At 67.9% G+C, this 115,343-nt stretch carries 99 protein-coding genes and 1 riboswitch (2 of these 100 only partly in view); of the genes, 38 read left to right on the top strand and 61 right to left on the bottom strand.

Annotated elements, in window-relative coordinates; genetic code table 11:
• Window positions 1-921, top strand: the 3' portion of a protein-coding gene (locus tag ACFK0J_RS24505; protein ID WP_378731079.1) for a helix-turn-helix transcriptional regulator. It extends 39 nt beyond the left edge of the window; 921 of the gene's 960 nt are visible here — the last part of the coding sequence; its start codon lies off the left edge, out of view; its stop codon occupies window positions 919-921.
• Window positions 922-1,023: 102 nt separating this feature from the next.
• Here the strand turns inward: ACFK0J_RS24505 and ACFK0J_RS24510 are convergent, their stop codons facing one another.
• The 3 genes from ACFK0J_RS24510 to ACFK0J_RS24520 form a co-directional block, all read right to left on the bottom strand.
• The gene (locus ACFK0J_RS24510) at window positions 1,024-1,557 is read right to left on the bottom strand and encodes a hypothetical protein (protein ID WP_378731081.1); all 534 of its coding nucleotides are present in this window, start codon (window positions 1,555-1,557) and stop codon (window positions 1,024-1,026) included.
• Between the two features lie 171 nt (window positions 1,558-1,728).
• Entirely contained in the window at window positions 1,729-5,856 is a 4,128-nt protein-coding gene (gene cobN / locus ACFK0J_RS24515; protein ID WP_378731083.1) for a cobaltochelatase subunit CobN, read from the bottom strand.
• Window positions 5,857-5,928: 72 nt separating this feature from the next.
• Window positions 5,929-6,038, bottom strand: a riboswitch (cobalamin riboswitch).
• Between the two features lie 36 nt (window positions 6,039-6,074).
• Complete coding sequence (locus ACFK0J_RS24520) at window positions 6,075-6,515, bottom strand: nuclear transport factor 2 family protein (RefSeq protein WP_378731085.1); 441 nt, start codon at window positions 6,513-6,515, stop codon at window positions 6,075-6,077.
• 642 nt (window positions 6,516-7,157) lie between these two features.
• Between ACFK0J_RS24520 and ACFK0J_RS24525 the strand changes: the two genes are divergently transcribed.
• Complete coding sequence (locus ACFK0J_RS24525; protein WP_378731087.1) at window positions 7,158-8,351, top strand: precorrin-3B synthase; 1,194 nt, start codon at window positions 7,158-7,160, stop codon at window positions 8,349-8,351.
• A 610-nt stretch (window positions 8,352-8,961) separates the two neighbouring features.
• Here the strand turns inward: ACFK0J_RS24525 and ddaH are convergent.
• Window positions 8,962-9,804, bottom strand: coding sequence for a dimethylargininase (gene ddaH, locus ACFK0J_RS24530; protein WP_378731088.1), 843 nt, complete (start codon window positions 9,802-9,804; stop codon window positions 8,962-8,964).
• Window positions 9,805-9,941: 137 nt separating this feature from the next.
• Between ddaH and ACFK0J_RS24535 the strand changes: the two genes are divergently transcribed.
• The 5 genes from ACFK0J_RS24535 to ACFK0J_RS24555 all read left to right on the top strand — a co-directional run bounded on the left by ACFK0J_RS24535 (window position 9,942) and on the right by ACFK0J_RS24555 (window position 15,458).
• The gene (locus ACFK0J_RS24535) at window positions 9,942-10,379 is read left to right on the top strand and encodes an Lrp/AsnC family transcriptional regulator (RefSeq protein ID WP_378731091.1); all 438 of its coding nucleotides are present in this window, start codon (window positions 9,942-9,944) and stop codon (window positions 10,377-10,379) included.
• A gap of 1,352 nt (window positions 10,380-11,731) precedes the next feature.
• The gene (locus ACFK0J_RS24540; protein WP_378731094.1) at window positions 11,732-12,367 is read left to right on the top strand and encodes a precorrin-8X methylmutase; all 636 of its coding nucleotides are present in this window, start codon (window positions 11,732-11,734) and stop codon (window positions 12,365-12,367) included.
• A complete protein-coding gene (locus tag ACFK0J_RS24545) occupies window positions 12,364-14,550 on the top strand; it encodes a precorrin-2 C(20)-methyltransferase (RefSeq protein WP_378731096.1) in 2,187 nt (728 codons plus the stop codon). The genes ACFK0J_RS24540 and ACFK0J_RS24545 overlap by 4 nt, the downstream gene beginning before the upstream one ends.
• A 32-nt stretch (window positions 14,551-14,582) precedes the next feature.
• On the top strand, window positions 14,583-14,852 hold the full coding sequence (locus tag ACFK0J_RS24550) for a hypothetical protein (RefSeq protein ID WP_378731098.1): 270 nt from the start codon (window positions 14,583-14,585) through the stop codon (window positions 14,850-14,852).
• Between the two features lie 75 nt (window positions 14,853-14,927).
• The gene (locus ACFK0J_RS24555) at window positions 14,928-15,458 is read left to right on the top strand and encodes a PadR family transcriptional regulator (RefSeq protein WP_378731100.1); all 531 of its coding nucleotides are present in this window, start codon (window positions 14,928-14,930) and stop codon (window positions 15,456-15,458) included.
• Here the strand turns inward: ACFK0J_RS24555 and ACFK0J_RS24560 are convergent.
• The 4 genes from ACFK0J_RS24560 to ACFK0J_RS24575 all read right to left on the bottom strand — a co-directional run bounded on the left by ACFK0J_RS24560 (window position 15,444) and on the right by ACFK0J_RS24575 (window position 19,025).
• A complete protein-coding gene (locus tag ACFK0J_RS24560) occupies window positions 15,444-16,190 on the bottom strand; it encodes a cobalt-precorrin-6A reductase (RefSeq protein WP_378742987.1) in 747 nt (248 codons plus the stop codon). The genes ACFK0J_RS24555 and ACFK0J_RS24560 overlap by 15 nt on opposite strands.
• Window positions 16,187-16,804, bottom strand: coding sequence for a hypothetical protein (locus tag ACFK0J_RS24565; protein ID WP_378731101.1), 618 nt, complete (start codon window positions 16,802-16,804; stop codon window positions 16,187-16,189). Before ACFK0J_RS24565 ends, ACFK0J_RS24560 begins: the two co-directional genes overlap by 4 nt.
• Window positions 16,805-16,882: 78 nt before the next feature.
• Window positions 16,883-18,160 carry a precorrin-6y C5,15-methyltransferase (decarboxylating) subunit CbiE gene (cbiE, locus tag ACFK0J_RS24570; protein WP_378742989.1) on the bottom strand — a complete coding sequence of 426 codons (1,278 nt, stop codon included), beginning with the start codon at window positions 18,158-18,160 and terminating at the stop codon, window positions 16,883-16,885.
• A gap of 109 nt (window positions 18,161-18,269) precedes the next feature.
• Complete coding sequence (locus ACFK0J_RS24575; protein ID WP_378731103.1) at window positions 18,270-19,025, bottom strand: SDR family NAD(P)-dependent oxidoreductase; 756 nt, start codon at window positions 19,023-19,025, stop codon at window positions 18,270-18,272.
• A 170-nt stretch (window positions 19,026-19,195) separates the two neighbouring features.
• On the opposite strand from ACFK0J_RS24575, the gene ACFK0J_RS24580 reads away from it, so the two are divergent.
• The gene (locus tag ACFK0J_RS24580) at window positions 19,196-19,621 is read left to right on the top strand and encodes a PPOX class F420-dependent oxidoreductase (RefSeq protein ID WP_378731105.1); all 426 of its coding nucleotides are present in this window, start codon (window positions 19,196-19,198) and stop codon (window positions 19,619-19,621) included.
• Between the two features lie 39 nt (window positions 19,622-19,660).
• On the opposite strand, the gene ACFK0J_RS24585 is transcribed toward ACFK0J_RS24580, so the two are convergent.
• Window positions 19,661-20,788 (bottom strand): M24 family metallopeptidase, encoded by a 1,128-nt coding sequence (locus ACFK0J_RS24585; protein ID WP_378731107.1) that lies wholly within the window; start codon window positions 20,786-20,788, stop codon window positions 19,661-19,663.
• A 197-nt stretch (window positions 20,789-20,985) separates the two neighbouring features.
• On the opposite strand from ACFK0J_RS24585, the gene ACFK0J_RS24590 reads away from it, so the two are divergent.
• The gene (locus ACFK0J_RS24590) at window positions 20,986-21,957 is read left to right on the top strand and encodes a 5'-3' exonuclease H3TH domain-containing protein (RefSeq protein WP_378731109.1); all 972 of its coding nucleotides are present in this window, start codon (window positions 20,986-20,988) and stop codon (window positions 21,955-21,957) included.
• A gap of 268 nt (window positions 21,958-22,225) precedes the next feature.
• Here the strand turns inward: ACFK0J_RS24590 and ACFK0J_RS24595 are convergent, their stop codons facing one another.
• The 7 genes from ACFK0J_RS24595 to ACFK0J_RS24625 form a co-directional block, all read right to left on the bottom strand.
• Window positions 22,226-22,903: a DUF4333 domain-containing protein gene (locus tag ACFK0J_RS24595; protein ID WP_378731111.1), complete on the bottom strand. Its 678-nt coding sequence runs from the start codon at window positions 22,901-22,903 to the stop codon at window positions 22,226-22,228.
• 119 nt (window positions 22,904-23,022) lie between these two features.
• Window positions 23,023-25,725, bottom strand: a complete 2,703-nt coding sequence (locus ACFK0J_RS24600; protein WP_378731113.1) for a DEAD/DEAH box helicase — start codon at window positions 25,723-25,725, stop codon at window positions 23,023-23,025.
• 2 nt (window positions 25,726-25,727) lie between these two features.
• Window positions 25,728-26,681 (bottom strand): twin-arginine translocase subunit TatC, encoded by a 954-nt coding sequence (tatC, locus tag ACFK0J_RS24605; protein ID WP_378731115.1) that lies wholly within the window; start codon window positions 26,679-26,681, stop codon window positions 25,728-25,730.
• A 97-nt stretch (window positions 26,682-26,778) separates the two neighbouring features.
• A complete protein-coding gene (gene tatA, locus ACFK0J_RS24610) occupies window positions 26,779-27,045 on the bottom strand; it encodes a Sec-independent protein translocase subunit TatA (RefSeq protein WP_378731117.1) in 267 nt (88 codons plus the stop codon).
• 113 nt (window positions 27,046-27,158) lie between these two features.
• On the bottom strand, window positions 27,159-28,184 hold the full coding sequence (locus tag ACFK0J_RS24615; RefSeq protein ID WP_378731119.1) for a 2-dehydropantoate 2-reductase: 1,026 nt from the start codon (window positions 28,182-28,184) through the stop codon (window positions 27,159-27,161).
• Between the two features lie 49 nt (window positions 28,185-28,233).
• Window positions 28,234-29,208: a helix-turn-helix transcriptional regulator gene (locus tag ACFK0J_RS24620; protein WP_378731121.1), complete on the bottom strand. Its 975-nt coding sequence runs from the start codon at window positions 29,206-29,208 to the stop codon at window positions 28,234-28,236.
• A gap of 67 nt (window positions 29,209-29,275) precedes the next feature.
• Complete coding sequence (locus ACFK0J_RS24625) at window positions 29,276-30,271, bottom strand: helix-turn-helix transcriptional regulator (protein WP_378731123.1); 996 nt, start codon at window positions 30,269-30,271, stop codon at window positions 29,276-29,278.
• Window positions 30,272-30,382: 111 nt separating this feature from the next.
• On the opposite strand from ACFK0J_RS24625, the gene ACFK0J_RS24630 reads away from it, so the two are divergent.
• Window positions 30,383-30,679, top strand: a complete 297-nt coding sequence (locus ACFK0J_RS24630; RefSeq protein ID WP_378731126.1) for an MTH1187 family thiamine-binding protein — start codon at window positions 30,383-30,385, stop codon at window positions 30,677-30,679.
• Here the strand turns inward: ACFK0J_RS24630 and ACFK0J_RS24635 are convergent.
• A complete protein-coding gene (locus tag ACFK0J_RS24635) occupies window positions 30,676-31,053 on the bottom strand; it encodes a nuclear transport factor 2 family protein (protein ID WP_378731128.1) in 378 nt (125 codons plus the stop codon). The two genes, ACFK0J_RS24630 and ACFK0J_RS24635, sit on opposite strands and share 4 nt — an antisense overlap.
• Before the next feature lie 150 nt (window positions 31,054-31,203).
• A complete protein-coding gene (pafA, locus tag ACFK0J_RS24640) occupies window positions 31,204-32,562 on the bottom strand; it encodes a Pup--protein ligase (protein ID WP_186818252.1) in 1,359 nt (452 codons plus the stop codon).
• A gap of 283 nt (window positions 32,563-32,845) precedes the next feature.
• Here pafA and hutH point away from each other — a divergent pair, with 283 nt between their 5' ends.
• Window positions 32,846-34,525 carry a histidine ammonia-lyase gene (hutH, locus tag ACFK0J_RS24645; RefSeq protein WP_378731130.1) on the top strand — a complete coding sequence of 560 codons (1,680 nt, stop codon included), beginning with the start codon at window positions 32,846-32,848 and terminating at the stop codon, window positions 34,523-34,525.
• A gap of 89 nt (window positions 34,526-34,614) precedes the next feature.
• Here hutH and prcA read toward each other — a convergent pair whose 3' ends face one another.
• From prcA to dop, 4 genes are all read right to left on the bottom strand, one after another.
• Window positions 34,615-35,385: a proteasome subunit alpha gene (gene prcA / locus ACFK0J_RS24650; RefSeq protein ID WP_378731132.1), complete on the bottom strand. Its 771-nt coding sequence runs from the start codon at window positions 35,383-35,385 to the stop codon at window positions 34,615-34,617.
• Complete coding sequence (prcB, locus tag ACFK0J_RS24655) at window positions 35,382-36,242, bottom strand: proteasome subunit beta (protein ID WP_378731134.1); 861 nt, start codon at window positions 36,240-36,242, stop codon at window positions 35,382-35,384. Before prcB ends, prcA begins: the two co-directional genes overlap by 4 nt.
• The gene (locus tag ACFK0J_RS24660; protein WP_014986166.1) at window positions 36,239-36,433 is read right to left on the bottom strand and encodes a ubiquitin-like protein Pup; all 195 of its coding nucleotides are present in this window, start codon (window positions 36,431-36,433) and stop codon (window positions 36,239-36,241) included. Before ACFK0J_RS24660 ends, prcB begins: the two co-directional genes overlap by 4 nt.
• 160 nt (window positions 36,434-36,593) lie before the next feature.
• Window positions 36,594-38,093 (bottom strand): depupylase/deamidase Dop, encoded by a 1,500-nt coding sequence (gene dop / locus ACFK0J_RS24665; RefSeq protein WP_378731136.1) that lies wholly within the window; start codon window positions 38,091-38,093, stop codon window positions 36,594-36,596.
• A gap of 154 nt (window positions 38,094-38,247) precedes the next feature.
• On the opposite strand from dop, the gene ACFK0J_RS24670 reads away from it, so the two are divergent.
• Entirely contained in the window at window positions 38,248-39,462 is a 1,215-nt protein-coding gene (locus tag ACFK0J_RS24670; protein WP_378731138.1) for a DUF418 domain-containing protein, read from the top strand.
• Window positions 39,463-39,477: 15 nt separating this feature from the next.
• Here the strand turns inward: ACFK0J_RS24670 and ACFK0J_RS24675 are convergent, their stop codons facing one another.
• A complete protein-coding gene (locus tag ACFK0J_RS24675; protein ID WP_378731140.1) occupies window positions 39,478-40,233 on the bottom strand; it encodes a DUF6882 domain-containing protein in 756 nt (251 codons plus the stop codon).
• A gap of 65 nt (window positions 40,234-40,298) precedes the next feature.
• Window positions 40,299-41,009, bottom strand: a complete 711-nt coding sequence (locus ACFK0J_RS24680) for a TetR/AcrR family transcriptional regulator (protein ID WP_378731142.1) — start codon at window positions 41,007-41,009, stop codon at window positions 40,299-40,301.
• A 99-nt stretch (window positions 41,010-41,108) separates the two neighbouring features.
• On the opposite strand from ACFK0J_RS24680, the gene ACFK0J_RS24685 reads away from it, so the two are divergent.
• Together ACFK0J_RS24685 and ACFK0J_RS24690 are read left to right on the top strand one after the other, a co-directional pair.
• Window positions 41,109-42,008: a diiron oxygenase gene (locus tag ACFK0J_RS24685; protein WP_218469886.1), complete on the top strand. Its 900-nt coding sequence runs from the start codon at window positions 41,109-41,111 to the stop codon at window positions 42,006-42,008.
• Window positions 42,005-43,774: a DUF4873 domain-containing protein gene (locus ACFK0J_RS24690; RefSeq protein WP_378731144.1), complete on the top strand. Its 1,770-nt coding sequence runs from the start codon at window positions 42,005-42,007 to the stop codon at window positions 43,772-43,774. The genes ACFK0J_RS24685 and ACFK0J_RS24690 overlap by 4 nt, the downstream gene beginning before the upstream one ends.
• On the opposite strand, the gene glnA is transcribed toward ACFK0J_RS24690, so the two are convergent.
• Window positions 43,759-45,195, bottom strand: a complete 1,437-nt coding sequence (gene glnA / locus ACFK0J_RS24695; RefSeq protein WP_378731146.1) for a type I glutamate--ammonia ligase — start codon at window positions 45,193-45,195, stop codon at window positions 43,759-43,761. The genes ACFK0J_RS24690 and glnA overlap by 16 nt on opposite strands.
• 301 nt (window positions 45,196-45,496) lie before the next feature.
• Here glnA and ACFK0J_RS24700 point away from each other — a divergent pair, with 301 nt between their 5' ends.
• The 10 genes from ACFK0J_RS24700 (at window position 45,497) to yidC (ending at window position 59,544) form a co-directional block, all read left to right on the top strand.
• Window positions 45,497-47,119: a right-handed parallel beta-helix repeat-containing protein gene (locus ACFK0J_RS24700; RefSeq protein ID WP_378731148.1), complete on the top strand. Its 1,623-nt coding sequence runs from the start codon at window positions 45,497-45,499 to the stop codon at window positions 47,117-47,119.
• A 194-nt stretch (window positions 47,120-47,313) separates the two neighbouring features.
• Window positions 47,314-49,119 carry an AMP-dependent synthetase/ligase gene (locus ACFK0J_RS24705; RefSeq protein ID WP_378731150.1) on the top strand — a complete coding sequence of 602 codons (1,806 nt, stop codon included), beginning with the start codon at window positions 47,314-47,316 and terminating at the stop codon, window positions 49,117-49,119.
• 20 nt (window positions 49,120-49,139) lie between these two features.
• Entirely contained in the window at window positions 49,140-50,312 is a 1,173-nt protein-coding gene (locus ACFK0J_RS24710) for a PucR family transcriptional regulator (RefSeq protein ID WP_378731152.1), read from the top strand.
• Window positions 50,313-50,552: 240 nt separating this feature from the next.
• Window positions 50,553-52,610, top strand: a complete 2,058-nt coding sequence (locus ACFK0J_RS24715) for a CocE/NonD family hydrolase (protein WP_378731154.1) — start codon at window positions 50,553-50,555, stop codon at window positions 52,608-52,610.
• A gap of 439 nt (window positions 52,611-53,049) precedes the next feature.
• Window positions 53,050-54,501, top strand: a complete 1,452-nt coding sequence (locus tag ACFK0J_RS24720; protein WP_378731156.1) for a condensation domain-containing protein — start codon at window positions 53,050-53,052, stop codon at window positions 54,499-54,501.
• Window positions 54,492-55,943: a condensation domain-containing protein gene (locus ACFK0J_RS24725; RefSeq protein ID WP_378731158.1), complete on the top strand. Its 1,452-nt coding sequence runs from the start codon at window positions 54,492-54,494 to the stop codon at window positions 55,941-55,943. Before ACFK0J_RS24720 ends, ACFK0J_RS24725 begins: the two co-directional genes overlap by 10 nt.
• The gene (locus tag ACFK0J_RS24730; protein ID WP_378731160.1) at window positions 55,943-57,322 is read left to right on the top strand and encodes a condensation domain-containing protein; all 1,380 of its coding nucleotides are present in this window, start codon (window positions 55,943-55,945) and stop codon (window positions 57,320-57,322) included. The genes ACFK0J_RS24725 and ACFK0J_RS24730 overlap by 1 nt, the downstream gene beginning before the upstream one ends.
• 106 nt (window positions 57,323-57,428) lie before the next feature.
• The gene (locus ACFK0J_RS24735) at window positions 57,429-58,241 is read left to right on the top strand and encodes a helix-turn-helix domain-containing protein (protein ID WP_378731162.1); all 813 of its coding nucleotides are present in this window, start codon (window positions 57,429-57,431) and stop codon (window positions 58,239-58,241) included.
• A gap of 24 nt (window positions 58,242-58,265) precedes the next feature.
• Complete coding sequence (locus tag ACFK0J_RS24740; protein ID WP_218469897.1) at window positions 58,266-58,565, top strand: DUF6412 domain-containing protein; 300 nt, start codon at window positions 58,266-58,268, stop codon at window positions 58,563-58,565.
• Window positions 58,566-58,659: 94 nt separating this feature from the next.
• Window positions 58,660-59,544: a membrane protein insertase YidC gene (gene yidC / locus ACFK0J_RS24745; protein ID WP_378731164.1), complete on the top strand. Its 885-nt coding sequence runs from the start codon at window positions 58,660-58,662 to the stop codon at window positions 59,542-59,544.
• Window positions 59,545-59,649: 105 nt separating this feature from the next.
• On the opposite strand, the gene ACFK0J_RS24750 is transcribed toward yidC, so the two are convergent.
• The 4 genes from ACFK0J_RS24750 to ACFK0J_RS24765 all read right to left on the bottom strand — a co-directional run bounded on the left by ACFK0J_RS24750 (window position 59,650) and on the right by ACFK0J_RS24765 (window position 61,383).
• Entirely contained in the window at window positions 59,650-60,093 is a 444-nt protein-coding gene (locus ACFK0J_RS24750) for an SRPBCC domain-containing protein (RefSeq protein WP_378731166.1), read from the bottom strand.
• Complete coding sequence (locus tag ACFK0J_RS24755) at window positions 60,090-60,452, bottom strand: ArsR/SmtB family transcription factor (RefSeq protein WP_378731168.1); 363 nt, start codon at window positions 60,450-60,452, stop codon at window positions 60,090-60,092. Before ACFK0J_RS24755 ends, ACFK0J_RS24750 begins: the two co-directional genes overlap by 4 nt.
• Window positions 60,453-60,484: 32 nt before the next feature.
• Window positions 60,485-60,865: a VOC family protein gene (locus ACFK0J_RS24760; RefSeq protein WP_378731170.1), complete on the bottom strand. Its 381-nt coding sequence runs from the start codon at window positions 60,863-60,865 to the stop codon at window positions 60,485-60,487.
• A 134-nt stretch (window positions 60,866-60,999) separates the two neighbouring features.
• Complete coding sequence (locus ACFK0J_RS24765) at window positions 61,000-61,383, bottom strand: nitroreductase family deazaflavin-dependent oxidoreductase (protein ID WP_378731172.1); 384 nt, start codon at window positions 61,381-61,383, stop codon at window positions 61,000-61,002.
• Between the two features lie 91 nt (window positions 61,384-61,474).
• Between ACFK0J_RS24765 and ACFK0J_RS24770 the strand changes: the two genes are divergently transcribed.
• Complete coding sequence (locus ACFK0J_RS24770) at window positions 61,475-61,984, top strand: NUDIX domain-containing protein (RefSeq protein WP_378742991.1); 510 nt, start codon at window positions 61,475-61,477, stop codon at window positions 61,982-61,984.
• A 186-nt stretch (window positions 61,985-62,170) separates the two neighbouring features.
• Here ACFK0J_RS24770 and ACFK0J_RS24775 read toward each other — a convergent pair whose 3' ends face one another.
• The gene (locus tag ACFK0J_RS24775; protein ID WP_378731174.1) at window positions 62,171-62,851 is read right to left on the bottom strand and encodes a TIGR00266 family protein; all 681 of its coding nucleotides are present in this window, start codon (window positions 62,849-62,851) and stop codon (window positions 62,171-62,173) included.
• A 90-nt stretch (window positions 62,852-62,941) separates the two neighbouring features.
• Entirely contained in the window at window positions 62,942-63,310 is a 369-nt protein-coding gene (locus ACFK0J_RS24780; protein WP_378731176.1) for an arsenate reductase family protein, read from the bottom strand.
• A 91-nt stretch (window positions 63,311-63,401) separates the two neighbouring features.
• Between ACFK0J_RS24780 and ACFK0J_RS24785 the strand changes: the two genes are divergently transcribed.
• Window positions 63,402-64,883 (top strand): bifunctional phosphatase PAP2/diacylglycerol kinase family protein, encoded by a 1,482-nt coding sequence (locus ACFK0J_RS24785; RefSeq protein ID WP_378731178.1) that lies wholly within the window; start codon window positions 63,402-63,404, stop codon window positions 64,881-64,883.
• 4 nt (window positions 64,884-64,887) lie between these two features.
• On the opposite strand, the gene ACFK0J_RS24790 is transcribed toward ACFK0J_RS24785, so the two are convergent.
• From ACFK0J_RS24790 to ACFK0J_RS24805, 4 genes are all read right to left on the bottom strand, one after another.
• The gene (locus tag ACFK0J_RS24790; protein ID WP_378731180.1) at window positions 64,888-65,034 is read right to left on the bottom strand and encodes a hypothetical protein; all 147 of its coding nucleotides are present in this window, start codon (window positions 65,032-65,034) and stop codon (window positions 64,888-64,890) included.
• A 13-nt stretch (window positions 65,035-65,047) separates the two neighbouring features.
• Window positions 65,048-65,554, bottom strand: coding sequence for an amidase family protein (locus ACFK0J_RS24795; RefSeq protein ID WP_378731182.1), 507 nt, complete (start codon window positions 65,552-65,554; stop codon window positions 65,048-65,050).
• On the bottom strand, window positions 65,527-66,465 hold the full coding sequence (locus tag ACFK0J_RS24800; RefSeq protein WP_378731184.1) for an amidase: 939 nt from the start codon (window positions 66,463-66,465) through the stop codon (window positions 65,527-65,529). Before ACFK0J_RS24800 ends, ACFK0J_RS24795 begins: the two co-directional genes overlap by 28 nt.
• A 197-nt stretch (window positions 66,466-66,662) precedes the next feature.
• Complete coding sequence (locus ACFK0J_RS24805; protein ID WP_378731185.1) at window positions 66,663-68,198, bottom strand: glycosyltransferase family 39 protein; 1,536 nt, start codon at window positions 68,196-68,198, stop codon at window positions 66,663-66,665.
• A 181-nt stretch (window positions 68,199-68,379) separates the two neighbouring features.
• Between ACFK0J_RS24805 and ACFK0J_RS24810 the strand changes: the two genes are divergently transcribed.
• Complete coding sequence (locus ACFK0J_RS24810) at window positions 68,380-68,586, top strand: hypothetical protein (RefSeq protein ID WP_378731187.1); 207 nt, start codon at window positions 68,380-68,382, stop codon at window positions 68,584-68,586.
• Between the two features lie 43 nt (window positions 68,587-68,629).
• On the opposite strand, the gene ACFK0J_RS24815 is transcribed toward ACFK0J_RS24810, so the two are convergent.
• The 8 genes from ACFK0J_RS24815 to ACFK0J_RS24850 all read right to left on the bottom strand — a co-directional run bounded on the left by ACFK0J_RS24815 (window position 68,630) and on the right by ACFK0J_RS24850 (window position 77,338).
• On the bottom strand, window positions 68,630-69,937 hold the full coding sequence (locus tag ACFK0J_RS24815; RefSeq protein WP_378731189.1) for an aspartate aminotransferase family protein: 1,308 nt from the start codon (window positions 69,935-69,937) through the stop codon (window positions 68,630-68,632).
• Between the two features lies 1 nt (window position 69,938).
• On the bottom strand, window positions 69,939-71,081 hold the full coding sequence (locus ACFK0J_RS24820; protein WP_378731191.1) for an ABC transporter substrate-binding protein: 1,143 nt from the start codon (window positions 71,079-71,081) through the stop codon (window positions 69,939-69,941).
• Window positions 71,078-71,851 carry an ABC transporter permease gene (locus ACFK0J_RS24825; protein ID WP_378731193.1) on the bottom strand — a complete coding sequence of 258 codons (774 nt, stop codon included), beginning with the start codon at window positions 71,849-71,851 and terminating at the stop codon, window positions 71,078-71,080. The genes ACFK0J_RS24820 and ACFK0J_RS24825 overlap by 4 nt, the downstream gene beginning before the upstream one ends.
• On the bottom strand, window positions 71,848-72,789 hold the full coding sequence (locus ACFK0J_RS24830; protein WP_378731196.1) for an ABC transporter ATP-binding protein: 942 nt from the start codon (window positions 72,787-72,789) through the stop codon (window positions 71,848-71,850). Before ACFK0J_RS24830 ends, ACFK0J_RS24825 begins: the two co-directional genes overlap by 4 nt.
• Window positions 72,790-72,952: 163 nt before the next feature.
• Window positions 72,953-73,840, bottom strand: a complete 888-nt coding sequence (locus ACFK0J_RS24835) for an ABC transporter permease (protein WP_378731199.1) — start codon at window positions 73,838-73,840, stop codon at window positions 72,953-72,955.
• Window positions 73,841-73,979: 139 nt separating this feature from the next.
• Window positions 73,980-75,014: a TIGR03842 family LLM class F420-dependent oxidoreductase gene (locus ACFK0J_RS24840; protein ID WP_378731201.1), complete on the bottom strand. Its 1,035-nt coding sequence runs from the start codon at window positions 75,012-75,014 to the stop codon at window positions 73,980-73,982.
• Window positions 75,015-75,063: 49 nt separating this feature from the next.
• Window positions 75,064-76,485 carry a dihydropyrimidinase gene (gene hydA, locus ACFK0J_RS24845; protein ID WP_378731203.1) on the bottom strand — a complete coding sequence of 474 codons (1,422 nt, stop codon included), beginning with the start codon at window positions 76,483-76,485 and terminating at the stop codon, window positions 75,064-75,066.
• 16 nt (window positions 76,486-76,501) lie between these two features.
• A complete protein-coding gene (locus tag ACFK0J_RS24850; protein ID WP_378731205.1) occupies window positions 76,502-77,338 on the bottom strand; it encodes a nitrilase-related carbon-nitrogen hydrolase in 837 nt (278 codons plus the stop codon).
• Window positions 77,339-77,573: 235 nt separating this feature from the next.
• Between ACFK0J_RS24850 and ACFK0J_RS24855 the strand changes: the two genes are divergently transcribed.
• Together ACFK0J_RS24855 and ACFK0J_RS24860 are read left to right on the top strand one after the other, a co-directional pair.
• Entirely contained in the window at window positions 77,574-79,016 is a 1,443-nt protein-coding gene (locus ACFK0J_RS24855) for a PLP-dependent aminotransferase family protein (RefSeq protein WP_378731207.1), read from the top strand.
• 125 nt (window positions 79,017-79,141) lie between these two features.
• Window positions 79,142-79,867, top strand: a complete 726-nt coding sequence (locus tag ACFK0J_RS24860; protein WP_378731209.1) for a peptidylprolyl isomerase — start codon at window positions 79,142-79,144, stop codon at window positions 79,865-79,867.
• Between the two features lie 109 nt (window positions 79,868-79,976).
• Here the strand turns inward: ACFK0J_RS24860 and ACFK0J_RS24865 are convergent, their stop codons facing one another.
• From ACFK0J_RS24865 to ACFK0J_RS24885, 5 genes are all read right to left on the bottom strand, one after another.
• The gene (locus tag ACFK0J_RS24865; RefSeq protein WP_378731212.1) at window positions 79,977-81,926 is read right to left on the bottom strand and encodes a CocE/NonD family hydrolase; all 1,950 of its coding nucleotides are present in this window, start codon (window positions 81,924-81,926) and stop codon (window positions 79,977-79,979) included.
• Window positions 81,927-82,142: 216 nt separating this feature from the next.
• Window positions 82,143-82,889 carry a methyltransferase domain-containing protein gene (locus ACFK0J_RS24870; protein ID WP_378731215.1) on the bottom strand — a complete coding sequence of 249 codons (747 nt, stop codon included), beginning with the start codon at window positions 82,887-82,889 and terminating at the stop codon, window positions 82,143-82,145.
• Between the two features lie 120 nt (window positions 82,890-83,009).
• Window positions 83,010-84,530, bottom strand: coding sequence for a glycosyltransferase family 39 protein (locus ACFK0J_RS24875; RefSeq protein WP_378731217.1), 1,521 nt, complete (start codon window positions 84,528-84,530; stop codon window positions 83,010-83,012).
• Window positions 84,523-85,158: a TetR/AcrR family transcriptional regulator gene (locus ACFK0J_RS24880; protein ID WP_378731219.1), complete on the bottom strand. Its 636-nt coding sequence runs from the start codon at window positions 85,156-85,158 to the stop codon at window positions 84,523-84,525. The genes ACFK0J_RS24875 and ACFK0J_RS24880 overlap by 8 nt, the downstream gene beginning before the upstream one ends.
• Before the next feature lie 18 nt (window positions 85,159-85,176).
• Window positions 85,177-86,436, bottom strand: a complete 1,260-nt coding sequence (locus ACFK0J_RS24885) for a carboxylesterase/lipase family protein (RefSeq protein ID WP_378731221.1) — start codon at window positions 86,434-86,436, stop codon at window positions 85,177-85,179.
• Window positions 86,437-86,602: 166 nt separating this feature from the next.
• Here ACFK0J_RS24885 and ACFK0J_RS24890 point away from each other — a divergent pair, with 166 nt between their 5' ends.
• A complete protein-coding gene (locus ACFK0J_RS24890) occupies window positions 86,603-86,941 on the top strand; it encodes a hypothetical protein (RefSeq protein WP_378731224.1) in 339 nt (112 codons plus the stop codon).
• Window positions 86,942-87,003: 62 nt separating this feature from the next.
• Here the strand turns inward: ACFK0J_RS24890 and arc are convergent, their stop codons facing one another.
• Window positions 87,004-88,764 carry a proteasome ATPase gene (arc, locus tag ACFK0J_RS24895; RefSeq protein WP_218469923.1) on the bottom strand — a complete coding sequence of 587 codons (1,761 nt, stop codon included), beginning with the start codon at window positions 88,762-88,764 and terminating at the stop codon, window positions 87,004-87,006.
• A gap of 179 nt (window positions 88,765-88,943) precedes the next feature.
• On the opposite strand from arc, the gene ACFK0J_RS24900 reads away from it, so the two are divergent.
• The gene (locus tag ACFK0J_RS24900; protein ID WP_378731226.1) at window positions 88,944-89,453 is read left to right on the top strand and encodes a hypothetical protein; all 510 of its coding nucleotides are present in this window, start codon (window positions 88,944-88,946) and stop codon (window positions 89,451-89,453) included.
• Between the two features lie 49 nt (window positions 89,454-89,502).
• On the opposite strand, the gene ACFK0J_RS24905 is transcribed toward ACFK0J_RS24900, so the two are convergent.
• Window positions 89,503-90,336, bottom strand: a complete 834-nt coding sequence (locus ACFK0J_RS24905; RefSeq protein WP_218469925.1) for a tRNA (adenine-N1)-methyltransferase — start codon at window positions 90,334-90,336, stop codon at window positions 89,503-89,505.
• 67 nt (window positions 90,337-90,403) lie between these two features.
• On the opposite strand from ACFK0J_RS24905, the gene ACFK0J_RS24910 reads away from it, so the two are divergent.
• Window positions 90,404-91,315 (top strand): RecB family exonuclease, encoded by a 912-nt coding sequence (locus ACFK0J_RS24910; RefSeq protein WP_378731228.1) that lies wholly within the window; start codon window positions 90,404-90,406, stop codon window positions 91,313-91,315.
• A gap of 120 nt (window positions 91,316-91,435) precedes the next feature.
• Here the strand turns inward: ACFK0J_RS24910 and ACFK0J_RS24915 are convergent, their stop codons facing one another.
• From ACFK0J_RS24915 to metH, 10 genes are all read right to left on the bottom strand, one after another.
• Complete coding sequence (locus tag ACFK0J_RS24915) at window positions 91,436-92,596, bottom strand: YeiH family protein (RefSeq protein ID WP_378731230.1); 1,161 nt, start codon at window positions 92,594-92,596, stop codon at window positions 91,436-91,438.
• 62 nt (window positions 92,597-92,658) lie between these two features.
• Window positions 92,659-92,793, bottom strand: coding sequence for a hypothetical protein (locus ACFK0J_RS24920; protein WP_378731232.1), 135 nt, complete (start codon window positions 92,791-92,793; stop codon window positions 92,659-92,661).
• 126 nt (window positions 92,794-92,919) lie between these two features.
• Entirely contained in the window at window positions 92,920-93,771 is an 852-nt protein-coding gene (gene hisG, locus ACFK0J_RS24925; protein ID WP_378731234.1) for an ATP phosphoribosyltransferase, read from the bottom strand.
• A 48-nt stretch (window positions 93,772-93,819) separates the two neighbouring features.
• Window positions 93,820-94,101, bottom strand: a complete 282-nt coding sequence (locus tag ACFK0J_RS24930; RefSeq protein WP_378720983.1) for a phosphoribosyl-ATP diphosphatase — start codon at window positions 94,099-94,101, stop codon at window positions 93,820-93,822.
• Window positions 94,102-94,387: 286 nt separating this feature from the next.
• A complete protein-coding gene (locus ACFK0J_RS24935; RefSeq protein WP_378731235.1) occupies window positions 94,388-96,202 on the bottom strand; it encodes a choline/carnitine O-acyltransferase in 1,815 nt (604 codons plus the stop codon).
• A complete protein-coding gene (locus ACFK0J_RS24940) occupies window positions 96,199-97,035 on the bottom strand; it encodes a class I SAM-dependent methyltransferase (RefSeq protein ID WP_378731237.1) in 837 nt (278 codons plus the stop codon). The genes ACFK0J_RS24935 and ACFK0J_RS24940 overlap by 4 nt, the downstream gene beginning before the upstream one ends.
• Before the next feature lie 61 nt (window positions 97,036-97,096).
• Window positions 97,097-97,960 (bottom strand): arpA protein, encoded by an 864-nt coding sequence (locus ACFK0J_RS24945; protein WP_378731239.1) that lies wholly within the window; start codon window positions 97,958-97,960, stop codon window positions 97,097-97,099.
• A gap of 149 nt (window positions 97,961-98,109) precedes the next feature.
• Window positions 98,110-98,781 carry an HAD family hydrolase gene (locus ACFK0J_RS24950; protein ID WP_378731241.1) on the bottom strand — a complete coding sequence of 224 codons (672 nt, stop codon included), beginning with the start codon at window positions 98,779-98,781 and terminating at the stop codon, window positions 98,110-98,112.
• Between the two features lie 222 nt (window positions 98,782-99,003).
• Complete coding sequence (locus ACFK0J_RS24955) at window positions 99,004-100,740, bottom strand: protein kinase (RefSeq protein WP_378731243.1); 1,737 nt, start codon at window positions 100,738-100,740, stop codon at window positions 99,004-99,006.
• A 514-nt stretch (window positions 100,741-101,254) separates the two neighbouring features.
• Complete coding sequence (gene metH, locus ACFK0J_RS24960) at window positions 101,255-104,851, bottom strand: methionine synthase (RefSeq protein ID WP_378731244.1); 3,597 nt, start codon at window positions 104,849-104,851, stop codon at window positions 101,255-101,257.
• A gap of 205 nt (window positions 104,852-105,056) precedes the next feature.
• On the opposite strand from metH, the gene ACFK0J_RS24965 reads away from it, so the two are divergent.
• Window positions 105,057-105,941 (top strand): PAC2 family protein, encoded by an 885-nt coding sequence (locus ACFK0J_RS24965; protein ID WP_378731246.1) that lies wholly within the window; start codon window positions 105,057-105,059, stop codon window positions 105,939-105,941.
• Window positions 105,942-106,032: 91 nt separating this feature from the next.
• Window positions 106,033-108,663, top strand: a complete 2,631-nt coding sequence (locus ACFK0J_RS24970) for an AMP-binding protein (protein ID WP_378731248.1) — start codon at window positions 106,033-106,035, stop codon at window positions 108,661-108,663.
• Here the strand turns inward: ACFK0J_RS24970 and ACFK0J_RS24975 are convergent.
• Window positions 108,565-108,960, bottom strand: a complete 396-nt coding sequence (locus ACFK0J_RS24975) for a hypothetical protein (RefSeq protein ID WP_378731250.1) — start codon at window positions 108,958-108,960, stop codon at window positions 108,565-108,567. The genes ACFK0J_RS24970 and ACFK0J_RS24975 overlap by 99 nt on opposite strands.
• 145 nt (window positions 108,961-109,105) lie before the next feature.
• Between ACFK0J_RS24975 and ACFK0J_RS24980 the strand changes: the two genes are divergently transcribed.
• The 4 genes from ACFK0J_RS24980 to ACFK0J_RS24995 all read left to right on the top strand — a co-directional run.
• Window positions 109,106-110,338, top strand: a complete 1,233-nt coding sequence (locus tag ACFK0J_RS24980; RefSeq protein ID WP_378731252.1) for an XRE family transcriptional regulator — start codon at window positions 109,106-109,108, stop codon at window positions 110,336-110,338.
• Between the two features lie 118 nt (window positions 110,339-110,456).
• Window positions 110,457-112,181: a TIGR02677 family protein gene (locus ACFK0J_RS24985; RefSeq protein ID WP_378731254.1), complete on the top strand. Its 1,725-nt coding sequence runs from the start codon at window positions 110,457-110,459 to the stop codon at window positions 112,179-112,181.
• Window positions 112,181-113,605 (top strand): TIGR02678 family protein, encoded by a 1,425-nt coding sequence (locus ACFK0J_RS24990; protein ID WP_378742993.1) that lies wholly within the window; start codon window positions 112,181-112,183, stop codon window positions 113,603-113,605. Before ACFK0J_RS24985 ends, ACFK0J_RS24990 begins: the two co-directional genes overlap by 1 nt.
• A 4-nt stretch (window positions 113,606-113,609) precedes the next feature.
• Window positions 113,610-115,343, top strand: partial view of a TIGR02680 family protein gene (locus ACFK0J_RS24995; protein WP_378731256.1) — the start only. 2,451 nt of this gene lie beyond the right edge of the window; only the first 1,734 of its 4,185 coding nucleotides appear in the window; it begins with the start codon at window positions 113,610-113,612; the stop codon falls past the right edge of the window.

Consider the following 115,343-nt stretch of genomic DNA (forward strand, 5'->3'; position numbering starts at 1 on the left):
CTGCTACAACTGCATCGCGACTGGACCGGACCCGTCCTCGCCGAGCGACTCGGGGTGTCCACCCGTACGGTCCGCACGGACATCGAACGCCTGCGGACCCTCGGCTACCCCGTGCACGCCACGCCGGGCGTCGCGGGCGGCTACCGGCTCGGCGCGGGTTCCGCGTTGCCGCCGCTGCTGCTCGATGACGAGGAGGCGGTCGCGGTGGCGGTCGGCTTGGCCACCGCCGCCAACGGCGCGGTCACCGGGATAGAGGAGACATCGGTCCGCGCGCTGGTGAAACTGCAGCAGGTGTTGCCTTCTCGGCTGCGCCACCGGGTCGAAGCGCTGACCTCGGCCACCGTGCACGTGCCCGGCGTCGGCAGGCCGACGGTCGACGCCGCGGTGCTCACCGCGGTGGCCGGTGCGATCCGGGCCAGCGAACGGCTGCGCTTCGACTACGAAACGCATTCCGGCACATCGTCGCGCCGCGATGTGGAGCCGCATCGGCTGGTGCACTGGCGCGGCCACTGGTATCTGGCCGCGTGGGATCCCGGACGCGGCGACTGGCGCACCTTCCGCGTCGACCGGATGACGCCGAAGACGCCGAACGGTCCGCGGTTCACGCCGCGCGCGGTGCCGGAGGCCGAGATCGCCGAGCGGGTGCAGCGTGGCGTCGGCGCGGCAACCTGGCGGTATCGCGCCACCGTGCGCATGGCGGCGCCCGCGAGCGAGATTCGAGCAAAGCTTCCGGCGGCGGTGACCGTCGAGCCGGACGGGCCCGATCACTGTGTGGTTCAGGTGGGTTCGGATACGCCGCAGCTGCTCACGTTCTATCTCGGTCTGGCTGATGTTGATTTCGAACTACTCGACGCGCCTGAACTCGCCGAACAGCTGCTGGTGACCGCTGAGCGATTCCGCAGGGCGGCCGGTCACGAATGAAACGAGGGTGCAGCGGAATTCGGTGACAACAGAAACCCGGCCCCGACCGGCGAATTTCCGCCGATCGCGGCCGGGCTGCCACTGTGGGTATTACCTGTCGATTTACGTCGGCTGGTTTGCACCGGCGATGCCGCCGATGATCCCGCCGATGATGCAACCGGGAACGGCCCCGATCACGAGGAAGATCAGGCCGATCAGGAACCCGATCGCGCAGCCGATCAACACACCGGCCACGGTGGTGCCCGCATCACCGATGAACTGCGGCGCACCGGGTTCCGGCACCGCCGCACCGACCGGTGTCAGCGTCAAAGTGGTTGCGCTGGCGTCTACTACCGGCGCGACCTGCACCTGCTGACCCGACACCGTCTGCATCGTGGTCGGCACGCTGGCCACCACCGCACCATCCGGCGCCACCACGGAGATGCCCTGATCGGGCGTCAGCACGAACTTGCCGGAGGCCAGCGATACCGTCGCGCTCGAGTGGTCCGGCGCGACCGCCGCCGTATAGGCCACGCCCCGGTCGACCCCGCTGATCGCGGCGTCGGCCACTTCTGCCTGACCGTGCGCGGTGGCGGCAGCGATACCCGTGGCGGCAATGGTGATCGCCGTGGTCGCTACCAATTTCTTGATACTCATAAGGCTTTCCAATCTGCTAGCCGATTCGATCACGTTTCCCCGGAAACGGCCGTGGAACACCCTCGATCATGCTCCCTTGACAAGAGCATGTCGAGAGAATTCAGCGAATTGAATTGCCTTGCAAGATCATAGGTTTCAAACTCCCCAACAATTGGGGGGTTGATTTTTTTGTTATTCCAATTCCCCTTCGGTCTCCAGATAGACCTGACGCAACCGGTCCAGCGTCGCCTGCTCCGGGTGCTCCCACAGGTCGCGCTCGGCGGCCTCCAGCAGCCGCTCGGCTATGCCGTGCAGCGCCCACGGGTTGGACTGCTCCATGAACTTACGGTTCACGTCATCGAAAACGTAGCTCTCCGCCAGCTTCTCGTACATCCAGTCGGCGACGACGTTGGTGGTGGCGTCGTAGCCGAACAGGTAGTCGACCGTGGCGGCCATCTCGAACGCACCCTTGTAACCGTGCCTGCGCATCGCCTCCAGCCAGCGCGGGTTCACCACGCGGGCACGGAAGACGCGCGAGGTCTCCTCGGAGAGGGTGCGGGTGCGCACCGCGTCGGGGCGGGTGCTGTCGCCGATGTAGGCCTCGGGGTTCTTGCCGGTGAGCGCGCGCACGGTGGCGACCATGCCGCCGTGGAACTGGAAGTAGTCGTCGGAGTCGGCGATGTCGTGCTCGCGGGTGTCGGTGTTCTTGGCGGCCACCGCGATCCGGCGGTACGCGGTGCGCATGTCGTCGGCGGCCGGGGCGCCGTCGAGGTCGCGGCCGTAGGCGTAGCCGCCCCAGGTGGTGTAGACCTGCGCGAGGTCGTCGTCGGTGCGCCAGCTCTTCGAATCGATGAGTTGCAGCAGGCCCGCACCGTAGGTGCCCGGCTTGGAACCGAAGATGCGGGTGGTGGCGCGGCGGGCGTCACCGTGCTCGGCCAAGTCGGCCTCGGCATGCGCGCGAACGTAATTCGACTCGGCGGGCTCGTCGAGTTCGGCGACCAGCCGCACCGCGTCGTCGAGCAGGGCGAGCACGTGCGGGAAGGCGTCCCGGAAGAAGCCGCTGATGCGGACCGTCACATCGATACGGGGACGGGACAATTCGTCCAGCGAGATCACCTCCAGCGTGGTGACGCGGCGGCTCGCCTCGTCCCACACCGGCCGGACGCCCAGCAGGGCGAAGACTTCGGCGATGTCGTCGCCGGAGGTGCGCATCGCCGAAGTGCCCCACACCGAGAGACCCACCGAACGCGGGTATTCGCCGTGGTCGGCCAGATAGCGGGCCAGCAGCGAATCCGCCATGGCCTGACCGGTTTCCCAGGCCAGCCTCGATGGGACGGCCTTGGGGTCGACGGAGTAGAAGTTGCGGCCGGTCGGCAGCACGTTGATCAGGCCGCGCAGGGGTGAACCGGAAGGTCCCGCGGGGATGAAGCCGCCGTTCAGGGCGTGCAGGACCCGGTCGATTTCGATACCGGTCTGGCGAAGGCGGGGGACGACTTCGGTTGCGGCGAAGCGGAGTACGGAGCGGACGGCGGTCAGGCGGGGGTCGGGGGTGGAGACAGCCGGTGCGTCGGCGGCGGCCCGCTCGTCGGCGGCGGCCCGCTCGGCGGTGGACTGTCGTGGATCGGGTTGCGCGACAACTGTCGTGGGGGCCAGGAGCGTGGCGGCGAACTCGTCGACCAGTCGGTCGACCGCGTCTGCCGACCAGTCGGCGGCTTGCAGGGCCGCGACCAGTCCACGGGCTTGGCTCTCGACCACGTCGACCCGGCCGCGCGCCTCGGTGCCGGATTCGTCCAGCCCCAAGGCTTCCCGCAGGCCGGGCACGTTCCGCTCGCCACCCCACAGCTGACGGGCACGGAGCATGGCCAACACCAGGTCGACCTCGCTCTCCCCTGCCGGTGCCTGACCGAGGATGTGCAGGCCGTCGCGGATCTGCACGTCCTTGATCTCACACAGCCAGCCGTCGACGTGCAGCAGCATGTCGTCGAAGACGTCCTCGTCGGGGCGTTCGGCCAAGCCGAGGTCGTGGTCCATTTTCGCCGCGCGCATCAGCGTCCAGATCTGCTGGCGGATGGCGGGCAGCTTGGCCGGGTCGAGGGTGGAGATGTTGGCGTGCTCGTCGAGCAGCTGCTCCAAACGCGAGATGTCGCCGTAGCTTTCGGCGCGTGCCATCGGCGGGATGAGGTGGTCGACCAGGGTGGCGTGGGCGCGGCGCTTGGCCTGGGTGCCTTCACCCGGATCGTTCACCAGGAACGGGTAGATCAACGGCAGGTCACCGAGGGCGGCGTCGGTGCCGCAGGAAGCGGACATGCCGAGGGTCTTGCCGGGCAGCCACTCCAGGTTGCCGTGCTTGCCCAGGTGCACCATCGCGTCGGCGCCGAAACCCTCTGGCGCGCTGAGCCATCGGTACGCGGCGAGGTAGTGATGGCTGGGCGGCAGGTCGGGGTCGTGGTAGATGGCGACCGGGTTCTCGCCGAACCCGCGTGGCGGCTGCACCATCAGCACCACATTGCCGAAGCGCAGTGCGGCGATGACGATTTCGCCGTTCGGATCGGCGGAACGGTCGACGTAGAGTTCGCCGGGCGGCGGGCCCCATGCTTCGGTCACCGCTTCGCGCAGGTCTTCCGGCAGGGTGTCGAACCATGCGGTGTAGGTGGCCGCGCTGATCCGAATCGGGTTGCCCTCCAGCTGTTCCGCGGTCAGCCAGTCCGGATCTTGGCCGCCCGCTGCGATTAGCGCGTGGATGAGCGCGTCGCCATCGCGTTCCTCGAGGCCTGGGATCTCGCCGGGCGCACCGAGATCGTAACCGGCGCTGCGCATTTCGGTGAGCAGGCGGATGGCGCTGGCGGGGGTGTCCAGGCCGACGGCGTTGCCGATGCGGGCGTGCTTGGTCGGGTAGGCCGAGAGCATGAGGGCGACGCGCTTGCGTTCGGCCGGGATGTGACGCAACCGGGCATAACGCACCGCGATGCCCGCGACCCTGGCCGCGCGTTCGGCGTCCGGCACGTAGGTAGACAAGCCGTCGGCGTCGAACTCCTTGAACGAGAACGGAACCGTGATGATCCGGCCGTCGAACTCCGGGACCGCGACCTGGGTGGCGACGTCGAGCGGGGACAGGCCGTCGTCGTTGGCGGCCCACTGCGCGCGGCCGCTGGTCAGGCACAGGCCTTGCAGGATGGGCACGTCGAGGTCGGCCAGTGCGCCCACGTCCCAGGCCTCGTCCTCGCCGCCTGCCGAGGCGGTCGCGGGCTTCGTGCCGCCCGCGGCGAGCACCGTCACCACCAAGGTGTCGGCCTGTCGCAGCGTCGCGAGCAGTTCCGGTTCAGCGGTGCGCAGCGAGGCGCAGTACACCGGCAGGGCCCGCGCACCCGCGTCTTCGATCGCCCGGCAGAGTGCTTCGATATAAGCGGTGTTTCCAGCGAGATGCTGTGCGCGGTAATAGATCACCGCCACGGTCGGAACGTCGACCGACCGTTGCTCATCGGTCGCCGACTGCCCGGCAGCTGCCTCACCCACGGCGAGGGCATGCCTGTCATCACCGTCCGTGACGCCACGTGCCGCAGTCGGCTGCTCGGCGGCCACCGTATCGCGCCCGGCGACGCCCGAAGTCGGCTCCTCGGCGGCCACCGTATCGCGCCCGGCGGCACCCGAAGTCGGCTCCTCGGCGGCCACCGTATCGCGCCCGGCGGCACCCGAAGTCGGCTCCTCGGCGGCCACCGTATCGCGCCCGGCGGCACCCGAAGTCGGCTCCTCGGCGGCCACCGTATCGCGCCCGGCGACGCCCGAAGTCGGCTCCTCGGCGGCCACCGTATCGCGCCCGGCGGCACCCGAAGTCGGCTCCTCGGCGGCCACCGTATCGCGCCCGGCGGCACCCGAAGTCGGCTCCTCGGCGGCCGTTGCTCGTTGCAATACACCCCAGCTCGGCAATTGCACCGGCGGTTCGAAGCCGTGGCCGGTGAGCAGCACCGTGTCGGACAGGAAGTTGTGCAGTTGCCGCAGGTTCTCCGAGCCGCCCGCGGCCAGGTAGTTGTGCGCGTCGGCGGCGACACCGCCGGGGACGGTCGAGCACTCCATCAGCTCCGCGTCCGGCGCGATCTCGCCACCGAGGGCCACCATCGGCACGCCGCTGGCCCGGATCGCCTCGAGACCGTCCTCCCAGGCGCGCTTGCCGCCGAGGATGCGCACGATCACCAGATCGACGCCGTCGAGCAGCGCGGGCAGGTCGTCCACCAGCAGTCGAGCGGGATTGCCCCAGCGGTACTCGGCGCCGCTCGCGCGGGCGCTCAACAGATCGGTGTCGGACGTGGACAGCAGCAGAATCACAGGTGACGGCCTTCCTCGGGTTACGCGCCCATCGGGTTGCCGCTCGCCACCGGGGTCGGCGGCCAGCGGAGCCGGCGGGTGGGTAAGCCCAGAGGGTCTGGCTTTTCACAGTGGCGCGACCGCACCGGATTTCCACCGGTTTCCTCATCGCCCGCCGAGCATCCAGATGCTACCTGCCGCTCTGTGCGGTCCGATTCATGCGGTCGCGGGCGCGTTCACTACGTCAGGTCGGCGTTTCCGTCGATCACCTTGAGGTGGTAGTGGAACCGGTTGATCCGCCAGCCGTCCGGCGTGCGCTCGGTACCGATGGCGTAGCTGCCGACAAACGTGCGGGTCTTGCCGTTCACGGCGGAGTTCTTCACGTGCACCGCGATCGCATCGGCATGCACGGTCGCCACATCCCCCTGAAGATCGATCAACTGATTCCCGGCCTGATGATGAACCTCATCCAGGTCACCGAGCCCGACCCGCCAATCCGCGACGATATCGACCGCATCCCGCTCCCCCACCGGCCCCCCGAATCCCCCGTCAAAATCCACCTTCGCCGCGAAAACCACATCAACCAACTCCCCCCACCGCCGCTGATCGGTAAAGACGAACAACCGAGTAACCACGTCACCAATCGCGAGACGGTCTGCAAGGGTAGAGATTTCGGACATACCCCCACCCTATCGCCCCCACCCATCCCCCGCCTCCCGACCGACTTCCTCAGCCTCACCCCACCGGGTTCCCAAGCCGACGCCACCGCCCGGCCATACCCCACCTGAACACCTGGGCCCACGCGCCGCCACGAACGCGCACCCTGAGCCGCTCCCCCGGCCGACCCCCGACTCCCGTCGGCCCAGCGAACGGGACACCACGGAGCGCTCACTCGGCCAATGCCGCAGCAATGTCCCGCTCGCGGAGGTGGTGTCCCGGTCGTGGAGCTGATGCCCCGCTCGTGGAGCTGATGCCCAGTTGCGGAGCTGATGCCCCGCTCGCGGAGCTGATGCCCCGTTGCGGAGCTGACGTCCCGCTCGCGGAGCTGACGTCCGGTTGCGTGCTCGCTGGAAGACCTAGGCGCTACCCGCACGAACGCGCACCGGTTACGTGCTCGCTCGAAGCCCCAGGCGCTACTCCCCACCAGCGCGCACCACAAATCGCCCGCTCGGCTGAACTTCACACCCCGTCCACCCACCGGACGGGACACTACGGAGCGCTCACTCGGCCGATGCCACAGTGATGTCCCGTTCGCGGGGCCGAGGTTCGGGTGTCTGCTCGCTGGATGGCTGGTCGGTGCGGGTACGTACGCTGGGTGGACTATGAGTCGACGTGTTCCGGATTCCTGTCCCGGTGTGCTGCGGTTGCATGAGGCGGCCGATGGGCCGCTGGCGCGGATACGGGTGCCCGGGGGGCGGTTGGAGCCAGGGCAGGTGCAGGTGTTGGCGGAGGCGGCGCGGGCGCTCGCCGGTGGGGACATCGAGCTGACGTCGCGGGGGAATGTTCAGTTGCGGCAGGTGCGCGACGCCGCGGAGCTGACCGGGCGGTTGGCTGCGGCGGGTTTGTTGCCGAGTCGGACGCATGAGCGGGTGCGCAATATTGTCGCTTCGCCGCTGTCCGGTCGGATCGGTGGTGCGGCGGATGTCCATCCGCTCGTTCCGGTCCTCGACGCCGGGCTGCTTGCCGCGCCGCGCCTGGCCGAACTCCCCGGCCGAGTGCTGTTCACCCTCGATGACGGGCGTGGCGATATCAGCGGCCTCGACGGCGATATCGGTGTACACGCTACGGGCCCAGACGAATTCGCGCTCGTGCTGGCGGGACGTGACTCCGGCATCCGGATTTCGGCCGCCGACGCGGTCGACGTCATGCTCGCCGCCGCGCACACCTTCCTCGACCTGCGCGGCGACGAGGCGGGCCGGTGGCGGCTGCACGACATCGAGGACGGCGCCGCGCGAGTAGCAGACCACCTCGGCCTCACCGCTGGTGCCGAGCGAGTGGATTTCGCTGCGGCCCAAGACATTCCGATCGGCTGGCTGGATCAGGACAACGGTCTGGTCAGCCTCGGCGCAGGCGTCCGCCTGGGCTCCCTGCCCGCCCGCACCGCCGAATTCATCGCCGCCGCCGACCGCCCCGTCTTCATCACCCCCTGGCGCACCCTCGTCATCGCCGACTTGGCGGAATGGGCCGCCGAGCAAGTAGTCCGCGTGCTCGCCCCGATGGACCTCATCTTCGACGCCAACTCCCCCTGGCTCCAGGTCAGCGCCTGCGCGGGCCGCCCCGGCTGCGCAAAATCACTCACCGACGTCCGCGCGGACGTGACAGCCGCCGTCGAATCGGGCCGAGTCCTACCGCCCGACCCGAAAACGCCTGCCCGCCAAGACCTCTCCTCCCTACCCGCAAACGAGGTGACAGCCGCTGGCCGCCAACACTGGTCCGGCTGCGACCGCCGCTGCGGCCGACCACGCGGCGTCGTCACCGACGTGACCGCCACCGACACCGGCTACCGCCTCGACTGACCGTCCCCATCCAGCCCGAAACCGCACGCCCATGATCAACGGGACATGGTGGCGGCATCGCCCGAGAGAGGCCTCCACCACGTCCCGTTGAATATGGCCTGCCTAGTGGACTACCAAGGCCAGCTTTCCGCCATAGGCCTGGCGACCGGCCGCACGCCGAGCGCCCTTTCATGATCAACGGGACATGACGGCGGCATCGTCCGAGATGCTGCACCACCTTGTCCCGTTGATCATGGAGCGGCTGGCTATTCGTGGCTTCCCAGGGCAGCACTTGGCGCTGCCACCGACCCGGTACGCATCGACTGACCGTCCGGCCGCGTCGGCGCGCTATCCCGCGCCCGCATCTCGCCCACGACCGGGCGGATCAACCTCCTGGGCGCGCCCGGAACCCAGCGTTCACGGTCAAGGGGACATGGTTGCGGCATCGCCCGAGGAAGGCCCCACCACGTCCCGTTGATCATGGCCTGCCTAGTGGACTACCAAGGCCAGCTTCCGCCATAGGCCTGGCGACCGGCCGCACGCCGAACGCCCCTTAATGATCAACGGGACATGACGGCGGCATCGTCCGAGATGCTGCACCACCTTGTCCCGTTGATCATGAACCCGCTGATTACTCGTGGACTTCCAAGGTGCAGCATTTGACACTGCCGCCGGCCTTGAGGAGTTCGGACATGTCGATGCCGACCGGGTTGTAGCCGCGGGCGCGCAGCGATTCGATCAGGGTGGTGGCCTTGTCGCTGAGGAAGACGTTGAAACCGTCCGAGACGCCGTTCAAGCCGAGGACTTCGGCGTCCGCGTCGGTGGCGACGATGGCGTCGGGGTACAACTCGGTGAGCACTGCCTGGCTCGCCGGGCTGAAGGCGGGCGGGAAGTAGGCGATGGTGGTGTCGTCGAGGGGCAGCAGGACGGTGTCGAGGTGGTAGAAGCGCGGGTCGACCAGTTCCAGTGAGACCACCGGTCGGGAAAAGTGCTGCGCCACTTCCTGATGCGCGGCGAGCGAGCTGCGGAATCCCATCCCGGCCAGCATGCGGTCACCGACCAGGAGGAAGTCGCCCTCGCCCTCGTTGACCTCCTTGGCGTCGACCAGTCCGGCCAGGCCGTGCTGGGCGAACCAGCGGTGGTAGGCGGGCCCCTCGGCGGCACGTTCGGGATGGGTGAACTTGGCCGACATCGCACGGTCGCCGATGATGAGGCCGCCGTTCGCCGCGAACACCATGTCCGGCAGGCCGGGCACGCCGGGCACCACGTCTACCTTGTGCCCGTACTCCTCGTAGGTGGCGCGCAGCGTTTCCCACTGCAGCAGGGCGAGGGACCGGTCGACCGGCTCGGTCGGATCCATCCACGGATTGATGGAGTAGGTCACCTCGAAGTAGTCCGGACGGCACATGACAAACCGTCGCGGCGACGGCTGACGGGCGGTGGTCTCGGCGTGGAGGGTGGCTACTGACGTCAACGTGTCTCCCGGAGGTCGGCGCGATCTTGCTGCTCACACGACGGTAATTCGCCTACTATTGCGCCAGGAACAACGAATCGTTGCGCATATCGGCGCTAGAACACCGAATAATTGCGTGACGGGGAAACGGGTGTGACGTGGACGACATCGACCGGCGCATTCTGGAGCACCTGCTCAGACACGCGCGTGCCTCGTTCCAGGAAATCGGCAGCGCGGTGGGCCTGACCGCCCCCGCGGTGAAGCGGCGCGTCGACAAGATGGTCGCGCACAAACAGATCACCGGTTTCACCGCGCTGGTGAACCCGGCGGCGATGGGCTGGAAGACCGAGGCCTACGTCGAGGTGTACTACCGCGACAACATCTCCCCCGCCGAACTCCGCCGCAGCCTGGAACCGATCCCGCAGGTCGTCGGCGTGTGGACGATCGCAGGCGAGGCCGACGCGCTCGTCCACGTAATGGCCACCGACATGGCCGAAATCGAAGTAACCGTCGAACGAATCCGCGAGAACGCCCGAGTCGGCCGCACCCGCAGCTCAATCGTCATGTCCCGCATCCTCGAACGCCCCCGCACCTGACCCGCCCCCGACCGGGACCCCACCGCGCAACACCCGGCGAGTCGCCTCCCTCAAGTCCCGTTCGCGACTGTCTGTCCGACACCGCCATGGCGATGGCCGGGGATCGCCGAAGCTTCAAGCGACCGGAACACCCCCGCGCACCACCCGGCGAGTCGCCTCTCTCATGTCCCGCTCGGCAGCTGTCTGCCGATACCGCCATGGCCGAAGGGGGCGACGACGCTTCCACCGACCGGGACCTCACCGTGCGCCCACCGGCGAGTCGCCACTCTCATGTCCCGTTCGCAACTGTCTGTCCGCCGCCGCCATGGCGCTGGCCGGGAAGCGCCGATGCTTCCGCCGAGCGGGACCTCACCGTGCGCTAAGCGGCGAGTCGCCTCCCCCAGGTCCCACTCGCCAGTGTGTCCGTCGGCCGTCGACATGGCGCTGGCCGGGGATCGCCGAAGCCTCCGAGTGACCGGGACCTCCCCGCGCCAACCGGCAAGCCGCCGCTCAGGTCCCACTCGGCGGCTGTCTGTCGACATCGCCATGGCTGGAGAGCGAGAAGACGCCGACCTCACCACAGGGACTGCGCGCCCCGGGAATCGAGCGTCCGAGCGGTAATCCGGGGCTGAGACGGCATGCCACCGTCAACGCTTCCGCCGAGCGGGACCTCACCGTGCGCTAACCGGCGTGTCGCCTCCCTCACGTCCCACTCGGCAGCGTGTCCGTCCATGGCCCCATGGCGCTGGCCCGGGGAACGCCGAAGCTTCCAGCGAGCGGGACATCACCGTGCGGCAAGCGGCGTGTCGCCTCCCTCACGTCCCACTCGGCAGCGCGCCTGTCCGACACCGCCACGGCGCTGGCCCGGGAACGCCGAAGCTTCCAGCGAGCGGGACACCACCGCGCACCACCCGGCGAGTCGCCACTCCCATGTCCCGCTCGGCAGCTGTCTGCCGATACGGCCATGGCCGAAGGGCGACGACGCTTCCGCCGAGCGGGACCTCACCGTGCGCTAACCGGCGAGTCGCCACTCTCATGTCCCGCTCGCCAGCGCTGTCCGACACCGCCACGGCGCTGACCGAGACCGGGGAAGCTTCCGTGGTGCTAGCCGGGGACCGCCGAAAGCTTCTATCGAGCGGGACCTCACCGTGCGCTTAGCGGCGAGTCGCCTGCCTCAAGTCCCGTTCGCAACTGTCTGTCCGGCGCCGCCATGGCGCTGGCCGGGAAGCGCCGATGCTTTCGCCGAGCGGGACCTCACCGTGCGCTAAGCGGCGAGTCGTCTCTCTCATGTCCCGCTCGGCGGCCGGTGGGGGGTCGGGTCAGCGGCTACCCGCGGCTACCTGGGGTGGGAGGTGCGTCTTAGGGTGTAGCGCATGTCTGACGTGCGGGCCAGCTATCTCACTGATGGGGCCGAGATTTATCGGCGCTCGTTTGCGATGATTCGGGCGGAGGCGGATCTGGGCCGGTTTCCGTCGGATGTGGCTCGGGTGGTGGTGCGGATGATTCATGGGTGTGGGCAGGTGGATTTGGCGGGGGATGTGGCGTTTTCGCCGGGGGTGGTGGCTGCGGCGCGGGGGGCGTTGCGTGCGGGGGCGCCGATTTTGTGTGATGCCAATATGGTTGCGTCGGGGGTTACCCGTAGGCGGTTGCCTGCTGATAATGCGGTGATCTGTACGCTTGCCGATCCGCGGGTGCCGGGACTTGCTGCGGCCATGGGGAATACGCGTTCCGCGGCGGCGCTCGAGCTGTGGCGGGAGCATCTCGACGGTGCTGTTGTCGCCATTGGGAACGCGCCGACCGCGCTGTTCCACCTGCTCGACATGCTCGATGCGGGTGCGCCCCGCCCCGCCGCCATCCTGGGGATCCCCGTCGGCTTCATCGGCGCGGCCGAATCCAAGGACGCGCTGGCGGATTTCGGAGGCGTCGACTACCTCACTGTCCGCGGTCGGCGCGGCGGCAGCGCCATCACCGCCTCCGCGCTGAATGCGATTGCGAGCGAAGAGGAATGACGGATAGCACGGCTGGTGCCGAGCAAGCGGACGGTGCGAGTCGACCCGACCACGGATTGTTGCCGAGTCAGCACGCCACCCGAGGTGACCAGCAGCAGCTGGCGCAGAACGGCGATGGCGAAACAGCTGCCGCGCCAGGCAAGTTGTGGGGTGTGGGACTCGGGCCAGGCGACCCCGAGCTTGTCACGGTGAAGGCAGCGCGGGTGATCGCCGAGGCCGATGTGATCGCGTTCCATAGCGCGCGGCACGGGCGCAGCATCTCCAGAGCTATTGCCGCACCATATATGCGCGCCTGGCAACTGGAGGAGCACCTCGTCTATCCGGTGACCACCGAGACCACCGACCACCCCGGTGGTTATCAGGGTGCGATCGATGAGTTCTACGAACAGGCCGCGCAACGGCTGGCCGGGCACTTGGCGGCGGGACGCTCGGTCGCGCTGCTCGCCGCGGGCGACCCGCTGTTCTACAGCTCCTACATGCACATGCACCGACGACTGGCGGATCGGTTCGAGGCCGAGATCATCCCCGGGATCACCTCGGTCAGTGCCGCGTCGGCGGCGCTGGGGACCCCGCTGGTCGAGGGCGAACAGGTGCTGACCGTGCTGCCCGGCACCATGCCTGTCGACGAGCTCACCCGCCGTCTGCGCGACACCGAGGCTGCCGCCATCATGAAGCTCGGCCGCACCTACCCCGGTGTGCGCCAAGCACTTTCGGATTCCGGACGACTCGACGACGCCTACTACGTGGAACGTGCGAGCAGCACCCGTCAACGCGTCCTGCGCGCCGCCGAGGTGGACGACGCGGACGTCCCGTACTTCTCCATCACCCTCGTCCCCGGCCCGACGCCGACCACTCCACTCCCCCGGGCGGCCACGGAAACTGGTGCAGCGCAACATATCTCGGCCATCGACCAATCTCGCGCGGATTCGCCCCCTCAGCCTCACGCGAGTCTGCCCACCCAGTCTCACGCAAGTACGCCCACCCAATCTCACGCGAGCACGCCCACTCAGCCTCCCGCGAGCACGCTCACCCAGTCTCCCGCGAGCACGCCCACTCAGCCTCCCGCGAGCACGCTCACCCAGACCCACGCGAGCACGCCCACTCAGCCTCACGCGAGCACGCCCACTCAGCCTCCCGCGAACACACTCACCCAGCCTCCCGCGAACACGCTCACCCAGCCTCCCGCGAACACGCTCACCCAACCTCCCGCGAACACGCTCACCCAACCTCCCGCGAACACGCCCACCCAACCTCCCGCGAGCACGCCCACCCAGACCCACGCGAGCACGCCCACCGAATCTCGAGCGAACGCACCCGCCGCAGCGGGAGCTTCGCCCGTCGAGCACCGCGAATCCGGTACGGCTGAGACCTCTTTCGCCGATGACGCTCCTCTCGATCGCGCACCCGACCGCGCCGGTCGAGTAATCGTCGTCGGCCTCGGTCCCGGCGCACCCGAGTGGACAACCACCGAGGTGCACGAAGCACTCGCCGACGCAACGGATCTCGTCGGCTACACCACCTACCTCGATCGAGTCCCCACGCGACCGGGACAGCGCAGGCATGCCAGCGACAACCGGGTCGAGTCGGAGCGCGCCGCCATGGCATTGGATCTGGCCAGGCGGGGCGCCCGGGTCGTGGTGGTCTCCTCGGGCGATCCGGGCGTCTTCGCGATGGCGGCGGCGGTACTCGAGGAAGCCGCGGATCCGCAGTGGCGTGGCGTGCCCGTGCGGGTGCTGCCCGGCCTCACCGCGGCCAATGCGGTGGCCAGCCGGGCCGGTGCGCCGCTCGGACACGACTACGCGATGATCTCCCTCTCGGATCGGCTCAAGCCGTGGGAGGTTGTCGCCCAACGGCTTTCCGCGGTCGCCGCCGCCGACATGGCGATCGCGGTATACAACCCGGCATCTTCGCAGCGCACCTGGCAGGTCGGCGCGATGCGCGATCTGCTGCTGGAGCATCGCAAGCCCGACACGCCCGTGGTGCTCGGCCGCGATGTGGGCGGCCCGACCGAGTCCGTCCGAGTGGTATCGCTCGGCGACCTCGACCCGGCCGAGGTCGATATGCGCACCCTGTTGATCATCGGCGCGTCGACCACCGTGGCCATGGACACCGACCAGGGCGTCCGCGTTTACACCTCGCGTCGCTACGCGGGGACGGGCGACGCGGCGCGGGCCGACGCGTAGGATCTGCTGACGCACTGACGAATGGAGGGATCTTGGCCGCGACACTGTCGGAGCTGACGCTGCGCGCCCGAGCCCTGGAGGCCCGCGCCACCGCAAGCGAACAAGCGCTCGACGAACAGGGCGACGTCCTCAGTGAGCTCGCGGCTCTCACCAGAAAGGCGCTCGACGGCATCGACCGGATCGAGGAGCGCACCGAGAAGATCGAGGAAGACCTCGTCGAACTTCGCCTGGGTCAAGTGCGGTTGGAAGAGGGCATGGCGCTGGTACTCGCCCGTCTCGATCAGCTGGTCGACGGCAAATAACTCACGTCGCGAACCCGGCGCACGCGTTCGTATAACATTCCACTATGGAAGGTTGACAGCGAAGGGAGCAGTCGGTTGACGAAAACCGCGACCAGCCGCAAGCCGTTGAACTCCACGGCCGCGTCGCTGCTCGGATTTCTGCACGAAGGCCCCATGTCGGGTTGGGACCTGGTGGCCAAGGCCCAGGACCGAATCGGCGACTTCTGGACGATCACGCAGAGCCAGGTCTATCGGGAACTCAACGCGATGGACGCGGCCGGACTGGTCGAGAAAGGCGCGCCAGGGGCCCGTGAGCGCACGCCCTATCTGATCACCGATGCGGGCCGGGAAGCCTTCCTGGAGTGGATCGCCCGCGATCCCGGCGGCGAGAACATCCGCTTCCCACTGCTGCTCACGCTGTCCTTCGGCGACCACCTCGATCGCGCGCATCTGGACCGGATCATCGCCGCCAACAGGGAGATTCATCAGGCGCGGCTCACCAAATACCTCGATGAGGACCCTACCGAGCTGCCGCCCTACGCCCGCGCCACCCTGGATTTCGGTATCGGATACGAACGCGCCGTGCTCGATTGGTTCGACCGGTTACCCGAACTACTCGGCCGCTGACCGCTCGCACAGCCAATCCCACGCCTGCGCAACGGTTTCCACCACCATGGCACCTTCAGGCAGCGGCGGGCGGTCGATCATGACGACCGGGATTCCCGCCGAACGGGCGGCGATGAGCTTGGCATCGGTCTGGTCGCCGCCGCTGTCCTTGGTGACGAGTACATCGATGCGCTTGTCCGCCAGCAGCCGCGATTCGTCCGCAAGCGTGAAAGGCCCGCGGGCAAGCAGTAGTTCATGATTCGCCGGAAGCGCGCCTTCGGGTGGGTCGATGGCGCGGATCAGAAACCAAGGTCGGGTCAGTCCGGCGAATGCGCCGACACCCTGACGTCCGATGGTCAAGAACACCCGCTCACCGAGCTCACCAACGGACTTTGCCGCTGCGGCGAGGTCGGGTACCCGGATCCACCGGTCGCCGGGCCGCGCGGACCAGCCGGGCCGCCGCACGTGTACCAGCGGCAGACCCAGATCCGCCGCGGCCGCAGCGGCATTCGCGCTGATGACGCCCGCGAACGGATGAGTGGCGTCGACCAGCGCACCGATCTCGTTGGCCCGCAACCACTCCCGCAGGCCGTCGACCCCGCCGAAGCCGCCGACGCGCACCGCGCCGACCGGCAACAGCGGGTCGCGAACGCGACCGGCGAGCGAGGAGACGATGTCGAATCCTCGCTCGCCGGAAGCGATGTGAGCGAGTTCCCGGGCTTCCCGGGTACCGCCCAGAATCAGTATTCTCAGGGCTGACCGCTGAAGTAGGCGATGCCCGCGTTCAGCAACGACGGCCCGCCCGCAACAGCGAGACCGATGATCGCGCCGAGCACAGCACCGGGCAGGATGCCGACACCGAAGAACAGGATGCCGACCGCCGCGCCGATCAGGCCGCCGACCAGCGCCCCGAGCGAGGCACGCTGCAACTCGGCGAAGAACCAATCCTGCGCGCCGATGAACTCGGCGGTGGTCGGCGCGCTCGCGGTCGGCGTGACCTGCGGGGTCAGCGTCAGCTGCGAGGCGTCGTCGGCGATGGCCGCGGCGATCTGCACCGGCTGGCCCTTGGCCGTCGCGGTGAGCGGAATGGTGGTGACGGTCTCGCCCGCGGAATTCTTCAGGGTGACCGACTGCTTGTCGCCGGCCAGGCTGAACGCACCGCCGGTGACGCTGGTGACGACCGACTTGCCCGCGTCGGCCAGTTGCAGGGCGTAGCTGACGCCCTGGTCCTCACCCTTGACGGTCGGCGCGGTGGTGGTCTGATCCTGCACCGCGGGCGGCACCGGAGCAGCGTACGCGGTACCGGCGGTGACACCGGTAGCGGCGATCGCCAGAAGTGCGGTTGCGGCGAATTTCTTGTATTTCATCTATCTCCCCATCAGGAACCGGATTTCCGATCATGATCGGATATCGGCCCCGACCCTACCTGCTGGGCGGAACCCGTTTCATCCGCGGACCTCGTTTTGCGGCTCCGCCTTGTGCATCTTCACAACAGACCATTGCGTCACCGGCAGCTGCGGGCGCCAAGTCGTGAATGGTCCCAGTGCCTCCGCGCGGTAAATCTGAAACTTCCGCAATCCGCCGCCGTGCGCGGACGCCCAGCTGAGCAGCAATGACTCCGATTCCGCGGTCACCGCGTTCACGACAAGCCGGCCACCGTGTCGCAGCTGCGACCAGCATGTCTCGAGTAGGCCATCCTGGGTGAGGCCGCCACCGACGAAAATGGCGTCCGGAGGGGCGAATTCGGCACCGTCGGCCTGCGCTGCCCGGCTCAGTTCCGCGCGCGCCTCGCCGCGCACATCGATGTGCGGAACACCGAGGGCGGCGGCATTGTCGGCGATTTGCCGCCGCCTGTGCTCGAGCCGTTCGAAAGTGATTGCCCGGCAACCGGGATGGGTGCGGCACCATTCGATCGCGATACTGCCCGAACCGCCGCCGATATCCCACAGCAGTTCACCTGGCGCAGGCGCCAGTGCGGCCAACGTCAGCGTCCGGACCTCTTGCTTGGTGAGTTGGCCGTCGCCGGTGAACAATTCGTCCGGCAGGCCGGGTAGGCGGGTCGCGCGAATGTGTCCCGCGTCGGCGACGCACTCGATCGCCACGATGTTCAGTGGATCTCCCGGGGGTCGCCGCCATTGCTTCGCGATCCCCGTCTCGATTCGTTCCGCGGGACCGCCCAGCTGTTCGAGCACTGTCAGCGCAGAATCACCGAACCCATTGCGCGACAACAACTCCGAAAGTCGCGCCGGAGTGTGCTGATCTGCGCTGAGCACCAGCACCCTTCGCCCGTGCACCAAGTCCGGGAGCACCGTCTCCAAAGCCCGACCCACCACACTTACCACCGGCGTTTCGGCCACGCCCCAGCCCAGCCGGGCACACGCCAACGACGCAGACGACGGCTGCGGCAACACCCGCAGCGACCCCGCCCCCAGCAGGCGCGCCAGCGTCACGCCGATTCCATAGAACATCGGATCCCCGCTGGCCAGCACACACACCCGGGCCCCGGCATACCGTTCGAACAGCCCGGGCAGCGCGGGCACCAACGGCGACGGCCAGGTAACCCGCTCACCCGCCGAATCTCGTTCCGGCACAAGGGCAAGCTGGCGCGCCGAGCCGAAGATCACCTCGGCTGCCGCGATCGCCTCCCGCGTCGATCGACCGAGTCCGTCCCACCCGTCGGCTCCGATTCCGGCAACTACCACCGGCGGCCCGGACCATGACATCGTCACCTGAGACCGCCTAGAACACTTGACGCCAACGGAGCGCACATGAATTCGCTGCCCGCCTTGCCGAGCCGAAGCAGCGTCGCGCGGCTCGAGGCGTCCTGACCGCTCACCGCGGCATCCGGCGCCAGATCGCTTGGGGCAGTAGGCGCATCACGAAGAAAACGGGCTGGAGGATGCGAGGCACCCAGACCGCTCCCGAGCGCTTGTGCAGTCCCTTGACCACAGCATCGGCCACCTGGTGCGGCTTGCTGGAAAAGGGCGCCGGTGCCATGCCCTCGGTCATCCGGCCGATGACGAAACCTGGGCGCACCAACAGAAGGTGTACACCGCTGCCGTGCAACGCATCCGCGAGCCCACTGGCGAAGCCGTCCAGCCCGGCCTTCGCCGACCCATAGACGTAGTTGGCGCGGCGGACCCGGACACCGGCCACCGAGCTGAACGCGACGATCTGCCCATCGCCTTGGGCGCGAAGCAGATTCGCGAGCGTGGTGAGCACACTGATCTGGGCGACGTAGTCGGTGTGCACCACGGCGAGTGCGTGGGCCGGGTCTCGTTCGGCCCGCGCCTGATCGCCGAGGATGCCGAACGCGAGCACCGCCACTCCGATCGGTCCGTACTCGGCCGCGACCTTCTCCAGGAACGCCGGATGACCGGCCGTGTCGTCCGCGTCGAACTCCACGCAGTGCACGGCCGCCGCACCGGCCGACTCGATCTCCGCACGCTGTTCGGCCAGCTCGCCGCTGCGCCGGGCCGCGAGGATCACCACCTGCCCCGGCGCCAGCCGCCGCGCCACCTCGACCCCGATCTCACTGCGCCCGCCGAGCAGCAGCACCGTCCCATCCGCAATCCCGCGCGATCCCATCCGCCCAGTCTGTCATTCCCGCCCCACCCGCCCGTGCCGACCCGGCGGCCGCATGATCAACGGGACATGGCCGAGTGATTTCCCGAGTGCGGGCTCGGTGATGTCCCGTTGACCATGGTGCGGGCGGGTCCTTGTGGGACTTGGGTGAGGGTGGCCGCTACGGTCGAGGGATGGCGACGATGACCACTGAGCTCTCCCCTGCCGCGCTCGAGTTCGTGAACGAGCGTCACCTCGCGACGTTGACCACGTTGCGGGCGAACGGGACACCGCATGTGGTGGCGGTGGGCTTCACCTGGGACCCGGCGGCCCGGATCGCCAGGGTGATCACCGATGGGGCGTCGGCGAAGGTGCGCAACGTCCGGCGCGGCGGTTACGCGGCGGTGAGCCAGGTGGCGGGGGCGCGCTGGCTCACGCTGGAAGGCCCGGCGACGATCCTCGACGCTCCGGACGACGTCACCGAGGCGGAACGACGCTACGCGGACCGCTATCGGGTTCCGCGTGAGAACCCGACCCGCGTGGTCATCGCGATCGAGGTGCAGCGGGTCATGTCCAGCCGCACCCTCGCCGCCCCGGACGATAACGCCCCCCAGCAGTAACTCCGCGGGGCAGAGCTAACGCGGTGGGGCTGTGGTCCGCTACAGGACCGTCAGCGAGTGGGGACGCTGGTTCATCGACTCGCACCCGTCCGCGGTAACTACGACGATGTCTTCGATGCGGGCGCCCCAGTCGCCGCGGAAGTAGATGCCGGGCTCGATGCTGAAGGCCATGCCCGGTTGCAGGACCAGGTCGTTGCCTTCGACGATGTAGGGCTCTTCGTGCACGGACAGGCCGATGCCGTGGCCGGTGCGGTGCACGAAGGCCGCGCCGAAACCGGCCTCGGTCAACGGGTTTCGCGCGGCGGCGTCCACCGACTCGGCAGTGACGCCGGGGCGGACGGCGGCCACGGCGGCGGCTTGAGCGCGTTCCAGTGCCGCGAATCGGGCGGCGATCTTCGGGTCCGGCTCGCCGAGCACGTAGGTGCGGGTCGAGTCGGAGTAGTAGCCGGGGTCGACGGGGCCGCCGATGTCGATGACGACCACGTCGCCGGACTCGATGCGCCGGTCGGACATCCCGTGGTGCGGGTCGGCGCCGTGCGGGCCGCTGCCGACGATGACGAACGCGGCCTCGGTGTGGCCCTCCTCGACAATGGCGGCGGCGATATCGGCGCCGACCTCTGCCTCGGTGCGGCCGACCTGGAGGAATTCACCCATCCGGGCGTGCACGCGGTCGATCGCGGCACCCGCGCGGCGCAGCGCGTCGATCTCCGCGGCATCCTTGATCATCCGCAGCTTCCGCAGGACGGGCGTGGCGGAGGCGGGCAAGCCGGTGAACGACGCGGCGAGCGGGATCAGGTGCAGGGCGGGCATGGCGTCGGCGACGGCCACCCGGGAGCCGACGTGCAGCGCGGATTTCACCACTCCGTACGGATCGGTCCCGTCTACCCAGTCCAGTACCTGCAAACCCAGTTCACCGGCCGCGGATCCCTCCAGCGAGGCCAGTTCCAACTTCGGGATCACCACCGACGGGGTCGCACCGTCGGCGGGGATGACCAGGCAGGTCAACCGTTCGAAGGATTCGGCGGCCGATCCGATCAGATAGCGCAGATCCGGGCCCGGAGTGATCAACAAGGCGTCCAGATGGGCGGCCCGCATCAGCTGCACCGCCCGCTCCAACCGCTCCCCGTAAACGTCCGCCGCGAACCTGGAATCCGTATGCGAGCTCATTCGTCCGACGTTACCCGGCCGCCCCGCCCAGGCGAACCCGAACTTCTCCACTCCCTTCGCCCACCCGGCTTCGCACATTCGCCTTCTCGCCGATCCCTCGGACGGAGGTGGGTACAACCCCTTCATCGCACAGCGGTTGTTCGCACGCCGTGCCCGATCAACAGGGGTCTGTCGGAGCAGGGAGGTAGCCTCAGCGCGTGACTTCTGCTGCGACTCCCGGTGGACCGCTATTGCTCCTGGACGGGGCGAGCCTGTGGTTCCGTGCCTTTCACGCGATCCCCGAGAAGATCACCGCGCCGGACGGGCGATCGGTGAACGCGTTGCGCGGGTTCACCGATATGGTCGCGTCGCTGATCACCAAGCACGCACCGAGCCGTTTGGTGGTGTGCCTCGACCTGAACTGGCGACCGGCGTTTCGCGTCGAGCTGGTGCCGTCGTACAAGGCGCACCGGCTCGACACCGCCGCGGACGCGGGCCCCGGCGCCGAAGTGGTGCCCGACACGCTGACCCCGCAGGTCGACATGATCCTCGAGGTGCTCGCGGCCGCCGGGATCGCGACCGGCGGCGCGGCGGGGCTGGAAGCCGACGACGTGCTCGGCACGCTGGCCACGCGGGAGAGCACCGACGAGGTGATCGTCGTCAGCGGTGACCGCGACCTGCTACAGCTCGTCCGTGACACGCCGTCGCCGCCCGTGCGGGTGCTCTACGCGGGCCGCGGACTGGCCAAAGCCGAACTGTACGGACCCGCCGAAGTAGCCACCAAATACGGTGTGCCGCTGGAGAATGCGGGTCGCGCCTACGCGGATCTGGCCACCCTGCGCGGCGACGCCTCGGACGGTCTGCCCGGCGTAGCGGGCATCGGCGAGAAGTCCGCCTCCATGCTGATCTCCCGGTTCGGTTCGCTCGAGGCGCTGGTCGCCGCCGTCGAGGACCCGGAGACCGACCTGTCCCAGGGCATCCGCGCCAAACTCCGTGCCGCGGAAGACTATTTGAAGGCAGCGGCCCCCGTCGTCCGCGTCGTCTGCGACGCCGACGTCGAACTCTCCCGCCCCGACACCCTCCCCGCCACCCCCGCCGACCCCGACCGCCTCCGCGAACTCGCCACCGCCTACAACGCCGAAAGCCCCGTCACCCGCCTCGTCAAGGCCCTCGCGACCCGCACCGCCTGACCCCCGGCAATAGTCGCGAGCCGAGCAACAGGCACCGCACCCGCACCGAACCCCGTGCGGCAGAGGAAGAACGCACCCGAATCGGCCAGTCAGCCGATGGCCACCATGATCAACGGGACATGGTGGTGGCATCGCCCGAGAGAACCCACCACCATGTCCCGTTGATCATGAGCGGTACCGGTGTGCGTGCGTGCGGATCAGGTGGCGCAACGACCAGCGGTCGGCCCACTGGGGAGTGAGCCGACCGGGGATACAAGGGAGCCGGGGTCTAGTTGGGGCGGCCGACCTCGTAGGTTCCGTCTTCCTTGGTGATCTTGATGGTCACCTTCTTGGCTTCGCCGCTGACCTTGAGGTCGCAGCTGAAGGTGGCGTCTACCTTGACTTCCTGGCCGGACGGGCAGGCGACATCGCTGACGTCCTGGATGCCGTAGGAGTCGGTGAGCACCTTCTTGACACCGTCCTGGACGGCGGACTGGTCCAGCTTGTCCTTGGAGGTCAGCACGAGGACGAGCGCGACAATGGCGCCGATGACCACTACACCGAGCACGACCAGGCCGATGACCAGGCCTTTCCCCTTGCCACCCGGCTGTTGCGGCTGGCCGGGCTGCTGACCCCACTGCGGTTGCTGCTGGCCCCACTGCGGCGGCTGCTGACCCTGCTGCCAATCCTGCGGCTGACCCTGACCCCACTGGGGCTGGCCGGGCTGCTGGCCCCATTGCGGATTCGGCTGCTGCCCCCACTGCGGCGGCTGCTGACCCCACTGCTGCTGTGGCGGCGGCGTCGGCTCACCCCACTGCTGGGTCGGCTGCGCCGAAGCCGGCGTCTGCGGTTGGCCGCCCCACGGCTGGGCCGGTCCGGTACCGCCAGGTGTCTGCTGGCCGCCCCACTGCTGGGTGGGATCGTTGCGCCCCTCCCCGGGTTCGTTGGGTCCAAACGGGCCGCTCATCTGATTGCCTCCACTCGCATCGTTGTACACACGGTAGCCCCCCGCGTGGGAACCGACGTATAACGCGATTCCTCCGCCACGGTCGGTACGCGAAAGAAATCAAATCACAATCGAATCCGCTAAGCGGCGTCCACCGCGACGACACCCCGCCGGATCGCCCGCACCGCCTTCGCGGCGGTCGAGGCGACCTCCGGATCGTCGGCGGTGCCGTGGATCTGATCGAGCAGGTCGATCACCTGCCTGCACCAGCGCACGAAATCGCCCGCGGACAGCGGCGCGGCCTGGTCACCGCTGGCGAGCAACGACTCGGCCAACCCGTCGCCACGGGCCCATTTGTGGACGCCGGTGACGAAGCCGAGATCCGGCTCCCTGGTGGGCGGGAGCTTATGCCGCGCCTCGTCGGAACGCAGTTCGGTCCACACCCGGATGGTCTCGCCGACCGCTCGCCGGATGGGCGCGGTCGGCCCGGATACGCCGAGATATCCACCGTCCTGGCGGGATTCGAACACCAGAATCGACACGACCCCGGCCAATTCGGCCGGTCCGAGCCCACGCCACAGCCCCTGCCGCAGGCATTCGGCGACCAGCAGATCGCTTTCCGAATAGATCCGGGCGAGCCTGCGCCCGTCCGCCGTCACCTCGGACTCGTGCACGAACCCGCGCTCCTCCAGCAGCCCGAGGATCCGATCGAAGGTGCGGGCCAGCGAGTTCGTGGTGGCGGCAACCTTCTGGCGCATGGTCTCGGTTTCCCGAAGCAGCCGGTTGTAGCGTTCACCGAGGCGGGCCATCTGCTCCCGGTCCGCGCGGGTGTGCGCCGGATGCGAGCGCAGGCTGCGGCGCAACGTGGACAGTTCCCGGTCGTCGGCGGCCGAGGCCCGCTTCCCGCGCCGGGGTCGGCCCGGCGCCGAAATTCCGGTGCTGCGCAGTGCCGAGGCCAGATCGCGGCGGGTCTGCGCGGTGCGATGGTCCACCCGGCGCGGCAACCGCATGTGCCCCAACGGCTCCGCGGGCACCGGGAAGTCGGCCACCGACACCCGACCGGCCCATTTGTCCTCGGTGAGCACCAGCGGCCGCGGATCGCCCGGCGTCGCGTCGGGTTCCAGAATGACCGCGAGCCCGGCGCGCCGCCCGGACGGAATCGCCACCACGTCACCGCGGCGCAACGCGGTCAGCGCGGCGACCGCGACGCCGCGCCGGTCGGACCGGCCCTGCTGTTCGAGCTGCCGTTCCCGCTGCTTTATCCGCTCGCGCAGCGAAATGTATTCCAGGAAGTCACCATCGGCGCCGCCGAGCTGATCGCGCAACTTGCGCAGCGCGGCCTCGTTGCGTTCGATACCGCGCACCAGCCCGACCACCGAGCGGTCGGCCTGGAACTGCGCGAACGACCGCTCCAGCAACGCCCGCGATTCGTCGGCGCCCATCCGGTCGATCAGATTGATCGACATGTTGTAGCCGGGCTTGAACGAGCTGCGCAGCGGATAGGTCCTGGTGGACGCCAAACCGGCGACCGCGCTGGTGTCCACCTCGGGCTGCCACAACACCACCGCGTGACCCTCGACGTCGATGCCGCGACGTCCGGCACGACCGGTCAGCTGGGTGTATTCGCCGGGTGTGAGCTCGGCGTGCGACTCGCCGTTGTACTTGACCAACCGCTCCAGCACCACCGTGCGCGCGGGCATGTTGATGCCGAGAGCCAGTGTCTCCGTAGCGAATACGGCCCGCACCAGACCCTTGACGAACAGTTCCTCGACGGTATGCCGGAAGGCGGGCAGCATGCCCGCGTGGTGCGCCGCCAGACCACGGTGCAGCGCCTCGCGCCACTCCCAGTAGCCGAGCACCTCCAGGTCCGCCTTCGGCAGATCGCCGGTGTGCTTCTCGATGATGGCGTCGATCTGTTCGCGGTCGTCCGCGCGACTCAGGTCGAGCCGGGAACGCAGGCACTGCGCCAGCGCACCGTCGCAGCCCGCGCGACTGAAAATAAAGGTGATCGCGGGTAGCAGGCCTTCCTCGTCCAGCTTCGCCAGCACCTCGGGACGCGGCAACGGACGGAAGTCGCGTCGCGGGCCACCGCGGCCGTTGCGCGGGCCACCCCAGCTGCTCGCCCGATCGGCGGCCTCCCGCTGCCGGATGAACCGCACCAGGTCCTCGTCGACGAGCACCTTCTGATCGGTGGAGTCGGTGTCGAACAGGTCGAACATCCGCCGGCCGACCATGACGTGCTGCCACAGCGGCACCGGCCTGGTCTCGTCCACCACCACCGCGGTGTCGCCGCGCACGGTTTCCATCCAGGCGCCGAACTCCTCGGCATTGCTGACCGTCGCCGATAGGCTGACCAGCCGCACGTCCGGCGGTAGGTGCAGGATCACTTCCTCCCACACCGCGCCGCGGAACCGGTCGGCGAGGTAGTGCACCTCGTCCATCACCACGAAGGACAACCCGCGCAATGCGTCGGACGACGCGTAGAGCATGTTGCGCAGCACCTCGGTGGTCATCACCACAACGGGCGCGCCGGGGTTGATCGACTGGTCACCGGTGAGCAGGCCGACGCTGTCCCGGCCGTAGCGCTCGGTCAGATCGGCGAACTTCTGGTTCGACAGCGCCTTGATCGGCGTGGTGTAGAAGCATTTGCCGCCCGCGGCGAGCGCCAGGTGCACGGCGAACTCGCCGACAACGGTCTTGCCCGCACCGGTCGGCGCACAAACCAGGACGCTGTGCCCGTCTTCGAGTGCCGCACAGGCGGTGCGCTGAAAAGGATCCAGGCTGAATTTCAGCTCGGTGGAAAACTTCGCAAGCTCGCCCGTATGCGACCGGTGATGTGTCACCGTCAGAGGGTATCGGAGTAGTCCGACATCGAGCGTCCGGATTTATCCGGGGGTGTCATGATCGAGTCGGCCGGGTCGATCGGATCGGGCCCGGTCAGCGGGGACGCCTCCTCGTCGGACAGCGCGGCCAGGCCCTCGGCTTCCTTGCGAGCCTTACGCCTGTCGTTGAGCCGGGCGAACTGGATCGCGACCTCGAACAGCACCGTCAACGCGAACGCCAGCGCGAGCATCGAGAACGGGTCCTGCGGGGTGACGATGGCCGCGAAGACGAAGAGCCCGAAGGTGATTCCGCGCCGCCACGCCTTGAGCCGCGCGTAGGTGAGCACTCCGATGAGGTTCAATCCGATGATCAGCAGCGGGGTTTCGAAGCTCACGCCGAAGATGACCAGCAGCTGAATGATGAAGCCGAAGTACTGCGAACCGCTGAGCGCGGTGATCTGGACGTTGTTGCCGATCGTGAGCAGGAAGCTCAACGCGTGGGCGACGACGATGTAGGCCAGTGCGGCGCCGGTCGCGAACAGCACGGTTCCGGTCGAGACGAAGCTGACCGCGTACTTGCGCTCCTTCGCGTACAGACCCGGGGTGATGAATGCCCACAGCTGATAGAGCCACACCGGCGCGGCGAGCACGATGCCCGCGGTCATGCCGACCTTCAAGCGCAATGTGAACTGCTCGAACGGCGCGGTGGCCAGCAGCTTGCACGACCCGTCGGGGCTGATCGAGGCGCGCGACGAGTCCGGCAGCGAACAGTAGGGGCCGCGCAGGATATCGCCGAGGCTCTTGATGCCGAGGAACCCGTACTCGTACCAGATGAACCCCAGCACGGTGGTGAGCAGGACCGCGGCGATCGAGACCAGCAACCGATAGCGCAGTTCCTGCAGATGCTCGACCAACGACATCGTGCCGTCGGGGTTGGTCCTGCGCTTGCTGCGCCGGGGATCGAACGGGATTCGCATGGTTGGTGATTGCCCCTGGGTTGGAGTGCCTCGCTCAGCTCGGCAACAGCACTATGCCCGGAGTGAGTTTCGGCTCACTCCGGACGCGAGATTCCGCTCAGAGCGTCTTCGGCTGCGTCTGGGGCTGCTCGGTGACCGACGGGGTCACCTGCTGCGCGGGCGGCAGCTGCGCCGCGGGCTGCTGAGCCGGGGCCGAGGCGTCGGTGGAATCCTTGCCCTCGTTCTGCATCTGGCTGACCTCGCTCTTGAAGATGCGCAGCGACCGGCCCAGGCTGCGGGCCGCGTCGGGCATCCGCTTGGCACCGAAGAACATCACGAAAACGACCGCAATGATCAGCCAGTGCCAGATGCTCAGACTGCCCATGATTTTTACCTCCCAAGACTGGTGATGGTTCTGATGCTACCGGAGGGTGACGTGCGCCAACGCCACCATCCGGCCTCGTTGGCCCGGCGTTCAGCCGAGCCGCACACGCCTGCTCAGCGGCCGCTCGCGTGGGCGGCGCGCAGTTGTTCGAGCAGTTCCGCGCCGGTCCAGGTGCGCCGGTCGCCCTGCTCGGCGGCCACGATCAACTCGATCAGTCGCTGATTCACCGGTGTCGGCAGGCCGACCATCGCCCCGAGACCGACGATTTCGCCACAGAGCCAAGAGATTTCGGTCTTGCGACCGAGCTCGAGATCGTCCGCCATGGACGAGCGGGCCATCGGATCGATGGCGAGTACCCGGCCGAAGACGCGACGGAAAACACCGTCGGGGACGGTCAGCAATCTGGCCATCACGGCGGGCGGCAACGGCGTCAGCCGGGCCGGGGCAATTCGCGCCCTGTTCATCACCGTGAGCGCTTCCCGCTGGGTCAGCGCCAGACAGCGCCGATAGTTCCGGTCGGCGAGTTGTTCGCGCAGCGGTCGCCCGGACAGCGCGTTGATCGGGTTGTTCAGGTTCAGCAGCAGCTTGGCCCACTGCACGGGGCGCAGGTCCGGGTAGCGGCGCAGCGCGAGTCCGGCCTGCTGGAAGACGCCGAGGAACGGTGCCAGCGCCGGATCGTCCTGGACGGCCAGCCCGCCCTCGGTGCCCCGGTGGAACCGGCCGCCCGGGTGGTGCACCACGTTGAACAGCACCATGCCCGCCAGCACCACACAGTGCGGCAGGATTTCCCGGATGACGGTGTCGTTGCCGATGCCGTTCTGCAGGCTCAGCACCACCGTGCCGGGGCGGATCTTGCCGGTGAGCTCGCGCACCGCCTCGGCGGTCGCCGCCGATTTCACGGTGACCAGCACCAGATCGGCCGAGCCGATGTCGTCCGGTTCGGTGGCCACCCGGAATCGCCCGACGGGCAGGGCGTCGTCGCCGCCGTCGAGGTCGGTGAGCCGCACGCCGAACTCGGTGATCTCGTCGAGCAGCCGCGGCCTGCCGACGAAGGTGACGTCCGCGCCCGCCACGGCCAGCTTGCCGCCGACGAAGATGCCGACACTGCCCGCACCGATCACCATCACGCGGTTCGTCACGTCGGCTCGACTTCCGCTGCTCGGCCCACCGTCGGGTGGGCGGTGTCCGTCATACCGTTTCCTCGAATCCCGCCGCCGCGTAGGCGGCCAGTGCGGCATTGGAGCGCTCGCGCACCGCGGCGACCAGTTCCGGCGGTCCGAGTACGGTCACACCCGAACCGAAGCCGAGCAGCAGTCGCGCCATCCAGTCCAGGGTGGCGAACCGCATGGTCGCCTCCAGGCTGCCGTCGGGGTGCACCGCGAGCCGATGCATGGGGTACTGATCGAGCACCCACGCGTAGTCGCCGTGAATACGCAAGCGGGCCAACGGAACCGCGGGATCGTCCTGGAACAGGTCGAGCGCCGCGGACTCTTCGGTGGCGTGACTCGGCGGCCTGGCCGGTTCGTCCAGTTCGGTGGCGGCCTCGATCCGGTCGAACCGGAACAGGCGGACGCCCTCGGCCTGCCTGCACCAGGCTTGCAGGTAGCTGTTGTTGTCCACGAGCACGATCCGGATCGGATCGACGACGCGTTCGGTGACGACATCGCGGCTCGCCGAGTAGTAGACCAGCCGCAACGCGCGCTGCCTGGCCAGCGCGGAGCGCACCGTGGCGACGGCGGGCGCCTCGGTCGGCGGGGTGCGGGCGCCGTCGAGCTCGGCGCCGGAACCGCCGACGATGGCCGATTCGATCTTGGCGATGGCCGCGTGCGCCGCGGTCGGATCGACCATGCCCGGCATGTCCACGATCGACCGCAGCGCGACCAGCAGCGCGGTCGCCTCGGTGGAGGTCAGCCGCAGCGGACGGTCGATGCCCGCGGAGAAGGTGACTTCGATGCTCTCCTCGGAGAACGACAGGTCGATCAGGTCGCCGGGGCCGTAGCCGGGCAAGCCGCACATCCACAGCTGGTTCAGGTCGCTCATCAGCTGCTTGGTGGTCACGCCCAGGTCGGCGGCGGCCTCGGCGGCGCTGATGCCGGGGTGGGCGATGAAGTACGGAATCATGTTGAGCAGCCGCGAAAGTCGAACGGAAAGCCGAGAAGTCACGCCTGCACCTCGCTGGCGCTCGTGCCTGCTGGGGCGGCTGCGTCAACGGTTCGCTCGCCACGCTCGCTCACGCTGTGACCTCCGTGCGATCGAACACCGAGCGCAGCCGGGCGACGACATCATTGCGCAGTTCTTCCGGCGCGAGCACCACCGCGTCCGGGCCGAGGCCGGTGATCAGCCGGGCGATCCAGTCGCGGGAGCGAACCGGCAGCTCCACCACGGCGCCGACGCGGCCGCCGATGGTGCGTTCGCCGGTCACCTGGCCGATTCTGCGAAGTTCTCGCCCGCGTCCCTCGGCCACCCACACCGTTGCGGTGCCGCTGACCGGCGCCGAGCTGGTGACGTGGTCCACGATCGAGCGAAGATCGATACCGTCCGGTTTGCTCACCGCGTTCTCGGGGCCGTACGGCGTCACGTCGTCGCCGATCCTGGACAACCGGAAGCTGCGCACGGCGTCCCGGTCCCGATCGTGCCCGACGAGATACCAGCGGCCGTGGTGGGTCACCACACCCCACGGCTCCACGTCCCGCATCAGATACGGCGCGTTGATCGCGCCACGGTGCTCGAACCGCACCGCCTGGCCCGCGTCGATCGCGGCGAGCAGCTTGCCGAGCACCGGTTCCGAGCCACGGGTGCGCGCGGGCACCGCGGGCACCGAGGCCACCGCGGCGTCGGTCTCCACGTGGATGCCCGCGGCGCGCAATTTGAGCAGCGCGCCCTCCGCGGCGGCGGCCAATTCCGGCGATTCCCACATCTGCACGGCGACCGCGACGGCGGCGGCTTCCTCGTCGCTCAGGTCTATCTCGGGCAGCTCGTAGGCGTCCCGGTTGATCCGGTAGCCCTCCACCGTCGAGTACCGGCCGACCGGCCCGATTTCCAGAGGGATGCCCAGGTCACGTAGTTCGTTCTTGTCCCGCTCGAACATTCGGCTGAACGCCTCGTCGCTGGCGGAATCCTCGTATCCGGCGACACTGTCCCGGATCCGCTCCGCGGTCAGGAACTGCCGGGTCGACAGCAGCGCGATGACCAGATTCATCAGCCGCTCGACCTTGGATATCGCCACCCGATAGAGGGTAATGGGCCGCGCACCGCGCGTGCGCGTCGGCGCGCGATTCATTCGATCACATGTGCGTCGTCCCCGGATGACGGCCGCCTGGACGGCACTATGGAACACATGATCATCGCTTTCTCCGTGAGTCCGCTCGGTGCCGGCGCCGACGTCGGACGCGCCGTGGCCGAGGCCGTCCGGGTGGTTCGCGCCAGTGGGCTGCCGAACCGGACCGACGCCATGTTCACCACCCTCGAGGGCGAATGGGACGAGGTGATGGGCGTCGTCAAGCAGGCCACCGACGCGATCCTCGCGGTCGCGCCGCGGTGCAGCCTGGTGTTGAAGGCCGATATCCGTCCCGGCGTCACCGACGCGATGACGTCGAAGGTCGAGTCGGTCGAGCGGTATCTCGCCGAGGGTTAGTCCGGGATGGGCGTCTGCTGGTAGAGCACCAGTTTCCATTCGCCACCCGCGCGCACGTACACACTCGACATGAGCCCGCGGAAAGCGGGTTTATCGCCCTCGCGGTAGGCGACGCCGGTGTAGACGAGGATCTTGCTGTCCACTCCGGCGTCTATCACGCGCGGGTCGCGGATCTCGTAGGTCCGCCACGGCGGTGAATCATTGAGGGAGGCAATGACTTCGGTGCGGTCCAGCACCATGCCATGGGCGAGGACCATCACCGCGTCGCCGGTCATCATGGACCCATAGAAGTCGGCGCCCGCGCTCTTGCACAGCGAGTCCCAGCCCGCACGCTCGAGGCCGAGCAGCTCGTTCAGGAGTTCTGTATCAGCCATACGTTCCACGGTAGGCAAAGACTCGGGAATCGACATCCGTGCAGTTCAGAGCACTACAACAGCGTGCGGGATCCGATAGTTCGACCGAACGGCGAACCGAGCCCGACGGCGACCGATACCCGAAAGGTCCCCGGGTCCGGTCACCCCGTTCTACATCGACGCGATCAGCCGATCGACTCGCTCGTCGACCGAGCGGAACGGGTCCTTGCACAGGACTGTGCGCTGCGCCTGGTCGTTCAGCTTCAGGTGCACCCAGTCGACGGTGAAGTCGCGGCCGGCCTCCTGGGCGGCGGTGATGAAGTCGCCGCGCAGCTTGGCCCTGGTGGTCTGCGGCGGGGTGTCGACCGCGGCGTCCACGGCCTCGTCCTCGGTGATCCGCTTGGCCAGGCCCTTGCGCTGCAGCAGGTCGAAGACGCCGCGGCCGCGCTTGATGTCGTGGTAGGCGAGGTCGAGCTGGGCGATTTTCGGGTCGGACAGCTCCATGCTGTAGCGGTCCTGGTAGCGCTGGAACAGCTTGCGCTTGATCACCCAGTCGATCTCGGTGTCGACCTTGGCGAAGTCCTGGGCCTCCACCGCGTCCAGGGTGCGGCCCCACAGGTCGACGACCTGGTCGATCTGCGGATCCCGGTCCCGGTTGCGCAGGTGCTCGACGGCGCGGGCGTAGTACTCGCGCTGGATGTCGAGGGCACTGGCCTGCCTGCCACCGGCGAGACGCACCGGACGACGACCGGTCAAATCGTGACTGACCTCGCGAATGGCGCGAATCGGATTGTCCAGGGCGAAGTCTCGGAACGAGACGCCCGCCTCGATCATCTCCAGCACCAGCGCGGCCGTGCCCACCTTGAGCATGGTGGTCGGCTCGGCCATGTTCGAGTCGCCGACGATGACGTGCAGGCGGCGGTACTTCTCCGCGTCCGCGTGCGGCTCGTCACGGGTGTTGATGATCGGCCGGGAACGCGTGGTCGCGGACGAGACGCCCTCCCAGATGTGCTCGGCGCGCTGCGACAGGCAGAAGGTGGCCGCCTTCGGCGTCTGTAGGATCTTGCCCGCGCCGCAGATCAGCTGACGGGTCACCAAGAACGGCAGCAGCACATCGGAGATCCTGGAGAACTCCCCCGCCCGGACCACGAGGAAGTTCTCGTGGCAGCCGTAGGAGTTGCCCGCGGAGTCGGTGTTGTTCTTGAATAGGTAGATGTCGCCGCCGATGCCTTCTTCGGCGAGGCGCTGCTCGGCGTCGATCAGCAGCTCTTCGAGGACCCGCTCGCCCGCTCGGTCGTGGGTCACCAGTTGGTGCAGGCTGTCGCATTCGGCAGTCGCGTACTCCGGGTGCGACCCGACATCGAGGTAGAGCCGAGCACCGTTGCGGAGGAACACGTTAGAGCTACGGCCCCAGGACACCACCCGGCGGAACAGGTACCGGGCCACCTCGTCGGGGGACAGCCGACGGTGACCGTGGAAGGTGCATGTCACACCGAACTCGGTCTCGATTCCCATGATTCGTCGCTGCACACCATCGACATTACAGCCATGTCATGCGAGCGCGTGGGGCTGCGGACAACCAGAACGCATACGTCTTCACAACGATTCGGCCCGGTTTGCCCTATTCCCTGAAGCTCCCACCACCCCTGGACACCATTTCAGCCCCGGCGCGACGGCCCGGCGGGATCATGGACTGAGCCGCGGAAATTGTTGTCGACCCTGATCAACGTCCGATCTGGTGCCCCCGGTTCCGGCATCGAGGCGACCGATGTCGCGGCGTTCGTTTGTCCTGGTACGACGAGGGGGGAAGCAGATGCGAAAGTGGATCAGGGTCGCGGCGGTCGCGTTGACGCTCGCGGTCGTATCGCAGGGCGTGGTTTCCGCCGACTTCGACGACACCGCACCGACCGAACCGATCGCCTTGGACGGCGGTCACCTCGACTGGCCGACGATGCTCCAGGTGCTGCACGACGACTCCCCGGTCATCCGCCTATCCGACCACGCCAGGCAGCGGATGAGCGACACCCGACGGGGTGCGCTGGACACCATCGCGGCCGGCCAGCGGGTGTACGGCTGGAATCAGGCACTCGGTCCGCTGAAGGACCGTCCGCTCGACCCGGACAAGCAACTCGAATTCCAGCGCCGCATGCTGCGGTCGCACGCCGCGGGCGTCGGGCCGACGCTGCCGCCCGGCGTGGTGCGACTTGCCCTGGTGCTGCGGGCGAACTCGATGGCCCGCGCCGCGATGGGAGTGCGGCCGGAGGTGGTGGACCGGATGCTGTCGATGGTCGAGGCGGGTGTGCTGCCGATGATGCCGGAAATCGGCTCCCTGGGCACCGGCGATCTGCAGCCGATGGCGGCCGCCGGATTGAGCATGATCGGGGAACACAATCCGGTCCTGTACCGCGGCAAACAAGTAGCGCCCGCTCTGGCGTTCCGCGCGGCGGGGCTGCCCGAGCGATTCACCCTGGAATCCGGCGAGGCGCTGCCGCTGATCAGCGGCGGCAGCGTGCTCACCGCCCGTTTCGTCGAGGCCATCACCCGCGCCGAGCACGACCTGCACGGCTTCGCCGCCGCCTTCGCCCTGTTCCTGGAGGCGACCCGGGCCGAGCACGGCGCTTTCGATGAACGCACGCACGTCGAGCGCGGCAACGAGCACGATATCGACGTGGCCGAAGATGTCCGCGCGATGGTGTGCGGGACGCAATGGATGACCGAGGAGGGGCGCCAGCGCTCCGGTGAGTCCCATCCGCGCATCCAGGACGCCACCTCGGTCCGCTCGACGCCCCACGTGATCGGCGCGCTCCGGCACAGTTTGGATGCGGCGCGCGAGACGGCCGTGCGGGAGGCGAACGCGTCGACCTCCAACCCGCTGATCTTCCGAAACAGCAGTGGGCGGCATGAATTCGTCATGGGCGGCAATTGGGCCGCCACCAAGATCGGCGCGCAACTCGACGCGTTGAACGCGCAGATCGCGAACCTGGCGATCTTGTCCGAAGGCTTGTCCGGCCGTCTCCTCGATCCCAAATGGAGCTACGGACTGCCCGCGAACCTCGCGGGCGGGGAGGTCGGGCTGAACTCCGGCATGGTTCAGGCGCAGACCGTCGCCGCCGCCCTCATCCCGGAAATCCAGATCAGGGCCCATCCCGCGGGCACGCTGTCCCGGCCGGTCAAGGGCGGTCAGGAAGACCTGAACACGATGGCGATGGCGTCGATGCGCGGCCTCGCGGACAATCTGGACCGCCTGGACATCGTCCTCGGCGTCCAGATCCTGATGGGCGCGCAGGCTGTCGACCTGATGCGAAAAGCCATGGGCGAGTTGCGCATCGGCTCAGGGACCGCCTTGATCCACGCCATCATCCGCCAGCGCATACCGGCTCTCGAAGACGACCGCTATCTCAGCCCCGATGTGGACGCGGCCGTCGCCCTGGTCCGCGAGGACGCCTTCACCGCGGTGTTCCGTTCGGTCGACGAAACACGCTGCGCCGCATAGCCCGCGGGCGCTGGCGGCGGACAGAGTTCGGGCCCGGATACGGGCGGCCGTAGCACGCCCATAGCCGGGCCCGGACTCCTCGATAATGGTTACTCCGCCTCGGGAGTTTCCTCCGCTGCGGATTCCGCCGCCTTCGCCTTGCCCTTCTTGGCCGGGCTCAGCAACTGCTCCAGCGCGGAGTTGGTGACCCGCCGGAAGGCCCGTCGCGGCCGCGCCTGCTCCAGCGCGGCGACCTCGAGCGAGCTCACGCCGAGCACCCGCTTTTCCTTCTCCGCACCCTCGGGGACGCCCGCCTGCAGCGCCTCCACCGCGACCTTGATCGCGGCGGCCAGATCCAGGCCGGGCCGGTAGGACGCCTTCAACGCGGTGAGAATCGGCTCGGTCGTGCCGCCCATCACCACGTATTCGCGCTCGTCCACGATCGATCCGTCGAAGGTGATCCGGTACAGCACCGACGTCGGCTGCTGCTCCGGGTAGCCCACCTCCGCCACACAGATCTCCACCTCGTAGGGCTTGAGCTGATCGGTGAAGATCGAACCGAGCACCTGGGCGTAGGCGTTGGCCAGTGCGCGGCCGGTCACGTCGCGGCGGTCGTACTGGTAACCGCGAATGTCGGCCTGCAGGATCCCGCTGCGGCGCAGATTCTCGAACTCGTTGTACTTGCCGACCGCGGCGAACCCGACCCGGTCGTAGAGCTCACTCACCTTGTGCAGCGTCGCGGACGGGTTCTCCGCAACGAACAGCACACCCTTGTCGTACACCAGAACCACGACGCTGCGACCTCGACCGATGCCCTTGCGGGCGAGCTCGGTCTTGTCGCGCATGATCTGCTCGGCCGACGCGTAGTACGGCAGTGTCATGCGCGGGCACTCCCTTCCTCGGCCGCCTCGCGATCGGCGACGATCCCACGGGCGATCGCCTCGAGCCGGTCCTCGGTCACCTCGACCGCACCTTCCTCATCGATCACGATCGCCGTCGGGTAGATCCCGCGCAACAGATCGGGTCCGCCCGTCGCGGTGTCGTCGTCGGCCGCGTCGAACAGCGACTCGACGGCGACGCGCAACGCGCGCTCCTGATCGATTCCCTTGCTGTACAGCTTCTTCAGCGACCCCTTGGCGAAGACCGAACCCGATCCCACCGCGGCGTAACCGAACCGCTCCTCGCTGCGTCCACCCACTACGTCATACGACACGATGCGGCCGACCTTGTCCGGATCGGTGGCATTCAGGTCGTAGCCGACCAGAATCGGCACCACCGCCAGACCCTGCAGGGCCGCGGGCAAATTCTCGCGCACCATCTTCGACAGCTTGTTGGATTTACCGTCGAAGGTCAGGGGCACGCCCTCGAGCTTCTCGTAATGCTCCAGCTCCACCGCGAAGATCCGCACCATCTCGACGGCCATACCCGCGGTGCCTGCGATGCCCGCCGCGGAGTAGCTGTCGGTGATGTAGACCTTCTCGATGTCCCTGCTGGCCAACAGGTTTCCCTGAGTGGCCCGCCGGTCACCCGCGATGAGCACGCCACCGCGGTAGCTGATCGCGACGATGGTGGTGCCATGCGGCGCGACATCCTTCGCACTGGTGGCGCTCGAACCCGCGCCATCAATCGGTCCGAACTTATTGCCGGGCAACATGTCCGGAGCGTGCATGCGGAGATATTCGGAGAAGGACGAGAGGGCGTACCCCAAGTGGAGACGCGAGGGGTCACCTACTGTCACTGGCCGCCTTTCTGAACGTACGCACGGACGAAGTCTTCGGCGTTCTCCTCGAGCACATCATCGATCTCGTCGAGCAGGTCGTCGGTCTCCTCCGCCAGCTTTTCGCGGCGCTCCTGACCGGCGGCGTCTACGCCGTCCGGACCCTCATCCTCGTCGCCGCCCCCGGCGCGCTTGGTCTGCTCTTGTGCCATGGCAGCCGACCTCCTCTGTCCTCATCATGACCGGAGCTCAATTCTGAGCACGGCCCCGATCATGAGCAATGTCCGTGCTCGTTCTTCAACACTACCCAGCCGAACCGACACGATGAGGTATTCCGTGCCGATGTGAGCGGAGTCGGTATCGGTCTGTTAGTCAGGTTGTGAGCTGTTCCACAAGGTCCGCGGCCGAGGTCACGCCGTCCAGCAGCTTGCCGACGTGCGCCTTTGTCCCCCGGCGCGGCTCCAGCGTCGGGATCCGGACCAGCGAATCGCCGCCCAGATCGAAGATCACCGAGTCCCAGCTCGCCGCCGCGATATCGGCGCCGAACCGGCGCAGGCATTCACCGCGGAAGTAGGCGCGAGTGTCGGTGGGCGGGTTGGTCATCGCGTCGAGCACCTGCTGCTCGCTGACGAGCCGCTTCATCGAACCCCGGGCAACCAGGCGGTTGTACAGGCCCTTGTCCAGGCGCACATCGGAGTACTGCAGGTCCATCAGGTGCAGCTTGGGCGCCGCCCAGCTCAGCCCCTCGCGCTGGCGCATGCCCTCGAGCAGGCGCAGCTTGGCCGGCCAGTCGAGCAGGCTCGCGCACTCCATCGGGTCGCGCTCGAGCAGGTCGAGCACCATCGCCCAGTTCTCGATGATGTCCGCGACGCGCTTGTCGTCGTTGCCGGTGCGGTCCATGAACTTGATCACCCGGTCCAGGTACATCCGCTGCAGGGCCAGGCCGGTCAGCTCGCGGCCGTCGGTGAGCGCGACGGTGGCGCGCAGCGTCGGGTCGTGGCTGATCGTGTGCACGGCGGTGACCGGGCGGGCCAGCTGTAGGTCGGACAGGTCCTCGCCCGCCTCGATGAGATCGAGCACCAGTGCGGTGGTGCCGACCTTGAGGTAGGTGGACATCTCGGCCAGGTTGGCATCGCCGATGATGACGTGCAGTCTGCGGTATTTGTCCGCGTCGGCGTGCGGCTCGTCACGGGTGTTGATGATGCCGCGCTTGAGGGTGGTCTCCAGCCCGACCTCGACCTCGATGTAGTCGGCGCGCTGGGACAGCTGGAACCCGGCGTGGTCACCGGATTGGCCGATGCCGACCCGGCCGGAACCGGTGATCACCTGGCGCGACACGAAGAACGGGGTGAGGCCGAGGATGATCTGGTTGAACGGGGTGTCGCGGCTCATCAGGTAGTTCTCGTGGGTGCCGTAGGAAGCGCCCTTGCCGTCGACATTGTTCTTGTACAGCTGCAACCGCGGGGCACCGGGCACACTCGACGCGTGCCGCGCGGCGGCCTCCATCACCCGCTCCCCCGCCTTGTCCCAGACCACCGCGTCCAGCGGGTCGGTGACCTCGGGGGCGGAGTACTCGGGGTGGGCGTGGTCGACGTACAGGCGGGCGCCATTGGTGAGGATCATGTTGGCCGCACCGACCTCGTCGGCATCGATCACGGGCGCGGGGCCGTTCATCCGGCTCAGGTCGAAACCGCGCGCGTCGCGCAGCGGCGACTCCACCTCGTAGTCCCAGCGGGTGCGTTTCGCGCGCGGCACACCCTCGGCGGCGGCGTAGGCGAGGACGGCCTGCGTTGAGGTGAGGATCGGGTTGGCCGACGGCTCGGTTGGGGTCGAAATGCCGTACTCGACCTCGATTCCGATGATGCGCTGCATAGGTCGAGCCTAACGGGCACCGCCGGACGAAGTCCGTCCGCAGCCTGCGCCGGGCCGTGCGACGGAGGCCGAGCGGGGTGTGGAGGTCGATCTCATACCGCAGTGGTACTTCCGGAGGATCTGCCCGAGCGCGGCGAGACGCGATAGTCGAGACATGACCGAATCACTTGCCGATACGCGCGCCGCCGCCGAGCGGCCCGGGGTCGTGAAGGGGGCGGCCCCGGCCGGGCGCTCACGCGTGGTCGCGCTGGATGTGCTGCGCGGTATCGCGATTCTCGGGACCCTCGGCACCAACATCTGGATCATGACCAACCGCGAGGGAATCATCGGCTACATCGATGAACTGAACGGACCGGCGACCGGCTGGATGTGGGCCGAGCGGGTGTTGCAGCAGTTGGCGCAGGGCAAGTTCCTCGGCCTGCTCACCGTCATGTTCGGCATCGGCCTGGCCATCCAGCAGGCCTCGGCCCAGCGCGGCGGGCGGCGCTGGCCCGGGAAATATCCGATTCGCGCCGGGTTGCTGCTGCTGGACGGTGTGCTGAATTTCGTGTTCATCGCGGAGTTCGATGTGTTGATGGGGTACGCGGTCACCGGCTTGGTCGTCGCCTTCATCCTCGCGACAAGTGATCGCGCGCAACGGCGTTGGATGATCGTGATGGCGGGTATCCACGTCGCCATGCTGACCGCGATCGCGCTCGCGATGGTGTTCGCGCCGCAGCAGAATTCGAAGCCACGCCCACCGCTCGACCCCAATCCCTTTGCGGATGGGTCGTTCTGGGATCTCGTGGTGTTCCGGGTGCAGAACGCGGCCCCGTTCCGGGTGGAGACGATCTTCGTGTTCGCCATGTCGGTCGCGCTGTTCCTGCTCGGTGCCAGGCTGTTCCGGGCCGGTGTGTTCCGGCCCGAGGGCGCGCGGATCCGCAAGTGGCTGATGGTCATCGGCTTCGGCGTCGCGGCGCCGATCGACCTGGTCGCGGGCGTCGCGGGCGGCGGCGACCTGTTCCTGTTCACCCGTTACGGCACCGCACCCTTCGTCGCCCTCGGCATTCTCGCCCTGGTCGCCGAGTTCTACCTGCGCAAGTCGCACGTGGGGTTCCTCGGCCGCAGGCTCACCGAGGTCGGGCGCACCGCGCTCAGCTGCTACATCCTGCAGAACCTGGTGGCGTCGATCTTCTGCTACGGCTGGGGTTTCGGCCTCGCCGCCCGCGTCTCCCCCGACGCGCGGGTGCCGTTCACCGTCGGCATGTACCTGTTGGTCTCGCTGATCATCGTGACCGGCGCGCACCTGTGGTTGCGGCGGTTCGAGCGGGGACCGGTCGAGTGGGCGTGGCACCGGAGCTTCCAGGCACTGGCCCGCGAAAAGTCCTGATTCGCGCGCCCTCGCTCAAAGCGAGCTCGCCGATTGCGCTTTCGTCTCCGACGGGAGCTCGAGGCGGTCGATGACCATACCGACGTCGAGGTTCGCCACCTGCCCGTCATCATCGAACTCGACCGCCCCGGCCACGCCCGATCCACTGAATTCGAGCAACCGGTAGTCCTCGAGGAACCCGGTGACCAATCCCCGCCTGCTCAAATAGCTCTGCACGGCACGTCGATGGTCGGCCAGCGGCAGTGCGTTGATGCCATGCGCGAGTACCCGGGCCAGGCCTGCCGCGGTAGGCGGTGGTAGCAGGAACGCCGGATGTTCGACCAGGAACGCCACGCAGGTGCCGTCGGTGACACCGCAGTACGAATTCCAATGCCCGGAAATCACTTTCGCGGCGTCCGCCAGCAGGCCCGCCACCTGATGCGGTTCCGGTGCGGCGCGCCCGAGCGCGACGGGTAGCTCCGCGACGGACAATTCGGCGACACCGTAGCGGAAGCCGAACTCGCGCACCAGCTGCGCGACCGCGATCAGCGGCGGCGCGAAGCCCCAGGGATTGGCCCAGGCCCACAGCCACGACTCGGCGTCGGCCGTGCCCAGCAGGTGAAAGTCCGTGCACACGAATGTGCGCTCGGTGCCGATGAATTCGAGCCGACGCTCCTCCATGTCGGCCTGCCACCGGTGCGTACCCAGCACTTCTTCGACGTGTAGGCGGTGCTCGAGCGACAGCAACCCCGCGTCGTCGAGCAGCCTCGTCAAGGGCACAGGTTCGGACACCGGCACAGCGTAGTCAACGCTCGCGCGCACCCGGCCACCCGACGCGCGGCTGTCGCGCAGTCGAATTACTTGACGCGCAGTGCTTCCGGACGGGCCAGCAGATCGCCGACGATCACGTCACGCTCCAGGGGAACGCCGAGGCTGCGGGCGTTGCCCTCGAAGAGCGCGAGGACCGATTCGGTGAGGATGCCTTCGACCTGGTCGGAGGCGAGCGTGGTGGCCGGGTCGGCGCGCCAGCTGTTCACCACGCCGTCGACGAAGCCGATGATGCCGAAGGCCATCGGCCGGGCGCGGCCGGGGTCGATGCCGAAGCGGGACAACCAGATGGCGAACAGGTCGGCCAGCCGGCCGCCGATGCGGTCCCGGGCACCGGCCAGCGATGAATCGCCCTGGGGCGCGGCACCGCCGATGAAGCGGTGCAGGTTGGGGTGGCGCTCGACCCATCGGACGTAGGTGCCGACTGCGCCGCGCACGGCATCTCGCACGGTGCCGTCGGGATGCAGCGTCGGCATGATCTGCGCCAGCAGGGATTCCAGGATCTGGCGGCGGATCTGCTCGTCCAGGTCGGTGCGGCCGTCGAAGTGGCGGTACACGACCGGGCGGGGCAGCTTCAGCCGGTCGGCGATCTGCTGCACCGACACCTCGACACCCTGCTCCTCGATGACGGTGATCGCGGCGTCGATCACGTCGGCGCGACGCTGTGCCTTATGGCCCTTCCAGCGGGTGGCACGGCCGTCGGCGACGGGAGGCTCGAGGTTTCCGCTGGTCGTGGTCACAGAATCACGATACTCGCACAACGGTTGACTGCGACACCCTGTCTCACTAATCTGACTGTGACAGCTTGTATCGGTTAGTCGACATGTTGGAGAGCAGTCATGGGCAACGACGCCGCACTGATCCCGCAAGAGTCCTTCGCGCAGCGCCTGCTGACCGGATCGGTCAAGAAGTCCTACGACCCGGTGGTCGACATGGACTGGGACGCACCGCTCGATCCGGACAAACTCTTTCTCCCCGCGGAGGTCGTTTCGCTGTACGGCACCGATCTGTGGGAGTCGATGACCCCGCAGCAGCGCCGCGAACTGTCCCGGCAGGAACTGGCGAACGTCCTGTCCGTCGGCATCTGGTTCGAGAACCTGCTCAACCGGCTGCTGCTGCGCGAGTTGCTGGCCGACGACCCGACCACCCGGCATTCGCACTACACCCTCGTCGAAATGGGTGACGAATGCCGGCACATGATGATGTTCGGCAAGCTGATCGACCGCATCGAGGCGCGTCCGTACTGGCCGCGCCGCACGGGCAGACTGGTGATCGGCGTACTGCCGCTCTTCTTGCGCGGCTCCATGACCTGGGTCGGCGCGCTGGTCGGCGAGGAGATCTTCGACGCGATCCAGCGGCGCACCCTGGACGACCCGGAGTTGCAGCCCTTGGTTTCTCGGGCGATGCGCATTCACGTCACCGAGGAGGCGCGCCACATCGGTTTCGCCCGGGACGCGCTGGCCCGGCGGGTGCCCACCATGTCACGCGCCGAACTCGCCTACACCAGACTGTGTGTCGCGATCGCCGCCCCGCTGTTCGTCTACCTGCTGACCAACCGGCACATGTACACCCGCGCCGGTTTGGACGGGCGCGCGGCCCGGCGGATCGCGACCAACAACCCGGACGCCAAGAAGGCACTGGGCATCGGCGCCGCGAATCTCGGTGTGTTCCTGCAGAAGCAGGGCCTCATCGGGCCGATCGGTGAGTGGATCTGGCGGCGGCGGGGGCTGCTCGCATGACCGTCGAACCCGAAATCGTCATTGTCGGTGCGGGTTTCGGTGGCCTCGGGATGGCCATCGAGCTGCGCAAGGCGGGTATCGACGATTTCGTCGTGCTGGAGAAGGCCGACGAGATCGGTGGCACCTGGCGGGAGAACACCTATCCCGGCGCGGGTTGCGACGTGATGTCGCTGATGTATTCGTACTCGTTCGAGCCGAACAAGCGGTGGACCCGGATGTTCGCCCGCCAGCCGGAGATTCTGGACTACCTGCACCGCACCGTCGACAAGTACGACCTGCGCGGGCACCTCCGGTTGCGTTCGGAGGTGGTTTCGCTCGACTTCGACGACGCGGACGATCGCTGGGATGTCGGCCTCGCGGACGGGCGGCACTTCCGGCCGCGGCTGGTCGTGATGGCGCCCGGCCCACTGCACGAACCCTCGATTCCGGCCTTTCCTGGCCGAGACACGTTCCGCGGCACGAGCTTCCACTCCGCGGAGTGGGATCACGACTTCGACCTCAGCGGAAAGCGCATCGCCGTCATCGGAACCGGCGCCAGCGCGGTGCAGTTCGTGCCGCAGATCGCCAAGGAAGCCGCGCAGGTGACGGTGTACCAGCGCACCCCGCACTGGATCGTGCCGAAACCGGACCGTCCGTTGTCGGCGCTGGAGCACCGAATGTTTCGGTATCTGCCCGGCTCACAGCGGCTCTACCGGTGGGCGATCTACTGGGGCTACGAGTCGTTGATCCCGGCGTTCATGAATCCGGAACTGATGCGTCAGGTGGAGAAGGTCGCCCGTGGCCAGCTGCGCCGCCAGGTCCGCGACCCGGAACTGCGCGAACGGCTCACCCCGGACTACCGGCTGGGCTGTAAGCGAATCCTGGTGTCCAACAACTTCTATCCCGCACTGCAGCGCGACAATGTCGATCTGGTGACCACGCCCATCGCGGGCATCACCGAGACCGGTATCGCCACCGTCGACGGGTCTGCCGACTCCTTCGACGCGATCGTCTACGGCACCGGTTTCAAGATCTCCGACCGGTTCGCCGACCAGCACATCGTCGGCGCCAACGGCCTCGCTCTGCAAGACGCGTGGCGCAAGGGGATGGAGGGTTTCCTCGGCGTCGCGGTACACGGCTTCCCCAACCTGTTCCTCATCGTCGGCCCGAATTCCGGTGGCGGACATCAATCCATCGTGTTCATGATCGAGGCGCAGGCCCGCTACATCCGCCAGTGCGTCGAGTTGCTTCGTAAGACCTCCAGCACGCGCATCGAAGTGCGCGCGGCCACCCAGCACGAATTCAACCGCCGCACCCAAGCGAAACTGGCGGGCACCGTCTGGAACTCAGGCGGCTGCAACAGCTGGTACCTCGACGAGCACGGCCTCAACCGCGCCGCCTGGCCCGGTTCCAGCGTCTCCTACTGGCGCACCATGCGCCATCCCGACCCCGGCCACTACGACCTCACCGTCCCCGCGGACCGCGAACCAGCCCACGAATACTCGGGCCCCGCCACCCTCGACGCCCCCGGCGCACTGCTCCCGGTGACCGTCACCCTCAGCGGCCACGCCGACCCCACCGACGGCCGCTACCACTGGTACGGCCGCATCACCCCCACCACCGGCACCGACCTGCCCGACCCCGGCCGCGCCGAGGTTTTCCTGACCCTCCCCGGCCGCTACCCGACCACGGGCCGCCTCCAGGAACGCGACCCCTGGGGCAATCTGCGCATCGTCGGCATCGGCGAGCCGCCCTACCCCCTGGAACCGGTCTACACGTCGAAGTAGAGCTCGAATTCGAAGGGGTGCGGGCGAACGTCTATTTCGGCGATTTCGGTGTCACGCTTGAGGCGGATCCAGGTTTCGAGGAGGTCGTCGGTGAAAACATTGCCTTCGGTGAGGTAGTCGTGGTCGGCCTCCAGGCGGTCGATGACGCTGGCGAGGCTGGGTGGGGTCTGGGTCACCTCGGCGGACTCTTCGGGGCTCAGCTCGTAGAGGTCTTTGTCGATGGGGGCGGCGGGCTCGATCTTGCGGCGGATGCCGTCGAGACCCGCCATCAGCATGGCGGCGAAGGACAGGTACGGGTTGCCGGAGGAGTCGGGGCAGCGGAACTCCAGCCGCTTCGCCTTCGGGCTGGTTCCGGTGACCGGGATGCGTACCGCCGCTGAGCGATTGCGCTGGCTGTAGACGAGGTTCACCGGCGCTTCGTAGCCGGGAACAAGGCGCTTGTAGGAGTTCACGGTCGGGTTGGTGAAGGCGAGCAGTGACGACGCGTGCCGCAGCAGCCCGCCGATATAGTGGCGCGCCAGGTCGGAAAGTCCCGCGTAGCCCACCTCGTCGTAGAACAGCGGTCCGCCGTTCTTCCACAGAGATTGGTGCACGTGCATGCCGGAGCCGTTGTCGCCGAAGAGCGGCTTCGGCATGAAGGTGACGGTCTTGCCTTCGGCCCAGGCGGTGTTCTTGATGATGTATTTGTACAGCTGTAGGTCGTCTGCCGCGGCGAGCAAAGTATTGAACTTGTAGTTGATCTCGGCTTGGCCCGCGGTGCCGACCTCGTGGTGGCCCTTCTCCAGTTCGAAGCCCGCGTTCTGCAGGTTGGTGCACATGCGGTCGCGCAGGTCGACGTCGGCGTCATAGGGCGCGACCGGAAAGTAGCCGCCCTTGGGCCGAACCTTGTAGCCGCGGTTGAGGCTGCCGTCCGGGTTGTACTTCGTGCCGGTGTTCCAGCTCGCCGATCCCGAATCCACCTCGTAGAACGCGCCGTTCATGCTGGTGTCGTAGCGGACGGCCTCGAAGATATAGAACTCGGCCTCCGGACCGAAGTACGCGGTGTCCGCGATGCCGGTGCTGCGCAGATAGTCCTCGGCCTTGCGCGCGACATTGCGCGGATCGCGACTGTACGCCTCGTGCGTGTGCGGGTCGTGCACGAAGCAGTTCATGTTCAGTGTCTTCGCCGCACGGAACGGATCCAGTTGCGCGGTGTCGAGGTCCGGGAACAGCAGCATGTCCGACTCGTGGATCGACTGGAATCCGCGCACCGACGAACCGTCGAACGCGATCCCGTTCTCCACCAGATCGGCGCCGAAGGACTGGGCCGGGATCGAGAAGTGCTGCTGCACACCGGGAACGTCACAGAAGCGGATGTCGACGTAGGCGACTTCCTCGGCGCAGATGTACTCCAGAACTCCCTCGGTAGTCGGCTTCAACACGACTCACTCCTCGCACTCGCGGCATCCGCGGATCGGCGAGGCGGGGCGCATCCCGCGGCGCGCCCGAGCGGGCATGGCAGGTCCGGCTCGCCGAATCCACCATACGACGCCGCGCTCGGCACCGGAGGTGAATCGCGGTGGCCGGACCACGCTTCGGCGTGTCCTGCGCGTTCACTCCGGGCATCGGCACAAAGAATCGTCGTGAGCTTCGGCATTCTGCCGATACCACGCGCTCGGGTCATGGGGTGGGCTGGATCACACGGTGGTGCGCGGCACCGCCGGCTCGATCCGGAAGGCCCCCATGAAATTGTCTTCGCCGCAGTTGGCTGTGGTGGGCGCGCTGTGCTGCGCGCTCGCCGTCGGCACGGCTCCGATACACGCGTCCGCCGACCCGGGACGGACCTGGTACGTGAGCGCGGTGGCCCCGGCAGGCGGAAACGGTTCGGAAACAGCGCCTTTCAACACCTTGCAGGCCGTCCAGCAGGCTTCGAACGACGGCGACACGATCGTCGTCCTCGCCGCGCCGGTCGGCACCCCGCCGCTGGACGGCGGCATCGCCCTCAAACCGGGCCAGCGCCTGCTCGGCCGCCACACTCCCGGAAGTGTTCCGGCCGTGGCCAACACGTCCACCGCCAACGACGGCGACGCGGTCCGTCTGGCATCGAACACCGAAGTCCGCGATCTCACCATCACCAGCGCCCAGCGCGGCGGCATCTACGGCCGCAATGTCGGCGCGGTGGTGGTCGCGGGCAACACGGTCGCCGCCAGCAACCGCGCCTGCCACGACGGCTTCCTCGTCCAGCCGTTCCCGCCGATGCTCGGCGTCCCGTTCGGCACCTCGCTCCCGGCGGCCCCGAACGTGATCGCGCTGAACAACGGCTGGGCGGGCATCATGATCGACTCCGATGCGGGCGCACATACCCTCGTCATCGAACGCAATACCGTGCGCGACACCGCATGTGGTGACGGCATCGATGTCCGCACCACCGGCGCGGCGCAAGCCACCGCCACCATCACCGACAACCTGACCGAGAACATCAATCAGGGCATCGCGAAACTCTCCGTCCTCGCCGTGGGCATGCAGAGCACCGGAACCTCCTCGCTCACCGCCACATTGCGCGGAAACACCCAGCGCAATATCGCCATTCCGGCGAACGACCCGCTCAATGCCGCCGCCGACAGCGAGGGCATTTTCGTCAATGCCGCCGATCGCGCTCGTATGCGAATCACCATCGACCGCAACAGTTATCGGCACGGTGGCGGCCACTTCTCCGCCAACGGAATCGAATTCGTCACCAGCAACGGCACGCCGGACAGCGAAGTAATCCTCACCAACAGCGAATTCATCGATGTCCCAGGCGATATCGTCGAAAACCTCAATCTGAGCGCCGAGGGCGCCCGCCACCGCATGACCATCGACGGACTCACCGCCGCCCGGTCCAGCTTTCTCGCCGCAGTGCTGAATCCGGTGGTGCCCGGCAACCTCGGCAGCTGCCTGTTCTCCGCCAGCTTCGGCCGCGACAACACCACCGCGCTGACCCTGCGCAATGCCCATCTCAGTCAGTGCAGCGCCGACGGCATCGGCATCTACGCCTACTCCCCCAGCGGCCCCGCTCCGGCGAAGGCGACGATGAACTTCGAGATCGCCGACACCACCGTCGCCGATGCCGCCATCGCCGACCTGCACGTGCACACCGTCGGCGACCTGGCCGCGCTCACCGGCAAGGTCGAGCGCTCCCGATTCGGCGGCGACGTCGTGCTCACCCAGAGCGGCGGCACCCTGGGCGCGGGCTCGGTCATCGACTTCGGCGGCGGTCGCCTCGGCAGCGCCGGAAACAACTGTTTCGCCCCCACCACCCAGACCGCGCTCGCGGCGCCGAACCTGCCGGTCGAGCATCCGGGATCCTGGCCGACCTGTGGCTGACCGGCCACAAGGTGCACAAGTGACCCAGGAGGCGCGAATTTGGTCAAGTGCACAATGCCGTGCGCCACACTCTGCGCGTTTGCCGCTAGCGCACACACTCGCTCATGCGTTCTGCTGATAGGTGACGATGAGGTCATCCGCGTCCCCCACGGCGACCGGCATGGCCTCAGCCCTTCGCTAGCAGAGGTTAGGTCTTGGTTTCATCGACAGTCCCGGCGGAGCTCCGCCCGGACACGTTATGTGCGGCGTTCCAATCAAATGTCGCGAAGTACCCCGACGCGGTCGCGCTGCGCACCCTCGGCGGCGCAGTCTCGATCACCTGGCGGGAATATGGCGAGCGGGTCCGCGCCATCGCCACCGGCCTCGCCGCGCTGGGTATCCAGCCCGGCGACACGGTCGCGCTGATGCTGACCAACCGCCCCGAGTTCCACCTTTGCGACACCGCGGTGCTGCACGCTGGCGCCACGCCGTTCTCGGTGTACAACACCAACCCGGTCGACCTGCTGACCTATCAGTTCGGCAACTCGGGCAACAAGGCGGTGATCTGCGAGCGCCAGTTCGCCCCGAAGATCCTGGAAGCCGTAGCCAAGGCCGCCGAACAGGGCATTCACGTCCAGCACGTGATCTGTGTGGACGAGGCGCCCGACGGCACCATCGCACTGTCCGACGTCGAGCAGGCCCAGGCGGACGGATTCGATTTCGACGCCACCTGGCGCAAGGTACGGCCCGACGATCTGCTCACCATCGTCTACACCTCCGGCACCACCGGCCCACCAAAGGGCGTCGAGCTCACCCACACCAACTTCATCGAAAATGCCCGCGTCCTAGAGCAATTCGGTGGTGGCGGCCCGGACGATCGGGTGATCTCCTACCTGCCCGACGCGCACGCCGCCAATCGCTGGTTCGCGCACTATCTGACCATGCTCGAGGGCTGTCAGATCACCACTGTCCCCGATTTCAAGCAGGTCGCGGCGGCGCTGGCCGAAGTGCATCCGAGCGTGTTCCTCGGCGTCCCCCGGGTATGGGTGAAAGTCAAAGGCGCACTGGAGGAACGGTTCGCCAGCGAGTCCCCGGTCAAGCGCCGCCTGATCCACTGGGCGATCGGCGTCGGTCGCAAGCGGGCCAGGGCCGCCTCCGACGCGCGGCCACTCGGTGCGTTCGACCGGTTCCAGCACCGGCTCGCCGATCGCCTTGTGCTCGCGACGATTCGGCAGGGCCTCGGCTTGGACAAGGTCCGGGTCGCGGTCACCGGCTCCATCGCGATCCCGCCGGAGGTGCACGAGTTCTTCCTCGGGCTCGGCCTGCCGCTGTGTGAGGGCTACGGCATGAGCGAATGCACCGCGGGCGCGACGCTCAACGGCCCGGACCGGGTCAAGATCGGCACCGTCGGCACCCCGCTGCCCGGCGCCGAGGTCAAGCTCGCCGACGACGGCGAGGTACTGATCCGCGGCAAAATGGTGATGCGCGGCTACCGCGGCGACCCGGAAAAGACCGCGGAGACGATCGACGCCGACGGCTGGCTGCACACCGGCGACATCGGCACCATCGACAGTGACGGCTACCTGTCGATCATCGACCGCAAGAAAGAGCTCATCATCAACGCGACGGGCAAGAACATGTCGCCCGCCAACATCGAGAACACCGTCACCGACAACTGCTCGCTGATCAGCACGGTGGTCGTCATCGGCGAGCAGCGACCGTTCAACACCGCGCTGCTGCTGCTCGATCCCGACCTGGCCGCCGCCTACGCGCAGCGGCACAACCTGCCGGGGACCACCGTCGCCGAGCTGGCGAAGGACCCGGAGATCCTGCGGGTGATCGAGCAGGGCATCGCCGCGGCCAACAGCAAACTGTCCAGGGTCGAGCAGATCAGGAAGTACATCGTGCTCCCGGAGGTATGGGAGAACGGCAGCGACTACCTGACCGCGACTGGCAAACTCAAGCGCAAGCCCATTTCCAGCAGCTACACGGATACGATCGAAGCCTTGTACTCGACCTGAATCCGGGAAGAAGAACCAGCATGATGCCATCGCGGACTCGGGTGTTCGACGATCTCCATCGGCGGACCGCGTCGATGCTCGACGGGTTCTATGCCGCGCTGCCGCCGTACCAACGGCTGCCGCAGTCCTTGGTGGAGACCGACTTCGCCCGGGGCACCAAGCTCAACGTGGACCTGTTCTTCGAGTACCTGCGCCGCGGCGAGGAGCCGACGGAGGAGGACACCAGGGAACTGGTCGAGCTCGCGATGGACCGGTTGCGCGACGGCACCCCACTGCCCGAGGTGCTGGAGCGCTACCGGCTCGGCGCGGCGTTCATCTGGGAGCGGTTGCGCGCGACGGCCAGCCCGCCGGAGCGCGACCTGCTGCTCGATGCCTCGCTGGTGCTGCTGAAGTACGTCACGCTGGTCACCTCGCGGATCGCCACCGCGGCCACCCAGCGCGTGCACGACCCGCGCTGGGAGCTGCTGGAGCGCCGGCGCGGCATCGCCGACGCGCTGCTCACCGGCCGCGATCCGGTGGAGTGGGCCAACGATCCGGTGATCCCGGTGTCCGACGCGTTCCTCGTCGCGGTGTTCCGCCTGTGCGGCACCCGCGGCGGGCCCGCGTCGGCGCTGCGGCACCGGGTCGAGGCGATACCGGGCGTCTTCCTGCGGCTGGATGCGGGCGGCTGGACCGCGCTGATCCCGCTACAGGCCGGTGACGACGGTTCGGCCACGCTGTCCGGGCTCACTGCCCGGCTGCCCGCGCAGGAACCCGCCGAGCCGCCGCCGTATTGGGTCGGCGTCGGCGCCGCGCGCAGCAAGGACGCGATCCCGACGATGTACGCCGAGGCGCGGGTGCTCGCCGAACTCGGCCGGTGCCTGCTCCGGCGCGACATCCTGTGCCGCAGACAGGATTTGCAGTTCGAATACACCGTCGCGGTGAGCGACGCGGCCCGCCCCGGGCTGGCCTCGGTGCTCGCGCCGCTGGACGCGCAACCGATGCTCGCCGAGACCCTGGAGGTGTTCGTCGACAGCGGCTTCAACCAGCTGGCGACGGCCCGGCAGCTCAATGTGCACCGAAATACGGTCACCTATCGGCTTTCCCGGGTGCACGAGCTGACCGGACTCGACCCGCACCGTCCCGCCGACGCGATGACCCTGTCCGCGGCACGGCTGGCCAGGCGACTCGAATCCGCCGGGTTCGCCCCATAATCGGACCCACTTTTAGGCACTTTTCCAAAGACGCGTCGTTCTCTCTTGCGAATTGCCGGTGTCGCGGCACCCCGCTTATGCGTTGTGCTGAGTAGCGACGATGAGGTCAGGCGTGGGCCCTGAACGTCCGGACACAATCCGGAATCAACTCGCCCGGTCGACGGCACTCGATCCGCGGCAGCGCCGCGGACGGGTAGCCTCCAGCCCGACTTCGACCACCGCCAGCAAAGGTTCAGGTAGTTGAGAATTGCATCCCGGGCACGGGCTCCCCGCCACACCGTGACGGTCGCCGCCGCGATCACCGCCATCGGCTTGATCCTCCAGCTCACGCCCACCGCGAACGCCGTGCCCGCCGCGGGACCGGTGCCGAACGCGCCCGCGAACTTCGGCCTGCCCGCTGGTTATCAGCCCACGCCGGAGCGCTACGGCATCGCCTACGAACTGGGACATATCGTCCCACTTTCGGACGGCACCCAGTTGCAGACCGAGGTGCGCTACCCGACCGATCCCGCCACGGGGGCGCGCGCCGCGGGCGAGTTCCCGGTCGTCGTCAACTTCACCACCTACGGCGCGCTGTCGAGCGCACTGACGGCCGCGGTGACCAGCGTGATCGACACGCTGCACATCCCGCTGCCCGATCAGCTGACGGACGCGCGCCGAATCATCAACCAGGCCACCAGCGCTCAGGACATGCTGGTCCGGCGCGGCTACATCGAGGTGATCGCCGACGTGCGCGGCACCGGCGGGTCGACCGGCGCCTGGAACCCCGCCTCCCAGCAGGACGGCCTGGACGGCGCCCAACTGGTCGACTGGGCGGCGAAGCTGCCCGGCTCCAACGGCAAGGTCGGCATGTTCGGGTACTCGTTCCCGGCGCTGTCCGCATTGCGCACGGCCGAATCCGTTTCGCCCGGTTCGCCATTGAAGGCGATCGTGCCGATGGCCATGCCCAACAACATCTTCAACGAGGTGCTCGGCCACGACGGCATGATGAGCCCGATCCTGCTCACCGCCATCTCGGTGCTGGTGCCGTACCTGAGCTTGATCGGCCCGTTCATGGCCGCGGTGGTCTCGCCGCAGCTGTTCATCAAGACCCTGGTCGACCATTTGCAGGCGGTGGTGTCCTCGGACAGCACGATCAAGCTGCTGCTCGAGGCGTACGCGGGCGGACCGCTGGCCTACGACGGCCAGTGGTGGCAGGAGCGCCGGTTCGAGACCGATCTGCACAAGGTCGTCGAGAACGACATCGCCATGTACCAGATCGGCGGGCTCTGGGATCTGTACCAGGAAGGCCCGTGGCGCAACTACTCCCAGCTGCAGAACATCGCCGCGGGCAAGGACCAGTTCGCGCCGATGGCGCCGGGGCAGCCCACCGACGGACGGTTCCAGCTGCTGATGGGGCCGTGGTACCACGTCGGCCTCGGCTTCGGGCCCGGCTCGCGGCTGGACACCGACATGATCACGGTGGCCTGGTTCGACCGCTGGCTCAAGGACATTCCGAACGGAATCGACAAAACCGACAAACCGCTGCACGTGATCGACCCGAACAATATGGCGGTCACCACCGCGCGATACCCGTTCGAGCAGGCCGACATTCAGCAACGGTACTTCGACGGTGATCGCTTGGTCGCGCAGCCACCCGCCGTCGCGGACGCGTCGGATCGGCTGGATTACACCGGCATCGACACCATCTGCAACCGGCAGAGCCTCGGCCAGTACAGCGCCGGCCTGTTCGATTTCCTGTTTCGCCTGTTCAATGCCTACAACCCGTGCACGGAGTGGGTGCAGGAACCGGTGGCCGGACGCCGCTACACGATGGACCCGGTGACCGAGCCGACCGTGTTGGCCGGGCCGAGCAGCGTCACCCTCTACGCGTCCTCTACCAGCAACGATGCCGCCTTCCAGGTCTGGCTCGACGATGTCGCGCCGGACGGTTCGGCGGTCAACATCACCGGCGGCTCCCAGTTGGCCAGCCAGCGCACATTGAACGACGAAAAGACATGGCGCGCAACGGATGGCACGATCTACGCGCCGGAACACGTCATCCGCAAGGACGCAGAACAGCTGTTGACGCCCGGCGAGGTGACCAAGCTGGAGGTCAAGATCCGCCCCACCTTCTACCGATTGGAGCCGGGACACGCGCTGCGCCTTCGCATCACCAGCGGCACCTTCCCGTCGACCATCCCGATTCCGACCGATTTGCCGCGCTTGCTCGGTTCGTCCCAGCAGATCCACCGGGACGCCGCCCGCCCGTCCAGTCTGGTCGTTCCGCTCGCACCGGCGTCCGCCTTCGGCGGCTGAGACAGGGGGCGGACCCGCGCCGGAATCGTCCGAGTCGGCTGTGTCACAGGTCACGTTTAGCGTGGCTTCAGTCGCGCGACCTGTAAAGATCATGCAAACCTAGGATGAATTCCAGGTGCATTGAGACACATTGTCCGGCAATCTCTCAGCTACCTGAACATTAAGCGTTTCACATTGTCGCTGGCAGCGGCGTTGCACTGGCCGATTGCGCCCCCCGCAACGCCGTTGTCCGCGTTTCAGCGGCAAATACCGGTGATCGAGCTCACCGTCACATTCCCTGAGAATTTCTTCTAAAGTTTGTCTCGTTCCGGTCCGACGATGACGTCCCGGAACTGTTCGGACAAAGTTCTCGGATGCAGGCCGAAATTCTTGTCACTATTCGGATCGGCAATTCCCTTACCGCGCATGGGAATCACCGATGGGCAGCTGAAGGTGTGTCATGGAATTCATCGAACTGGCCGATTACCCGTTGCCGAGCGGCCGTGTGATCGAGTGGCTCCCGACGGCCACTTCCCACTGGGCCGACTGGCCACGCGATACTCGCGCCGTTTCTTATAACCACGAGCATCATCTTCGAGATGCGGTGGAGCACAGTCGAATACGAGACCAACGCCACTACTGGCTCGGACATGCGTTCCGCATCGACGGACCGCTGGATCCGCAGGCCTGGCGCAGCGCCTTCGATGCCTGGATCGACCGGCACGAAGGACTGCGCTCGCATGTCGCCATCGAGGGCGGCAAGCCGGCCAGGTACACGTTGCCGCCCGGTGAGATCCGGGTGCAACCGGTCGACGCGGGCGCGCCCACCTCGACCATGGCGACCTACCGCCTGGTCCACGGCCTGCTCGACGACGGCACCTCACCGCTGCGGTGGCCGTCCTACGTCTGCGTGACCATCGCCGGTCGCGACGGCTTCACCGTGGTGTTCGCGGCCGACCACTCGATCATGGACGGCTACTCGACCATCTCCACCGGCGGCGAGCTGCACGCGCTCTACAACGCGGCTCGTGCGGGCGAAACGGCCCAGCTGGTCGAGACCGGCAGCTATGTGGACTTCTCCCAGGACGAGCGGGTCCGCGCCGCCTCGGCCACCGCGGACAACCCCGCGGTGCAGACCTGGCGCACGTTCTTCCCGGAGAACACCGAAAACGACCTGCCTTGCGGCACGCTCAGCAAGGTCGCCGCCGCACCGATCGAGCTCACCGGTCCCGCGGAGGCGTCGTCGCGGCGGGTGCCGCAGCGCAATCTGTCGGTGGAGGTGCTCGACGCCGACGCCGCCGACGCCGCATCCGTGGTCGCCCGGGAACACGGCCAGGGCTTGTTCGCCGCCCTGCTCGCCGCGTTCGCGGTGACGACCACCGAGCTGGGGGCCGGACGGGACTTCCGCACGGTGATCCCGCTGCACACCCGCACCGAGCCGCAGTGGGCGGACACCCTCGGCTGGTTCGTCGGGCTCGCCCCGTTCCAGCTGGATTGCGGCCCGGCGCGCAATCTTTCCGAGCTCATCACCCCGGCCGGCGAGGAGCTGCGGCGCACCCGTAGCGCGGCAACGGTGCCGTTCGCCAGGGTCTGCGAGCTGCTCGGCACCCGGCCGCGGATCTCGTTCATGGTGTCCTACATGGACGTTCGGGCGGCGCCGTCGGCCGCGACCTGGGCCGACACCGACACTCGGTGGCTGCGCAGCCGCAATGTGTCCGCCGACGAGTTCTTCTTCTGGTTCCTGCGCACGCCACACGGCGTGACGCTCAACATGCGCTACCCCGGCACCACCAAGGCGACGCGCGATATCCACCGCCATGTCCTGCGCATGCGCGATCTGCTCGCCGAGTTCACCCGCTATGGAGACGCCCGAATCCGTCCGATCGAAGGAGCGCCGCTGTCATGGAGATGACCCTCACCGAAGACTGGTTGCCGAAGCCGGGCGTGCTACTCGAATTCACCCCCACCGCGGCCAGCCGGGCGGCGACCGCGGCGGCCACGCCGTCCGACGCACCCGCGACCTACGTGCAGGAGTCGCACATTCGTCGCTGGGCCGCGCGCCGGCATACCGAGGATCCGCTCGCGTCCGAGCTGTCGCTGTGCTTCTCCGTCGCCACCCCGCTGGACGCGGACGCGCTGCGGCGCGCTTTCACCACCTTCCTGCAGCGCCACGAGAGCTTGCGGTCGTGGTTCGAACTGGACGAGTCCGCGGGCAAGTTCGCGCTCACCCGGTACCTGCTCGAACCCGGCGCTGTCGAGCTGGAGACGACGACGGTCGGCGCCTTCGACTCCGGCGAGGAACTGCGCGATCTGCTGGTCGAGAAGTTCCATGCCAGTGCCGAACCGATCAAGTGGCCGGCGTTCCTCTGCGGCGCCATCGATCACGGTGCCGACGGCTTCACCCTGGTCTACAACACCGACCACGCGTTCAGCGACGGCCTGTCCCTGGTCACCGCGATCTTCGAATTGCACGCCCTCTACACGGCCTACTCGACCGGGCAGGAGCCCGTGCTGCTCCCGGTGGGCAGCTATGTGGAGTTCGCGCGGAACGAGCGGGCCGCGGTGGCCGCCAATCCGCCCGAGCTGGACAAGCTCGCCACCCTGGTCGCCGACAGCCTGGACAAGGTGCGGCCGCTGCCGATCGACCTCGGCCTCGCCCCTGGTGAGCTCGCCGACAGCCGGGGCACCAAGGTCGATCTGCTCGATGCCGCCGAATGCGAGGCGTTCTCGGCGGCGTGCAAGGCCGCGGGCGGTTCGTTCTCGGCGGGCCTGTTCGCCGCGATCGCCCTGGCCGAGCTCGAATTCGCCGGGCGCACCCACTATCTCGGTCTCAATGTGGTCGGCACCAGGCAGGAGCCGCAGTATCAGCTCGCACAGGGTTGGTTCATCAACCTGCTGCCGATCTCGTTCGAGGTCGACCCGACCGACCACTTCACCGATCTCATCGGCCGTGCCGGTGTCGCGCTCGACTGGGTGAAACCCCTGGCGAACGTGCCGATTCACGCCGCGCTGGAGCGGGCCGCCGCACTGACCGGTGCGCCGGTACCCGCCACGACGGACTGGCCTTGGGTGTCGTACATGGATGTGCGCGCGATTTCCGGTGCGGCATTGGAGAACGCGCTGCCCAACGTGCACGGGATCAACGGCCTCGGCTCCCGCGCTCGGATGGGCCAGACCTCGCCCATGTGGTTCAGCCGTGAGCTGGACCGTCTGCACGTCAGCATGATGTTCCCGGACACCGCGGCCGCGGCGACATCGGCGGCGGCCTATCTGGATTCGATTCGCACCGCCCTGCGCGCCATCGCCACCACCGGCGAGTACACCGCGACCACACCGGATTTCGCGAGGTCATAATGCAGCTGCTGTTTCTCGACCAGCTGAGCGCGCCGCCGGGCACCCTGCTCGAGTGGACCGCGCTCGCCGAGCCCGGTCCCACGCCGGACGCGACGCCCCCCACCTCCAACCAGTCCATCCATCTGTCCTCGACCGGACCGACGACCTGGCTCGCCGCCACCTTCGACGTGGCCGGACCGATCGACGAATCCGCACTGCAGACGGCATTCTCGGCGTGGCTGCCCCGCCACGACGCGCTGCACTGCAGCTTCGAACCGCCGCGGGACGGCAAGCCGCCGTCGGTGCACGTGGTGATGGACACCGACATCCGGCTGGTCCCCCAGCAGGCCGTCGAAACCGCGTCCACCGAGGAGCTGCGCGCGGTGCTCGGCGCGCGGCTCGATCAGGCCTGCTCACCGTTCAGTTTCGCGCCGTATTTCCTCGGCGCGGTCAGCAGGCCCGAAACGTCCACCATCGTCTGCGGTTTCGACCACGCCGTGTGCGATGCCTGGTCGATCACCATCGCGGTGGCGGAACTGGACGAGCTGTACCGGGCCGCCTGCGAGGACGGCCACGACGGTGCCGCCGCGGCCGCCGACCGGCTGCCCGAACCGGGCAGCTTCCTGTCCTATTCGACCCGCGAAGCCGCCATTCCGGCGGCGGCCACCGGCCCGCTGATCCGCGCGTGGCGGGACTTCCTGCACGCCGCGGGCAACGATCTGCCGCACTTCCCGCTCGACCTGGGCCTGCCCGCCGGGTCGGTGGCACCGTTCGGCAGCGATGTGCGGTTGCTGCTCGGCGCCATGGCCACCGATGCGCTGCACCGCAAGTCGCGGGCGGACGGTTATTCGATGTTCGCGGCGCTGCTCGCGGCGGTGGCGATGGCCGCGGCCGAACTCGGCGGGCGCACCGGGACCGACCTGGTGTTCCCGGTGCACACCCGGCGAGAGCCGCGGCACCACAACACCTTCGGCTGGCTGGTGTCGAACGCACCGGCGCATGTCCCGGTGGCGCACGACTTCTGCGCCACCGCGCAGGCCGCCGACGACGCGGTCCGGGCGGGACAGCGCCTGGCGCAGGTCCCGGCGAGCCGGGTACTCGCCGCGATGGGCAGCGACCTGAAGCGGACGAGGCAGGATCTGTTCAGCGTCTCCTACACCGACTACCGGCGACTACCCGGCGGTTCGCGCAGCGACACCACCCGCACGGTGCCCCGGAATCCGGCCCAACTCAGCCGCTGCGCGCCATTGGACGATGTGCAGATGTGGTTCACCCGCACCGACGACGGGCTCGCGCTGCGCACCCGTTTCCCCGCCACACCCACCGCGGGACCGTTGATCGCCGAGTTCCTCGACAAGGTCGCCGCGACCCTGTCCGCCGCGATCTCGGTCCGGGTATGAAGACTCCTCGACCATCCACAAAGCACAACTGCGCTTCAGCCCGACCCGTTAGGCTCAGCGCAGGAACCAGCGAGAGATTTCTCGTGAAAGCCGGGAGCGTCCGAAGATGAAGGCTCTGGTCAGCAACGACTTCTCGACGTCATCGGACGCCGAAGCCCCCGACGGACCGCAGTGGCAGGGCAGCGCACTACTGCGGCCGGGCATCCTGGCCTTCGCCGGGGAGATCCTGCCGACGGAACTCCATGCCCACCACGCCGTGCAGATCGTCGCCGCCTGTACCCCCGTGGTCGTTGTGGACGGCAGCGGAGTGCGACGGCAGGGCACGCACATCATCGTGCCGACCGACGCGCCGCACCGGGTCTGTGTCGGCGCCGCGCACGGCATCGCCGTCTACCTCGACCCGGAAACCGTCGCCGGTGCGGCCGCCGACCGGCGGGCGCATCTGCACGGCTGGGCGCAGCCGCTCAGCGTCGATCCGGCACGCACGCCCAGTGTCGATTCAACACCGGGTCAACTCGCCGGGCACGTGGCCGACGTCCTCGCGGACCTACTGCGGAACAACCCGGCACCGTCCGCCGACGACCGGCAGGGTGTGGTGGCCGCGGCGTTGCAGTTGCTGCCCGACCTGGTCCGGGACGGCTCGGTGCGCGGCTCGGATGTGGCACGGCAACTGGGCATTTCGGCGACCCGGCTCACCCATCTGTTCACCGAACAGGTCGGCATTCCGTTGCGCCGCTACATCCTCTGGCTACGGCTGCACATCGCGATGACGCGGGTGATGGCGGGCGACGACGTGACCACCGCGGCCGCCGCGGCCGGTTTTACCGACAGCGCCCACCTGACCCGCACCTGTCGGCGCACCTTCGGGTTGCCACCGTCGATGATGAGCCGCGACGTCGACTGGGATATCGGACTCTGAGCTGACGGGACGTATGCTCGGAGGATGATCACGCGAGCCCGGCTGATGACGTATGCGGTCGTCGCATTCGTCCTGCCCGCGCTCGTGCTGTTCGCGATTCCGGCCGGTGAGCCGGGATCGGTCGCCGTCGTCGGCATGGTCGCCGCGTCGCTGTTCGTCGCGTTCGCCACGCTGCACACCGCCGCCGGTCTGCCGCTCCCCCAGGTCGGTTCGGGTCCGCCGCCGTCCGCGCAACGTCGCCGACGTGGCTCTTTCCTGCGCCAGAGCAATCCCGACACCCCCGGGCGTCCACGCCCACGAGCACCAGGGTTCGCGACCGCCTGACGCGCACTCCGCAGCTGCTGCGGGGTGCCGTCGGCGTTGTCGTCGAACCCTTCCGTTCTCGTGCGCCCACGCACGCCCACAGTCAGGTGCTCTCATGCTCGACTTCGTCTACTACCCCGTGTCCGCCATTCTCTGGCTGTGGCACTACGCCTTCGCCGCCGTCCTCGGACCCGCCAGCGCCCTCGCCTGGGTGCTTTCGGTGGTTTTTCTCGTCCTCACCCTTCGCGCTGCCCTATTTGTGCCGTTTTTGAAGCAGGCTCGCACGCAAGCGATTGTTAAAAAATTGCAGCCGAAGGTCGCTGGGTTGAAACAAAAATACGCAAACGATCGTCGACGCCAGGCGACCGAGCTACAGAAATTGTATAAAGACAACGGCATCAATAGCTTCGCGACACTGATTCCGATCATCGGTCAGCTATTTGTCTTCGCCGGGTTGTTCCATGTGCTGCGCTCGTTCGACCGCACCGGCGCACTCGGACATCTGCCGTTCCAGGCAATCGCCACACCGATGACACCGGAGCAAAACGCCGCGACACCCAATTACGTCTTCGGCGCGACCGATGTCCAGTCGTTCCTCCAGGCGAAAATCTTCGGTGCGCCGCTGTCGGCCACCGTCGCGGGCGCCGGCGACTTGCTGGCAACAGTAGCCGTCATCGCCATCCCGCTGACCTTGGTCGCCGCTGTAGCAACGCATTTCACCGCCCGCGCCGCACTGGCCCGACAGGACACCCCCACCCAGTTCGCCTTCATGCGCCCGCTCACCCTGTGGGCGTTCCCGGCGGCCGCCCTCGTCGGCGGCGCACTGCTGCCGGTGGCGATCCTGCTCTACTTCGTCACCAACAACGCCTGGACCCTGGCCCAACAACACTTCGTCTACCACCGCCTCGACGCCGAAGCCGCCGCCGAAGCGCAACGAACGGCCACCGTCCGCGCGGCGTCCGCCCCGAAACCGGGCGCCAAGCCGATCCGCCGCCGCTGAACATTCGATCTCACAGAGCCTTCGCACGCCTCACAAGGGGTGTACCTCCGGTATGGGGCGCGGAAGCTCTGTGAGATCGACGGGTGACGGCGGCGTCAACCCACTTCACATGGTGTCGAGCGCCTTGCCGAGGTTTCGGGCGACGGTGGGCCAGCCGCTGCCCATGATGCTGCGGGACAGCTGCTGTACCGGGTCGTCGGGGTCGAAGCCGCTGTGCCGCAACAGAACACGGGTGCCGCGGCCTTCCGGGTGCAGGGTCCAGGTGATCCGCCAGTCGGCGGGATTCGCGGCGGTGGCATCGGCCCAACTGATCTGTAGCCGCTCGGCCTCGACCACCTCCAGCACCTCACAAGCCACCTCACCGGAGAAGTTCACCGCCGGAATCGGCTTGGCGCGCAATCGGAAACGGCAACCCGGTACCGGCTCGAAGCCGTCGGGCTCCATCAGCCAGCGGCCCATCAGTTCGGGGGTGGTCAGTGCCCGCCAGACCTTCCGCGGCGGGTGCGGGTAGAACTGGTCGACTTCGATCGCGGTCAGGTCGTCGCTCATCGCGCCTCCCCTTCCCGCGGCTGATCATCGTCCATCTCGTCGAGCACCTCGCCGAGCTGGGTCAAGCTGGCGCGCCAGTACCGTTCGTACGGGTTCAGCCAGCTGCGCAGTTCGATCAGCGGGCCCGCCGCGAGCCGGTAATAGCGGAACCGCCCGTGCTTCTCCTCGGTGACCAACCCGCAGTCACGCAGCACCTTCAGATGCTCGGAGACGCTGGGGCGCGCCATGTCGAACCGCTCCGCGATGGCCTGGACGGTCTGCTCCCCGTCGAGCAGTCCGTCCAGGATGTCCCGGCGGGTCGGATTCGCCAGCGCGCCGAACAGCAGATCGACACTGGTGGCTTTGCTTCGCTGCGGCATCGTCGCTGTCCCCGGGGCTTCCAGCAGTGGCGTCACTGCTGCCGATCCGGTACCGGAGGTGCTTGCAGCACAAAGGAATTGCCGTCCGGATCGGCGAACGTCGCCTGCCGTCCCCACGGCAAGTCGTCGGGCCCGTCCACTACCGCACCCGCCTCGCGCAGCCGGGCCGCGACGGCGTCCACGTCGTTACTGCCGAGGATGACTCCGGACAACGTGCCCGCGCTGGCACCGGGGAACGGCTTGTGCAGCACGATGGCGGCACCCGCCTCGCCGGGCGCTACCTCGAGCCAGCGGTTCTCACCCATGACCATGTCGCGGCGAACGGCGAAGCCGAGCACGCCGGTGTAGAACTCCTTGGCTTTGTCCTGGTCGGCTACGAATGCGGTGATGGTGTTGATCTGTGTGATCGTCATGCCGGAACTATAGGTAGGAATTTTCCTACCTGTCAACCGCGCCCGCACCCGAGTTGGAAAGACAGCGAAAATTCGCGGACCGTGGCGTCCTGGTCAGCTCTCGACGCGCCCGTCGGGCCGACTGCGCGGCGGTCCTACTGGCGCACCGGCCGGGCTTCGACGTAGTACTCGGCCGACAACGCCTTCAGCCACGGGCGGACGAGCGGTGGCGCCCACTGCACCGACGGGTCGTGCCGCACCACGGGATTGCCCAGTTCGATCGCCCGGCCACGCGTGTGCAGAATGAAACTGCCTGCCGCACAAATGTTTTTGACCCAGTCGGCATTGCGGCCGTAGGTCAGCGAGATGCGGTATACACCATCGCGTTCGAACACCGCGACCGGAGTCCGGTAGCCCCGCCCGGACTTTCGGCCCTTGTGCTGCAAGATGGCGAAGCCGGGAGCGCGACCCGCGAACAGCCCCGCCGCGGGATTGGTGGCATGCCGGTTGAATTTCGCCAGTGCGCGGGGAAGCACCATCGGCGCGGTCCTCTCTCGAGATGGCGTGCTGAGCTCACGTTACCCTCGACCGGTGTCAGCGCAGTCGGAACGCGTCCAGCAGAAGTCCGAGATGATCGCCGTCTACGACGCGGCGGGTCGGGTGGTCGGTGCGGCCGATCGGGCCGCGGTCTACCGGGACGGATTGTGGCACGCCAGTGCCGGTGTGCTGGTCCGATCCGGCGACGGCGAGCGGATCTACGTGCACCGCCGCACCGATACCAAGATGGTCTTCGCGAGCATGTACGACTGCCTGGCGGGCGGCGTGGTCGGCCCGGGTGAGTCCCCGAGGCAGACCGCCGTGCGCGAACTCGCCGAAGAACTCGGCATCACGCTCACCGGCGCCGACCCGGCACCGAGGCCGGTGGCCAAGGTGGCATGGGACGGCAAATGGCAGGGCAAACCCATGCGCTGCCACCTCTTCGGCTACGAACTGCGCTACGACGGCCCGATCCACCACCAGCCGGAGGAGATCGTCGACGGCTGGTGGTGGACCGACGCGGAACTGCGCGCCCACCTCGCCGACCCGGACTGGCCGTTCGTGCCGGACACCCGGGTACTGGTCGACGATCTGCTCACCTGAGCGCGCTACGCCCTGGCCCTCGGCTCACTCGGCGAGGCGATCAGGCCGCGCTGCCGCTGCCTGCCTGCAACATGGTGGTGAAGATACTGACGACGACATCGAACAGTTCCATGGTTCTCCATTTGTCGGGTTATCGATGGGGCACCGGAACTTTGACGACCGGCATCGATCCTCGCCGCGCCGGTTTTACCCGGAGGAGGCTACCGAACTGGCCCAGGCGGCGAAAGCGCCGGGGTTCCTGGTTTGCAGCAGCACCCGGCCGGGCCCGACGAAGTCGAACACGAAGCCCTCACCCGACTTCAGCGACTGGATGGATCGGCCGGATACCGCGCGCCGGATGGAGAAGTTCATCGCGAGGTCGTATGCCACGACATGCCCGGTGTCGATGGTGATCGGCTCCCCCGGCTGCAGATCGATCACATCGATGGCGCCGAATACGCCGACGACGATCTCGCCCTCGCCGTGCGCGCGCAGACCGAAGCCGCCCTCGCCGCCGAACAGGTTCGCCAGCCCGCCCCACTTGCTTTCTATTTGCACCCCATGCGAATTCGCGATCCAGCCGCCGCGGCTGATGAAGAACGGCCGGTCCTGGGTGATCTGCAGATTGAGCATGTCGCCGGGCAGCGCGGGCGCCACATCCACCCAGCCGCCTTGCTGCGGTGCGGTGAACGTGGAAACGAAGAACGATTCACCGGCGAGCATCGACCGCTTCAAGCCGGCCAGGATGCCGCCTTCGGCCTTGGCCGCCAACGTGACTCCGGCCGAGTGGGCGACCATGGCGCCGCTCTCGACGCGCATCGGCTCGCCGCCCGCGAGGAAGCACCGCGCGATGGTCGAGGCCGGATTGTGGCGCAGTTGTACCTTCATATTCGCCGACCCTACCGCCTGATTCGAGGCAGTAGGACGACACCGCGACGCCGGCGGTCAGGGTGGCGGCGGACACAGCAGCTTGGCGGCTCAGCCGAGCGACCGCAGCGCGGCATCGTCGCGCGCGACCACCGCGCCGCCGTCCGCGGTCAACACGATGGGCCGCTGGATCAGCTTCGGATGCTCGGCCAGCGCCTCGATCCATCGGTCCCGGTCGGCGGGCGTGCGGCCCCACCCGGACATCCCGAGGTCCTTGGCGATCTGCTCGCCGGTGCGGGTGATGTCCCACGGTTCGGCGCCGAGCCGTCGCAGCACGGTCCGCAGTTCCGCGGCGGTCGGCGGCTCGTCGAGATAGCGGCGCACCGAGTACTCGATGCCCGCCTCGTCCAGGAACGCGGTGGCGTTGCGACTCTTGGTGCACCGCGGGTTGTGCCAGATCTCGGTCTGCCCAGATGTCATGCGGGCAGGGTACCGAGCGGCGGATCGGCCGCGGCCGACGCGGCCGCACGGTCCCGGTTTGAGGACCGGTTCGCTGGCTAAACTCGACTCGATGCGTAACCGACTTCGCCCGACCAATGCCCTGGATCGCCGACTCGTAGAGCGCACTGCGCGCTTGCGGCCGTCCCCCGCCGATCAACTCCTGCGTTCGCTGAGCATGAGCGCGAACCACAGCCGCCTCTGGATGGCGGTCGCCGCAGGCCTCTTCGTGGCAGGCGGTCGCGCGCAGCGGCGTGGCGCGGTGCGCGGACTCGCCGCGGTAAGCCTCGCGAGTGGCCTGGCCAACGGTGTGGCCAAACCGCTGTTCCCGCGCAGGCGGCCGCCGGCGAAGGCGGTGCCGCTGATGCGGCGGCTGGTCAAACCACCCGTGTCCTCCTCGTTCCCATCCGGCCATGCCGCCTCGGCGGCGGCGTTCACCACCGCGGTGGCGCTGGAGTCCCCGGCGACGGCCGCGGCCATCGCGCCGGTCGCGCTGGCGGTCGCTTATTCGCGGGTGCACATCGGCGTGCACTGGCCCTCCGATGTGGTGGTGGGGGCCGCGCTGGGTTCCGGCGTCGCGCTGGGGACCCGGCGCTGGTGGGCGGTGCGCGACGATGAACCGGCCACGCTCGGGGCCGCGAAGCTGACCGATCCGCTGCCGGACGGGCGCGGACTGCTGCTGGTGGTCAATCCGTCCGCGGGCAGTGGCGACGGCATCGAAAAGCTGGCCACCTTGCGGGGCCGGCTGCCCGCGGCGCAAATCCTCGAGCTCGATGATTCGATCGATCTCAGTGCCGAGATCGACGCCCGCGTGCGCCGAGACGATATCGCGGCTCTCGGTGTGCTCGGCGGTGACGGGACGGTGTCGGCGGTCGCCGAAGCCGCTGTGCGGCAAAACCTTCCATTGGCGGTGTTCGCGGGCGGGACGCTCAACCACTTCGCCCGGGATATCGGCGTGGAGAACCCCGCAACCACCTTCGACGCGCTCGATTCGGGTCAGCTGGTGCTCGTCGACACCGCTCTGGTGCGGCTGGACGGTACGCAGGAGCGCGTCTTCGTCAATACGGCCAGCCTCGGCGGCTACCCGGACTTCGTCCGGCTGCGGGAACGGTGGCAGCGGCGGGTAGGTAAGTGGCCCGCCGCGGGACTCGCCATGCTGTGCGTGCTGTTTCGCGCGCAACCACTGCGCGCGACGATCGACGGCGAACGCGCCGCCCTGTGGATGCTGTTCGTCGGCAACGGCGCGTACCACCCGGCGGACCAGATCCCGATGTCGCGCCCCCGGCTGCACGACGGGACGCTCGACATCCGGTATCTGAGTGCGGACCTTCGGTTTTCCCGCGCCCGGCTGATCTGGGCCACCTTCACCGGGACGCTGGACCGTTCGGCGACCTACGTGCATCGGCGCGTCGCGCAGCTCGGCGTCCAGGTTGACGGTGCCCCCGTCTCACTGGCCACCGACGGCGAGGTGAACCACCAGGCAATGACCTTGGACTTCGCCAGCCAACCGGCCGCGCTGGCGGTCTTCCGATCGCTGCCGGACGAGACCGAGTGACCGGTCAGCCGGTGAATCCGCCACTCGGGTCGGTGTAGCGGGCTTCCTCGACATCGTGCAGCAACGCGGCCGCGGCCTGCGCGAACTGGTACATGGCGGCGACCGCCTCGTTCTCCTCCGGGCTGGTCGACCACGGGTCTTCGATGGTCATCGGCATTCTCCGATCAGCGGACGGCAGTGGGAATTCGGGTGTGGTGGTCGGTGCGGCGTTGATAGGCGTCACCGGCACGCAGGACGGCCGCCTCGGCGAAGTGCTTGCCGGAGATCGACATCGACAGCGGGGTGTGCGTGCTGGACAGGCCGATGGGCACGGCAAGCGTGGGATTACCGAGCGGGTTCCAGTACATGGTGTGCAGCGAGTCGAGAAAGGTCAGCGGCTGTAGCTGATCGAAGGAGTCGAGCGCGGGTGCGCTCAGCTGGCAGGTGGGTGTGACGACCAGGTCGACCTGGCCGAGTAGTTCCGCCATCCGCTCCTTGGCGATTCGCCGGACTCGTTGCGCCTGAACGTAATCCGCGCCGGTGACGGCCGCACCACCGGCCAGGAGTATGCGGGTGGCCTGACCGTAGTCCGACCACTGGGCACGCAGGGTGCGCCGGTGGTAAGCGTGCGACTCGGCGAGCATCACCACGGCGAGGACGGCATTCAGCTCGGGATACATCGGCAGCTCCACCGGGACGATGGTGGCCCCGGCCTCCCGGAGAACATCGATCGCCGCCGTAACCGTTGTGGCTGAAGGGGATCGATGCCCGCGCTGGCGTACCGGTCCAGATTGTCGACGCCGATGGTGATCCCCCGCAGATCGCCGGTGAGTGCGCCGACGTAGTCGTCGATCGGCACGCGGGCGCTGTACGGGTCCGCGTCATCGGGTCCGGCGAGCACCGAGAGCAGCAGCGCGCAGTCGGCCGCGCTGCGGGCGATCGGCCCGACATGGTCGAGGGTGTAACCCAGTGGCACCACGCCGGATTTCGGCACCCGGCCGAAGGTCGGCTTCAAGCCGGTGGTTCCGGTGTGGGCGGCGGGCATTCGAATGCTGCCACCGGTGTCGGTGCCGATCGCGCCGAGGAACATGCCCGCCGCGACGCCGCTGGCCGATCCCGAACTCGATCCGCCGGCCCAGCGTGCCGGATCCCACGGATTGCGCGGCACCGGAAAAGGCTTGCCCGGGTCCGGAATTCCGATGGCGAACTCCATGGTGGTGGTCTTGCCGGTGACGATGGCACCGGCCAGCTCGAGCCTGCGCACCACGGTGCAATCACCGACCGAGGTGCCCCATGCCGGGTCGAGCACGAGGCTTTGCGCCGTGGTCGGGGCGTGCGAGTGGGCGAGAATGTCTTTGACACCCAGCGGAATCCCCGCCAGCGGTGCGAGGGGTAGACCGTCGGCGATCTTCTTGTCCACCGCGGCGGCCTGCGCACGGGCCCGCTCATCGAACCGGGCGAGGTATACGCCCAGGGTGCTGTCGTGCTTGTCGGCGTTGGCCAGGACGCGGTCCACCAGGTCGGTCGCGGTCAGTTCGCGGCGGCGCAGCGCGGCGGCCGCCTCGGTCAGGCTGGGCAACGCGGGAGCGGCAGGTGGCGTCATGATTTGCCTCATCGGTCGGCGAGCTGAAAGTCAGCGGCGCAGTGTGTGGATCATGTCGATGCGAGGAGCGTGGCCGATCCCCCTGGACTCCCGCACAGCAGCACCCCGAGCATAGTCGATCGAGTACATCGCAACCATCACGAATTGCCTTTCCTGCCAACAACACTGGCCGACCCGGCAGCAGCACCTACGGCCGCCTACAGGTGCATCAGCGCGGGCCATACCTGCGCCCACGGATGGTGCGGCCCGGTGCACTTCCAGATGACCACTTCCTGGGTGTTGCCGGGATAGCCGATGCGCGAATCCACCTTGCCGACCGGCTCGACGCGTGCGAAATCCCACCGCAGAAACCCCTCGTTCATGGCCACGGCGATCACCGCCGTCGCGGCGTCGGGCGGGGTGCCGAAGTAGCCGTACCCGCGGCTCGGACTGTAGATCGGTGGCAGTCGATCGCGTGCGAACTGATCCAAAGCGCTTGCCTGCCAATAGGTGTCGGTGACGATCACCGCTCCGGACCGCTCCGCCGGCGGCAGTGCTTCGTAGCTCCGCTGAACGGCTTCGGTCAGCTCCGGCCAGCCGAATTCGCCGTAGACGCCGATATTGATGGTGGCCTCCGCGTCATCGGCGGGCGGCTCGATCGCGGATGCGTCCCGCCAAGGCGTCGCCCACAGCACGAACACCGTCGCGGCCAGCGCCAGCACAATCCCCGCTCCGGTGAGCACGCGCCGACCGATGCCGCGCAGACCGCGCACCAGCTCCACCAGCCCGACCGCGCCCGCGGCCAACACCACGCCGTACATTCCGGCCACGTAGTAGATCCGCCCGCCGATCGTCAGAAAGATCGCGACCAAGACCAGCAGCGTCCAGCCGAGGAACCGGTACGGCCGCAATGCGGCATTGCGCAGCAGCGCCCACACCCCGTACAGCAGGACCACCGCGCCGAGGTACCCAGCGGTCAGCACCGCCAGCGGCACGAACATCAGCCTGCCGCCGAGCACGCCCTGCTCGCCGCTGATCACCTCGCCCATCGCCAACTGCGGCCAGTCGTGCTCGGCCTGCCAGATCAAAGTGGGCACCGTCGCGAGAACCACGATCGCGCCGCCCAGCCACAGCAGCGGCCTGCGCACCAGTTCACGCGGCCCGAATACCAGCGAGGTCACCGCGACACCGATCCAGAAGAACGGGATCAGCCACTTCACCTGCATATCGACCGCCGTCACCAGCGCCGCGCACAGCAGCAACCCGTCGCGGCGGGTACGCACCCAGCGCACCACGAGCCAGGTGATGATCACCCACAACACCGTGTCCACCGCGTTGGTCGTCAGCATCTTGCCCTGCAACAACAGGAACGGCGATGTCGCGTAGGCGATGGCGGCCACGAGTTGCGCGGTACGGCCGCCGCCGAGTTCGCGGGCGATGAGCGCGGTGAGCACGATCGCCAGCACGGTCAGCAGCACGGCGGGCAGGCGAAGCGCGAAGAACGATCCCGGGGCGAGGATGTCCATCAGCCGGGCGAGCATCGGCAGCACCGGGCCTTGGTCGGCATAGCCGAACGACGGGTGCCGTCCGGCAGCCAGGAAGTAGAGCTCGTCGCCGAAATAGTCGTAGCGGCTCGCGGAGAACAGCAGCACTGCCGCCGAGATCGCGGCAACAACAGTGATGCCCGAGGTCGCTAGAGGTGGGCGAGGGTCTGCTTCAATGTCGAGCTCCGGGCGTTCTGCGGTGTCGGTCACGTCGGCTCCTGGAGGACTTCCGGGACGGGACCGCTCGAATGTAGCGGGAAACGGTCGTCGCGCCCGAACACCCGCCGGGCGCGTCCGATCCGGCGTTTCGCGGTACCGGCAGGTTCTTGTCTGGTTTCGGTCCGCGCGCCGCGTTCGATACCTGCGGGCGGGCGGCCCGGTGCAGGTGTCGATGGGCGGCAAGCCGCGGACCTTCGTCCCGGTGGTGTACACCGAGCAGCACGATGTCATGCGGCTCTATGAGGTCATCGCCAGGGACAACCGGACCAACGCCGAGTTCAACGGGACCGGTTTCACCGCCGACGGTGCACCGAACAAGGCCGACCTGTATCAGACGTGGCAGCAGGGCGGCGTCGTCATCGCCCTGACGCCGCGCTGAGGTTCCGCGAGACACGCTCGCGGAGCCGACCCGGGGACTTACGTCAGGTCACGTACTCGTCCGCGACCTCGAGCACTTCGTCGACGATCTCCAGCCCGGTACGCAGCTCGTCCGCCGACGTGGTGAGCGGCGGCGCGATTTGAAAACGGTTGCCCACGTTGAACGGCCACACCCCGCGAGCCTTCGCGGCCGCGGTCACCTTCGCCATCGGCTCGGCCGCCGCACCGGCGGCGGCGAACGGGACCAGCGGCTCCCGCGTCTGCGGGTCGCGCACCAGCTGCAGCGCCCAGAAGAAGCCGAGCCCACGCACTTCGCCGACGCTCGGATGCCGGGCGGCCAACTCGCGCAAGCCTTTTCCGAGCACATCGGTGCCCACCGAGCGCACGTGGTCGAGGATGCCATCGCGCTCGAACACCTCGATGGAGGCGACACCGGCCGCACAGGCCAGCGGATGCCCCGCGTAGGTGAGGCCGCCGGGATACACGGTGTGGTCGTATCGCTGCGCGATGCGTTCGGCGATCAGCACGCCGCCGAGCGGGACGTAGCCGGAGTTCACCCCCTTGGCGAAGGTGATGAGATCCGGTGCGACGCCGAATTCCCGCACCGCGAACCACTGGCCGACCCGGCCGAAGCCGACCATCACCTCGTCGGCGATGTAGACGATGCCGAATTCGTCACAGAGCGCGCGCACTCCGGCGAGGTAGCCGGGCGGCGGGACGAGCACTCCGTTGGTGCCGACGACCGTTTCGAGGATCAGGCCCGCGATGTTCTGCGGCCCCTCCAGTTCGATCACCTGACGCAGGTGGCGCAGCGCCGCCGTCGTCTCCTCCTCGGGAGTGCTTGTCTCCCAGGGGGATCGGTACGGGTAGGGGCCGAAGAAGCGCACCACGTCGACATTGGTCGGCTCGGCGCCCCAGCGGCGCGGTTCACCGGTCAGCCCGATCGCCACGCCGGTGCCGCCGTGATAGGAGCGGTACGCGGCGAGCATTTTGGTGCGGCCGGTGAAGCTACGGGCCAGGCGCACCGCGTGTTCCACCGCTTCCGCGCCCCCGGTGGTGAACAGGATCCGGTTCAGGTCACCGGGTGCGCGTTCGACGATCAACCGGGCCAGTTCGCTGCGGACCTCGTTGCCGACGGTCGGCGAGATGGTCGCCAGCTGCTGGGCTTGCGCGATGATCGCCGCGACGATATCCGGATGCTGGTGGCCGATATTGACATTCACCAGTTGCGAGGAGAAGTCGAGGTAGCGGTTGCCATTGTCGTCCCAGAAGTGGGAGCCGGACGCGCCGACAATGGTCGGTGCGTTCAGTCCGGCTTGCGCGCTCCACGGATAGAAGACGTGGTCGGTCAAATCACTTACCGCCTTCGGTCAGGGTGACCTGGCGCGGCGCGAACCCCGCCCCGGTCACGTCGATGCCATCGGATTTCAGCAGTTCCAGTGCCTTGGTGACGTATTCGTTGGTGTAGGCGTTCGCCTCGGGGTCCTTCGTCAGGACGGTGGCGCCCTCCTGGTTCTTGGTGTCCTTGGCGATTTTCACGGTGCGGGCCCAGGCCGCCGTGTCGATCATGCCGATGCCCGCGGGTGACGGCCAGATCAGCTTGTTGACCTCGTTGATCTGCCACTGCTGATGGGTCGCGCCGAGGGTGGTGCCCGCGGCGACGGTGATGTCGCGGCACGTGTCGAGGTTGTCGCGGCAGAATGCCCAGCCCTTCAGCGAGGCCGCGATGAATTTCACGGTCTGCTCTTGGTATTCGGCGTCTTTCAGCTTCTCGCTGTTGGCCCAGATGGCGTCCTGCAGCATCGCGACGCCTTCGTCGTTCCAGTCGATGGTGGCGAAATCATCTGCGGTGTAGAGCTTTCCGGTGGCGGGGTTCTTCGTCTCCAACAGCTGCGCGTACTCGTTGTAGGACATGGCCTGCGCGGCGGCGATATCTTTGCCGAGGAAGGCGTTCATGTCGAACTGCTGCTGCACCAATTTGACGTCCTTGGCAGGGTCGATGCCCGCCTTCGTCATGCCCGCGAACAGCTCGAATTCATTGCCATAGCCCCAGTTGCCGACCGTCTTGCCGCGCAGGGCGGCGGGATCGGTGATGTTCTCCGACTTGAACGACACCTGCAAGGTGCCGGACCGTTGGAAGATCTGCGCCACGTCGGTGATGCCCGCACCCGCCTCGCGGGACGCCAAAGCCTTCGGTACCCAGGCGATGGCGTAGTCCGCCTGCCCTTGCGCGAGTACCGTCTGCGGGACGATATCGGTTCCGCCGTCGAGGATTTCGACCGATAGGCCCTGCTCTTTGTAGAAACCCTGATCGACCGCGGCCAGGTAGCCCGCGAACTGTCCCTGCTTGAACCACTGCAATTGCAGGCGGACCTTGGTGAGCCCATCGGCCGTCGTGCCGGACGTGCTGTCGGTGGTGCTGCAACCGGTCAGCGTGGCCGCGGCCAGCGCGACGAGCGCGAGGCCCGTCCGGAATCGCTTGGTGGGCTTTCTCATCTAGATCTCCAGAGGGTGGTGCGAGGCCTGCGGGTGAGTTGTTCGAGGAGTAGGACGGCGGCCAGGAAGAGCAGGCCGACGAGCATGGCGCCTACTACATAAGCCCAAGCCCTGGGATAAGCGGTGTTGGCAGCCGCGGAGGTGATGCGGCTGCCGAGGCCGTTCTGCAAGCCGCCGAAGTATTCGGCGATGATGGCCGCGATCACCGCGCCCGGTGCGGCGATTCGCAAGCCGGTGAACAGGTACGGCAGTGCCGCGGGCAGCCGGACGGTGCGGGTGACCTGCCAGCCGCCCGCCGCGTACGACATCATCAGATCCGTATGGACCTGCGGCACCTGGCGCAAACCCCTGGCCGTGCTGACGAACATCGGGAAGAACACCACGATGGTGACGACCATGCGACGCGGGGTGTCGGTCGTGGTCGAGTACATCGAATTCAACAGGGGCGCAAGGGCAACGATCGGCACCGCGGCCGCCGCGGCGGCGAGCGGGCTGAGCAGCCCATCGACCAGATGGAACCGGACGGCCAGCATCGCGGCGACAATGCCGAGCACCGCGCCGATCAGTAGCCCGATCAGCGCATTGGTTCCGGTCGCGGTGGCGGCGTCGGCGATGCGATCGAAGTTCCCGGTGAATTCGGTCGCGATGGCGGCGGGCGCGGGCAGCAGGAAGGACGGAACACCGGCGGCCACGGTCAGTACCTGCCACAGCACCAGCCCGCCGATGCCGAAGACCATCGGCGGCAGCACGGTCTTCCACGGCAACGTCATCGAACGTCCCGCCCCGGCGCCGTGCCGGTGTCACCATGGCCGCTCCGCAATGCGGCGCGGACGGCGGCGACAGCCTCGAAAAACGGTGCGCTGGACCGCACATCGTCGCCCACGATGGCTGCGTCACGGCCCCAGCCGTTGGTCGGCACGATGTCGGTGATCCGACCGGGCCGCGCCGACATGACCACCACCCGATCGGACAGGAACACCGCCTCGGGAATGGAGTGGGTCACGAAAACCACGGCGGCCCCGGTCTCCCCGGCAATGCGCAGCAGCTCGCCCTGCATCCGCTCGCGCGTCATCTCGTCGAGCGCGCCGAACGGCTCGTCCATCAGCAATAGTGAGGGCTTCGGTGCCAGCGCCCGCACGATCGCGACCCGCTGCTGCATGCCACCGGACAATTCGGCCGGATAGCGCTTGGCGAAGTCGGTGAGTCCGGCCATCTCGAGCAGTTCCGCACTGCGCGTGCGGCGTTCGCTCTTCGGTACCTTGTGCAGCTCGAGCGGCAGTTCCACATTCGCCTGCACGGTGCGCCAATCCAGCAGGCCCGACTGCTGGAAGGCGATGCCGTAGTCCTGATCGATCCTGGCCCGTCGCGCGGTCTTCCCGTGCACGGTCACGGTGCCGCTGGTCGGTTGTTCCAGATCGGCGATGATGCGCAGCAAGGTGGACTTGCCGCACCCGGAAGGGCCGATGAGCGAGACGAATTCGCCAGGCGCGACGGTGAGTGACACGTCCGTGAGCGCGGTGACCGAACCGGCCGAGTAGATCTTGCCGACGTCGGTCAGCTCGACCGCGGCGGTCCGCTCGAGCGTTGCTGTCGCGTCGGTGCGGATGTTTCCCACGCTGTCGGCGACGGAGCCGAACTGCCCGTCGGCCGAAACCTGCGCTCCCTCTTCGGTTGCCGTGGCAACAGCAGGTCGTCCTTTAGCGGTCAACGGGTACCTCCTGATGAGCTGCCGCGCGGGCGGCGGTAATGCTGAAGCGCGCGTTGGGGATCGGCGTTCCCCCGCGTTGGCCTCGCGCCTCGGCGCGGCGACGGCACGGCACCTCTGCGCGGCGCGGCGCGGTGGGTTTGCGCGGCGAGCGTCTGCCGGGCGATCATCGGTCACCTCCCGAGGAGCGCGCGGCTCCGGCGGGACGGCTGTAGCGCCGCAGCGCGAGTTCGGCGAGCCCGACGACGGCGGTGACCGCGACGCCGAGTAGTGCGGCGGCAAGGACCGCCGCGTAGAGCCGGGACGCGTCGCCGGTCGCCTGCTGAGCGAAAACGATGATCTGGCGGCCGATTCCACCCGCGGTGCCGGTGGAGATCTCGGCGACCACGGCGCCGATCACCGAGGCGGCCGCGGCCAATCGCAAGGCCGGAAGCAAGTGTGGCACCGCGGCGGGAAGGCGCAGGTGCACCAAGGTTTCCCACCAACCGGCGGAGTAGCTGTACAGCAGTTCGACCGACGCCTTCGACGGTGCTTGCAAGCCGCGCAGCATGCCGACCGCCACCGGGAAGAAAGCGAGATACGAAGCGATCACCGCGATGCTCATCCATGGCCGCCACGGCTCGCCCGCGATCACGATCTTGCCGCCCCACCCGGCGACGAGCGGAGCCAGTGCGATCAGTGGAACCGTCTGCGACACAATGATGTACGGCAACAGCCCGCGTTCAACCCAGGCGAACCGCTGCATGAGCACGGCCAGCGCGACTCCCACGGCAGTGCCGATCAGCAACGCCAACAGGGCCAGGCCGAACGTGAATCCGGCAGTCCGCAACAGGGTTTCGCCCACCGTGCCGGTGCCGTCTCGATCACCGAGCACCGTCACCACCGACCACACGTGCGGCAGCGCACCGTCGCCGGTGCGCGGCAAAATGCGTTGCTCCCCGATGCTCACCCCACTTTCCGGGACGACGAGCTTCACCAACTCCCAGATGGCCAGCACCGAAACCAGAACGGTTGCCGCATATCCGACCCGCGCCGTCCCCAAACCCACCCTCATCGGCCCCCCACGTATGTCCAGCACACCTGCCGCACACCTGCCGACATGCCGCGCGCGAAACAGCTGGCGATTCCATGCGCGGCGGAACAACTCATGCGCGGCGCGGGCGGCCGGAGCGCACCGGGCGGCCGGTGCGCCATCAAACGCCCTCCGTCGCGGTGACGGGCTGGGCGAGGCGGGGTAGGACCGATTCGCCGTAGGCTTCCAGGGTTGCGGTTTTCGCGTCGTGCTGTAGGTAGACCGCGAATTGGTCGACGCCGAGCTTTTCCAGTTCCCGCAATCGGGTCAGTTGGTCGTCGGGGGTGCCGAGCAGGCAGAAGCGGTCCACGATGGTGTCGGGCACGAACTCGGCGTGCGTGTTGCCCGCGCGCCCGTGCTGGTTGTAGTCGTAACCCTGCCTGCCCGCGATGTACTCGGTGAGCGCGGCCGGAACGTCGCTGCCCGTACCGTATTTCGCCACGATATCGGCCACGTGGTTGCCGACCATGCCGCCGAACCAGCGGCACTGCTCGCGAGCATGGGCCAGTGCGGTATCCGAGCCGTCGGTGACGTACGCCGGTGCGGCGACACAGATTTTCACCGACGCCGGATCGCGGCCGGCGCGTTCAGCGGCGGCCCGGACCCGGGCGATGGTCCACGCGGCGATATCCGGATCGGCCAGTTGCAGGATGAAGCCGTCGGCGACCTCCCCGGTGAGATCCAAGGCGCGCGGGCCGTACCCCGCCATCCAGACCTCCAGCCGAGAATCGGCGGCCCACGGGAACCGCACGATCGTGTCACCCACCTGGGCGCTGCGGCCGTTGCCGAGTTCCCTGATCACCTCGATGGCTTCGCGCAGGGTGGCCAGGGTGGTCGGTTTGCCGCCCAGCGTGCGCACCGCCGAGTCACCGCGTCCGATACCGCACACGGTGCGGTTGCCGAACATGTCGTTCAGCGTCGCGAAGGTCGACGCGGTCACCGTCCAGTCGCGGGTGGCCGGGTTGGTCACCATCGGGCCGACCACGATTTTACGGGTGGCGGCGAGGATTTGGCTGTAAATGACGTAGGGCTCCTGCCACAGCAGGTGCGAGTCGAAGGTCCAGACGTGCGAGAAACCATGTGTCTCGGCCTGTCTGGCCAGTTCGACCACCCTGGAGGCGGGAGGTGTGCATTGCAGCACCACACCGATGTCCATGCGGCACTCTCCGTTCGAAGTCGGATACAGCTGTGCGGCAGCTGTGCGGTCAGATCAGGTTCTGCGACAGTGCGCGTTTGACGAACCGGCCGTGCCCGGCACTACCCAGGTACTTGCCGTCGTCGATGACCACCCGGCCCCGCGACAGCACGGTGTCGACGTGACCGTCGATCTCGAAGCCCTCGTAGGCCGAGTAGTCCATGTTCATGTGGTGCGTCTTGCCGACACCGATGCTGGTGTGCCCGTTGGGGTCATAGATCACGATGTCGGCGTCCGCGCCCGGACTGATCACGCCCTTGCGCGGGTACATGCCGAACATCCTGGCGGGCGTGGTGCAGCACACCTCTACCCAGCGCTCCAACGAGATCTGACCGCTTTTGACGCCCTGGAACATCAGGTCCATCCGGTGCTCGACGCCGCCGATCCCGTTCGGGATCTTGCTGAAATCGCCGATGCCCATTTCCTTCTGGTCCTTCATGCAGAACGGGCAGTGGTCGGTGCTGACCGCGGTGACGTCACCGGTGCGCAGGTAGCGCCACAGCTCGTCCTGATGGCCCTCGGCCCTGGACCGCAGCGGCGTCGAGCAGACCCACTTCGCGCCCTCGAAACCTGGTGCGCCCAACTGCTCTTCGAGCGACAGGTACAGGTACTGCGGGCAGGTCTCACCGAAGACGTTCTGGCCGTTGCCCCGTGCGGTGGCGATCTGTTCCAATGCCTGCTTCGCCGACACATGCACCACATACAGCGGCGCACCGGTCACCTGCGCCAGCATGATCGCGCGGTGGGTGGCCTCCTCCTCCAATTGCCATGGGCGACTGGTGCCGTGGAAATACGGCGCGGTGTCGCCGCGGGCGATGGCTTGCTCGACCAGCACGTCGATGGCGATCCCGTTCTCCGCGTGCATCATCAGCAGTGCGCCGAGGTCGCCCGCCGACTGCATGGCGCGCAGGATCTGGCCGTCGGTGGAGTAGAAGACGCCGGGGTAGGCCATGAACAGCTTGAAGCTGGTGACGCCCTCGGACACCAGTTCGCTCATCCCCTTGAGGGATTCGTCGTCGACCTCGCCGATGATCTGGTGGAAGCCGTAGTCGACCGCGCACTTCCCCGCGGCCTTCTGATGCCACGCACCGAGGGTGTCCTGCACCCGCTCCCCCGGCTTCTGCACCACGAAATCGACGATCGTGGTGGTGCCGCCCCAGGCGGCGGCGCGGGTGCCGGTCTCGAAGGTGTCGGACGCCTCGGTGCCGCCGAACGGCATCTGCATATGCGTATGTCCGTCCACGCCACCGGGAATCACGTACTTGCCGGTCGCGTCGATGACCACCTCGGCGGTGGCCGTGAGGTCCGCGCCGAGGGCAGTGGCGCCGGGTTGCAGGACGGCGACAATGGTTTCGCCGTCCACCAGCACATCGAGCGGTTGCGAACCGGTGGCCGAGACCACCGTGCCGCCATGGATGAATGTCAGTGTCATGTGCTCGTCACCGGCCTCAGGGCGCCACCAGCGGACCATAGGCGTCCGGTCGGCGGTCGCGGTAGAAGGCCCACCGGTCGCGTACCACCTTGATCAGATCCAGGTCGAGGTCGCGGACCACCAGTTCGGGGTCGATGTCCGAGGCGACGTCGCCGACGAACTTGCCCTCCGGGTCGACGAAGTAGCTGGTGCCGTAGAAGTCGTCGTCGCCGTACTCCTCGATGCCGACGCGGTTGATCGCGCCGATGTAGTACTCGTTGGCCACCGCGGACGCGGGCTGCTCCAGCTTCCACAGATAACCCGACAGGCCACGCGAGGTGGCGGACGGATTGAACACGATTTCCGCACCTGCCAGGCCCAATGCGCGCCAACCCTCCGGGAAGTGCCGGTCGTAACAGATGTAGACGCCGACCTTGCCGACGGCGGTGTCGAACACCGGCCAGCCGAGATTGCCCGGCCGGAAGTAGAACTTCTCCCAGAAGCCGTTGACGTGCGGAATGTGGTGCTTGCGGTACTTGCCGAGGTACGTACCGTCGGCGTCGATCACGGCCGCCGTGTTGTACAGCAGGCCCGGCTGCTCCTGCTCGTACACCGGCAGGACCATCACCATGCCCAATTCCTGTGCCAGCGCGGCGAATCGGTCCGTCGTCGGACCCGGCACCGACTCCGCGTACTCGTAGAACTTCGTGTCCTGTAATTGGCAGAAGTACGGGCCGTAGAACAACTCCTGGAAGCAGATCACCTTCGCGCCCTGCGCGGCGGCCTGCCGCGCGTAATCCTCATGCGCTTTGATCATGGACTCTTTGTCGCCGGTCCAGTTCGTCTGGACGAGCGCCGCTCGAACGATTCCCATGCTTTGTTATACTTCACTCCGAACCAATTCGGTTGTGTTACAAGAATGCGGAAACAGTTTCGTAGCCGTAAACCTTGCGGCAGGCCATAGTCCTGGCCCCGCGCCCGACGCAGAATGACGGTGTGAGCGAGCGAACCGGAGACGCGGCACCCCTGGGCATGACGCCTCCGTATGCCCCTCACCTGCCACAACAGGCAAAGACCAGGGCCGCCTCGGGTGCTGGCGAGGCGCAGCTGTGACCATCGAGCCTGTGACAACACAGTGCGCAACCGCAGACGAAGCCACCGTCCCCGGCAATGGATCGGGCCAGTTCATCGCGGACTTGGACGACCGGACACCCGCCGGAATCGCCGCGGCGGTCAGTCGGCAGATTCGTTCGGGGGCGTTGACGCCCGGCTCCCGGCTGCCGACAGTTCGTGAGGTTGCCCGCGAGCTGAAGGTCTCGCCCGCGACGGTGAACCAGGCGTGGCGGGCGCTCGCCGCGGCCGGGGCGATCGTGGCGCGCGGGCGGGCGGGCACCTTCGTCGGCGCACCCGTCGCCACCAGGCCCGCCAGCGCCGTCGGACGCTATCAGCGGCTGCATCCGCCGTCCTACAGCGCCTTTCGCATCGACCTGTCCCGTGGCACCCCCGACCCCGAGCTGCTGCCCGACCTCGGTGCCGCACTGCGCGACCTCACCAAGGACGGGGCGAGCGACCTCGCCGCCGACTACCTCGGCGAGGCGGTACTGCCGGAACTGGCCGCGAAAGTCCGGGCCGACTGGCCGTTTCGCGCCGAACGGCTCGCCGTACTCGACGGCGCGCTGGACGCCGTCGACCGACTACTCTCCGCGCACGTTCGGCTCGGCGACGCGGTGGCGGTCGAAGATCCCTGTTTCCCACCGTTTCTCGACCTGCTCGCCGGTCTGGGCGCCCGGCCCATCCCGGTCCGGATGGACGAATCCGGCTTACTGCCGGACGAACTCGCCCGTGCCGTCACCGAACAGGGGGCCACCGCGCTCATCCTGCAACCGCGCGGCCAGAATCCCACCGGCGTCTCCATCACCGCCCGGCGCATCCGCGAACTGTCCGACATCCTCCAGGACACCGGCACCCTAGTCATCGAGGACGACCACTCCGCCGGAATCGCCGCCGCCCCATTGCGTTCGCTCGGCGGCAGACTTCCCCGGCGCACCGTGCACATCCGCTCCTACTCCAAATCGCACGGCGCCGACCTGCGCCTCGCCGTCGCGGGCGGCCCGGCCGACCTGCTCGATCCCGTCATCGAACGCCGCATGCTCGGCGCGGGCTGGACCAGCAGACTGCTGCAGCGCGTCCTGCTGAGCATGCTCGACGACGAGAACGCGGTACACGCCGTCACCACCGCACGCGCCGAATACCGCAGGCGCTCCGCCGAACTCCGGCGCGCACTGGCCCGGCGCGGTGTCGCCGTCGCGCGCGGTGACGGCATCAACCTGTGGCTGCCGGTCGCCGACGAGAACGCCGCGATGATCTCGCTGGCCGCGGCGGGTATCAAAGCCGCACCCGGCGGCCCCTTTGTCGTCGGCGAGCACCCGCCCACCGATCACCTCCGCATCACCATCTCCCCCGTCACCGATCCCGATCTCGACTGGCTCGCCACCGAACTCGCCGCCGCGACCACCGCCGCCCCCACCTACCGCCGGATCCGCCGCAGCTGATCCGGCCGCGGTGAGTGTGGATTTCGCAGTGATCGAGGCGGTCCCAGCCCACGGTAGGCCGGGAGATGGAATGATTCGGCACGGCATCGTCCGGTGCGCAATCCGAATGAAGGAGATTCCTAGCGGTGAGCAGCGAAGTGCAGGGGCGGCAGTTCGACAACAGCAAGCGTGGGTGGCGGCTCGGGGTGCCGCGAGGAGTGCTACGAGTGGTCGGCGTGGCGGCGGTTGCCGCGGCGCTGGCGGCGTTCGCGACCGGCGGTGTTTCGGCCGATTCGTGGAGTGCGCGCACACAGGCGCCCGCGCAGTGCAACGCACCGGCAGGCGCACCCGCCTCCCGCACCGACTATCCGGCGCCTGCTCAGGTGACCCAGCCCGGTGCCACGTACACCGCCACCCTCGACACCACCTGTGGGGCAATCCAAATCGCCCTCGAACCGAAGGCGCCGCAGACGGTCAACTCGTTCGCCTTCTTGTCCGGCGAGCGCTACTTCGACCACACCAAGTGCCACCGGATCACCACCGACGGCATCTTCGTCCTGCAATGCGGTGACCCCACCGCCACCGGCATGGGCGGTCCCGGTTACCAGATCGCGGACGAGAACCTGGCGGGGGCCACCTACCCGGCGGGCACCGTCGCGATGGCGAACGCGGGCCCGAACACCAACGGCAGCCAGTTCTTCCTCGTCTACAAAGACAGCCCGCTGCCCCCGAGCTACACCCCGTTCGGCCGCATCGCGGCAGGCATGGACGTCCTCGAATCCATCGCCGCCGCGGGCACGCAGGACGGCAGCCCCGACGGTGCCCCCCGAAACGACGTAGTCATCAACTCGGCCACCACCGTCCAGAACTGATCCGATAACCGCCGATGGCGGCGTCGCCGACGCCGCCATCGGTCTATCCAGACGTCGAGTGGCACCTGGCTGCGGCAGACATCGCGCACCGTGATGTGCCGCTCGCGATTTATTTGTGCGGGGTCAGGTCGAACGAGGTGGCGCCTTTGTCCCCGGCGGGGATGATGGGGACGGTTACCGAGGAGGGGTGTTCGGGGTCCTTGTAGATGGACTGGGTGGCTATTTCGGTGCGGGTGCTCTCGCCGAAGGGTTCGCCGGTGTTGGGGTTCGGGGCGTATTGCGGATAGTCGCTGCTGGACAACGCGATTCGGATCCGGTCGCCCGCCTTGAATTGATAGCTGGTCGGCCAGATCTTGATGGTGAACTGGTAGGGCTGGCCCGGCACGATCGGGGTGGGGTTACTGAGCGAGTCGCGGAACGCGGTGCGCAGAATGCCGTTGTTGAGGTTGATCGCCGAACCGTCGGGGGCGAGCACTTCCAGGCGTGCGACGAAGTCGGTGTCGACGGCCGTCGAGGCGGCCCACAGCTTCACCGTGATCGGGCCGGTGAGTTCGGTGTCGGTGCCCAGCGGTTCGGTGTCGTAGGTGAGTACGTCCGTGCGCTGTTCCACCGCGGCCTGATCGAACGGTCCCTGCGGCCCGGTGCCCACCCCGCAGCAGGAATGGCCGCCGACGCTGGGCGCCGGGTCGGTGGGGTCGTAGCGGTAGCGGTCGGGTTCGGCCGGTCCGGTCGGTGCCTGCTCCACCAGTTTGCCGGTGCGGCCCGCGCCGCCGTTCTCGCCGTCGCCGCTGAAATAGTAAGTCTTCCACTGGGTTTGCGGCAGCGGCCAGCTCGGCGCCGACTTCCATCGGTTGGCGCCCATCACGTAGTAGTCGACCCGCGGCTGACCCGAGACGCCGTTGTCGACGCCCTTGAGGAAGTGGTCGTACCAGGCCAGCATCAGTTCGTTGATCGGACTGTTGCCCACCGGGCCGAGCTGATCCAGTTCGGGAGCGATCGTCGACGTGGGCCGCCCCCAACCGAGGTGGTCCCATGGGCCGATCACCAGTCGCTGATTCTGCCGCGCTTCCGGCGTCCCGCCCTTGTCGACCATGCCGGTGAAGTTCTCGATGCCGCCGGCCAGGAACGAGTCGTACCAGCCCTGCATGTCGAGCACCGGCACCTTCACGTTCGGGTAGCGCTCGCGGATGCTCCACTTCTTCCAATAGTCGTTGTAGGTCGAGTTGCGGATCCAGTCGAAGTACCACGGCGCGACCGCCGGATTATTCGGTTGCAGCGGCGGAAAGTCTTTGTACGGACGGAAATTCATCCACGCGGTAGCGTTCTGCATGGCCTCGCGGATCTGCTCCACTGCCGCGGTGTCGCGGCGGTGCTCGGCCGCGGCGAGTCCGATGGTGCTCACCGCCCACGGTTCGACGAAGCCGAGGCGGAACTGGCCGCCCTCGTAGGTCCAGCCGTCGTAGTAGTCCGATGAGGTGTTGGCCGGGACGATGGTGGTCAAATGCGGTGGGGTCTCGACCGCGGCGAGCCACTGGGTCGCGCCGATGTACGACGAGCCGTACATTCCCACTTTGCCGTTCGTGCCGGGCAATTGGGCCGCCCACTCGACGGAGTCGTACCCGTCCTTCAGGTCGTTGTCGAACTCGGTGAACGTCCCGTCCGACTTTCCGATCCCGCGAATGTCTTGAATCACCACGAGATAGCAGTGCGAGGCGAACCAGTCCGGCGTCTGGTAGCGCGAAGGTTGTACCTGCGCAGCGGATTTCCCGTACTGCGTGCGCATCAGGATGACCGGAACGGGGTCACTGGTCTTGGGCCGATACACATCCGCCCGCAGTATCGTCCCGTCCCGCATCGCGCCCGGGACATCGGTCTCTTTCTCGACTTCGCATTTCCCCCGCCCCTCTTTCGGCGGCCAAGCCCCCACCTGCCCCGGGATTCCCGTCTGCGTGGTCGCCGCGTCATCGGTGTCGGAACTCGACGTACATCCGCCGACCAACACGCCGACGCACACCACTGCGGTAAGCCAGCGACCGATGCCAATACCCTGACCGGACAAGCTGATACACCTCCCGGAGAGGCGCTACCGGACACTCGACGCGTGCCACCCAGCGGTGAGAGAACGCCTCCGTCGAGCCGATGCTATCAAGAACACGAACATACCTCCCATGAATTGCGCTCCCGACACCCACTCCGACTCGCCGGGCGTGTCGCGGTCGCCGACGTGGTCGGTGCCGATGATGCCCGGCGAGGACAAGCCGAATTGGACAACCGGTCACCCGGCGCGGCGCGCGACGGTGATGATTTCCGGGCTGGACGCCGTCAACGGACTGCGATCCCAATCCCCGAACTGCTCTGCGACGACCAGGCCCGCGTCGGCCAGGAAGGTAGCCAGCGCGCCCGCGTCGAGGAACCGCAGTGTCGTGTGACTGACCTCGGTCTCGTCCCAGCTGTCGCTGGTGAAGGTGTGCGTGAACGACACCAGGTCGCCCTCGATCGGCTCCGCGACCCGGCACACGCATCGCACCACCGCGCCCGCCTCGTCCGACACCTCCCCCGAGTACCGCCGATGCCACGTCTCCCATTCCCGCACAGCCGGATTGCGGGTTTCGAACGCGAAACTACCGGCGTCGGTCAAGGCCGCCGCAATTACCGCCAAGGTGGTCCGCAGTTCATCGTCGCCGACGAGGACTTGGAACGCATGACCGGTCATCACCACCAAGTCGAACTGACGGTCCCACCCCCGTATCGCCCCCGCATCCCCGAGCACCCACTCGATATCGCCCCGTTCCCGCGCCACCTCCAACATCCCCCGAGCCGGGTCCACCCCACACAACCGACCGCTGTGCCCGTCCACCCGCGCCCGCCGCAGCAACGCCCCCGTCCCACACCCGACATCCAGCACCGACCGCGCCCCCATCACCAACGGCAGGTAGAACGTGAAATCCCCCCGCCCCTCCCACGGACTGAAGCTGTCGTACAACGCAGCAAGCCGCACCTCATCGAACACCCTGTCGACCATGATCGAAGAGTGTCAGAGACCACCCCCGGCCCGCGACCCGATTTCCCCCTCGCCCGCTCGGTATCGATCGAGCGCCGATAAGGTTCAGCAGCCAAGTCCAACCCTGAGGCGCAGACGTCCTCACAGGCGGAGCAGGTTGGGCCAGGTTTGGGACCAGGGGGCGTGGGGTTGGTCGCAGCGCCAGATGGTGACGTCGCGGGTGGCGCCGGGGAAGCCTAGGCGGGCGTCGGCGCGGCCGATGGGAGTTATCGAGGCGAAGAGGGGGGCGACGTCGGCGGGGTCGTTGCCGACCCATAGGACGGTGGTTGCGGAGTCGGGTGGGGTGCCGAAGTAGCCGAAGCCGCGGTTGGGGCTGTAGCTGGCGGGGAGGCCGTAGCGGGTGCGGTAGACGTCGAGTGCGCTTGCCTGCCAATAGGAGTCGGTAATGACGACGGTATCGGCACGGGTGGATTCGGGGAGGGACAGGTAGGCGGTGGCGGTGGCATCGGCGAGTTCGGGCCAGCCGAATCTGCCGTAGACGGTGAGGCCGAGTCCGGCCTCGACCTCGTCCTTCGGCGGGGCGATGTCCGCCTCGGACTGCCAGGGCGTCGAGTACGCGACGACCGCAACGGACACCACGATCAGCGCGATGGTGAGGATTTTCCGCCAGCGCGGGGGATGCTGAGCCCAGCGGACCGCGCCCGCGGCGATGACGGCGGCGTAGCACCCGGCGGCATAGTACGACCTACCGTCGGTGGCGATGAAGGCGACGGCGAGGAGCAGCGGGACGAGGGCGAGGAATCGCCACGGACGCAACGGTTCCCACCGAAACAGCGTCACGATGCCGTAGATCAGCAGTACCCCACCGAGCACGCCCGCGGCCGCCACGGCGAAGGGCAGCCAGGTGTAGCGGCCGCCGACCGTGGCCTGTTCCTCGGCGATCTGCGCCCCGAGCCGTAGTTGCGGCCAGTCGTGGGTCGCCTGCCAGACCAAGCTCGGCAACGTCACGACAACGACCAGCGCCGCACCCAGCCACAGCACGGGACGCCGCAGCAGATCACGCGGACCGAAGCACAGAACGCCGATCGCGACCGCCATCCAGAAGAACGGGATCAACCATTTCACCTGCATATCCAGCGCGGTGGCCAGCGACGCCCACAGCAGCAGTGAGTCCTGCCGGGTCCGCACCCAGCGGATGAGCAGCCAGCTGATCAGCACCCACAACGCTGTGTCGATGGTGTTGGTAGCCAACTGGGTTCCCTGCACCAACAGGAATGGCGACGTGGCGTAAGCGGCAGCGGTCAGCACCTGTGCGCCGCGTGAACCGCCGAACTCTCTGGCTATCTGCGCACTGAGCAGTACGGCGGCGACAGTGACCAGCGCCGCCGGAATGCGCAGCGCCACCAGCGATCCCGGTGCGATCAGGTCCATCAGCCGCGCGATGGCGGGCACCAGCGGACCCTGATCGGCGTACCCGAAGGCAAGTCGACGCCCCGCGGAGATGAAATACAGTTCGTCGCCGAAGAATCCGTACCGGCCCAGTGACGCGAACAACGCGACGGCGGCGACAACGGCGATCGCGCCCACCCCGGCCAGCGCGAAGGGAGGCAGCGGATCTCGGGTATCAGCCTGCGGCACAGCGGTTCCCACCGCACTAGTCATCGTTGCCCACCTTCCGGGTCGCCACATCGAACAAGCGGCACACGTGCACCGCGTACGCGTCCATGGCGAAGTCTTCGCCGCGGACGGCGCGACCGGCCGCACCGTCGATCGCGTCCCGTATCGACTTGGCCATCAGCTCCGCGTCGAACTCACCGAAATCCCCCGCCTGCTGCCCCTCGAGCAGAATCTGGATCAGCGGCTCGATGATCTCCCGTTCCCCGTCGGCGGAGGCGAACCGTGGATGTCCCTGCGCGTCACGCAGATTCATCACCACGTCCATCAGCGCCGCGACATAGTTCCGGTTCGCGTCGACGAAGCCCAGATTCGATTCGATGTAGGCCAGCAACATGTTTCGCGGACCGACCGCCGCACCGACCTTCGGCCCGATGTACTCCGCGGCCGACACGTACAGCTGAATCACCAGCTGTGTCATCAGGTCGTCCTTGCCCGCGAAGTGGTAGGAGATGACACCCTTGGAGATCCCGGCATGCTCGGCGATCCGCGCCAGCGACGCATTGCCGTAGCCGACTTCGGAGATCACCTCCACCGCGGACGCGATGATCTGGCGACGCCGCGCCTCCTCGATGAACGACCTCGGTTGGCCACCCGAATCATTTTCTGACCGCATGGCCAGATTTTAGCACGATCAGCCAGTGAAGTGCTTGGTGCTGCCCTGCTCCCAACCCGGATCGCCGTCCTTGATGAATCCGATCCAGCTGCGGCGCATCTCGTCGACCAGTCGCTGCGGCCGCTCGCCGCCGAGCATCGGCGCCTGTTGCCACGCCGCCGCGCTACCGAGCAGGAAGGGCAGTTCGAGACAGTGGCACGCACCGAACTCGCTGTTCTCGGGATGCCAGTCGAACTCGTAGCACCAGGCCTTGCCGCCGTGCTCTAGGAGCGACTCGCCCAATTGCCGGGTGGGCGCGCGGAACAACTGCTCCGAGACCGTTTGCATCGCGGTCCAATCGTCGGAGAAGAACGCTGCCGCCTCGTCCCGCGTCGTGCCCAGCAGGATCCGCATACCGTCCGCGCGCCTGCGCACCGTGTCCACCGGGTCGGCGGCAACCACCCGCCCATCTCCCACCAGTTGAAAAGGCGGTATCACCCGCGAGGGTGCGGCCGCTCGGCCCGCGACAGCCAATTGCGCGGCCAGCAACGCACCGACCGGCACCTCGTCGAGCTGCTCCGCCTCGATGCCCAACTCCCGCAACAACATCGCGCCGGTCCGCGCGGCCTCATCCGGCGTCGCGGGGAGCATGCCGAGCGGTGCGCTCTGCAGAATCGCCTGCTGGAACAGCCCACTACCCTGCTCCCCCGACAAGATCGCCACCAGCGAGATCGCGCCCGCCGACTGGCCCGCCGCGGTCACCCGGCTCGGGTCACCGCCGAACGCGGCGATGTTGTCCCGCACCCAGGTCAGCGCGGCGATCTGGTCGAGCAGACCCAGGTTGCCGTCACTCACCCCCGGCAACCGAAGGAACCCGAGCGCACCGAGCCGGTAGTTCACCGTCACCACGACAACGTCGCCCTGTGCCGCGAACTCTGCCCCGTCATACCAGTCGAGTCGGCCTGCGCCACTGGAGAATCCACCGCCATGCAGAAAGACGAGCACCGGATGACCCGTTCCCGGCGGCGCCCACACGTTCAACGAGAGGCAATCCTCCGCCTGCGGCACCTCGAACGGCCCCATCACCCGTTCCAGCCGCGACGGCAATTGCGGTGCGGCCGGACCGAATTCGGTGGCGTCGCGCACATCGTGCCATGGCCGCACCGGCTGCGGTGCGCCGAAGCGCGCCGCCTGCGCGTACGGAATGCCGCGGAAGACGGTCACCGGACCGTCGGCCACGCCGCGCACCTTGCCCGCAGCGGTCTCGACGATCATCGAACGATTGAGCTCACTGGTCATGCGTCCGAGTCTGCCCCGCGCAGGTCCACCGAGCCACCACGCGTCACTCCCCGACCCGTCACAACGGGTTCGGTCACCGAACTACACCGGCAAGATCCTCCGTTCGGAGGACGCCGCGCCTGCCACCAGCCGCCATGCTCAGGTGATTCCAACCTAGGAGGAGTACATGATGATGCGCCAACGCGGCATGATCGCGGCCCTCGGCGTCACCCTCGGCGCCGCGGCGGTCACGGTCCTCGGCAGCACCGGCACCGCAAGCGCCCAGGACTGCACCTTCGACCGGCAACTCACCAGTGCCACCGTGACCTGCGCGGCCGACCCCGCCCGCTGGGGCATCGTCGACATCACCTGCGTCGGCCCCTACCTCACCTACGGCTTCGGCCCCGGCCTTGGCCCCTACCACCAGTGGGCCTTCGGCAACCTCTCCCAGGGCGTCACCGTCCCCTGCATCGGCGGCTACCCCAATATGGGCCTCGGCATCCTCACCGACGTCCGCCTGCGCTGAGCAGGCAACACGAAAAGGCCGCGCTCCCAAGGGAAGCGCGGCCTTTTGTTCGGCTGTGGACCTTACAGGTACTGGCCGGTGTTGGACTCGGTGTCGATCGCCCTGCTGGCGCTGGCGTTCTTGCCGGTGACCAAGGTGCGGATGTAGACGATCCGCTCGCCCTTCTTGCCCGAAATGCGAGCCCAGTCATCGGGATTCGTGGTGTTGGGCAGGTCCTCGTTCTCGGCGAACTCGTCCACGATCGAATCGTAGAGATGCTGGATGCGCAGGCCGGGGTTGCCGGTGTCGAGCACGGCCTTGATGGCGTACTTCTTGGCCCGGTCCACGATGTTCTGGATCATGGCGCCGGAGTTGAAGTCCTTGAAGTACAGGACTTCCTTGTCACCGTTGGCGTAGGTGACTTCCAGGAAGCGGTTGTCCTCGCTCTCGGCGTACATCCGGTCGACGACCCGTTCGATCATCGCGCGGATGCACAGCGCCTTGTCGCCACCGAACTCGGCGACGTCGTCGGCGTGCAGTGGCAGCGTCTCCGTGAGGTACTTGGAGAAGATGTCCTGTGCCGACTCCGCGTCGGGCCGCTCGATCTTGATCTTCACGTCCAACCGGCCTGGCCGCAGGATGGCCGGGTCGATCATGTCCTCGCGGTTGGAGGCACCGATCACGATGACGTTCTCGAGGCCCTCGACGCCGTCGATCTCCGACAGCAGCTGCGGCACGACCGTGGTCTCCACATCGGAGGACACGCCCGAACCACGGGTGCGGAAGATGGAATCCATCTCGTCGAAGAACACGATCACCGGCGTACCCTCGGACGCCTTCTCGCGTGCCCGCTGGAAGATGATCCGAATATGACGCTCGGTCTCGCCGACGAACTTGTTCAGCAGCTCGGGGCCCTTGATGTTCAGGAAGAACGACTTGGCTTCCTTGGCATCCTCACCACGCGCCTCGGCGATCTTCTTGGCCAGTGAGTTGGCCACCGCCTTGGCGATGAGCGTCTTACCGCAGCCGGGCGGACCGTAGAGCAACACACCCTTGGGCGGGCGCAGCGCGTACTCGCGGAACAGATCCTTGTGCAGGAAGGGCAATTCCACGGCATCGCGGATCTGCTCGATCTGCCGACCGAGACCACCGATGTCGCCGTAGTCGACGTCCGGAACCTCTTCCAGCACAAGGTCTTCGACCTCGGCCTTGGGGATGCGCTCGAACGCGAACCCGGCCTTGGTGTCCACCAGCAGCGAATCACCGGGGCGCAGTTTGCGAATCGGGTAGTCGGGGTCTTCCAGATCATCGGCCTCCGCGAGCTTGCCGAGCGGGCCTGCCAGCCAGACGACGCGCTCCTCGTCGGCATGACCGACGACCAGGGCGCGGCGACCGTCGTCGAGGATCTCCCGCAACGTGCCGATCTCGCCGACCGCGTCGTAGATGCCGGCCTCGACAACCGTGAGCGCCTCGTTGAGGCGGACGGTCTGACCGTATTCGAGGGTCGAGGTCTCGATGTTCGGTGAACACGTCAACCGCATCTTGCGACCCGAAGTGAACACGTCGACCGTCTGATCGTCGTACACCCCGATCAGGATCCCGTATCCGCTCGGCGGCTGACCGAGCCGATCGACTTCCTCACGCAAGGCGACGAGCTGCTGCCGCGCTTCCTTGAGTGTGTCCATCAGCTTGGTGTTGCGAATGGTCAGCGAATCGATACGGGCTTCCAATTCCCGTGCACGATCCGGCGAATCGGCGAGTTGCCTGCGGAGTGCAGCCGCTTCGGCGCGTACCGCCTCGAGCTCTCTCCAGGCCGCCGAATCCGAATTCTCGATGGGGCTCATGTGCTGCTCCTCCCAGTCCCGGTCTATCAACGCTACCGGGCGCGAACCGTTCTCGCTTTCCGACATGGTTTCGTCGTGATCACATCTGGGCTGCGATCGACGGGCGGATGACCATGTTAGCCTCCCCTAACCCGCACTCGGTGAGCCCACTCGCCGACCGAGCCGAAAGGTTGCTGAATATGCTCCTTCCCGCCAGGATTCTCCGCGTTTCCGTTGCTATCGCTACTACCGCGCTCGCCGCTACCGTCGGGCTCGCGGCGTGTAGTTCTGATGACAACAAATCCGATGCCAAGGTCTCTTCCTCCAGCGCAGTGGCCTCGAGCAGCGCGGCGGCGACCGGCGCCGTCGCGGCGCCGACCGCCGAAACACTGCAGGGCGTGCTCGTCAAATTGTCCGACCCCGCTGTACCCACCGCGGAGAAGACCAAGCTCATCGTCGACGGCGAAAAGCGCACGGCGAACATCGATCAGATGAACAAGGGGCTGGCCAACTACTCCCTGACCTACGCAGTGGCCGACATCACAATGCAAGGCAACACGGCCACCGCTCAGGTGACCATCACCTCGCCGCACGGCGCGGTGCCTCCCATGCCCCTCACCTGGGAGAACGTCGACGGCACCTGGAAGCTCTCGGATGTGAGCGGCTGCCTGATGCTCGGCTTCGCGCAGGCGCCCTGCGTTCCCGCCTGACCCGCCGCGACGGCCGAGGGTGTTGCGGGCACCCTCGGCCCGGCACGCGTCAGCCCTTCGAGGGCCTGCGCTGCGGCTTGGGGGTCACCGTGCCCTCGGCCAGCCTGCGCGCGCTCACCAGGAACGCCGTATGGCCCTGCATGCGGTGCTCGGGGCGCACCGCGAGACCGACCACGTGCCAGCCGCGCACCATCGACTCCCACGAGCGCGGTTCGGTCCAGCACTCCTGTTCCCGCAGCGCCTCCACCACCTTGGACAACTGGGTGACCGTCGCGACGTAGATGATCAGCACGCCACCGGGCACCAGCGCTTTTGCCACGGCGGGCAGCGCGTCCCACGGCGCGAGCATGTCCAGCACCGCGCGGTCGACCGGCTCGCCGTCGAAGTCCGCGACATCCCCCACCGTCAGCGACCAGTTTGCTGGGCGTTCGCCATAGAAGGTTTCGACGTTGCGAATCGCATGCTCAGCATGATCCTCGCGAATTTCGTACGAAATCACCTCGCCCTGCGGCCCGACGGCACGCAACAGCGAACATGTCAGCGCGCCGGAGCCCGCACCGGCCTCCAACACCCGCGCGCCGGGGAACATGTCGCCCTCGTGCACGATCTGGGCGGCGTCTTTCGGGTAGATGACGGCGGCGCCGCGCGGCATCGACAGCACGTAGTCGATCAGCAACGGGCGCAAGGCCAGATACGGGGTGCCGTTGGTCGAGTTCACCACGGTCCCTTCGTCGGCGCCGATCAAGCTGTCGTGCTTGATACCGCCGCGGTGGGTGTGGAACTCCTTGCCCTCCTCCAAGACCACCGTGTACAGGCGCCCTTTGGCATCGGTCAGCTGTACCCGGTCACCGAGGGTGAATGGCCCGGTCCGTCTGGCCGTCATGAATCTCCGTTCAATGCTCTGAAGGTTGCGCACCGGCGTGTCGGTGCCGCCGGATAGCCTGCCAGGTATGAGCTCGCCCGTGTCCACGCCCCCTGCCGACGGTGCGCCAGCACCCGAGCCCGGTGTGGCGGCGGGTCGCTCGCGGCCCGCGCTGTCCCCTTCGCGGGCAATAGATTTCAAGCAATGCCCGCTGAAGTACCGGTTTCGGGCGATCGATCGGATTCCCGAGGCGCCGACCCGGCACGCGGTCCGCGGCACGGTGGTGCACGCGGTGTTGGAGGACCTGTACGGGCTCCCCGCGGCCGAACGGCGGCCCCAACAGGCGGAAGACCTCATCGTGCCCGCGTGGGCGCGGGTGTCGGCGGAGCGGGCCGAGGTGGCCGAGTTGATCACCGACGACGAGCTGGCCGGTTTCCTCGGGGAGGTGCGCGCACTGGTGCAGACCTACTATCGCCTGGAAGACCCGACGCGCTTCGACCCGGAGTCCAGGGAAGCGCGGGTGGAGGTCGAGCTCGATGACGGAGTTCTGTTGCGCGGCTTCGTCGATCGGATCGATGTGGCGCCGACCGGACAGTTGCGCGTCGTCGACTACAAGACCGGCCGCTCTCCCGGACCCACCCAAGAGACCAGGGCACTGTTCCAGCTGAAGTTCTACGCATTGGTCGTGCTGCGCACCCGCGGCATCGTGCCGACCCAACTGCGCCTGATCTACCTGGCCGACGAGCAGATCCTCACCTACGCGCCCGACGAGGAGGAACTACTCCGCTTCGAGCGCACCCTGTCCGCCCTGTGGCAGGCCATCCTCGAGGCAGGCCGCACCGGCGACTTCCAGCCCAACACCAGCTGGCTCTGCTCCTACTGCGACTACAAACCCCTGTGCCCCGAATTCGGCGGCACCCCACCGCCCTACCCCGGCTGGCCCGACGGCGGCACCGCCGAATCGCCAGACGAGACCCTGGCCGACGCGGTAGCCGACTGACCAGTCCGCAGTACGCCACCTCAGGTCGGACACGACGCCCGCTGCCGCGCACGAATTCTCGCGCCGCGCAATCTTCCCGGCGCGCACCAACCCTCCCGCGCCGCGCCGAGATGTGCGCGATCAGAGGGTGAAGGTGCGGAAGAGGACGATCGAAAGGCCCAAGCCGACTAGCAGGTTCACCAGTACCGCGGAGCCGAAGACGACTATTGGGCGCCAGCCTGCTTCGCGTAGGCCGCGGAGGGAGAACTCCAGGCCGATGGAGACGAAGGCGAAGATCAGGAACCAGGTGCGCAGGTCGTTGATGATGGCGATGTGGGCGGTGCCGGACTTCTTGTCGACGGACTGCAGGTACAGCGTGCCGATCACCGAAGCGGCGAGGAAACCCAGGACGAACTTGGGGAAGCGTTCCCAGAACTGCCGCGCGGAGGGCCGTACCGCACCGGCGGCGCGTTCCACCTGCACCGTGAAGTACGCCGTCAACGCGATCGCGACGATGCCGATCAGCGCGTTCTGCGTGGTCTTGACAATGGTGGCGATCTGCAGCGCCTTCTCCCCCGCGATGGCGCCCGACGCCGCGACCGCCGCCGTGGTATCGATATTGCCGCCGATCCAAGCGCCCGCGACGGCATCGGAAAGTCCGAAAACATCCGCGAGCCAGGGCAATACGAAGATCGACGGCAGCGCGAAGATGATCACCAGCGAGGCCGCGTAGGCGATCTGCTCCCGCTTCGCCTGCACCGCACCGGCCGCCGCGATGGCCGCGCTGACGCCACAGATCGACACCGCCGAGGACAGCAGCGCACGCAGCTTGTCGTCGAGCCCGAGCCGTCCACCGAGCCACCAGGTGAAGCCGAAGACCACGGTGATCAACAGCAGCGCCTGCAGGATCGCCGGGCCCGCCGCGGTTACCAGGATCTTCAGGTTGATCGAGGCACCGAGCAGCACCACCCCGGTCTTGATGAAGAACTCGGTGCGGAAGCCTGCCGAAAGCCGGTCGCGCAGCGCCAGTTTGGCGAGGACGACATTGCCGAGCAACCCGATCGCAATGGCGTACACCGGGAACTCGATCGACTTCGCCACTCTGGTGAACGGCGTATCGGCCGCCCAGCGCGGCACCTGCGTGTCGAAGTAGCGGGTCAGCGCGCCGAGCACGACGACCACCGCGATCCCCGCCACCACCGCACCCACGGTGGGACGGGAGACCGACTGCAATGCCGCTGTTTCCGACTTCACCGGCGCGGAAGATCCCGCGCTGGTAGCTGTTTCGGTCGTGGCGGTCACCACGGCACCGTCACCAGCGGACCTACTGGACGTATTACCTTCGCGCGCTTCGATATCCGGCATCACGGCACCAGCCAATCCGGAATCACGCCGAGTAGAACCAACGCGATCAGCGCCAGTCCGACGATCGCCGCCAGCCAGTCCTCGCTCCAGGCGAATCTGCTACCCGAACGTTCCTCGGGCGATGTCTGTGACACGGGTGTGCTCCTTGCGTTCCTCATCGAGAGGCCGCACGGTAGCAACACCCGGTCACCAGGCGCACCGGTTGCGTTCAGCGTGAATAATTCACGCATACAAGACAAAACAGACGGCGATAATCCGGCTCAGAAGGCCCGGCAGGAGCGGATATCGAAGGCCAGAATGGCCTTGGCGCCGAGCTCGGCGAGCTGGTCCATCACCTCGTTGCCCTGCTTGCGCGGCACCATCGCGCGGATCGCGACCCAGCCCTCGTCGGCGAGCGGGGACACCGTCGGCGACTCGAGGCCAGGGGTGATCTCGACCGCCTGATCGAGCAGCTCCTTCGGGCAGTCGTAGTCCAGCATGATGTACTGCTGGCCGAACACGACGCCCTGGATGCGGGCGATGAGCTGGTTGCGGGCCCGTTCCTGCTGGTCCGAGCCGGTGCGTTCGATCAGCACGCCCTCCGAGTCGCACAGCGACTCGCCGAAGGCGACCAGGTTGTGCTGGCGCAGCGTGCGCCCGGAGCCGACCACGTCGGCGATGGCATCGGCGACGCCGAGCTGGATGGAGATCTCCACCGCGCCGTCCAGCCGGATCACCTCGGCCTCGATGCCGCGCCGCTGCAGATCGGCCAGCACCAGGTTCGGGTAGGAGGTGGCGATGCGCTTGTCGTAGAGGTCTTCGACCTTCCATGGCTGCCCGGCCGGGGCGGCGTAGCGGAAGGTGGAGCGGCCGAAGCCCAGGGCGAGCCGTTCGCTGACCGGCGCGCTGGAATCGAGCGCGAGGTCGCGGCCGGTGATGCCGAGGTCGAGCTCGCCGGACCCGACGTAGATGGCGATGTCCTTGGGCCGCAGGAAGAAGAATTCGACCTGGTTGGCCGGGTCGAGCACGGTCAGGTCGCGGGAATCGGTGCGCCTGCGATAACCGGCCTCGCTGAGGATGGAGGTGGCGGCTTCGGACAGGGCGCCTTTATTGGGGACTGCGACGCGCAGCATGGGATGGGGTCCTTTCGGAAGGAGAAACTGCGGAGTAAGACGCGGCCCTCACAGATGTCGGTACACGTCTTCGAGCTTCAGTCCACGACCCACCATCAGCACCTGAACCCAGTACAGCAGTTGCGAGATCTCCTCGGCGAGCGACTCGTCGCTCTCGTGCTCGGCGGCCAGCCACACCTCGCCGGCCTCCTCGAGCACCTTCTTACCCTGGCTATGCACGCCGGCGTCCAGCGCGGCCACGGTTCCGGACCCCTCGGGGCGGGTAACCGCACGTTCCTGCAGCTCGGCGAACAGGGTTTCGAAGTTCTTCACGATGAGCCATTGTTTCAGACCCGTGTGCGGGACCGTTGCTCCGGCCCATTCCGGGTTTCGGCGGCACTCGGAACCGCGAACACGCCGGGCGTGCCGAGGCCGGTTGTTCGCGCCGCGCCGACCGAGTTGTTCGCCCTGTGCCACCTCGTCTCGGCCCCGATGGGCCGGACGGTGAAGCTCGCCGCGGCCCATCCCACGCGGTGCTCGTGGCGCGCGACATCGCGGGGCCGCGAACCGGGTGCCGGTCGGCACACCGGCCGCGCCGGGCATGAGCCCCGTGGCGGGCGGCGACGGTCGGGCCGAGTCAGCCTTGGGCGAGCAGCGCCTCCAGATCAGCGACGGCGGTCCGCAGGTGGTCGGCGAAGGCGTGCATCTGGTCGGCGACCGCGGTCGGGGTGGCCAGATACAGGTTCCAGCGGTCGGGCAGCAAAACGTAGGCGACGCCGATGCAGCGGGGGCTGGTGGAGCCGAAACCGAAGTAGCGGATGTTGATCGACGGCGCCGAGCTGGTGCTGAGGTAGTCGTCCCGCAGGATCAGCCAACCCGGGCTGTCGAACAGCGGAATCGGTTCGGTGACACCGAGTTCGGCGCCGCGCCGACGTTGGATCCACTGCAGTTCCCACAGATGTTGTTCGGGTGCCGCGCCCGCCTGGCACTGCTTGGCGCGTTCGACGTGAGCGGCGGCCGCGGCGCGCGCGGCGACCAGCTTGGCCTGCTGGTCGACCGCGGGGTCCTGCATCGCGTCCACGAACGCCACCATTTCCGGGGTGACCACCCGCATGGCCTCGGTGCGGCCGTTGCGGTACTGGCGGGTGGCGATGGATTCGTAAGTGGCGCCGGTGATTCCCTTGCTGCGCCGGTGGGCAAGCTGATAACTCAACTGCGCGAAGGCATCCGGTGAGATGCCGAGCTGCTTGGCGCGAGTGGTGCCGAAGTCCGGGAAAGAGACCGTCTGTGTGGCATTCTCGGCGGCGTAGCGAGCGAAATCGGCGCCGGCTTCGGCAATATCATTGCGCTGCGCCGCATCCAGCACGAAGTCGATCGGCTCGACGGCGGGCATCCCCTGCGCCTTCGCCCCCGACCGGGCGGCGTGCTCCTGCGCCGGAGTCTCCAGCAAGGTGTCCACGAAGGACAGGATGGTGGTGCCGTCCAGCCCGCAGTGCTCGACGTTGATGCCCGCCTGACCGTCCCCGAAGACGATGAACGACACCGACTTGTCGAACCACCGGTTGGCGCTGTCGCCGTGCAGCAGCTGATCGCAGGCGTGCAGCTCATCGCGCGGGGCGAAGTCCTCCAGGCAGACACAGAACAGCGCGGTCTCGATGGTGTCCAGCGCCGCGGCATTGGTCGGGTCGGCGAGCAGCGCCTGCCTGCTCGCCGCCCATTCGGCCCGCGCCTTGGTGGTGAGATGCCCGACGGCGGAATCGGTTCGGGTCGACCGCGCACCGGCCTTCAGCACCGCTCGCAGTCCGTCGGCGAGGTCGTCCAGCGAGTACGGCGCGCCGTCGGGACCGATCGCGTCCATCCGGAACATGTGGCCGCGGAAGAAGACCACCACGTGCTTCGCCGTGGACGGACCCGGCCATTCCGGGCTGTACGGGACGCGAACGCTGTCCTGCTCCACCCCCGGGATGCGGGTCTCGGAGAACAGATACTTGTTCTGCCACATGGACAGCGTCTGCCCGCGCTGGGTCACCGCGGGGATCGCTTCGGCGTCCAGCGACAGTTTGTAATCCACTGCGGCGGAGATGATTCCGGCCGCGCGATCGACCTGGGTCGCGGCGGTGGAGGTGGCCAGCGTGGTGTCGTCGCGGAAGAGGAAGAAGAAGTTGGCGTTCAACGCGATGCGGTCGCGCCTGCCCAGGTACCGCGACGGCCAGAACAGATCCAGCCAGCTACCCACGCCCGCGGTGGCGTCGTATTCCGCCAGTGCCGCGTGCAGCTTGCGACCGGGCCCGTCCTGGCGCAGCAGGTCGGCGACCGCGGCTTCGGTGGTGGCGAGCTCGTCCGGGGTCAGCAGCGGCGCGCACCACTGCAGGAATCGGGCGCAGCTGTCCTCCAGCGTCGGCAGGGGCACCCGGGGCAGGTGGTCGTCGGCGGCGAAGGTGCGTTCGGTCAATGCTGGTCCTCGGTGTCGGCGTGGTGCTTCGGCAACGGTCTCGATAGATACAGGCCGGCGTAGAGCCAGCCGTCGGCTTCCCGGTCGGTGGTGTCGATTCCCTTGGCGGACAGGGTGTTCAGCACCTGGGTCTGCTCGGTCGCGGAGGCGAACCTGCGCTGTTCGAACAGCCCGGGCGCCTGTTCGGTCCGGTAGCCGAGCGCGGCCAGTTCCGCGGCGATCGGGGTGAAGTCGAACATGCGCAGCACGAAGTGTGCCATCCAGGGCCGCCGACGCGGGTGCGCGGTGGCCACCCGAGCCAGGGTTTTCTCGGTGACGTAGCCGACGCAGCCGGTGGAGATGATGATGTCGGCGGTGGCCAGCACCGCCCGCTGCGCATCGGTGGGTTCGCCGGACTCCAGGTCGGCGTGCACGGTGTCGTGCAGCAGTCCCGTCTCCTCGGCGTAGGCGAGCGCGGGCGCGGAGGCGTCCATGCCGAGGAACCGGACGTCGGGAAGTTCGTCTCGGGTGCCGAGTTCCGCGCGGTCGCGGGCGATGAGGGCCGCGCGGTCCCCGTCCGCGGTGCGGTAGTGCTCGGCGAGTTCTTTCATGGAGGTGTCGAAGCGCAGCAGCGCGGCGTTGACGCCGTAGGAGCAGCCGATGTCGAGCACCGTGGGCGTGGTCACCCGGGCCGAGGCGCGATATTCCCGAATCTGTTGCTGGAAAACGGGTTTCGCGAGCTCCGGGATTCGGTAGTCGAGGTCGGACATGCGGGCGTAGTAGTCGCGTGGATCGGGACGGTCGTAGATGTCGTCGAAGGAGGCTTTCCCGGTCGTGTGTAACGGCACTGCCACAGTCGTTCCTCTCGGGTCGAGCGGTTTCTCCCGATCACTGGGTCGAACGGGGGCGTTCGGCTCAGTCGAGCAATCGGTCGCCGCGGACAACGTCGGCCGCGGCGGCCAGATGATCGGGTAGTACGCGGCCGAAGAGTTGCCTGGTGCGCTCCACCGTGCCGACCATGCCGGGTCGGTCGGTGTAGGCGAAGATCGCCGAATGCCGTTGGGTGGCACCGGCGACGGGCGACACGCGATGCAGCGAGAAGCGGCCGCGGAACAGTTGCAGATCGCCGGGGCGCAGGTCGAGCCGCTGGATCAACCGCTCGCCCGAGCCCGTGAGCACGGCGCGTACGTCGTCGAGGCGCTCGGCCGCCGGCGTGCGAATGTTGGGGCAGTACTCGAAGATTCCGCCCGACTCCGCCGGTTGGGTCAGCATGCTGACGGTGAATTCGTTGGTGTCGAAGTGCCACGGATGCGACATGCCGGGGGCGACGACATTCAGGCACAGTCCGGCCAGCGGGTCGGCGAATTCGTGCAGTTCGGCCAGGCCGAAACAGTCCGCGACGAAACGCTGGAAGCGCCGGTCGGTATAGAGCCGGTGGATCAGCGCGTCGCCGGGAATGCGATCGCGGGGCACGAAGGCGTTTCCGCGCTCGAGCACGATGCGCCCCGGATGATCCGCGGGTAGCTCGGTGTCCAGCGGGATGTTGTAGGCGTTCACCCGCTCGACTTCGTAGTACGCGTGCGGCGCCATCGCCTCGCCCTGCGCCCGCAGGGTCTCGGTCAGTTCCGGCCGGATGAAGCCCCGCAGGACGGTGCAGCCGCTCTCGTCCAGTTCCGTGCGGGCTCGCCGCACCGCGCTGCGCCGGCCGGGGTCGTCCGGTTCAGCGAGGGGATACCGTGCGGTATCAACGATCTCGTCGAGGACACCCAACGCTGCCATGGCGACATTCTGGTGGAGCGAACCGCCGACACGCCCGAGATTCGGCGAGATTGCCGGTGATCGCCGTCACAGCTCCCAGCAGCACTCACTACCGTTGCGGCACAGTAACTCTCGGTAGAGCGCGGTCGGGAGTGTCGAACGGCGGCCGGTCAGCCGCGCAGCTTCAGCGCTTGTTCGAGGTCTTCGATCGTGAGCCCGACCAGCGAGTCGCGGAAGGTTCGGCCAGGTCCGTCCGGAACGGCAATCTCGCACGGGATCACGATCACCGCGCACCCCGCCGCCCACGCCGCGCGGGTGCCCGTCGGCGAATCCTCCACGGCCACACAGTCGCGCGGTTCGACGCCGAGCAGCTCAGCGGCCCGCTGATAGACGTCGGGCGCGGGCTTGCCGCGAGCCACCTCGTCACCGCAGACCGACACGTCGAAGAAATCGCGGCCGAGCGTGTCCAATCCGAATTCGGTAAGCGACCGCTTGGTATTGGTGACGAGCGCCGAAGCGAGTCCCGCCGCCCTGACCAACGCGAGCGCGTCCTTCGCACCGGGACGCCACGGGATAGGGCCGGTCATCAACTCGGTCACCCGGCGCTCCAGAAAGTCCCCCGCCGCCCCCAATGCCGCCGGGGTCGACTCGATGCCGAGACCGGTGAAGATCAACCGCAGCGCGTCCGGCCCGGACGCGCCGATCAGCGCGTGCCGCAGCTCGTCGGTCATCTCGTGCCCGTGCTCGCGAGCCAGCTCGCGGACGGCGACGTCCCAGAGCTTCTCCGAGTCCAGCAACGTGCCGTCCATATCCCAGAGAACGGCGGCTAGTCGCGCAGTCACGTGCGGTACATCTCCTCATTGGTTACCGATCGACCCAGGCCACGATGGCAGTCGCCGCCCCGAGCTATTCTCCGGCATTCGGCTGCGTGGTGCACCGGCGGCACAGTTCGCGGCAGATCGTGCCCGGCAAGGCGTTGCCGCTTTCCAGCAGCGCCTTGCCGCATTCCAACAGCAGGACCCTGTCGCGTTCCAGCAGAGCCGTGCCGCGCCCCGACGGAACGCCTATGCCCCGGACGCGGCGATCAGCATTCGCCCGTTCTCCGAGACGACCTGGAACCAGCGGCTTTCCGACCTTCGTTCACCGGACTTCATCGTGTAGGTGATCGATGCGGTCGCCCGGTTCTCACCGCTCGGCGTGACATTCCCCACGCTCACCGCGCGGATATCGCTCCAGAACCGGACGTAGGCGTCGTAGCCGCCGGTCTGCGCCTGGTAGGAGGGCGTGAGCTGGGACCAGGCAGCGGAGGTGTTGCCGGGCAGCATGCTGTAGTAGCCCTGGATGAATTGGGCGACGTTGGCCGCGGGGGCCGGACCGTACGGTGTCGCGGTGACGGTCGTGGGCGGCGCCTTACTCGGGGTGGGACTCGGCGTGGGCGTAGGCGAGGGTGTCGTCGAGGACGGGGCGGGAGTCGGGCTCGGCGGGGCCGACGGCTCGGGGGTGTTCACCGGAGCCGGCGGCACCTCCTGGCCGGTGCTCGCCGCGTTGGCGGGTGGCGGCGGTCCCTCGGGGGCGGCGGAAGAAACGGTGGTTGCCGACGGTGCGGCCGTGCCGCCCTCGTCCTTGCGGTCGCCGTTGACAATGTAGGCGATGAGTCCGATCACCAGGAGCACCGCGACGAACGCGGCGGCACCGACGGCCATGGCGCGGTTACGCTGCGGCCCGCCGCCCGCACTGCCGGGGATGGTGGTCGCCGCGCGGCGTGGCGGGATCGGCGGCTGCGCGGAAACGGATTCGGGCGCAGCGGAATTCGCCTGCGGAGTGGCGTTGGCCAGGGCGGCGGTCGGTACCAGCGCCGTCGCGGCGGTCGCGTTCGCCGCGCTGCCCGCGGCATCGGCGCCCGGCTGCGGGAGCACGGTCGTCGCATCCGCGCCCGGCGCGGGCAGCGCCTTGGTGAGCGACGGTGTCCTCAGCTTCGGAACCCGGCCCTCCGCAACGGCTTCGAGCGCTTGCTGCGCCTCCCGCATGGTCGGGCGCGCGTCGATCGTCGGGGCGAGCAGTCGCATCAGCACCGGGCCGAGCGCACCGGCCTGCTTCGGTTCCGGGACCTGGCCGCGCGCGACGGCGTGCAACACAGCCAGCGGGTTGTCGCCCTCACCGAACGGCGGCTGACCCTCCACCGCGGCGTACAGCGTTGAGCCGAGGGCGAATACGTCGGAGGCGGGTTCCGGGTTCTCGCCGCGCGCCACCTCGGGGGCCAGGTAGGCGGGGGTGCCCGCGAGGAATCCGGTGGCGGTGACGGTGACGTCGCCGACGGCCCGGGAGATGCCGAAGTCGGTGAGCTTCACCGTGCCGTCGTCGCCGACGAGCAGGTTCGCGGGCTTCACGTCGCGGTGCATGATGCCCGCCTTGTGCGCGGCGGCCAGTGCGCCCGCGGCTTGCGCGCCGATGCGCGCGACCTCCGCCGGGGCGAGGGTGCGTTTACCGGAGAGTTTGGCCGCCAGGCTCGGCGCGTCCATGTATTCCATGACCAACCACGGCTGGCCGTCTTCCTCGGCGACGTCGAAGACGGTGATCGCGTTCGGGTGGTGCAGCCGCGCCGCGATCCGGCCCTCGCGCATGGCGCGCAGTTTCGCCTCCAGCGCCGCCTCGCGCGACAAGCCCGGCCCGAGGATCAACTGCTTCACGGCGACGGTGCGCCGCAAGCGGACGTCCGTGCCGCGCCAGACAACGCCCATGGCACCTGTGCCGATCGGATCCGTGAGTCGATACCGTCCCGCGATCAATCGGTCCGCCGTCATGGTGTTGTGCCTTCCTGCTTACGCGCCGAGCCGGTACTGCACTGGCGCGCAACGCCGGGAAATCCCCGAAATTGCCACGCGCCGAAGTCCTTTGCACCCGTAAGCAGCGATGGCGACGCATCCGCCGACTGCTCCGGATGCAGTTGCAACGCTTCCGACAATGGCATACCCACCCGACCGACATCCACCTCACCGTGAACGCCCGGGCGATCCCCCAGGTCAGCGCTGCGCCACGCCGAGTCGCGAAATCCACTCGGCGCGTCGGGATTTGCCCAAATCATGACATACGAGCAGGTAGCCAAGGCCCTTGCGGCACGCGAACACTGTTCCGCCACAGCGTGATCACGATCACAACCCACCACCGGTTCGCATAACGGGTCACGACGCGATCCACTGGCTGTGGTGGCGCAGGGAGGTCGGGTTGCGAGGACTCACAGGGCGTCCGTACGCCGCACAGGAGGCGTAAGCCCGGTGAGGCGTATGGGGGCTCTGTGACAGCCGAACGACGAAGCGGTCAGGCGTTGAAGTACTTCGCCTCGGGGTGCAGCAGGACGAATGCGTCGGTGGATTGTTCCGGGTGGAGTTGGAGTTCCTCGGAGAGGACCACCCCGATGCGTTCGGCCTCGAGCAGGTCGACCAGTTTGGCACGGTCGTCCAGGTCGGGGCAGGCGCCATAACCGAAGGAGTAGCGCGCACCCCGGTAGCCGAGCTTGAAGTAGTCGAGGACGTCGGTGGGGTCCGAGTCGGCGACCGCGTGCCCGTCCAGGGTCAGTTCCTCCCGGATGCGACGGTGCCAGTACTCGGCCAATGCCTCGGTGAGCTGGACGCCGATGCCGTGCACCTCGAGGTAGTCGCGGTAATTGTCGGCCGCGAAGAGTTCGTTGGCGAAGTCGGCGATCGGCTGGCCCATGGTGACCAGCTGGAACGGCAGCACATCCACCTGACCGGTCGCCTCGGCCTGCTCGCGCGACCGGATGAAGTCGGCGATGCACAGGAAGCGGTCGCGCTGCTGGCGCGGGAAGGTGAACCGATAGCGTTCGGCCGCACTGGGATTCGGTTCGGTGAGCACGACAACGTCGTCACCCTCGGACACCGCAGGGAAGTAGCCGTACACGACGGCGGCGTGCTGGAGCACACCCTCGGTGCTCAGCCGGTCGAGCCAGAGCCGCAGTCGCGGCTTGCCCTCGGTCTCCACCAACTCCTCATAGCTCGGCCCCTCGCCGCCGCGCTGGCCGCGCAGACCCCACTGACCGAGGAACAGTGCCCGCTCATCGAGCAGCCCCGAATACTCGTGCAGTGCCAGGCCTTTCACCACCCGAGTGCCCCAGAACGGCGGCACCGGCACCGGCACATCCGCGGCCACATCGGAGCGCGCGGGCACCTCGATCGGCACCTCGACCGCCTTGCGCTGCTCGGCAATGCGCTTGGACCGCTCATGCCGCGCCTTGCGCTCGGCAGCCTTCTCCCGCTCGGCGATCGCCTCGGGACTGCCGGGATCGATACCGCCGCCACGCTTGCGGGTCATGATGTCGTCCATCAACCGCAGGCCCTCGAAGGCGTCGCGGGCGTAGTGTACGTCGCCCTCGTACACCTCGGTGAGGTCGTTCTCGACATAACCGCGGGTCAGCGCCGCCCCACCGAGCAGCACCGGGAACTGCTCGGCCACGCCCTTGGCGTTGAGCTCCTGCAGGTTCTCCTTCATCACCACGGTCGACTTCACCAGCAGCCCGGACATGCCGATGACGTCGGCCTTCTTGTCCACGGCGGCATCGAGGATGGTCGCGATGGGCTGCTTGATGCCCAGGTTCACCACCTCGTAGCCGTTGTTGGACAGGATGATGTCGACCAGGTTCTTGCCGATGTCGTGCACGTCGCCCTTGACGGTGGCCAGCACGATGCGGCCCTTGCCGCTGTCGTCGGTGGCCTCCATGTGCGGCTCCAGGTACGCGACCGCGGCCTTCATCACCTCGGCCGACTGCAAGACGAACGGCAGCTGCATCTGTCCGGAGCCGAACAGCTCACCGACGGTCTTCATACCGGAGAGCAGCGTCTCGTTGATGATCTGCAGCGGCGGCACCTGCTGCATCGCCTCGTCGAGGTCGGCCTCCATACCGTTGCGCTCGCCGTCGACGATGCGCCGCGCCAAGCGCTCGAACAATGGCAGCGCCGCCATCTCCTCGGCGCGCGAGGCCCGCGACGACGACGTCGATACGCCTTCGAACAGTCCCATCAACTTCTGTAGCGGGTCGTAATCCTCGCTGCGCCGGTCGTACACCAGATCCAGCGCCGTTTCGCGCTGCTCGTCGGGGATGCGCGCCATCGGCAGGATCTTCGAGGCGTGCACGATCGCGGAATCCAGTCCGGCCTGCACGCATTCGTGCATGAACACCGAGTTCAACACCTGACGGGCCGCGGGATTCAAGCCGAAGGAAATGTTCGACAGGCCGAGGGTGGTCTGTACCTGGGGATGCTTGCTCTTGAGCAGTCGGATGGCTTCGATGGTTTCGATGCCGTCCCGGCGCGACTCCTCCTGACCGGTGCCGAGGGTGAAGGTGAGCGTGTCGATGATGATGTCGCTCTCCAGCAAGCCCCAGTTGCCGGTGATATCGGCGATCAACCGCTCGGCGATCTCCACCTTCTTCGCGGCGGTGCGGGCCTGGCCCTCCTCATCGATGGTCAGCGCGACCACGGCGGCGCCGTGCTCGGCGACCAGCCGCATGGTCTGCTGGAAACGGGATTCGGGACCGTCGCCGTCCTCATAGTTCACCGAGTTCACCGCGCAACGGCCGCCGAGATGTTCCAGACCCGCCTTCAGCACCGGGGTTTCGGTGGAGTCGAGCATGATCGGCAGCGTCGAGGCGGTGGCCAGCCTGCTGGCCAGCGCCTCCATGTCCCTGGCGCCGTCGCGACCGACGTAGTCGACGCAGAGGTCGAGCATGTGCGCGCCGTCGCGGGTCTGGTCCTTGGCGATGTCCAGGCACTTCTGCCAGTCCTCGGCCAGCATGGCTTCCCGGAATGCCTTGGAGCCGTTGGCATTGGTGCGCTCGCCGATCATCATGATCGAGGCGTCCTGCTCGAACGGCACCGCCGTGTACATGCTGGACACGGCGGGCTCGTGGGTCGGAGCGCGGCGCTCGTCGATCGGCGGCAGCTTCGGCTCGATCTCGCGAACCGCCTCGGTCACCTGCCTGATGTGCTCGGGGGTGGTGCCGCAGCAGCCGCCGACCAACGCGAGCCCGAACTCGGAGACGAAGCCGCTGAGCGCGACCGCCAGTTCCTCCGGTGACAGCGGATATTCGGCACCGTTGGCACCGAGCACCGGCAGACCGGCGTTCGGCATCACCGACACCGGCACCTGCGCGTGCCGGGACAGATGCCGCAGATGTTCGCTCATCTCGGCCGGACCGGTCGCGCAGTTCAGGCCGATCATGTCGATGCCGAGCGGCTCCAGCGCGGTGAGCGCCGCGCCGATCTCGCTGCCGACCAGCATCGTGCCGGTGGTCTCCACGGTCACGTGGGTGATGATCGGAATGCGCCGCCCGAGCAGCCGCATGGCCTCCCGGCTGCCGTTCACCGCCGCTTTGACCTGCAACAGGTCCTGGCAGGTCTCGATCAGGATGGCGTCCGCACCGCCCTCGAGCATGCCGAGCGCGGATTCGGTGTACGCGTCGCGCAACGCGATATAAGGAGCATGGCCCAGCGTGGGCAGCTTGGTCCCCGGGCCCATCGAGCCGAGCACATAACGCGGCGTGCCGTCGGCGGACGGGCCCATCTCGTCGGCCACCTCGCGGGCCAGCCGGGTGCCGCGTTCGGACAGATCGCGGATGCGGTCGGCGATGTCGTAGTCGGCCAGGTTGGGCAGGTTGCAGCCGAAGGTATTGGTCTCGACCGCGTCCGCGCCCGCCTCGAAGTAGGCGCGGTGGATGGTGCGCAGCACGTCCGGGCGGGTGTCGTTGAGGATCTCGTTGCAGCCCTCGAGGCCGAGGAAGTCGTCCAGCGTGAGGTCCGCCGCCTGCAACATCGTGCCCATCGCACCGTCACCGATCACGACACGGCGGCGCAACGTGTCGAGTAGCGTGGTGTCGAACTCGGCGGGGATGGACGCAGACATGTGATCAAGCGTAATGGTCGGGTGAGACAGCCCTGCCCGCCGCGTCTCGTCGGTGTACTTTCCGCACGTCCCCCGCCGCCGCTGCCGAACACGCCGAGCATCCGGCCGCCCAGTTCCGCGCACATCCGGCGTACCTCGCCCTTCGCGGTGGCCGTGCGCGGTTTGATGACGGACTTCGTCCGGCTACGCGCACTATGCTGACCGAGTGAACCCCAGTGAAACTCCCGATCCGGAACTGCCGACGTTGCGGGAACCGGTGCTGGTCGCGGCCTTCGAAGGCTGGAACGACGCGGGCGACGCCGCAAGCGGCGCCGTAGAGCATCTGGAATTGATCTGGGACGCCGAGCCGCTAGCCGAACTCGATTCCGAGGACTACTACGACTACCAGGTCAACCGCCCGACGGTGCGCCAGGTGGACGGCGTGACCAGGGAAATCCAGTGGCCGTCCACCATGCTCTCGGTGTGCTCGCCGCCGGGCAGCGACCGCGACATCGTGCTGCTGCGCGGGATCGAACCGAACATGCGCTGGCGCAGCTTCTGCGACGACCTGCTGGAGTTCATCGAACAGCTGGGCGTGCAGACCGTGGTCATCCTCGGCGCGCTGCTCGCCGATACGCCGCACACCCGTCCCGTTCCGGTGACCGGGTCCGCGTACAGCAAGGAAGCGGCCGAGCGATTCAACCTGGAGCAGACTCGGTACGAGGGACCGACCGGCATCACCGGGGTGCTGCAAGACCAGTGTGTGAAGGCGGGTGTGCCCGCGGTGTCGTTCTGGGCTGCAGTGCCGCACTATGTTTCGCAACCGCCGAACCCGAAGGCCACGATCGCGCTGCTGCACCGGGTCGAGGATGTGCTCGACATCGAGGTGCCGCTCGGCGAACTGCCCTCGCAGGCCGAGGAGTGGGAGACCGCGGTCAACGAGATGACCGCGGGCGATGACGAGGTCACCGAGTACGTGCGGTCGCTCGAGGAGCGCGGCGACGCGGCGGTCGACGTGAACGAGGCGATGGCCAAGATCGACGGCGACGCCATCGCCGCCGAGTTCGAGAAGTATCTGCGCAGGCGGGGTCCGGGCAGCTTCGGACTCTGAAGTGGTTGAGCCCGAATAGCATTGGTTTGCCCAGTGTTCACCCACGGGCCGCATGTCGGCCGCGAAGCGGCTGCCGCCTATTCTTCTCAGGGTGACCTTTCTCCCGATCGTCGCGCATCTGCGCGCTTTTGACGACCGGATCGCCGTCCTCTGCCCCCGATCTGGCGCCGCGAACGACACGGCGGCGGCGCCGGTGGCGGAAGATTTGCGGCAGGTCACCTATGCGCAGCTGGCGACGCTCGTCGAGGAGTTCGCGGCCACCCTCGGACCGAACAGGCGGCTCGTCGCACTCGCAGCCCGAAACGACCTCGATTCGCTCGTCGGGTATCTCGGCGCACTCAGCGCGGGCTGCGTCGTACTGCTCACCGCGGACGTCACCACCGAGTTACTGACGACCTACGATCCCGATGTCCTCATCGAGGACGGCACCACACGCGTGCGGCGCGAGACGTCGGCGCACACCCTGCATCCGGACCTCGCGCTCTTGCTGAGCACTTCGGGTTCCACGGGGTCACCGAAACTCGTCCGGCTTTCGTCGGCGAACCTGCTGGCCAACGCCGCCGCCATCGCCGAGTACCTGACCATCACCCCCGACGACCGCGCGGCCACGACGCTGCCGATGTTCTACTGCTACGGGCTCTCGGTGCTGCACAGCTACTTGTTGCGCGGTGCGAGCCTGCTGCTCACCGAACGGTCGATCCTGGACGACACCTTCTGGGACGAGTTCCGCGCCTACCGGGCAACGTCTTTCGCGGCCGTCCCGTACACCATCGACCTACTGGACCGGATCGGCTTCGCCCGCATGGAATTGCCAGATCTGCGCTACGTCACCCAGGCGGGCGGTCGGCTCGCCGCCGAGCGGGTCGTCGAATACGCGCGGCTCGGCGCACGCTCGGGCTGGGACTTCTTCGTCATGTACGGCCAGACCGAGGCCACCGCCCGGATGGCTTATCTGCCGCCGGATCTGGCGGCCGCGCACCCGGATTGCATCGGTGTGCCGATCCCCGGCGGGGAGTTCAGCCTGGAACCGGTCGACGATGCCGACGGGCACGGCGTCAACCGGCACGGACACGAGCGCGGCGACCAGCGGACCGACGCCGAGGCGGGCGAACTGGTCTACCACGGACCCAACGTCATGATGGGTTACGCGACGTCCTCGTCCGATCTGGCGCTGGGCCACACCGTCACCGCGTTGCGCACCGGCGATCTCGCGCGCCGCACCCCCGAGGGCCTGTACCAGGTAATCGGCCGCCGCAGCCGGTTCGCGAAGATCTTCGGTCTGCGCATCGACCTGCAACGGCTCGAGTCCGGCTTGGCGGCAGCGGGTTTCACCACCTGCTGCACCGACGACGACGAACACCTCGTCGTCGCGGTGCAGCACCCCGACACCGACCCGACCGAGACCGCCGCACTCCTGGCCGGGCTGCCCGCCGCGGCAGTGCGGGTGTGCAGGGTCGAGGAACTGCCGCGGCTGGCCAACGGCAAGCCGGACTACCCCGCCGTCCGCACGTTGGCCGCGCCCGCGCCGCAGACCCGAGACATCCGCGCGCTCTACGCCATTGCCCTCGGCATCGACCCGGCGACGATCCGCCCGGACAGCACCTTCGTCGATCTCGGCGGCAATTCGCTGACCTATGTGACGACCGCGGCCCGAGTGGAACGCACGCTGGGCCGACTGCCCGCCGACTGGCCGACCATGACGATCGCCGAGCTCGAACGGATACCGCACGGCGGCAGGCGGTTCGGCCGCACCCTGGACACGGGCACGCTGCTGCGCGCCGCGGCCATCGTGCTGATCGCGGGTTCGCATATCGGCCTTTTCGTCCTGTGGGGCGCCGCGCACGTGCTGCTCGCGGTCGCCGGATTCAACTTCGCCCGCTTCGCGGTGACCGCCGCGCCGCGTGCCGAACGGTTGCGGCACGCGCTGCGCACGGTCGCGCTGATTGCCGTGCCGACCGCCGCCTGGGTTGCCATCACGTTGCTGTTCACCGACTACTACGGGTGGCAGAACGTGCTGCTGCTCAACAAGATTCTGGGCCCGCACGACAGCGCCACCGCGGGGCACCTCTGGTACATCGAGGTGCTTGTCTACTTCACCGTCGCGGCCGCGCTACTGCTGCGGATCCCCCTGGTGGACGCGCTGGAGCGGCGCGAACCGTTCTGGTTCGCGATGGGCCTGCTCGCGATCACCCTGGTGCTGCGGTACCAGCCGTTCGGGCTCTATCCGGCGAAGGATGTACCCTTCTCGCCGCTGGCCGTGTGGTTCTTCGCGATGGGCTGGGCCGCCGCGAAGGCGACGTCGATGTGGCAGCGGCTGCTGGTGAGCGCCGTCCTGCTGGCTTGTGTGCCGGGCTATTTCGGGGTTCCTGATCGGGAGCGGCTCGTCATGGCCGGGCTGCTCCTGCTGATCTGGCTGCCCGCGATCCGGGTACCCGCCCTGGTGGCTGTCGCGGCCGCGGTGCTCGCCGACAGCTCACTGTTCGCGTATCTGCTGCATTGGCAGGTATATCCACCGTTCGGGCAACACCATGTTGCGGCGTTGCTCGCCTCGCTGGTGGCCGGTGTGGCCGCGACGAGGATGGTGGCGGGGGCGCGACGGCGGTTGCGCGTGCCGTCGTTTCGATCAGCTGTCGATGGTCCAGACTTGGGCCGCCGCTTCGTGCGCCAGCTTCGCGAGCAGGATGTCTCGCGGGATCGTCTGGCCGGCAAGGTGATCGAGTGACGGAACCACGACGTGGTGCGCGTCGGCTCGCTTGAGCTCCTGGGTCAGCTCGGCAAAAGCCGTGCCATCACCGGAAGTCGATTCATGGAACGTTGCGGCGAAGCAGAGCCCTTCCTCGCGGGCGAGGCTGGTCATCGCATCCTCGAGCTCTTCGCTGTGGCCATCGGCCAAATCGTCACGCACGTATCCATAGATCAACGCTTCCACCCGAACCTCCGTTGGATTGGGTACCGCTGTTCTTATGTGGATCACCCCATTGTGGGGTACTGCGCCCTGCAAGGACAGATGCAATTGCATCTGGCTCATACAAGATGGGTCCGGCAAACTTTCCGCTCCCATGTCCAGCATGCACAACGCCAAACTGCGAATGCAGATGTCAACCCACTGACACCTATATGCCCTATCTCGGCCACCGGGCGTTAACTGGTGCGATACTACTGACGTGGCCGCTGGAGACGATCGACCCGTCTGGGCTGTCCGGATGCGCTCCGAGCGCGACGCGCGGGGGTGGTCACAAGCCGACGCCGTCCGCGTGATGCGCGCCAAGTCATCCCACAACCTGCCGACAGACAGTACACTGCTACGTAACTGGCGCCGCTGGGAATCGGGCGAGTCGCGGCCGGATGATTTCTACGCACCGATCATCGCCGCCGCCTTCGACACCGTCACCGCCGCGTTCTTCCCCAAAGCCAGGCCGAATCGAGACGACGAAGTCCTCTCGGCAACCGGCATGGACACACTGGAGTTCATTGGCAGACTCCGCATGTCGGACGTCTCCCCCGCCACCCTCGACGCCATCCGCATCACCGCGGAACGCCTGTGCTGCGAGTACTCCTACGCCGATCCGCACGAGCTGCACGCCGAGGGCACCGGATGGTTGCGCCGAATCACCTCGCTATTGGACGGCCGACTGACACTGGCGCAGCATCGCGACATCCTCGTCCTCGCGGGATGGGTTGCGCTACTGGTCGGTTGCGTCGACTACGACCTCGGTCGGCGGACCGCCGCCGAAGCGACTCGGCGCGCCGCATATTCGCTGGGTGTCGAGGCGGAGAACGCCGAAATCACCGGCTGGAGTGCGGAAATGGCCGCTTGGTTCGCGTTGACCCAGGGCAACTACCGCGGCGCGATCGACGCGGTCGACCAAGTGCTGGGGGTAAGCCAGAACCTTGGCGTCGGCGTGCAACTCGCCGCGCAACGGGCCAAGGCGTGGGCTCGGCTCGGCGACCGCCACCAGGTCGAGGCGGCACTCGACCAGGGTCGAGCAATTTTGGAGCGAATCGACCATCCGATCAATCTGGATAACCATTTCGTAGTAGATCCACAGAAGTTCGACTTCTACGCGATGGACTGCTGCCGGGTCGCGGGCGAGGATCGGCGCGCCGAGAACTACGCCAACGAGGTCATCCGCAACGCCACCCGCGCCGACGGCACGGTCCGCAATCCGATGCGGGTGTCCGAGGCGCATCTGACCCTCGCGGTGGTCGCCGTCCGCAATCGCGATCTGGAACTCGCCGTCGACGAAGGACTGCGCGCGTTCGCGGGTAAACGCCGTTCACTGCCCTCGCTGATGTGGATCGCGGGCGAGGCCGCGCGCGAAATCATCGCCCGCTACCCCGGCGATCCGCGCACCCGCGTGTACTTTGACCAGCTGCGTTCGTTGTCGAACGAGTGACCGGTACCGTACCGGCGCAGGCCGATTCGACGGCGAACATCCGGCAAACAGGACACGGCCACGCCGAACAGGGCACGTTCGCGTTGTCGGCGACCGGCCCGCTACTACCCTGTTCCCGGTGACCGACTCCGTCGACGGCTCCGCGAGTGCCGCCACCGTCCGCTGGGACGATCGGCTGCGGCTGTTCTCCTTCGCCACCGCCGAGCGCCGCGCCGACTATCTGTGGGTGCTGCGCGCCTTCGACAGCGCGCGGGCGGCGTATGTGGTGCTGCTGCACGCCGACGATGTGGCCGAGTGGATCGAGCGAAACGGCCACCACCCGCGCACGCCTGAGCTGCTGGACCTGGCGGAGCCGCCGCAGGCACCGGCGGCTGAGGTCGAGAGCCAGCAACATATAGAGGACAACAAGTCCGCGGACAAACCACCCGCCGACGACGGTCCCGCGAGCGCCGCGGCCTGGTCCACCGAACGCGGCGAGCGCCCGAACGCGCCGCGGCTAACCGCCGCCGAGATCGGCCCGCTGCTCGATCAACTGCATCAATGGGGCGTGCTCGAGCGCAGCTACGACGGAACGCGCGCCGCCACCCTGGCCGAATATCGCAACCGGCACTTCGTCTACCAGTTCTCCCAAGCCGGGTTCCAGGCTTACCGCGCGGTCGCGGGCGTGCTCAACGCCCGGCTCGACGAGGCGTCGCTGTCGCGGCTGGTACTGCCGGAGTTGCTGGCCGACCTGCACACCCTCGCCGCGGCCAATCGCGAAGGCGATGCCGAGCGGGTCTACCGCACGCTGCGCCGCCTCGACGCCGCGTTGACGGACATGGCCGCCCGCGCCGCCCACTTCTATCTCTCGCTCGGCGACCTGGTGCGGACCACCGAGATCACCCCGGAATCCTTTCTGGCGCACAAGGACGCACTGCTCGCGCACATGCGGGAGTTCAGCCTCGACCTGGCCAGGTTCACGCCGCGACTGGCCGGGGCGATCGCCGAGATCGAGGAGACCGGCGTCGACGAGCTGATCGAACGCGCCGCCGGGTGCGATGAGCGGGTGCTGCTCAGTTTCGCGGAGCGGCAGGCGGATTGGCAGGCCCGCTGGGACGGGCTGCGGACCTGGTTCGTCGCGTCCGGCAGCGGGGAGACCGCGGGGACGACCGAGGCGGAGCGGCTGCGCGAGGCCACCATGAGCGCCATCGCCGCCGTGCTTTCGCTGCTGCGCCGGGTCACCGAGACCCGGCGCGGCGGGGTGAGCAGGGAGTCGGCGCTGCGCCATCTGGCGGGCTGGTTCACCGCCGCGCCGACCGCGGACAGCGCGCATGCCCTCTTCGATGCGGTGTTCGGTCTCGGCCGGCCGCGGCACCTGGCGATGGAGCATCCCGACGCGGATCTCATTCCGGCGCAGCGTTCCTGGTGGGAGGCGCCGCCATTGGAGATCTCCCGCACGCTGGCCGAGACCGGGCGGCCGCCGTCGGCCGGGGCGCCCGCCCGAATCCATCGCAACGACGCGGGCATTCGGCGGTTGCGGGAGGCGCAGTTGGACGCGCAACGGGCCCGCGCCGAGGCGGCCAAGTCCCTGGCCGCCGCCGATGTGCACGACCGGGTGCTCGACGAACGGGAGACCGAGGTGCTGTTGCGGCTGCTGGACGCGGCGTCCACGGCGTGGGTGCCGGTGAGCGGCCGGGTTGCCGGGACCACCGGATCCGACAGCGGGGTCACTCTGACCGTCTCGGAACACAACGGTTCGACGGTGGTGCAGACCGCGCACGGGCTGCTGCACCTGAACAACCGCAGGCTCGAGGTGCGCCAGACGACCAAGACCCGGCCGCGCGGCAATGGCGGCCGCCCATGATGCACGGTCGCAAGATCGATTCCCTCGCACTGGACAACTATCAGCGCGCCGCCCGGGTCGTCCTCGCCAATCACCTGGTCACCAGGACCTATCCGGATCGAATCGCGCTACCGCTGATCCGCCGGTGGGCCACCGAATTACGAGAGGACCTGGCCGAGCTGTTCGGTTACCGGCTCGAGGTCACCGAAACCACCGCGCGGGTGTTTCCGATCATCGACCGGTTGGATGCGGGCAAGCCGGCCCGCACGCCCGCCGACCGCGTCTTCGATCGGCGACGCTACGCCTACCTCGCGCTCTGCATCGCCGCGCTCGGCCGGGCCGGCGACCAGATCACGCTGTCGGAGTTGGCCGATCAGGTCGCGGCCTACGCGGGCCGGGTAGAAGGACTGGAACTGTCCACCGATCGCGCGGCGGACCGGGACGCCTTCGTCGACGCGGTCGGCTGGCTGACCCACCGCGGTGCGCTCACCCTGGCCGACGGCGACGCGGGCGGCTGGGCCAGCGATCCCGAGGCGGGCGAGGCGCTCTACGACATCGACCGGCCCGTGGTATTCGCACTGTTCCGGCCGCCGCGCGCGCTGCAACACCTGCACAGCGTGCGTGGGCTGCTCACCGAAGAAGCCGCGGCCGCAACGGGTCCGGCGCACGCGCCGACCGCCGCCGACTTGGCCAGGCGGGTGCGCCGGGCACTGGTGGAGCGGCCGGTGGTGTACCTCGCGGACCTGACGCCCGAGGAACGGCCGGTGCTCGGACAGGATCGGATCGTCGCCGATGTCGAGCTGTTCACCGGGCTGCGAGCCGAACGCCGGGCGGAGGGGGTCGCGCTGATCGACACGTCCGGGCGGTTGTCGGACATCCGCTTCCCGAGCACCGGGACGCTGGCGCAGGTGGGGCTGCTGCTGGCCGGGGAGATCGCCGACCGGGTGCTCGATATCGACAACCCGGTGCCGCGCAGGCCGGGGGCGCCAGAGGCGGGCGCGGCGCTGGCCGAGCAGTTGGACGGCGCGATCCCGGAGTCGACGGTGTTCGCACCGCTGGCCGAGCTCCGGGCACTCGATGAGCCGCCGGGACAGTCCGATTCGGCTTTCGACGGTGATACCGACGAGGCCGAGCCGGTCGAGGCAACGTATCCGCTCGTCGACTCCGCGTGGGTGCGGGAGACCGTGCAGGCGCTCACCGATCGGTACGGCGCCACCTTTGCCGCCCAGTGGCAAGCCGATGTGCCCGGTTTGACCACCGAGGTAGTGGCGCTGCTGGAGCGGCTGCGGCTGGTGCGGGCGGTCGACGACGGGCTGCTGGTGCTGCCCGCCCTCGCTCGTTATCGCGGCGCCGTCGTCACGGTACGCGCCAAGCGCACCGAGGAACTGTTCGTCACCGCGGCCGACACCTATGGGTCCGACAGCACTGGCACGGAAGGGAACTGAGGCGATGTCGCTCATTCACGGCGGAGTGCGGTTCATTCCGACCCGCGCCGGAATCGTCAACCTGTGGGACTACCGCGACCAGGAATTCTGCTTCGCCGACGGCAGATTGGTGCTGCGCGGCCCCAACGGGTCCGGCAAGACCAAGGCCCTCGAGGTGCTGTTCCCGTTCGTGCTGGACGGGCGGATCGAGCCGCGCCGGCTCAACCCGTTCGCCGGTGAAGAACGCACGATGAAGTCGAACCTGTTGTACCGCAAGCAGGAATCGGCCTACTCCTATGTCTGGATGGAGTTCGCGCGCGGCCAGTGGGACGACCCCGAAGCGGTGACCGTCGGCATCGGCATGCGGGCCACCCGGTCCTCGGACAAGGTGACCCGCTGGTACTTCGTGGCCGACGGCCGGGTCGGCGTCGACTTCTCGCTCATCGGGCCGGACGACCGGCCGTTCACCCGCAAGCAGCTGGCCGAGCAGATCGGCACCGATGCCATTGTGGATCGCCCGGTCGAATACCGGAACGCCATCGACGCCAGGATGTTCGGGCTCGGCACCCAGCGCTACGACCAGCTGATCAACCTGATTCTCACGCTGCGCCGTCCGCAGTTGGCGAAAAACCTGGACCCGCGCGGTCTTTCGCAAGCACTCACCGACGGCCTGCGTCCCCTCGACGAGCAGCTGATCCTGGACGCGGCCCGTTCCTTCAGCGATATGGAGGAGGTCGGGCGCACCCTCGAGGGTCTGGTGCACGCCGACAGCGCCACCCGCACCTTCGTCGACGTCTACCGCAAATACCTTGCGGTGCAGGCCAAAACGGATGTCGACCAGCTGCGCACCCGGTTGGACGCGGTCACCCACGCGAGCACCGCGCTGTTCGCCGCGACCGCGCTGCGCGAGCGCCGGGAGGCCGAACGCGCCACCGCCGAGGCGCGTGCCGAGGATGCCGACCGCGCCTACGAGCAGGCGCTCGGCGACCGGGAGAACCTGCAGCGCTCCGGTGCCTACGAAGGTAAACAGCAGCTCGACGATCTGGCCGACGCGGTCCGTCGCCTGGAGACCTCCGCGGGCGTACACCGCGACAAGGCCATGAAGGCCCGGCAGACCCTCGATCAGCGGGCACAGGAGGCAGAGCGGGCGCGTACGGGGGTGCGCACCGCCGCCGCGGCGCTGGCCCGGGGCGAGGACGAATTGCGTTCCGCCGCTGAGGAAGCCGGGATCAACTGGACGGCGCTGTCCGAGACCGCCCGCGCCGAACAGCTCACCGCGACGGTGCGCGGGCATGCCGAGGAACGCGACGCCGACGTGCGCGCGGTGCGGCAGGCCCTCGGCGTCATGGAAACCGCGGCGGCCGAACGCACCAGGGCCGAACGGCTCGCCGAACGCGCCCGCGAACTGAGCGAGGCGGCCGCCGCGGAGGTCGCGCATGCCGAAGCGGCGGTCGTGCTGGCCCGCACCGAAGCCGCGAGCGCACTGCGCAGTTGGTGGGACGAGCACCGCGAGGTCTACTCCCCCATCCGGGACGGACTGTTCGAAGCCCTCGATACCGCGCTCGCCCAAGCCGGTTCGGAGGCGGCGACCGTCGCGGAGGTGCTGGCCGAGCGCACCGAGCCGCTGTTGGACGAGATTCGCAACCGTCGCCAGGAAGCCCGCGGCCGAGCGGCGAGGGCGGCCGAACAGATCGCCGAGCTGACCTCAGAACGTGACCGGGTGGCCGCCCAGAGCGACGACGCGCCACCGCCTTTCGCC

The organism is Nocardia brasiliensis (assembly GCF_042691675.1).
GTDB classification, from domain to species: domain Bacteria; phylum Actinomycetota; class Actinomycetes; order Mycobacteriales; family Mycobacteriaceae; genus Nocardia; species Nocardia brasiliensis_D.

Coding starts and splice junctions, on each gene's coding strand:
- ACFK0J_RS24510 (WP_378731081.1), bottom strand. CDS start 1,557: ATGAGTATCAAGAAATTGGTAGCGACCACGGCGATCACCATTGCCGCC.
- ACFK0J_RS24520 (WP_378731085.1), bottom strand. CDS start 6,515: ATGTCCGAAATCTCTACCCTTGCAGACCGTCTCGCGATTGGTGACGTG.
- ACFK0J_RS24525 (WP_378731087.1), top strand. CDS start 7,158: ATGAGTCGACGTGTTCCGGATTCCTGTCCCGGTGTGCTGCGGTTGCAT.
- ACFK0J_RS24540 (WP_378731094.1), top strand. CDS start 11,732: ATGTCTGACGTGCGGGCCAGCTATCTCACTGATGGGGCCGAGATTTAT.
- ACFK0J_RS24545 (WP_378731096.1), top strand. CDS start 12,364: ATGACGGATAGCACGGCTGGTGCCGAGCAAGCGGACGGTGCGAGTCGA.
- ACFK0J_RS24565 (WP_378731101.1), bottom strand. CDS start 16,804: ATGAAATACAAGAAATTCGCCGCAACCGCACTTCTGGCGATCGCCGCT.
- cbiE (WP_378742989.1), bottom strand. CDS start 18,160: ATGTCATGGTCCGGGCCGCCGGTGGTAGTTGCCGGAATCGGAGCCGAC.
- ACFK0J_RS24575 (WP_378731103.1), bottom strand. CDS start 19,025: ATGGGATCGCGCGGGATTGCGGATGGGACGGTGCTGCTGCTCGGCGGG.
- ACFK0J_RS24580 (WP_378731105.1), top strand. CDS start 19,196: ATGGCGACGATGACCACTGAGCTCTCCCCTGCCGCGCTCGAGTTCGTG.
- ACFK0J_RS24585 (WP_378731107.1), bottom strand. CDS start 20,788: ATGAGCTCGCATACGGATTCCAGGTTCGCGGCGGACGTTTACGGGGAG.
- ACFK0J_RS24595 (WP_378731111.1), bottom strand. CDS start 22,903: ATGAGCGGCCCGTTTGGACCCAACGAACCCGGGGAGGGGCGCAACGAT.
- tatC (WP_378731115.1), bottom strand. CDS start 26,681: ATGCGAATCCCGTTCGATCCCCGGCGCAGCAAGCGCAGGACCAACCCC.
- tatA (WP_378731117.1), bottom strand. CDS start 27,045: ATGGGCAGTCTGAGCATCTGGCACTGGCTGATCATTGCGGTCGTTTTC.
- ACFK0J_RS24630 (WP_378731126.1), top strand. CDS start 30,383: ATGATCATCGCTTTCTCCGTGAGTCCGCTCGGTGCCGGCGCCGACGTC.
- ACFK0J_RS24635 (WP_378731128.1), bottom strand. CDS start 31,053: ATGGCTGATACAGAACTCCTGAACGAGCTGCTCGGCCTCGAGCGTGCG.
- hutH (WP_378731130.1), top strand. CDS start 32,846: ATGCGAAAGTGGATCAGGGTCGCGGCGGTCGCGTTGACGCTCGCGGTC.
- prcA (WP_378731132.1), bottom strand. CDS start 35,385: ATGACACTGCCGTACTACGCGTCGGCCGAGCAGATCATGCGCGACAAG.
- ACFK0J_RS24660 (WP_014986166.1), bottom strand. CDS start 36,433: ATGGCACAAGAGCAGACCAAGCGCGCCGGGGGCGGCGACGAGGATGAG.
- dop (WP_378731136.1), bottom strand. CDS start 38,093: ATGCAGCGCATCATCGGAATCGAGGTCGAGTACGGCATTTCGACCCCA.
- ACFK0J_RS24670 (WP_378731138.1), top strand. CDS start 38,248: ATGACCGAATCACTTGCCGATACGCGCGCCGCCGCCGAGCGGCCCGGG.
- ACFK0J_RS24685 (WP_218469886.1), top strand. CDS start 41,109: ATGGGCAACGACGCCGCACTGATCCCGCAAGAGTCCTTCGCGCAGCGC.
- ACFK0J_RS24690 (WP_378731144.1), top strand. CDS start 42,005: ATGACCGTCGAACCCGAAATCGTCATTGTCGGTGCGGGTTTCGGTGGC.
- ACFK0J_RS24700 (WP_378731148.1), top strand. CDS start 45,497: ATGAAATTGTCTTCGCCGCAGTTGGCTGTGGTGGGCGCGCTGTGCTGC.
- ACFK0J_RS24710 (WP_378731152.1), top strand. CDS start 49,140: ATGATGCCATCGCGGACTCGGGTGTTCGACGATCTCCATCGGCGGACC.
- ACFK0J_RS24720 (WP_378731156.1), top strand. CDS start 53,050: ATGGAATTCATCGAACTGGCCGATTACCCGTTGCCGAGCGGCCGTGTG.
- ACFK0J_RS24725 (WP_378731158.1), top strand. CDS start 54,492: ATGGAGATGACCCTCACCGAAGACTGGTTGCCGAAGCCGGGCGTGCTA.
- ACFK0J_RS24730 (WP_378731160.1), top strand. CDS start 55,943: ATGCAGCTGCTGTTTCTCGACCAGCTGAGCGCGCCGCCGGGCACCCTG.
- ACFK0J_RS24735 (WP_378731162.1), top strand. CDS start 57,429: ATGAAGGCTCTGGTCAGCAACGACTTCTCGACGTCATCGGACGCCGAA.
- ACFK0J_RS24740 (WP_218469897.1), top strand. CDS start 58,266: ATGATCACGCGAGCCCGGCTGATGACGTATGCGGTCGTCGCATTCGTC.
- yidC (WP_378731164.1), top strand. CDS start 58,660: ATGCTCGACTTCGTCTACTACCCCGTGTCCGCCATTCTCTGGCTGTGG.
- ACFK0J_RS24750 (WP_378731166.1), bottom strand. CDS start 60,093: ATGAGCGACGACCTGACCGCGATCGAAGTCGACCAGTTCTACCCGCAC.
- ACFK0J_RS24755 (WP_378731168.1), bottom strand. CDS start 60,452: ATGCCGCAGCGAAGCAAAGCCACCAGTGTCGATCTGCTGTTCGGCGCG.
- ACFK0J_RS24760 (WP_378731170.1), bottom strand. CDS start 60,865: ATGACGATCACACAGATCAACACCATCACCGCATTCGTAGCCGACCAG.
- ACFK0J_RS24765 (WP_378731172.1), bottom strand. CDS start 61,383: ATGGTGCTTCCCCGCGCACTGGCGAAATTCAACCGGCATGCCACCAAT.
- ACFK0J_RS24770 (WP_378742991.1), top strand. CDS start 61,475: ATGATCGCCGTCTACGACGCGGCGGGTCGGGTGGTCGGTGCGGCCGAT.
- ACFK0J_RS24775 (WP_378731174.1), bottom strand. CDS start 62,851: ATGAAGGTACAACTGCGCCACAATCCGGCCTCGACCATCGCGCGGTGC.
- ACFK0J_RS24780 (WP_378731176.1), bottom strand. CDS start 63,310: ATGACATCTGGGCAGACCGAGATCTGGCACAACCCGCGGTGCACCAAG.
- ACFK0J_RS24785 (WP_378731178.1), top strand. CDS start 63,402: ATGCGTAACCGACTTCGCCCGACCAATGCCCTGGATCGCCGACTCGTA.
- ACFK0J_RS24790 (WP_378731180.1), bottom strand. CDS start 65,034: ATGACCATCGAAGACCCGTGGTCGACCAGCCCGGAGGAGAACGAGGCG.
- ACFK0J_RS24800 (WP_378731184.1), bottom strand. CDS start 66,465: ATGACGCCACCTGCCGCTCCCGCGTTGCCCAGCCTGACCGAGGCGGCC.
- ACFK0J_RS24810 (WP_378731187.1), top strand. CDS start 68,380: ATGGGCGGCAAGCCGCGGACCTTCGTCCCGGTGGTGTACACCGAGCAG.
- ACFK0J_RS24820 (WP_378731191.1), bottom strand. CDS start 71,081: ATGAGAAAGCCCACCAAGCGATTCCGGACGGGCCTCGCGCTCGTCGCG.
- ACFK0J_RS24825 (WP_378731193.1), bottom strand. CDS start 71,851: ATGACGTTGCCGTGGAAGACCGTGCTGCCGCCGATGGTCTTCGGCATC.
- ACFK0J_RS24835 (WP_378731199.1), bottom strand. CDS start 73,840: ATGAGGGTGGGTTTGGGGACGGCGCGGGTCGGATATGCGGCAACCGTT.
- ACFK0J_RS24840 (WP_378731201.1), bottom strand. CDS start 75,014: ATGGACATCGGTGTGGTGCTGCAATGCACACCTCCCGCCTCCAGGGTG.
- hydA (WP_378731203.1), bottom strand. CDS start 76,485: ATGACACTGACATTCATCCATGGCGGCACGGTGGTCTCGGCCACCGGT.
- ACFK0J_RS24850 (WP_378731205.1), bottom strand. CDS start 77,338: ATGGGAATCGTTCGAGCGGCGCTCGTCCAGACGAACTGGACCGGCGAC.
- ACFK0J_RS24870 (WP_378731215.1), bottom strand. CDS start 82,889: ATGGTCGACAGGGTGTTCGATGAGGTGCGGCTTGCTGCGTTGTACGAC.
- ACFK0J_RS24875 (WP_378731217.1), bottom strand. CDS start 84,530: ATGACTAGTGCGGTGGGAACCGCTGTGCCGCAGGCTGATACCCGAGAT.
- ACFK0J_RS24880 (WP_378731219.1), bottom strand. CDS start 85,158: ATGCGGTCAGAAAATGATTCGGGTGGCCAACCGAGGTCGTTCATCGAG.
- ACFK0J_RS24885 (WP_378731221.1), bottom strand. CDS start 86,436: ATGACCAGTGAGCTCAATCGTTCGATGATCGTCGAGACCGCTGCGGGC.
- ACFK0J_RS24890 (WP_378731224.1), top strand. CDS start 86,603: ATGATGATGCGCCAACGCGGCATGATCGCGGCCCTCGGCGTCACCCTC.
- arc (WP_218469923.1), bottom strand. CDS start 88,764: ATGAGCCCCATCGAGAATTCGGATTCGGCGGCCTGGAGAGAGCTCGAG.
- ACFK0J_RS24900 (WP_378731226.1), top strand. CDS start 88,944: ATGCTCCTTCCCGCCAGGATTCTCCGCGTTTCCGTTGCTATCGCTACT.
- ACFK0J_RS24905 (WP_218469925.1), bottom strand. CDS start 90,336: ATGACGGCCAGACGGACCGGGCCATTCACCCTCGGTGACCGGGTACAG.
- ACFK0J_RS24910 (WP_378731228.1), top strand. CDS start 90,404: ATGAGCTCGCCCGTGTCCACGCCCCCTGCCGACGGTGCGCCAGCACCC.
- hisG (WP_378731234.1), bottom strand. CDS start 93,771: ATGCTGCGCGTCGCAGTCCCCAATAAAGGCGCCCTGTCCGAAGCCGCC.
- ACFK0J_RS24945 (WP_378731239.1), bottom strand. CDS start 97,960: ATGGCAGCGTTGGGTGTCCTCGACGAGATCGTTGATACCGCACGGTAT.
- ACFK0J_RS24955 (WP_378731243.1), bottom strand. CDS start 100,740: ATGACGGCGGACCGATTGATCGCGGGACGGTATCGACTCACGGATCCG.
- metH (WP_378731244.1), bottom strand. CDS start 104,851: ATGTCTGCGTCCATCCCCGCCGAGTTCGACACCACGCTACTCGACACG.
- ACFK0J_RS24975 (WP_378731250.1), bottom strand. CDS start 108,960: ATGCAATTGCATCTGTCCTTGCAGGGCGCAGTACCCCACAATGGGGTG.
- ACFK0J_RS24990 (WP_378742993.1), top strand. CDS start 112,181: ATGCACGGTCGCAAGATCGATTCCCTCGCACTGGACAACTATCAGCGC.